93 protein-coding genes, 3 tRNA genes and 1 other RNA gene (1 of these 97 only partly in view) are annotated in these 96,188 nt (G+C 64.9%); 73 read left to right on the top strand and 24 right to left on the bottom strand.

All coding sequences use genetic code 11. The features are described from left to right. Positions 1–221: 221 nt before the first annotated feature. The 5 genes from AC1C2N_RS13070 (at position 222) to AC1C2N_RS13050 (ending at position 3,872) form a co-directional block, all read left to right on the top strand. Positions 222–626, top strand: a complete 405-nt coding sequence (locus AC1C2N_RS13070; RefSeq protein ID WP_495434215.1) for a TadE/TadG family type IV pilus assembly protein — start codon at positions 222–224, stop codon at positions 624–626. After that, positions 610–1,074 (top strand): hypothetical protein, encoded by a 465-nt coding sequence (locus AC1C2N_RS13065; protein WP_495434214.1) that lies wholly within the window; start codon positions 610–612, stop codon positions 1,072–1,074. The genes AC1C2N_RS13070 and AC1C2N_RS13065 overlap by 17 nt, the downstream gene beginning before the upstream one ends. Next, positions 1,071–1,520 carry a Tad domain-containing protein gene (locus AC1C2N_RS13060; RefSeq protein WP_495434213.1) on the top strand — a complete coding sequence of 150 codons (450 nt, stop codon included), beginning with the start codon at positions 1,071–1,073 and terminating at the stop codon, positions 1,518–1,520. The genes AC1C2N_RS13065 and AC1C2N_RS13060 overlap by 4 nt, the downstream gene beginning before the upstream one ends. Before the next feature lie 1,207 nt (positions 1,521–2,727). Then, the gene (locus AC1C2N_RS13055) at positions 2,728–3,534 is read left to right on the top strand and encodes an SDR family oxidoreductase (protein ID WP_495434212.1); all 807 of its coding nucleotides are present in this window, start codon (positions 2,728–2,730) and stop codon (positions 3,532–3,534) included. Beyond that, positions 3,531–3,872, top strand: a complete 342-nt coding sequence (locus AC1C2N_RS13050; protein ID WP_495434211.1) for a hypothetical protein — start codon at positions 3,531–3,533, stop codon at positions 3,870–3,872. Before AC1C2N_RS13055 ends, AC1C2N_RS13050 begins: the two co-directional genes overlap by 4 nt. Positions 3,873–3,874: 2 nt before the next feature. On the opposite strand, the gene AC1C2N_RS13045 is transcribed toward AC1C2N_RS13050, so the two are convergent. Next, the gene (locus tag AC1C2N_RS13045; protein ID WP_495434210.1) at positions 3,875–5,149 is read right to left on the bottom strand and encodes an MFS transporter; all 1,275 of its coding nucleotides are present in this window, start codon (positions 5,147–5,149) and stop codon (positions 3,875–3,877) included. A 57-nt stretch (positions 5,150–5,206) separates the two neighbouring features. On the opposite strand from AC1C2N_RS13045, the gene prfB reads away from it, so the two are divergent. The 5 genes from prfB to AC1C2N_RS13020 all read left to right on the top strand — a co-directional run bounded on the left by prfB (position 5,207) and on the right by AC1C2N_RS13020 (position 9,666). Next, a complete protein-coding gene (prfB, locus tag AC1C2N_RS13040) occupies positions 5,207–6,316 on the top strand; it encodes a peptide chain release factor 2 (protein ID WP_483404522.1) in 1,110 nt (369 codons plus the stop codon). Between the two features lie 83 nt (positions 6,317–6,399). Beyond that, a complete protein-coding gene (gene ftsE / locus AC1C2N_RS13035; RefSeq protein WP_483404521.1) occupies positions 6,400–7,434 on the top strand; it encodes a cell division ATP-binding protein FtsE in 1,035 nt (344 codons plus the stop codon). Then, complete coding sequence (gene ftsX, locus AC1C2N_RS13030) at positions 7,431–8,345, top strand: permease-like cell division protein FtsX (RefSeq protein ID WP_483404520.1); 915 nt, start codon at positions 7,431–7,433, stop codon at positions 8,343–8,345. Before ftsE ends, ftsX begins: the two co-directional genes overlap by 4 nt. A 107-nt stretch (positions 8,346–8,452) precedes the next feature. Then, positions 8,453–8,929: an SsrA-binding protein SmpB gene (gene smpB / locus AC1C2N_RS13025; protein WP_483404519.1), complete on the top strand. Its 477-nt coding sequence runs from the start codon at positions 8,453–8,455 to the stop codon at positions 8,927–8,929. Beyond that, positions 8,929–9,666: a tyrosine-protein phosphatase gene (locus AC1C2N_RS13020; RefSeq protein WP_495434209.1), complete on the top strand. Its 738-nt coding sequence runs from the start codon at positions 8,929–8,931 to the stop codon at positions 9,664–9,666. Before smpB ends, AC1C2N_RS13020 begins: the two co-directional genes overlap by 1 nt. On the opposite strand, the gene AC1C2N_RS13015 is transcribed toward AC1C2N_RS13020, so the two are convergent. Then, positions 9,663–10,352, bottom strand: a complete 690-nt coding sequence (locus AC1C2N_RS13015; protein ID WP_495434208.1) for an SIMPL domain-containing protein — start codon at positions 10,350–10,352, stop codon at positions 9,663–9,665. The genes AC1C2N_RS13020 and AC1C2N_RS13015 overlap by 4 nt on opposite strands. 175 nt (positions 10,353–10,527) lie before the next feature. On the opposite strand from AC1C2N_RS13015, the gene ssrA reads away from it, so the two are divergent. After that, positions 10,528–10,903: a transfer-messenger RNA gene (gene ssrA, locus AC1C2N_RS13010) on the top strand. Positions 10,904–11,006: 103 nt separating this feature from the next. After that, a complete protein-coding gene (locus AC1C2N_RS13005) occupies positions 11,007–11,294 on the top strand; it encodes a hypothetical protein (RefSeq protein ID WP_495434207.1) in 288 nt (95 codons plus the stop codon). Between the two features lie 50 nt (positions 11,295–11,344). Here AC1C2N_RS13005 and AC1C2N_RS13000 read toward each other — a convergent pair whose 3' ends face one another. From AC1C2N_RS13000 to AC1C2N_RS12990, 3 genes are read right to left on the bottom strand one after another with little or no spacing between them, the layout of a single operon-like run. Continuing rightward, the gene (locus AC1C2N_RS13000) at positions 11,345–12,082 is read right to left on the bottom strand and encodes an alpha/beta hydrolase (RefSeq protein WP_495434206.1); all 738 of its coding nucleotides are present in this window, start codon (positions 12,080–12,082) and stop codon (positions 11,345–11,347) included. Continuing rightward, entirely contained in the window at positions 12,082–12,855 is a 774-nt protein-coding gene (locus tag AC1C2N_RS12995; RefSeq protein ID WP_495434205.1) for a lysophospholipid acyltransferase family protein, read from the bottom strand. The genes AC1C2N_RS13000 and AC1C2N_RS12995 overlap by 1 nt, the downstream gene beginning before the upstream one ends. 38 nt (positions 12,856–12,893) lie before the next feature. After that, a complete protein-coding gene (locus AC1C2N_RS12990; protein WP_495434204.1) occupies positions 12,894–13,691 on the bottom strand; it encodes an inositol monophosphatase family protein in 798 nt (265 codons plus the stop codon). A gap of 111 nt (positions 13,692–13,802) precedes the next feature. Here AC1C2N_RS12990 and AC1C2N_RS12985 point away from each other — a divergent pair. Continuing rightward, positions 13,803–13,878: transfer RNA gene (locus tag AC1C2N_RS12985), tRNA-Lys, on the top strand. A gap of 117 nt (positions 13,879–13,995) precedes the next feature. After that, entirely contained in the window at positions 13,996–14,220 is a 225-nt protein-coding gene (locus tag AC1C2N_RS12980; protein WP_495434203.1) for a PLDc N-terminal domain-containing protein, read from the top strand. A gap of 172 nt (positions 14,221–14,392) precedes the next feature. Here the strand turns inward: AC1C2N_RS12980 and AC1C2N_RS12975 are convergent, their stop codons facing one another. Beyond that, entirely contained in the window at positions 14,393–14,920 is a 528-nt protein-coding gene (locus tag AC1C2N_RS12975) for a hypothetical protein (protein WP_495434202.1), read from the bottom strand. 115 nt (positions 14,921–15,035) lie between these two features. Then, positions 15,036–15,224: a hypothetical protein gene (locus AC1C2N_RS12970; RefSeq protein WP_483404510.1), complete on the bottom strand. Its 189-nt coding sequence runs from the start codon at positions 15,222–15,224 to the stop codon at positions 15,036–15,038. A gap of 196 nt (positions 15,225–15,420) precedes the next feature. On the opposite strand from AC1C2N_RS12970, the gene otsA reads away from it, so the two are divergent. From otsA to serA, 9 genes are all read left to right on the top strand, one after another. Next, positions 15,421–16,932: an alpha,alpha-trehalose-phosphate synthase (UDP-forming) gene (otsA, locus tag AC1C2N_RS12965; RefSeq protein WP_495434201.1), complete on the top strand. Its 1,512-nt coding sequence runs from the start codon at positions 15,421–15,423 to the stop codon at positions 16,930–16,932. Beyond that, on the top strand, positions 16,929–17,714 hold the full coding sequence (otsB, locus tag AC1C2N_RS12960; RefSeq protein WP_483404508.1) for a trehalose-phosphatase: 786 nt from the start codon (positions 16,929–16,931) through the stop codon (positions 17,712–17,714). Before otsA ends, otsB begins: the two co-directional genes overlap by 4 nt. Before the next feature lie 35 nt (positions 17,715–17,749). Continuing rightward, positions 17,750–19,444: a dihydroxy-acid dehydratase gene (ilvD, locus tag AC1C2N_RS12955; RefSeq protein ID WP_108391398.1), complete on the top strand. Its 1,695-nt coding sequence runs from the start codon at positions 17,750–17,752 to the stop codon at positions 19,442–19,444. Positions 19,445–19,490: 46 nt separating this feature from the next. Continuing rightward, positions 19,491–21,311: an acetolactate synthase large subunit gene (locus AC1C2N_RS12950; protein WP_483404507.1), complete on the top strand. Its 1,821-nt coding sequence runs from the start codon at positions 19,491–19,493 to the stop codon at positions 21,309–21,311. Positions 21,312–21,313: 2 nt separating this feature from the next. Beyond that, positions 21,314–21,823, top strand: a complete 510-nt coding sequence (gene ilvN / locus AC1C2N_RS12945; RefSeq protein ID WP_483404506.1) for an acetolactate synthase small subunit — start codon at positions 21,314–21,316, stop codon at positions 21,821–21,823. Between the two features lie 66 nt (positions 21,824–21,889). Then, complete coding sequence (gene ilvC / locus AC1C2N_RS12940; RefSeq protein ID WP_483404505.1) at positions 21,890–22,918, top strand: ketol-acid reductoisomerase; 1,029 nt, start codon at positions 21,890–21,892, stop codon at positions 22,916–22,918. Between the two features lie 92 nt (positions 22,919–23,010). Then, positions 23,011–23,499: a hypothetical protein gene (locus AC1C2N_RS12935; protein WP_495434200.1), complete on the top strand. Its 489-nt coding sequence runs from the start codon at positions 23,011–23,013 to the stop codon at positions 23,497–23,499. Continuing rightward, complete coding sequence (locus tag AC1C2N_RS12930; protein WP_483404503.1) at positions 23,496–23,855, top strand: hypothetical protein; 360 nt, start codon at positions 23,496–23,498, stop codon at positions 23,853–23,855. Before AC1C2N_RS12935 ends, AC1C2N_RS12930 begins: the two co-directional genes overlap by 4 nt. Positions 23,856–23,987: 132 nt before the next feature. After that, positions 23,988–25,577, top strand: coding sequence for a phosphoglycerate dehydrogenase (gene serA / locus AC1C2N_RS12925; RefSeq protein WP_495434199.1), 1,590 nt, complete (start codon positions 23,988–23,990; stop codon positions 25,575–25,577). 72 nt (positions 25,578–25,649) lie between these two features. Here the strand turns inward: serA and AC1C2N_RS12920 are convergent, their stop codons facing one another. Together AC1C2N_RS12920 and AC1C2N_RS12915 are read right to left on the bottom strand one after the other, a co-directional pair. Beyond that, a complete protein-coding gene (locus AC1C2N_RS12920) occupies positions 25,650–25,898 on the bottom strand; it encodes a DUF6458 family protein (protein ID WP_483404501.1) in 249 nt (82 codons plus the stop codon). Between the two features lie 74 nt (positions 25,899–25,972). Beyond that, positions 25,973–26,560, bottom strand: a complete 588-nt coding sequence (locus AC1C2N_RS12915) for a TetR family transcriptional regulator (protein ID WP_495434198.1) — start codon at positions 26,558–26,560, stop codon at positions 25,973–25,975. Positions 26,561–26,630: 70 nt separating this feature from the next. Between AC1C2N_RS12915 and AC1C2N_RS12910 the strand changes: the two genes are divergently transcribed. The 8 genes from AC1C2N_RS12910 (at position 26,631) to AC1C2N_RS12875 (ending at position 34,744) form a co-directional block, all read left to right on the top strand. Beyond that, positions 26,631–28,178, top strand: coding sequence for an MFS transporter (locus AC1C2N_RS12910; protein WP_495434197.1), 1,548 nt, complete (start codon positions 26,631–26,633; stop codon positions 28,176–28,178). 45 nt (positions 28,179–28,223) lie between these two features. After that, positions 28,224–29,279: a 3-isopropylmalate dehydrogenase gene (locus AC1C2N_RS12905; protein ID WP_483404498.1), complete on the top strand. Its 1,056-nt coding sequence runs from the start codon at positions 28,224–28,226 to the stop codon at positions 29,277–29,279. A 44-nt stretch (positions 29,280–29,323) separates the two neighbouring features. Then, positions 29,324–30,445: a branched-chain amino acid aminotransferase gene (locus AC1C2N_RS12900; protein WP_495434196.1), complete on the top strand. Its 1,122-nt coding sequence runs from the start codon at positions 29,324–29,326 to the stop codon at positions 30,443–30,445. An 18-nt stretch (positions 30,446–30,463) separates the two neighbouring features. After that, positions 30,464–31,222 carry a fumarylacetoacetate hydrolase family protein gene (locus AC1C2N_RS12895; protein ID WP_495434195.1) on the top strand — a complete coding sequence of 253 codons (759 nt, stop codon included), beginning with the start codon at positions 30,464–30,466 and terminating at the stop codon, positions 31,220–31,222. Positions 31,223–31,266: 44 nt separating this feature from the next. Beyond that, positions 31,267–32,787, top strand: a complete 1,521-nt coding sequence (gene gltX / locus AC1C2N_RS12890; RefSeq protein WP_495434194.1) for a glutamate--tRNA ligase — start codon at positions 31,267–31,269, stop codon at positions 32,785–32,787. After that, complete coding sequence (locus AC1C2N_RS12885; protein WP_483404494.1) at positions 32,784–33,692, top strand: NAD(P)/FAD-dependent oxidoreductase; 909 nt, start codon at positions 32,784–32,786, stop codon at positions 33,690–33,692. Before gltX ends, AC1C2N_RS12885 begins: the two co-directional genes overlap by 4 nt. A 58-nt stretch (positions 33,693–33,750) precedes the next feature. After that, positions 33,751–33,822 (top strand) — tRNA-Gln (locus AC1C2N_RS12880). 301 nt (positions 33,823–34,123) lie between these two features. Then, positions 34,124–34,744 (top strand): DUF1345 domain-containing protein, encoded by a 621-nt coding sequence (locus tag AC1C2N_RS12875; protein ID WP_495434193.1) that lies wholly within the window; start codon positions 34,124–34,126, stop codon positions 34,742–34,744. Between the two features lie 381 nt (positions 34,745–35,125). Here AC1C2N_RS12875 and AC1C2N_RS12870 read toward each other — a convergent pair whose 3' ends face one another. Together AC1C2N_RS12870 and AC1C2N_RS12865 are read right to left on the bottom strand one after the other, a co-directional pair. Continuing rightward, positions 35,126–35,752, bottom strand: a complete 627-nt coding sequence (locus tag AC1C2N_RS12870) for a sugar O-acetyltransferase (RefSeq protein ID WP_495434192.1) — start codon at positions 35,750–35,752, stop codon at positions 35,126–35,128. A 14-nt stretch (positions 35,753–35,766) separates the two neighbouring features. Then, positions 35,767–36,648 (bottom strand): helix-turn-helix transcriptional regulator, encoded by an 882-nt coding sequence (locus AC1C2N_RS12865; RefSeq protein ID WP_495434191.1) that lies wholly within the window; start codon positions 36,646–36,648, stop codon positions 35,767–35,769. A gap of 217 nt (positions 36,649–36,865) precedes the next feature. Between AC1C2N_RS12865 and AC1C2N_RS12860 the strand changes: the two genes are divergently transcribed. Then, positions 36,866–37,282 (top strand): (R)-mandelonitrile lyase, encoded by a 417-nt coding sequence (locus tag AC1C2N_RS12860; protein ID WP_495434190.1) that lies wholly within the window; start codon positions 36,866–36,868, stop codon positions 37,280–37,282. A gap of 79 nt (positions 37,283–37,361) precedes the next feature. On the opposite strand, the gene AC1C2N_RS12855 is transcribed toward AC1C2N_RS12860, so the two are convergent. Together AC1C2N_RS12855 and AC1C2N_RS12850 are read right to left on the bottom strand one after the other, a co-directional pair. After that, positions 37,362–38,273 (bottom strand): SDR family NAD(P)-dependent oxidoreductase, encoded by a 912-nt coding sequence (locus tag AC1C2N_RS12855; RefSeq protein WP_495434189.1) that lies wholly within the window; start codon positions 38,271–38,273, stop codon positions 37,362–37,364. Beyond that, the gene (locus tag AC1C2N_RS12850) at positions 38,270–38,911 is read right to left on the bottom strand and encodes an NAD(P)-dependent oxidoreductase (protein WP_495434188.1); all 642 of its coding nucleotides are present in this window, start codon (positions 38,909–38,911) and stop codon (positions 38,270–38,272) included. The genes AC1C2N_RS12855 and AC1C2N_RS12850 overlap by 4 nt, the downstream gene beginning before the upstream one ends. Positions 38,912–38,968: 57 nt before the next feature. Here AC1C2N_RS12850 and AC1C2N_RS12845 point away from each other — a divergent pair, with 57 nt between their 5' ends. From AC1C2N_RS12845 to AC1C2N_RS12835, 3 genes are all read left to right on the top strand, one after another. Beyond that, positions 38,969–39,532, top strand: coding sequence for a TetR/AcrR family transcriptional regulator (locus tag AC1C2N_RS12845; protein ID WP_495434187.1), 564 nt, complete (start codon positions 38,969–38,971; stop codon positions 39,530–39,532). Between the two features lie 108 nt (positions 39,533–39,640). Continuing rightward, positions 39,641–40,126, top strand: a complete 486-nt coding sequence (locus AC1C2N_RS12840; RefSeq protein WP_495434186.1) for an NUDIX hydrolase — start codon at positions 39,641–39,643, stop codon at positions 40,124–40,126. A gap of 183 nt (positions 40,127–40,309) precedes the next feature. Beyond that, entirely contained in the window at positions 40,310–41,083 is a 774-nt protein-coding gene (locus AC1C2N_RS12835) for a carboxymuconolactone decarboxylase family protein (protein WP_495434185.1), read from the top strand. 108 nt (positions 41,084–41,191) lie between these two features. Here the strand turns inward: AC1C2N_RS12835 and AC1C2N_RS12830 are convergent, their stop codons facing one another. Both AC1C2N_RS12830 and AC1C2N_RS12825 read right to left on the bottom strand, forming a co-directional pair. Further along, the gene (locus AC1C2N_RS12830; RefSeq protein WP_495434184.1) at positions 41,192–42,433 is read right to left on the bottom strand and encodes a multidrug effflux MFS transporter; all 1,242 of its coding nucleotides are present in this window, start codon (positions 42,431–42,433) and stop codon (positions 41,192–41,194) included. Continuing rightward, the gene (locus AC1C2N_RS12825; protein ID WP_495434183.1) at positions 42,426–42,911 is read right to left on the bottom strand and encodes a cyclophilin-like fold protein; all 486 of its coding nucleotides are present in this window, start codon (positions 42,909–42,911) and stop codon (positions 42,426–42,428) included. Before AC1C2N_RS12825 ends, AC1C2N_RS12830 begins: the two co-directional genes overlap by 8 nt. Before the next feature lie 101 nt (positions 42,912–43,012). On the opposite strand from AC1C2N_RS12825, the gene AC1C2N_RS12820 reads away from it, so the two are divergent. Continuing rightward, the gene (locus AC1C2N_RS12820; protein ID WP_495434182.1) at positions 43,013–43,891 is read left to right on the top strand and encodes a helix-turn-helix transcriptional regulator; all 879 of its coding nucleotides are present in this window, start codon (positions 43,013–43,015) and stop codon (positions 43,889–43,891) included. A gap of 7 nt (positions 43,892–43,898) precedes the next feature. Beyond that, positions 43,899–44,378, top strand: coding sequence for a PPOX class F420-dependent oxidoreductase (locus tag AC1C2N_RS12815; RefSeq protein ID WP_495434181.1), 480 nt, complete (start codon positions 43,899–43,901; stop codon positions 44,376–44,378). Positions 44,379–44,423: 45 nt separating this feature from the next. Here the strand turns inward: AC1C2N_RS12815 and AC1C2N_RS12810 are convergent, their stop codons facing one another. Continuing rightward, the gene (locus AC1C2N_RS12810) at positions 44,424–45,131 is read right to left on the bottom strand and encodes an NADPH-dependent F420 reductase (RefSeq protein WP_495434180.1); all 708 of its coding nucleotides are present in this window, start codon (positions 45,129–45,131) and stop codon (positions 44,424–44,426) included. A 298-nt stretch (positions 45,132–45,429) separates the two neighbouring features. Here AC1C2N_RS12810 and AC1C2N_RS12805 point away from each other — a divergent pair, with 298 nt between their 5' ends. The 6 genes from AC1C2N_RS12805 (at position 45,430) to AC1C2N_RS12780 (ending at position 52,293) form a co-directional block, all read left to right on the top strand. Continuing rightward, a complete protein-coding gene (locus AC1C2N_RS12805) occupies positions 45,430–45,906 on the top strand; it encodes a DUF2975 domain-containing protein (RefSeq protein WP_483404472.1) in 477 nt (158 codons plus the stop codon). After that, complete coding sequence (locus AC1C2N_RS12800; protein WP_108391368.1) at positions 45,906–46,166, top strand: helix-turn-helix domain-containing protein; 261 nt, start codon at positions 45,906–45,908, stop codon at positions 46,164–46,166. The genes AC1C2N_RS12805 and AC1C2N_RS12800 overlap by 1 nt, the downstream gene beginning before the upstream one ends. Continuing rightward, positions 46,163–49,915 carry an SCO7613 C-terminal domain-containing membrane protein gene (locus tag AC1C2N_RS12795; RefSeq protein ID WP_495434179.1) on the top strand — a complete coding sequence of 1,251 codons (3,753 nt, stop codon included), beginning with the start codon at positions 46,163–46,165 and terminating at the stop codon, positions 49,913–49,915. The genes AC1C2N_RS12800 and AC1C2N_RS12795 overlap by 4 nt, the downstream gene beginning before the upstream one ends. 138 nt (positions 49,916–50,053) lie before the next feature. Continuing rightward, the gene (locus AC1C2N_RS12790) at positions 50,054–50,230 is read left to right on the top strand and encodes a hypothetical protein (protein WP_483404470.1); all 177 of its coding nucleotides are present in this window, start codon (positions 50,054–50,056) and stop codon (positions 50,228–50,230) included. A 146-nt stretch (positions 50,231–50,376) separates the two neighbouring features. Continuing rightward, positions 50,377–51,789 (top strand): APC family permease, encoded by a 1,413-nt coding sequence (locus AC1C2N_RS12785; RefSeq protein ID WP_495434178.1) that lies wholly within the window; start codon positions 50,377–50,379, stop codon positions 51,787–51,789. A gap of 39 nt (positions 51,790–51,828) precedes the next feature. Continuing rightward, entirely contained in the window at positions 51,829–52,293 is a 465-nt protein-coding gene (locus tag AC1C2N_RS12780; protein WP_495434177.1) for an SRPBCC family protein, read from the top strand. Positions 52,294–52,375: 82 nt separating this feature from the next. Here AC1C2N_RS12780 and treS read toward each other — a convergent pair whose 3' ends face one another. Both treS and AC1C2N_RS12770 read right to left on the bottom strand, forming a co-directional pair. Further along, positions 52,376–54,625 carry a maltose alpha-D-glucosyltransferase gene (treS, locus tag AC1C2N_RS12775; RefSeq protein ID WP_495434176.1) on the bottom strand — a complete coding sequence of 750 codons (2,250 nt, stop codon included), beginning with the start codon at positions 54,623–54,625 and terminating at the stop codon, positions 52,376–52,378. Between the two features lie 168 nt (positions 54,626–54,793). Then, positions 54,794–55,432, bottom strand: a complete 639-nt coding sequence (locus AC1C2N_RS12770) for an MBL fold metallo-hydrolase (protein WP_495434175.1) — start codon at positions 55,430–55,432, stop codon at positions 54,794–54,796. A 211-nt stretch (positions 55,433–55,643) separates the two neighbouring features. Here AC1C2N_RS12770 and AC1C2N_RS12765 point away from each other — a divergent pair. The 6 genes from AC1C2N_RS12765 to AC1C2N_RS12740 all read left to right on the top strand — a co-directional run bounded on the left by AC1C2N_RS12765 (position 55,644) and on the right by AC1C2N_RS12740 (position 62,584). Beyond that, positions 55,644–55,716, top strand: a tRNA-Glu gene (locus tag AC1C2N_RS12765). A gap of 282 nt (positions 55,717–55,998) precedes the next feature. Beyond that, positions 55,999–57,627 carry an ABC transporter substrate-binding protein gene (locus AC1C2N_RS12760; RefSeq protein WP_483404465.1) on the top strand — a complete coding sequence of 543 codons (1,629 nt, stop codon included), beginning with the start codon at positions 55,999–56,001 and terminating at the stop codon, positions 57,625–57,627. A gap of 73 nt (positions 57,628–57,700) precedes the next feature. After that, entirely contained in the window at positions 57,701–58,822 is a 1,122-nt protein-coding gene (locus AC1C2N_RS12755; RefSeq protein WP_495434174.1) for an ABC transporter permease, read from the top strand. Between the two features lies 1 nt (position 58,823). After that, on the top strand, positions 58,824–59,864 hold the full coding sequence (locus AC1C2N_RS12750; RefSeq protein ID WP_495434173.1) for an ABC transporter permease: 1,041 nt from the start codon (positions 58,824–58,826) through the stop codon (positions 59,862–59,864). After that, entirely contained in the window at positions 59,861–61,549 is a 1,689-nt protein-coding gene (locus AC1C2N_RS12745) for a dipeptide ABC transporter ATP-binding protein (RefSeq protein WP_495434172.1), read from the top strand. The genes AC1C2N_RS12750 and AC1C2N_RS12745 overlap by 4 nt, the downstream gene beginning before the upstream one ends. A 9-nt stretch (positions 61,550–61,558) precedes the next feature. Further along, positions 61,559–62,584, top strand: a complete 1,026-nt coding sequence (locus AC1C2N_RS12740; RefSeq protein WP_483404461.1) for a DUF418 domain-containing protein — start codon at positions 61,559–61,561, stop codon at positions 62,582–62,584. A 9-nt stretch (positions 62,585–62,593) separates the two neighbouring features. Here the strand turns inward: AC1C2N_RS12740 and AC1C2N_RS12735 are convergent, their stop codons facing one another. Both AC1C2N_RS12735 and AC1C2N_RS12730 read right to left on the bottom strand, forming a co-directional pair. Beyond that, on the bottom strand, positions 62,594–64,381 hold the full coding sequence (locus AC1C2N_RS12735) for a glycoside hydrolase family 15 protein (RefSeq protein ID WP_495434171.1): 1,788 nt from the start codon (positions 64,379–64,381) through the stop codon (positions 62,594–62,596). Between the two features lie 78 nt (positions 64,382–64,459). Beyond that, complete coding sequence (locus AC1C2N_RS12730; RefSeq protein WP_483404459.1) at positions 64,460–65,185, bottom strand: TIGR00645 family protein; 726 nt, start codon at positions 65,183–65,185, stop codon at positions 64,460–64,462. A 281-nt stretch (positions 65,186–65,466) separates the two neighbouring features. Here AC1C2N_RS12730 and AC1C2N_RS12725 point away from each other — a divergent pair, with 281 nt between their 5' ends. The 7 genes from AC1C2N_RS12725 to AC1C2N_RS12695 all read left to right on the top strand — a co-directional run bounded on the left by AC1C2N_RS12725 (position 65,467) and on the right by AC1C2N_RS12695 (position 72,976). Continuing rightward, positions 65,467–66,477 (top strand): TerC family protein, encoded by a 1,011-nt coding sequence (locus AC1C2N_RS12725; RefSeq protein WP_108962094.1) that lies wholly within the window; start codon positions 65,467–65,469, stop codon positions 66,475–66,477. 120 nt (positions 66,478–66,597) lie between these two features. After that, positions 66,598–68,088, top strand: coding sequence for a 3-isopropylmalate dehydratase large subunit (gene leuC / locus AC1C2N_RS12720; protein ID WP_495434170.1), 1,491 nt, complete (start codon positions 66,598–66,600; stop codon positions 68,086–68,088). 2 nt (positions 68,089–68,090) lie between these two features. Next, complete coding sequence (gene leuD, locus AC1C2N_RS12715; protein WP_483404457.1) at positions 68,091–68,687, top strand: 3-isopropylmalate dehydratase small subunit; 597 nt, start codon at positions 68,091–68,093, stop codon at positions 68,685–68,687. A gap of 64 nt (positions 68,688–68,751) precedes the next feature. Further along, positions 68,752–70,077: a UDP-N-acetylglucosamine 1-carboxyvinyltransferase gene (gene murA / locus AC1C2N_RS12710; protein WP_483404456.1), complete on the top strand. Its 1,326-nt coding sequence runs from the start codon at positions 68,752–68,754 to the stop codon at positions 70,075–70,077. 7 nt (positions 70,078–70,084) lie between these two features. Next, positions 70,085–70,849 carry a lysophospholipid acyltransferase family protein gene (locus tag AC1C2N_RS12705; protein ID WP_483404455.1) on the top strand — a complete coding sequence of 255 codons (765 nt, stop codon included), beginning with the start codon at positions 70,085–70,087 and terminating at the stop codon, positions 70,847–70,849. Then, positions 70,846–71,967: an NAD(P)H-dependent glycerol-3-phosphate dehydrogenase gene (locus AC1C2N_RS12700; RefSeq protein ID WP_495434169.1), complete on the top strand. Its 1,122-nt coding sequence runs from the start codon at positions 70,846–70,848 to the stop codon at positions 71,965–71,967. The genes AC1C2N_RS12705 and AC1C2N_RS12700 overlap by 4 nt, the downstream gene beginning before the upstream one ends. Next, positions 71,870–72,976 (top strand): D-alanine--D-alanine ligase family protein, encoded by a 1,107-nt coding sequence (locus tag AC1C2N_RS12695; RefSeq protein WP_495434168.1) that lies wholly within the window; start codon positions 71,870–71,872, stop codon positions 72,974–72,976. The genes AC1C2N_RS12700 and AC1C2N_RS12695 overlap by 98 nt, the downstream gene beginning before the upstream one ends. Here the strand turns inward: AC1C2N_RS12695 and AC1C2N_RS12690 are convergent. Then, positions 72,973–73,473, bottom strand: coding sequence for a DUF3515 domain-containing protein (locus AC1C2N_RS12690; protein ID WP_483404452.1), 501 nt, complete (start codon positions 73,471–73,473; stop codon positions 72,973–72,975). The genes AC1C2N_RS12695 and AC1C2N_RS12690 overlap by 4 nt on opposite strands. Before the next feature lie 24 nt (positions 73,474–73,497). On the opposite strand from AC1C2N_RS12690, the gene thiL reads away from it, so the two are divergent. Beyond that, complete coding sequence (gene thiL / locus AC1C2N_RS12685; protein WP_495434167.1) at positions 73,498–74,508, top strand: thiamine-phosphate kinase; 1,011 nt, start codon at positions 73,498–73,500, stop codon at positions 74,506–74,508. Positions 74,509–74,511: 3 nt separating this feature from the next. Here thiL and rsmD read toward each other — a convergent pair whose 3' ends face one another. Then, positions 74,512–75,072, bottom strand: coding sequence for a 16S rRNA (guanine(966)-N(2))-methyltransferase RsmD (rsmD, locus tag AC1C2N_RS12680; RefSeq protein WP_495434166.1), 561 nt, complete (start codon positions 75,070–75,072; stop codon positions 74,512–74,514). A gap of 53 nt (positions 75,073–75,125) precedes the next feature. On the opposite strand from rsmD, the gene AC1C2N_RS12675 reads away from it, so the two are divergent. The 10 genes from AC1C2N_RS12675 to AC1C2N_RS12630 all read left to right on the top strand — a co-directional run bounded on the left by AC1C2N_RS12675 (position 75,126) and on the right by AC1C2N_RS12630 (position 85,929). Beyond that, complete coding sequence (locus tag AC1C2N_RS12675; RefSeq protein ID WP_495434165.1) at positions 75,126–77,321, top strand: ATP-dependent DNA helicase RecG; 2,196 nt, start codon at positions 75,126–75,128, stop codon at positions 77,319–77,321. Between the two features lie 92 nt (positions 77,322–77,413). Then, positions 77,414–77,896 (top strand): pantetheine-phosphate adenylyltransferase, encoded by a 483-nt coding sequence (coaD, locus tag AC1C2N_RS12670; protein WP_483404448.1) that lies wholly within the window; start codon positions 77,414–77,416, stop codon positions 77,894–77,896. After that, entirely contained in the window at positions 77,893–78,921 is a 1,029-nt protein-coding gene (locus AC1C2N_RS12665) for an AAA family ATPase (protein WP_483404447.1), read from the top strand. Before coaD ends, AC1C2N_RS12665 begins: the two co-directional genes overlap by 4 nt. A 61-nt stretch (positions 78,922–78,982) precedes the next feature. Then, positions 78,983–80,263 carry a DUF58 domain-containing protein gene (locus AC1C2N_RS12660; protein WP_495434164.1) on the top strand — a complete coding sequence of 427 codons (1,281 nt, stop codon included), beginning with the start codon at positions 78,983–78,985 and terminating at the stop codon, positions 80,261–80,263. A 91-nt stretch (positions 80,264–80,354) separates the two neighbouring features. Then, positions 80,355–82,574 (top strand): transglutaminase TgpA family protein, encoded by a 2,220-nt coding sequence (locus AC1C2N_RS12655; RefSeq protein ID WP_495434163.1) that lies wholly within the window; start codon positions 80,355–80,357, stop codon positions 82,572–82,574. A gap of 9 nt (positions 82,575–82,583) precedes the next feature. After that, on the top strand, positions 82,584–83,144 hold the full coding sequence (locus AC1C2N_RS12650; protein ID WP_483404444.1) for a YceD family protein: 561 nt from the start codon (positions 82,584–82,586) through the stop codon (positions 83,142–83,144). Between the two features lie 3 nt (positions 83,145–83,147). Continuing rightward, the gene (gene rpmF / locus AC1C2N_RS12645) at positions 83,148–83,351 is read left to right on the top strand and encodes a 50S ribosomal protein L32 (RefSeq protein ID WP_108391343.1); all 204 of its coding nucleotides are present in this window, start codon (positions 83,148–83,150) and stop codon (positions 83,349–83,351) included. A 74-nt stretch (positions 83,352–83,425) separates the two neighbouring features. Then, on the top strand, positions 83,426–84,091 hold the full coding sequence (gene rnc, locus AC1C2N_RS12640) for a ribonuclease III (protein ID WP_483404971.1): 666 nt from the start codon (positions 83,426–83,428) through the stop codon (positions 84,089–84,091). Beyond that, a complete protein-coding gene (gene mutM / locus AC1C2N_RS12635; protein WP_483404443.1) occupies positions 84,075–84,971 on the top strand; it encodes a bifunctional DNA-formamidopyrimidine glycosylase/DNA-(apurinic or apyrimidinic site) lyase in 897 nt (298 codons plus the stop codon). The genes rnc and mutM overlap by 17 nt, the downstream gene beginning before the upstream one ends. A gap of 388 nt (positions 84,972–85,359) precedes the next feature. Beyond that, complete coding sequence (locus AC1C2N_RS12630) at positions 85,360–85,929, top strand: histidine phosphatase family protein (RefSeq protein ID WP_495434162.1); 570 nt, start codon at positions 85,360–85,362, stop codon at positions 85,927–85,929. Positions 85,930–85,986: 57 nt separating this feature from the next. Here the strand turns inward: AC1C2N_RS12630 and AC1C2N_RS12625 are convergent, their stop codons facing one another. Then, a complete protein-coding gene (locus AC1C2N_RS12625) occupies positions 85,987–87,075 on the bottom strand; it encodes a GNAT family N-acetyltransferase (protein WP_495434161.1) in 1,089 nt (362 codons plus the stop codon). A gap of 186 nt (positions 87,076–87,261) precedes the next feature. Between AC1C2N_RS12625 and smc the strand changes: the two genes are divergently transcribed. From smc to ffh, 4 genes are read left to right on the top strand one after another with little or no spacing between them, the layout of a single operon-like run. Beyond that, a complete protein-coding gene (gene smc, locus AC1C2N_RS12620) occupies positions 87,262–90,804 on the top strand; it encodes a chromosome segregation protein SMC (RefSeq protein WP_495434160.1) in 3,543 nt (1,180 codons plus the stop codon). A 20-nt stretch (positions 90,805–90,824) separates the two neighbouring features. Continuing rightward, the gene (gene ftsY / locus AC1C2N_RS12615) at positions 90,825–91,700 is read left to right on the top strand and encodes a signal recognition particle-docking protein FtsY (RefSeq protein WP_483404439.1); all 876 of its coding nucleotides are present in this window, start codon (positions 90,825–90,827) and stop codon (positions 91,698–91,700) included. Position 91,701: 1 nt separating this feature from the next. After that, positions 91,702–92,202: a DUF2004 domain-containing protein gene (locus AC1C2N_RS12610; RefSeq protein ID WP_483404438.1), complete on the top strand. Its 501-nt coding sequence runs from the start codon at positions 91,702–91,704 to the stop codon at positions 92,200–92,202. Between the two features lie 57 nt (positions 92,203–92,259). Further along, positions 92,260–93,831: a signal recognition particle protein gene (gene ffh, locus AC1C2N_RS12605; protein WP_483404437.1), complete on the top strand. Its 1,572-nt coding sequence runs from the start codon at positions 92,260–92,262 to the stop codon at positions 93,829–93,831. A gap of 138 nt (positions 93,832–93,969) precedes the next feature. On the opposite strand, the gene AC1C2N_RS12600 is transcribed toward ffh, so the two are convergent. Beyond that, positions 93,970–95,109, bottom strand: coding sequence for a glutamate--cysteine ligase (locus AC1C2N_RS12600; protein WP_483404970.1), 1,140 nt, complete (start codon positions 95,107–95,109; stop codon positions 93,970–93,972). An 84-nt stretch (positions 95,110–95,193) separates the two neighbouring features. Between AC1C2N_RS12600 and AC1C2N_RS12595 the strand changes: the two genes are divergently transcribed. Together AC1C2N_RS12595 and rpsP are read left to right on the top strand one after the other, a co-directional pair. Continuing rightward, positions 95,194–95,985, top strand: coding sequence for an LLM class F420-dependent oxidoreductase (locus AC1C2N_RS12595; RefSeq protein WP_483404436.1), 792 nt, complete (start codon positions 95,194–95,196; stop codon positions 95,983–95,985). Between the two features lie 177 nt (positions 95,986–96,162). Further along, positions 96,163–96,188, top strand: the start of a protein-coding gene (gene rpsP, locus AC1C2N_RS12590; protein WP_108391333.1) for a 30S ribosomal protein S16. Its footprint extends 391 nt past the window's final position; 26 of the gene's 417 nt are visible here — the first part of the coding sequence; it begins with the start codon at positions 96,163–96,165; the stop codon falls past the right edge of the window.

Below are 96,188 nucleotides of genomic sequence, written 5' to 3'. Positions count from 1 at the left end.
GTTACAGAGCGGCGCGAGATTTTGCGCGCCCTGATTACTGGCATCGAGGTGTGGCCCGGTCGCCCGAAATCGCGGGTCGTTGTCCACCCTCGCGAGTAGGTGAGATCAGGGCCTATTCACCCTGATGACGGCCGGCCTGGTGATCGTCATCTGGGGACTCGCCGGGCCTGCCCTGAGCCAGATCTTCGAGCAGGCGATCAGCAAGGTCTCCGGGCTGTGACGTGACCAGGGGGCCTGACTGGCGAAGCGACGAGGGTTCCGCCGTCGTTGAGTTCACACTGGTCACGGTTCTGTTGACGCTGCTGACCGTTTCGGTGATGCAACTCGGCCTCGCGCTGCACGTCCGCAACACGGTTACCGATGCCGCGGCCGAGGGGGCGCGATTCGCGGCGCTCGCCGACAATGGCCTCGCCGAGGGGGTCCAAAGAACTCGGCAACTGATCGCGGCGGCGGTCGGTCCGGATTATGCGGGTGACGTGACCGCGAGCTATGGCACCTACCGTGGTCACCCGAGCGCCGAGGTGCGCGTGGTGACGACACTGCCGGTGATTGGTCTGCTCGGTCTGGGCAGCGGGTTGGAGGTGACCGCGCATGCTGCCGTGGAAACCCTTGACGAATCCCCGTAGGCGCTGGTGCCGGATGCTCGGGGCCGAGACAGGGACAGCATCTCTCGAATTCATCACCGCCGGTCTTATTCTTCTGGTCCCGCTCGTGTACCTCGTCCTTGCGCTCGCCGCGCTCCAGGCGGGGACCCTCGCGGTGGAGGGCGCCGCTCGACAGGCAGCCCGGGTGTACGTGCAGGCACCGAACTCGGAAGAGGCCGCGATTCGGGCAGGGCGCGCCGTTGAATTCGGCCTGTCTGACTACGGAGTCGACGCGTCCACCGCCACCGTCGCGGTGCAATGCACCGGCGCTCCTGCCTGTCCTGCCCGCAACGCGACCGTGACGGTCACCGTCCGCGCGACGATCCCGCTCCCGCTCGTGCCCGACGTGCTCGATCTGTCAACGGCGGCAAGCGTTCCCGTCGAGTCGTCCGCGACCCAGCGGGTGTCACGGTTCTGGACCGGGCAATGATCCCGCTCCATCGACGCATCGGCGAGGAGGAGCGGGGCTCAACACTGATCCTGGTGATCTTCTACGGGATGCTCGCGCTCATCCTGATCCTTGTGGTGACGGCGGCCACGTCGCTCTATCTGGAGCGTAAACGGCTGTTCAGCCTGGCGGACTCCGCCGCCCTCGTCGGTGCCGAGGCATTCGATCTTGCGACGGTGTCAGTCTCGGATGGGGTGCCACGCGTCGAGCTGTCGTCCCGTGATGTCGAGGCCGCGGTGGAAGAGTTCCTCCACGAGCACCCGAACGGGCGGTTCGAGGACCTGCGGCTGGAGCGGGCCGCGAGCGTTGACGGCAAGAGCGCAACTGTGACGCTCTCGTCGTACTGGCGACCGCCGGTTCTGACCGCGTTCGTGCCCGACGGCATCCGTCTCGACGTCACCAGTGTGGCGCGGAGCGTGTTCCGCTGATCCCTGCGCGGGTGTTTCGGGAGGAGGATCCGGGGGTCGGGCTGCCTATGGCGCCCGGACCCCACGTCTTTCCTCCCGAAGCACTGCACCCGGACCGCAGACGTTGTCAGCCAGATGCTGTGGGTGGTGCCGGGGTAGTGCGTGGCAGCATTCGGTTTGGTGTCACCCGTGTGGCACGGGGCGTGTTCCGGGAAGCTTCTCACGTGGTTTCGGGAGGAGGATCCGGGGGCCGGGGTGCCTATAGGGCCCGGACCCCACGTCCTTCCTCCCGAAACCGCGACTAGTGCGGGGGCGCGCTGGCCCACGATTTTCCTCCCGGAGCGCTGAGCCTTGCTTGACCCGGACCGCAGGCGTTGTCAGCCAGATGCTGCGGGTGGTGCCGGGGTGGTGCGTGGTGGCGGCATCCGCGTTGGTGTCACCCGTGTGGCGCGGAGCGTGTTCCGCTGAGCCCCGCGGGGTGGTTTCGGGAGGAGGATCCGGGGGTCGAGGTGCCTATGACGCCCGGACCCCACGTCTTTCCTCCCGGCGGCAACCTGCCCGCTGCGGATAGTCACCCCGCAGGCGTTGTCAGCCAGATGCTGTGGGTGGTGCCGGGGTAGTGCGCGGCGGCATCCGCGTTGGTGTCACCCGTGTGGCGCGGAGCGCGTTCCACTGAACCCTGCGCGGTGTTTCGGGAGGAGGATCCGGGGGTCGGGCTGTCTATAGGGCCCGGACCCCACGTCCTTCCTCCCGAAACCGCGACTAGTGCGGGGGCGCGCCGGCCCACGATTTTCGTCCCGGAGCGCTGAGCCTTGCCTGACCCGGACCGCAGGCGTTGTCAGCCAGATGCTGTGGGTGGTGCCGGGGTAGTGCGTGGCGGCATTCGGTTTGGTGTCACCAGTCTGGCGCGGAGCGTGTTCCGCTGAGCCCCGCGGGGTGGTTTCGGGAGGAGGATCCGGGGGTCGGGGTGCCTATGGCGCCCGGACCCCACGTCTTTCCTCCCGAAACCGCGACTAGTGCGGGGGCGCGCTGCGCGGTGTTTCGGGAGGAGGATCCGGGGGTCGGGCTGTCTATAGGGCCTTGACCCTACGTCTTTCCTCCCGGCGGCAACCTGCCCGCTGCGGCGAGTCGGGTCAAAGGCGTGTCAAGGGGTTGAGCGGGGAGCGCGGCCGGTGTTGCGTAGAAGTCGACCACGCACACCTCGCGTGCCTGACCGAAGGAGCAGTTCATGGGCTTTGAGCCACGATTCGCGATTGTTACAGGAGCAGACTCAGGGATTGGCCGGGCGACCGCCGTCGCGCTCGCCGAAGCAGGGATGGACGTGGGAGTCACCTGGCACAGCGACGAAGAAGGCGCGGAGGAGACCGCCCGCGAGGTTCGGAGCCTCGGACGCGAGGCCGTCACGGCCCGGTTGGACACCACCGACCTTGATGGAGTCGGCGACGCCGTCGACGCGCTCGCCGACAAACTCGGCGGACTCGACGTGTTCGTGAACAACGCCGGCACAGGCGACAACGGACCGTTCCTGGAGATGCCGCTCGAAGACTGGAGGCACACCATGGCCGCCGACCTCGACGGAGCGTTCGTCTGCATCCAGCGTGCAGCGCGGCGGATGGTCGCCGCTGGCAACGGTGGCCGGATCATCGGTGTGACGAGCGTGCACGAACACCAGCCGCGTGTCGGTTCCGCCGCGTACGACGCAGCGAAGCATGGGCTCGGCGGGTTGATCAAGACTGTTGCGCTCGAGCTGGGGCAGTACGGCATTACGGCCAACGCTGTCGCTCCGGGTGAGATCGCGACACCGATGACCGGACAAACCGACGAGGACCCACGGGGTACCTCCCGTCCGGGCATTCCACTCGGCCGGCCAGGCGACGCGCGTGAGGTCGCTTCGGTCATCGCTTTCCTCGCGTCTCCGGCATCCGCCTATGTCACCGGCGCGTCCTGGGTTGTCGACGGCGGCATGCTGCAGATGGGGCCGCAGGCCGGTTCGCATCTCGAAAACGACACGTGGCGGGACGCGGACTCACAGTGACAGATCCACGTAACCGACCGGAGGACGACCCGACGCGGGTCCGCAACCAGCCCGCTCTTCGAACCTCAACCGGTGCCATCTGGATTGTGACCGGCGCGATCATGAGCGCTGTCGTCATCGCCGTGCTCGTACCGATGCTCGCGCTCAACGCGATGATCGCCGGAGTGGGCATCGCACTCGTCGTCCTGTTGTTTCTCGGCCTCGTGCTCGCGCGATTCCGCATCGGAGCCGGGCGCGCACGGCTCGCCATGATGGCGTCACTCTTCGTGGGGATCGCCGTGGTCGGCCTGCTCGCGGTCTTCCTCGTGAGCAGCATCCAGGCCGACTCGCTCCGCTGAGGTCAGGGGAGTCGGCGTCCAGGGCGTGGCTTGAGGTACCGAGGCATGATCCTCGCCAGCCGGACCGCGCCCAGGATGCCGACCACCCCGATCAGGCCGGACGCGAATGACAGAGAGACCGCGGCGGTGAGTCCGCCGACCACGAGCGGCGCGGCGGCCGCGCCGACGTCGCCCGTGAAGCGCCAGGCACCGAGGAACGGCGCGGGTCGGCCGACGGGGGCCAGGTCAGCGCCGAGCGTCATGAGGATGCCGCTGCCGATGCCGTTCGCAACGGACAGGATGCCGGCCGCAGCGATGAACCACGCCACGGCGTGCGGTGCGTCGTGGGTGACCGCCAGTACGAGCATCCCCAGGCCGAGTCCGGTCATCGAGGGAATGGCGCTGAACATGCGGCCGAACCGGTCCATGATCTGCCCGCTCGCATAGAACAACGCGAAATCCACGGCGCCGGCGATGCCGATGATGAGCGCGGTGTTCACTTCGCTCACCCCGAGGCTCACCGCCCACAGCGGAAGAATGACCGTGCGGGCGGCACGCATCGCTGAGATCATGGCGGCACCGGATCCCATGCGGAGCAGAACCCCGCGGAAGGTCCAGATGGTGTGGAACAAGCCAGGATTCTGCGGTTCGGCCGTCTCATCAGCCACGGTCTCGTCGACCCCGTCGACCTCGGGGGAGCGGCGGGCGTGACCGAACATCGACTCGGGGTCGGGAAGCAGGATGAGGATCACGACGGCGGCGAGGCACGAGATCACCATGATCCAGAATGCGCCCTGTGTGCCGCCGGTGAAGTGAATCACGGGTGCAGCGAGAAGGGGGCCGATGAAGAGACCGGCCCTGAAGACACCGCCGAGGGTAGACAGGGCCCGAGCCCGGTACTGGATCGGGACATAGCTGGTCATGAAAGCATGTCGGGCAAGGGCGAACACCGCGGTGGAAAGCCCGAGGACGAAGATGGATGCCGCAAGGATCCAAGCGTTCGGCGCGAGGACAGCTCCGAGGACAGCGAGCACCGAGATGGCGGCCGCGCCGATCATGGCAACGCGTTCGCCGATCTTGTGAACGAGCCAGCCACTCGGAATGTCACCGACGAGTTCACCGATCATCACCATGCCCGAGATCACACCGGCTATCGCGAGGCTCGCGCCCAGATTGGTTGCCGCCGCGGGAATCAGCGGGATCAGCGCGCCCTCACCGATCGAAAACAGCAGGGTGGGGAGGAAGACGACGACAGCGACACCGCGGAACGAGAACTCGGCGGTCTTCTTCTCTGTCATCACTTTTCAGTGTATGCCCGCGAACGGATGCCGTGCCGAAGGTAGGCTGGGCTTGACATGTTAGATCTAGACCTGAGTGCCCAAATCGCCTCCATCCGCGCGACCTTCAACGACATCCGTGAGGTCGTCGACCTCGACGGATTGCGCGCCGAAATCGCTGACCTCAGCGCGCAGGCCGGAGTTCCCGACCTGTGGGACGACACCGAGAAGGCGCAGGAGATCACCAGCGCGCTCAGCCACCGCCAGTCCGAGCTCGCCAGGATCGTCGCCATCGAGCAGCAGCTCGACGACCTCGAGGTGCTCATCGAACTGGCCAACGCAGAGGGTGACGAGGACTCCGCTGCCGAGGCACGCACCGAACTCGCCGACCTGCAGAAGCAGATTGGCAGCCTGGAGGTGCAGACGCTGCTCAACGGTGAGTACGACCCGCTGCCCGCCGTTGTGACCATCCGCGCCGGAGCCGGTGGGGTCGACGCCGCCGACTTCGCCGACATGCTGTTCCGGATGTACCTGCGCTGGGCTGAGCAGCACAAGTACAAGGCGACGGTGCTCGACACGAGCTACGCCGAAGAAGCGGGAATCAAGAGCGCGACGTTCGAGATCGACGCACCGTACGCGTTCGGAACGCTGAGCGTCGAAGCGGGAACACACCGGCTCGTGCGGATGAGCCCGTTCAACTCTGCGGGCAAGCGCCAGACCAGCTTCGCTGCCGTCGAAGTCGTTCCGCTGATGGCCGAGACCGAAGAGGTCGACATCCCCGACAACGACATCCGCGTCGACGTGTTCCGATCGTCCGGACCCGGCGGCCAGTCCGTCAACACCACGGACTCCGCTGTGCGCATCACCCACCTGCCGACCGGCATCGTCGTCAGCTGCCAGAACGAGAAGAGCCAGATCCAGAACCGCGCCGCGGCCATGCGGGTGCTCAAGTCGCGCCTTCTCCTCGTGCAGCGCGAACAGGAGAACGCGAAGAAGAAGGAACTCGCCGGCAACATCACGGCGAGCTGGGGCGACCAGATGCGTTCGTACGTCCTCGCGCCGTACCAGATGGTCAAGGACCTGCGCACGGACTTCGAGGTCAACAATCCGCAGAACGTCTTCGACGGTGACCTCGACGGTTTCATCGCCGCCGGCATCCGCTGGCGTAAGCAGCCCGTCGACAGCTAGCCGGACCGGCCACAGGGCCGAGTCATGCCCGGCAGGCGTGTCATGCCGGCAATGCCCGGATCGCTGCCTAGGCTCAAGAGGTCATGATTCGGTTTGAGAACGTTACGAAGAAATACTCCGGTACCAAGCGTCCGGCAATCGACAGCATGGACCTCGAGATCGCGAGGGGGGAATTCGTCTTCCTCGTCGGCGCATCGGGTTCAGGAAAGTCGAGCTGTCTGAGGCTGATCCTCAAGGAGGAGAAGCCGACGGCCGGGTCGATCTTTGTCCTCGGCAACGACCTGGGGTCGATTTCAAGCCGGAAAATCCCGTACTTCCGGCGCAACCTCGGCGTTGTCTTCCAGGACTTCCGCCTGCTGCCGAACAAGACCGTGTTCCAGAACGTCGCGTTCACGCTTCAGGTGATCGGCAAGTCTCGTGGTTACGTGCAGGAAGCTGTCCCCGACGTGCTCAAGATGGTCGGGCTCGAGACCAAGGCTGACCGGCTGCCGCACGAACTCTCCGGTGGTGAGCAGCAGCGCGTGGCGATCGCGCGTGCTGTCGTCAACAAGCCGCAGATCCTGCTCGCCGATGAGCCGACCGGAAACCTCGACCCGGCAACGAGTGCCGGCATCATGCAGATTCTCGAGCGCATCAACGCCGGTGGAACGACGGTGCTCATGGCAACGCACGAGGCGGGAATCGTCGACAAGATGCAGCGCCGCGTGATCGAACTCGTCGACGGCGTCATCGTCCGCGACGAACGTGAGGGCGGGTACGGCACGACAGGGGTCGTGCCGGAGCTCAGGCCGGCCGTAGCCAAGGGACAGTCGGCCAAGAACGCCCGCCAGGAAGTGCGCGAAGCCGCTGCCGAGGCCGACGCAGAAACGAAAGCCCACCAGATTTTGATTTCAACACCGGATGCCGGCGCGACCGGCCCAGCTCCAACCCGTACCGCGCCGGCCAGTGACAGCGCCGACGCCGGGTCGGCGTCGAACGCGACAGGCGCCATCGCATTGCCACGCCAGGACACGACGAGCGACCTCACCGAGCACCTCTCCCTCGCGGAACGGCTGGGACTCCGGGGTACCGTCGACCCGGAGACGGGCGACGAGCAGAACGTGGGTCCGGTCAAATGAGGCTCTCGCTGATCTGGCAGGAGGCGACAACCGGCCTCCGCCGCAACGTCTCGATGGTGATCTCCGTCATCCTCGTCACTTTCATCTCGCTCACCTTCGTGGGCACCGCCGTGCTGCTGCAGATGCAGATCGGCCAGATGAAGAACTACTGGTACGACAGGGCGCAGGTCGCCATCTATCTCTGCACCGCCGATTCGCAGGCCGAGACCTGCACGGCAGGCGCGGCGAACGACGACCAGAAGGCGGGGGTGCTCGGCCAGCTCGAGTCGGAAACCCTCTCTCCGTTCATCGACAAGAACTACTTCGAAGACCACCAGCAGGCCTACGACAACTTCCAGAAGCAGTTCGAGGGCAACCAGCTGGCACAGCTCGTCTCGCCCGAGCAACTCAACGAGACCTACTGGGTCAACCTCAAGGACCCGTCGCAGTCCGAGGTGCTCGTCGAAGCGTTCTCCGGGACCCCCGGCGTTGAGGAAGTGACCGACCAGCGGCAGTACCTCGACGCCATCTTCCGGGTGCTCAACGTCGCCAGTTACACGGCGATCGGTATCGCGGCGCTCATGCTCGTCGCGGCTGTGTTGCTCATCGCCACCACGATCAGGCTCTCCGCATACTCCCGCCGCAAGGAGATCGGGATTATGCGCCTCGTTGGCGCATCGAACCGGTTCATCCAGACCCCGTTCATTCTCGAGGGTGTTTTCTCCGCGGTGATCGGTTCGGTGCTGGCCGGGGGAGCGGTCATCGCCATCGTGTACTTCTTCATCGATGGCTACCTCGCGCCCATGATGCCGTTCGTCAACTTCGTCGGTATCGCTGATGCCATCGTTGTTGTGCCCCTGTTGCTTATCGTCGGAATGGTGCTCGCGGCCCTCTCGGCCAACTTCGCGATCAAGCGGTATCTGAAGATCTAGCGCGCACGGCCAGACCGTGTTGTTAGACTGATGGGCTGCCGGGCAACGCGCCCGGCGCTTTCACGCAGGCGGACAGCATCCGCCCACACCAAACAACGGAGTAGCTCGTGCCCAGGGAACGTGGTCAAAACGTTGTGGCCACCAATCGCAAGGCGCGCCACGACTACATCATCGAAGACACCTTTGAAGCCGGAATGGTTCTCACCGGTACCGAGGTGAAGTCGCTCCGTGCGGGGCGCGCGTCGCTCGTCGACGGCTACGCCTTCATCGAGGGCGGAGAAGCCTGGCTCGACGCCGTGCATATCCCCGAGTACACCGGTGGCACCTGGAACAACCACCCGCCGCGGCGCAAGCGAAAGCTGCTGCTGCACAAGGCGCAGATCCTGAAGATCAGCCACAAGGTGGCGCCGGGCGGATACACGATCATCCCGCTCAAGCTGTACTTCAGCGACGGCAAGGCCAAGGTCGAAATCGCCATCGCCAAGGGTAAGAAGGAATACGACAAGCGCCAGACGCTGCGCGAGCGCGAAGCGACGCGCGAAGCTGCTCGCGCGATCGCGGCAAAGAACCACCTGGGGGAGTAGTGAGAATTGCGCCGAAGTTGACGGTGAACGGCACCTACAACTTTCGCGACGTCGGCGGGTATCCGACCCTCGACGGCCGGGTGAAATACGGTCGACTGCTTCGCTCCGACGGCCTCTACCGGCTCGGTGACGACGGCAAACAGGACATTCGCGATCTCGGTGTCGGCGTGGTCATCGATCTACGCGACGACTTCGAGGTCAGGGTCATGCCGGACGACCTCGACGGGCTCGATGTCCGCAGGGTGCATCTGCCGCTGTTCGAGGGCTCCGGTGCCTCGCAGGGCGAAGCTGCCGTGAGCCTGGCCACGCTCTACCGTCGGATTCTCACCCAGCACTCGGGTGTTGTAGCCCAGGCCCTCCGCGAGCTACTGGCGATGGAGGAGCATCCGGTTCTCATCCACTGCACTGCGGGCAAGGACCGCACGGGCGTCGTCGTCGCACTCGCTCTCGTCGCTGTCGGTGTCGACCGGCGTCTCGTGGTCGAGGACTACGCCCGATCGGAAGAAAACCTGAGCGGCGAGTGGCTCGAGAACATGATCTCGATCATCGTTGAGCACGGCGGCACGGAGACGCCGGAGCTCCGTGTTCTCATGGGCGGAAGCCCGGGAGAGGTGCTTGACGAGGTACTGGATGAGCTCGAGGCCGAGCACGGCTCGGTTCGCCAGTATCTGCTCGGTGCGGGGTTCACGCTCAGTGAACTCGGCCGGCTGCACGACGCTCTCGTCGAGCAGGGTTAATCCGCCGGTCGCGCTTCAAACCTGGCGTTGACCTCTGCTCCGATACGGATCGGTTCGGGTGTGAACCCGGTCGGAGTCGCCGGGGCAGACGTAAACGCCATCCTGCTCACGGCGCCGTACTCTGCGCCCGGGGTGCCCAGCACCACGGGTTCCGCGATCTCGGTCGGACGAACATGCCCGAGTCCGAGGGTCGAGGCATAAACGGATGCCTTTGACACGGCGTTCTGGACGGCGTCCCGCTGGCATCCCTCCGTGAGTTCCCGCCGGGTGCTGTCGGTGATGCTCCAGTCGATTCCCGCGAGAGCGACCGCGTCGTCGTGGGTTGCAGCATCGACCCAGGGGCCGACGGACTCGAGGTCGGAGAACGTGGCGGACACGGTGGATCGCGAATGGAACACCAGCGGGAGCTGGACGCCATCGGCGTTCCACGGCCGTGAACTCCAGACCTGCAGCTGGTCGGCAGTCCAGTCTGCGATCGGCCCACGTGCCGGGTCATGGCCAGACCGCGCAGCATCGATGCACCCGATTCGTGCGGCGGCCGCCCGCCGCTCGACATCCGTTTTGTCCGCTCCGTCCACCTCGATCACGATGTTCACCCTGGCGCGTTCCGGTGGTACCTCAACAAAGGCCTCCCCTCGAACGGCGATCACTGTCGGGCCTGCGGTGTCGTGCGCTTCTGAGCTCATGCTGCGAGAATACAAGGCAGCATCATTTCCGGCCTGCTCGTTCGCGAGGTATACTGGAGAGCTGCATCGGAAGATGCAGCAAGCGCCGGGTCACCCGGTTTCAAAATTCAACAGCGCGTGATAGTGATTCACTTCGAGGCTCGTCCTGCACGCAGGGCTTGCACACGATTCGCATGGGGATGATCGGTTTCGACACTGCCTGCGCAACTGTGAGAAGCGGGTCGAGGATCCAGGGTTATCTCGTGAACGATCTCTGGAAAACAATAAGTGCCAATTCAAAGCGCACTGACTTCGCCCTCGCTGCCTAAGCGAGCGCACTAAAGAAGTCCGTCAGACCGGGAATGCTCTCTACCCGGATCCTGGCGCCATTTAGAGAGATTGCTTCTACGTTTCGTCTCAGGGCGTAGAGGGACTCAAACTGAGGCTGGGCTTGTCGGAGTAGGTGCCAGTGGCAAATTCCGGAGCCGAGTAGAACGTCTTCACTGGATACACCCGTAGAAGGCACACGACCACAGCAGTGGACCGGGGTTCAATTCCCCGCATCTCCACTTCCGGGTTGCTATCACGCGTTGTTGAACACAAAAGGGCCGCCGTCCGGTGGCCCTTTTTTGTGCACCCGAATCGCCGGCGAGGCATTCGTGGTTAGCTGGGAGGATGGCCGAGACCCGACGACTTGAACTCACGCTCCACAAGCCCAGGATGGGCTTGTTTCCGAAGCCGACCGTGGTGTTCAACGGGCGGGGGCAGCCGGCGCAGTGGGGAACGGGGACCTGGCAGCTGTCAGAGGACGGCCCGACGGAGGTGACGGTCTTCCTGTTCAACCGGCTCTGGAAGTTCGGGTACGCCACTGCGGTTATCGATGCCGCTGCGCCCGAGCCGGTGCACTATTGGGCGCCGCCGGTGTTCTTCGGACCGGGCCGGCTGGCATCCGTTCGGCGCTGACGGTTCTCGCGCTGGCTGTCAGAGGCACTGGGCGTCCGAGGTACTGGGCGTCAGAGGCCCTGCGCGTCCCGCCAGGCCTGGAACTCTTCGGTGATGACCTGCCTGACGTCGGCGTCGTCGACAGCTGACTCTCCGTCGCCCGGCTGAACACCGTAGTCGCCGAAGTCCGCGTGGTTCGCACCGGGGAGTACCACGGTGACGGTGTCCGCGGGGAGCAAGCCAGCGGCATCCTCGATTTTCTGCGGTGTGCTGAGTCCGTCGTTTTGTGCCACGAAGCTGAGAACCGGGATGCCCGTGCCTGACAGGTCGGTCGCACAGTAACTGCCGAACAGTACGAGACCCGCGACGAAAGGGTCGGATGCGTACTGGCACGCCTTGACCCCGCCGAGGGAGTGTCCTCCGACGAACCACTCATCGATTCCGGGGGCAGTGGCGGTGAATGCGTCGAGGGGCCTGAGGTCGGCAAAGGCAAGGTTGAGGGTCGGTTTCGTGATCACGACGGTGGTGCCGTTCTCGACGATTCCCGACAGCTTGTAGAGGTACGCGTACGGATCGACCTTCGCGCCAGGCACGAAGACCAGTCCTGTGGACGTCGCCCCCGCCGTCGGCTCCATGACGATGCCCGTTTCAGTGTCGGTGATCTCGATCGAGTCGTTCTGCCACGCGTTGAGCGCCGCATCGCGGTCCCCGGCCATCACCTGGTGGAGCCACACCGCTCCGATCACGACGGCAAGCGCGAGGGCGCCCAGCGCCCAGAGTGCCGCCTGCCCCAGTCGCCTCGCCGACATCACTTCCGCGCGGCTTCGGCTGCCTTGCGTTTCTGGCGTTCGGCTTCGGCGATCGCGGCCTCTTCGGGGGTGGGTGCGGTTCCGCCCAGGTGGGCGGGCTGCCACCACGCCCCCTTGCCGTCGACCGGGTATGAGGCCTGAGCCTCGTCGAGCAGAGCCTGCATGGTTACCCGAAGCGCCAGCGTGCTTTCGCGGACGTCGGACGTGGCATCCATCTGGATGGGTTTACCGACGGTATATCTGATCGGGGTGCGGAACGCTTCGCGAAGCGTCGGCTTCCTGCCCTTGGTGAGAAGGCGGTGGCCACCCCAGACGGCGATGGGAATGACGGGCACCCCGGCCTCGGCGGCCATGCGGACCGTGCCCGTCTTCAACTCGCGCACGGTGAACGAAGTGTTGACACCGGCCTCGGGAAACACGCCGATCATCTCGCCGGCCTCCAGCGCGACGATTGCCTTGGAGTACGCCTCGGCGCCCGCGGACATGTCGACCGAGATGTGTTTCATGCCCCGCAGCAGCCAGCCGACCACGGGCTTATCGAAAGCGCCCTTCTTCGCCATGAAGCGGACGCGTCTCCGGGTGCGATCCCACACCATCCACTCGGTGAGTGCGAAATCCATGTACCCGAAGTGGGTGATCGCGAGAATCGCGCCCCCGGTCGCCGGAATGTTCTCGGCGCCGGTGACGATGCGCTTCAGCCCCAGCCCGCCGAAAATGGTTTTGCCCACTGCGACGGCTGTGCTGTAAACGGGTTCACTCGGGAGCGGTCTCATACAGGAATAGTAGGGGCAGCCGGTGCAAATCGGCCTGCTCAGTGTCCGAGGTTGCGGAGGACCTCGTTGTGCAGTATGCCGTTGGTCGCGAGCGCACTGCGTGCGGCGATCGAGTCCTCCCCGTCGATGGCGCTGAACCGACCGCCCGCCTCGCGGATCAGGATCACGAACGGGGCGATGTCGTACTCCTTGACGCCGAACTCGCCCACGATGTCGATGAGTCCTTCAGCGAGCAGCCCGTATGACCACATGTCGCCGTATGCCCGGTCCCGCCAGACCTGGCGGGTCAGCGAGACGAGCTGGTCAAGATAGCCCGCCTCATCCCACTGGGTGATGCTCTGGAAGCTCAGTGACGCGTCTTCGAGGCGTTCGACGCCGGAGACGGAGAGCCGCCGGGGTTCTGCGCCGTCCTCGGCGAGCCACGCCCCTCCGCCGGCATGTGCCCACCAGCGCTTCCGGAACGCCGGGGCACTCGCGACGCCGACCACCGGCACTGAATCGACGGCGAGGCTGATGAGCGTCGCCCAGTTGGGCACGCCGCGAAGAAAGTTCGCTGTGCCGTCGATGGGGTCGAGGATCCACTGCCGCGCGGTGGAGCCCGCTGTACCGTACTCCTCACCGAGGATGCCATCGCCCGGGCGTTCGGCCGCCAGGATGTCACGGAGGGCTCGCTCGACCGCCAGGTCGGCATCCGTCACGTGCGTGGCATCCGGTTTCGTCGAAATCTCGAGGTTGGCGGAACGGAAACGTGCGAGGGAGATGGCGTCGGCGGCATCCGCCAGTCGAAGAGCCAGGGAGAGGTCGTCCGCGAGGGACGGAGCCGGGGGAGTGGTCATGGCACCTACGATACCGGCGGCCGAAATGCTGAGGCGCCCTCGATTCGCTCGGGGGGCTCAACGCATGCTATTGTTTTCCACGGTTCGAAGCGCGAGTTTCGAACGAGAAACGCACCTCTAGCTCAATTGGCAGAGCAACTGACTCTTAATCAGTGGGTTCCGGGTTCAAGTCCCGGGGGGTGCACCAGATAGCCCCGATCATGACACATGGTCGGGGTTTTTTGTGCGCTCGATTGTGTCGGCGAACGGATGCCGTCAAGCTGGAGCGACGAAGTTTCCGTCACAGTCGAAGAGGAGAGCCGCGATGAAAAAAGATCTGACGTTCAAGAACCTCAGCGTGGGGCGGAAGATCGCTGTCGTTGTCGCCGGCTCGGTGCAGGTCGCACTGGCCGCAGCGGCGTGGGCAGACCTTGCCAAGCGTCCCGCGGCACAAATCAACGGACCGAGACCCCTCTGGGCGGCCGTGATCGCGGTGAACTGGATCGGACCCATCGCGTACTTTGTGCGGGGTCGTCGCGAGGACGGTTGAACGGCCGCCTTGACGCGTCACGCGCTCACAGGGCGCGTCGTGGTGCCTGGATCTGCGGTGTCGCGGAACTGCGGTGTCGCAGAACTACCGTGGCGCAGAACTACCGTGGCGCAGAACTACCGTGGCGCAGAACTACCGTGGCGCAGAACTACCGTGGCGCAGAACTACGTGGTCAGGAAACGTTCGCCTTTGAGCCCGAAGCGATGGGCGGCGTGACGAGATCCGGGTTGACGTGGCTCGGGTCGTGGCGCTGCGGGTCGGCCCACACGGCGATGGCATTGAGCTCGAACGTCACCTGTTCGGTGATCGGCGTGGTCACGAAGGCGTCGAGGTCAGCGGCGTCAGCGGGCGCGGAGTCGAGAACGGGTGCACCAAAGCCGACGAAGCCGGAGACTGTCACTTCGGGGGCGGGCTCGGGCTGTGTCTCGGCGCCCTGCCCGGCGCGAGCCGTGGCCAGGATCGATGTCGTGACATCGCGGGCAACAGAGAACGCGGTCATGCTCTGGAAGAACTCGTCGGTGTCGCTCTCGGAGCGCCGTACGAGCGTCCACTCACCCCGCGCGCCCAGGAATTCGTCGAGGCGTTCGCGCACGACATCGAACAGCTGCTCCTCGGAGAGCTGCGGGGCGGGAGTCGGCGCCTCAACGGGCGTCGGAAGGGCAACCTGTGCGCGAGCGCGGTGTCGGCGTCGACCAAACATGTGCGGTCTCCCTGGTACTGGTGCGAGTGGTAGCTCCAGTGTGGACCTGACGCCCCGAACGGGGCCGTCTGACACGCCGACACGCCTCGAATATCGCGGAAAGAGGGCCTTGGGTTCAGGCCTTGAGCTTCTTCTGCTCAGACTTCTCGTTCACGGTTGCCACAGCGTTGGCGACGGTCACGAGCCAGCCAACCCACAGCAAGACCAGACGCCAGTCGCGCGGGGCGGTCTTCGAGGTCTGGATGAGTGAAAACGCGCCGGCGATGGCGCTCAGGACACTGAAGTTCAAGACGTACTTACGCATATGGGATTCCCTCCGTTGCGATAACGGTAGCGACTATTCCTGTCCCGGGTGCACGGTTGACAACGTGCGGTCCTGTGCAATATCCACTCGGTCGGCTCTCTATCACAATTGGTCGATCCCTTCCTCCCCGAAGCCGTGATTTGGCCCGGCTGGTAGCGTTGGCCTCCACGAAACAGTGGCAATAAAGGGGAACAGCGTGGCATCGCAGACCGAAGACGGCCCGGATACTTACGATTTCATCGTGGTGGCGAACCGGCTGCCGGTCGACAGTGTCACCGACAGCGAGGGCAACCAGCAGTGGCGGATGTCGCCCGGTGGCCTGGTCGCGGCGCTTGAGCCGTTGATGAAGACCACGGATGGCGCGTGGGTCGGCTGGCCAGGTGCAGCCGACGTCGTCCTCGAGCCGTTTGAGCACGAGAACATCCGCATGGTGCCTGTCGCCCTGAACGCGGAAGAGATCGAGCGTTACTACGAGGGTTTCTCGAACGACACGCTCTGGCCGCTCTATCACGACGTCATTGCGCAGCCCAGTTATCACCGCGAGTGGTGGGAAGCCTACGTTGCGGTGAACCGTCGTTTTGCCGAGGCCACCGCACGCATTGCGGATGCCGGCGCGACGGTCTGGGTTCACGACTACCAGCTCCAGCTCGTTCCTGGCATGCTCCGTGAGTTGCGTCCTGACCTCACAATCGGTTTCTTCAACCACATACCGTTCCCCGCGTATGGGATTTTCTCCCAGCTCCCGTGGCGGCAGCAGATCATCTCGGGACTCCTCGGCGCCGACGTCATCGGATTCCAGCGTGTGGCCGATGCCGGCAACTTCACGCGAGCGGTTCGCCGTCTCTTCGGGTACGAGACCAAGGGCACGCGCGTGTGGGTTCCCGTCGGCGACTCATCAGACGCGACGACGGGCGACAGGTCGCACGTCAGTGGTGCACCGATGCGCCGGGTCATCGCCAGGGCGTACCCGATTTCCATTGACGCTACGAGCTACGTCGAGCTGGCACAGCACCCCGACGTGCAGGCGAGGGCACGGCAGATCCGCGAAGAGCTCGGTAACCCCAAGACGATCATGCTCGGCGTCGACAGGCTCGACTACACCAAGGGAATCGGCCACCGGCTGAAGGCATACGGCGAGCTGCTCGCCGAGGGGCGCCTCGACGCTCACGACGTGACGCTGGTACAGGTCGCCAGCCCCAGCCGCGAGCGCGTCGCAAGCTACATGCAGCTGCGCGATGAGATCGAACTCACCGTGGGGCGCATCAACGGTGACTACGGTTCCATCGGGCACACGGCGATCAACTACCTCCACCAGGGCTACCCCCGCGAAGAGATGGTTGCCCTCTATCTCGCTGCTGACGTCATGCTCGTCACCGCGCTCAGGGACGGCATGAACCTCGTCGCCAAGGAGTACGTCGCGACCCGCGCCGACCTCGGTGGTGTCCTCGTCCTGAGCGAATTCGCCGGGGCATCCGACGACCTCCGACAGGCCCTCCTGATCAACCCCCATGACATCGAGGGGGTCAAGGAAGCGATTTTGAAGGCGGTCGACATGCCGGTCGCTGAGCGGAGGAGGCGAATGCGCGCGCTCCGCAAGCGTGTTCTCGAGAACGACGTCGTGAAGTGGTCGCGGGTGTTCCTCGAGGAACTCACGCAGTCCGCCACTGAACACCCCGTATCGCACGAGCACCCGGACGACAGGCGATGACCGGGAACCTGCCCGCAGAGCTCGAGGGGGCGCTGACACGGCTGGCCGACACCGAGCACCTGCTCGTTGCCCTTGATTTCGACGGAACACTCGCCCCGTTCGTCGACAATCCCGACGATTCTCGCGCCATCCCCGAAGCCGCTGAGGCAGTGGCGAGACTCCTCGACGTGTCACACACCACGGTGGCGTTCGTGTCCGGTCGCGCGGTCGACAGCCTGCAGCGTGCCTCCCGCGCCTCAGACGGCATCCTGCTGGTCGGGTCCCACGGTGCTGAATACCGTTTCGACGGCGTCGACACCCACCCGCCGCTCAGCGACGCCGACCTGGCCCACGTCGCGACCCTCTCCGTCGCACTCGAACAGGTCAGCGAAGCCCACCCCGGAACCTGGATCGAAACGAAGCCGGCCGGGTTCGCGCTGCACACCAGGCACCTCGATGGTCACGCCGAAAACGCGGCCAATGACGCAGCGCGAGCAGCCGCTGATGCGGCCGGGGTTCCAGCCAAGGTCCGCGACGGCAAGAACGTCATCGAGTTCTCCGTACTGAGCGTCACCAAGGGGGATGCGGTGCGTCACCTGCGCGACTACACGGGGGCGACCGCCGTGCTCTACGCCGGCGACGACGTGACGGACGAAGATGCGTTCGCCGTGCTCGGCGAGGGCGACCTCTCGCTCAAGTGCGGCGAGGGGGATACGCTCGCGCGATACCGGGTTGGCAGTCCGGTCGAGGTCGCGGATGCACTGGCCCGTCTCGCCGAGCTCCGCGCAGCCACCGGCCGATGACTCTCCGGGCATGTTCGAGGTTCTAGACTCGAGGCATGTCAGAGATCGACCTGAAACCTCGCAGTAGAGCAGTCACAGACGGAATCGAAGCAACAACATCGCGCGGAATGCTCCGCGCCGTCGGCATGGGCGACGCAGACTGGGATAAGCCCCAGATCGGCATCGCGTCGAGCTGGAACGAAATCACACCGTGCAACCTGTCACTTGACCGGCTTGCGCAGGGCGCCAAGGAAGGCGTGCACTCCGGCGGGGGATATCCGCTGCAGTTCGGAACGATCTCCGTTTCCGACGGTATCTCGATGGGCCACGAGGGAATGCACTTCTCGCTCGTCTCCCGTGAGGTCATCGCTGATTCCGTCGAGACAGTCGTCATGGCCGAGCGCCTCGACGGCACAGTGCTGCTCGCCGGCTGCGACAAGTCGCTGCCGGGAATGCTCATGGCTGCGGCCAGGCTCGACCTCGCGAGCGTCTTCCTCTACGCAGGATCCATCGCTCCAGGCTGGGTGAAGCTCAGCGACGGAACCGAGAAGGACGTCACGATCATCGACGCCTTCGAAGCGGTCGGTGCCTGCAAAGCAGGCACCATGAGCGAGGAAGACCTCAAGCGCATCGAGTGCGCCATCGCTCCGGGTGAGGGTGCCTGCGGCGGAATGTACACGGCGAACACGATGGCATCCGTCGCTGAGGCACTCGGCATGAGCCTTCCGGGTTCTGCCGCGCCGCCATCGGCGGACCGCCGCCGCGACTACTTCGCGCACCGTTCGGGCGAGGCCGTCGTCAACATGCTCCGGCTCGGAATCACCGCCCGCGACATCCTGACCAAGAAGGCATTCGAGAACGCGATCGCCGTTGCCATGGCTTTCGGCGGATCGACCAACGTCGTCCTGCACCTGCTCGCCATTGCGCGTGAGGCCGAAGTGGACCTCACACTCGACGACTTCAACCGCATCGGCGACAAGGTGCCGCACATCGGTGACCTCAAGCCATTCGGCAAGTACGTCATGAACGATGTCGACCGTCACGGCGGAGTTCCCGTTGTGATGAAGGCACTGCTCGATGCCGGGCTGCTCCACGGCGACGCGCTCACGGTGACGGGCAAGACCCTCGCCGAGAACCTCGCTGAGCTCAACCCCATGCCGCTCGACGGTGAAGTCATCCGCACACTCGACAACCCGATCCACGCGACGGGTGGTATCACCGTGCTGCACGGTTCGTTCGCGCCGGAGGGAGCCGTTGTGAAGACCGCTGGCTTCGACGCCGACGTCTTCGAGGGTCCCGCTCGCGTCTTCGAACGTGAGCGCGGCGCGATGGACGCACTGACCAACGGGGAGATCTCCGCCGGGGACGTCATCGTCATCAGGTACGAGGGGCCGAAGGGTGGACCAGGCATGCGCGAGATGCTCGCCATCACCGCCGCCATCAAGGGCGCTGGGCTCGGAAAAGATGTACTACTATTGACGGACGGTCGATTCTCAGGCGGCACAACCGGCCTCTGCATCGGCCACATAGCACCCGAAGCAGTGGACGCTGGTCCCATTGCCTTCGTGCGCGATGGTGATCTGATACGGGTCGATATCGCAGCTCGGTCGCTCGACCTACTTGTCGACGAACAAGAGCTGGCAGCCCGCCGCAACGGCTGGGCACCGCTTCCCCCGCGCTATACCCGTGGCGTCCTCGCAAAGTACTCCAAGCTCGTGCACTCCGCCGCTGAAGGCGCGATCACCGGGTAACAGGACGTCCTCTTCAGATCTCCACTCTCACAAGGGAACCCATACGATGCCTGCGGATTCTTCTCCCGCCATATCGCCATCCAGCCTCAAGGCTGCCAAAACCACCGACGCCGCGGCGCCAGAGCTCCTGACCGGGGCCCAGGCCGTCGTCCGGACGCTCGAGCTGATCGGGATCACCGACGTCTTCGGGCTGCCCGGCGGCGCCATTCTTCCGGTCTATGACCCGCTCATGGACACGGAGAAGATCCGTCACATCCTCGTGCGTCACGAGCAGGGCGCCGGACACGCAGCCGAGGGTTACGCCGCGGCGAGCGGGAAAGTCGGCGTAGCCATCGCCACCTCCGGGCCAGGCGCGACCAACCTCGTCACCGCCATCATGGATGCCCACATGGACTCGGTGCCGCTTCTCGCGATCACCGGCCAGGTGTTCTCCACCCTGATGGGAACCGACGCGTTCCAGGAGGCCGACATCGTCGGCATCACCATGCCGATCACGAAGCACTCCTTCCTGGTCACGGATGCCGCCGACATCCCCGCGACAATCGCGGCGGCGTACCACATCGCGTCGACCGGACGCCCGGGACCGGTGCTCGTCGACATCACCAAGGACGCGCAACAGGACACCGTCCCGTTTATCTGGCCGCCGAAGATCGATCTCCCCGGTTACCGCCCGGTGACCAAGGCGCACGGCAAGCAGATCCTGGCCGCCGCCCAGCTGATGGTGGAGGCGAAGAAACCAGTTCTCTATGTCGGTGGCGGTGTCATCAGGGCACACGCTTCGGCCGAACTGCTCGAGCTGGCCGAGCTCAGCGGTGCTCCCGTTGTGACGACACTGATGGCGCGGGGCGCCTTCCCGGATTCCCACCCACAGCACCTCGGCATGCCGGGGATGCACGGCACGGTCCCTGCGGTGCTTGCGCTGCAGGAGTCAGACCTGATCGTCGCACTCGGCGCGAGGTTCGACGACCGGGTGACCGGCAAGACGGCGCTCTTCGCACCGAACGCCAAAGTTGTCCACGTCGACGTCGACCCCGCGGAGATCTCCAAGATCCGCACGGCAGACGTCCCGATCGTCGGCGATGCCAAGGATGTCATCGCCGATCTCACCGCGGCCATCACCTCGGCGCGTCGGGACACCGTCCCGGACATCGAGGTCTGGTGGACCTACCTCAATGGGCTCCGCGAGGAGTTCCCGCTCGGATTCACCACCCCGAGCGACGGCCTGCTCGCACCGCAGCACGTCATCTCGCGGATCGGCGAACTCACCGGACCCGAGGGAATCTTCGCCTCAGGCGTCGGCCAGCACCAGATGTGGGCAGCCCAGTTCATTAAGTACGAGCGGCCGAACTCCTGGCTCAACTCGGGTGGCGCGGGAACCATGGGCTACTCGGTCCCGGCGGCCATGGGCGCCAAGGTTGCCGAGCCTGACCGAACGGTCTGGGCGATCGACGGTGACGGATGCTTCCAGATGACCAATCAGGAACTTGCCACCTGTGCGATCAACAAGATCCCGATCAAGGTCGCGATCATCAACAACTCGTCGCTCGGCATGGTTCGCCAGTGGCAGACGCTGTTCTACGACGGCCGATACTCGAACACCGACCTCAACACGGGCCACGACACCATCCGGGTTCCGGATTTTGTGAAGCTCGCCGAGGCATACGGATGTCTCGGCATCCGCGTGACATCGATGGACGAGGTGGACGCCGCCATTCAGCTGGCGCTCGAGACCAACGACCGGCCCGTCGTCATCGACTTCGTCGTGAGCGCAGACGCTATGGTGTGGCCGATGGTTCCCCAGGGTGTCAGCAACAGCTATGTGCAGTACGCCAGGGACCACAGCCCGTCGTTCGATGAGGAGGTCTAGAGATGACTACCCACGTTCTGAGTCTGCTCGTCGAAGACAAGCCAGGTCTGCTCACCCGTGTCGCCGGCCTCTTTGCTCGCCGCGGATTCAACATCGAGTCACTCGCCGTCGGAAAGAGTGAAGTTCCCGGCCTGAGCCGCATCACCGTCGTCGTCACTGTCGAAGGCCTGCCGCTCGAGCAGATCACCAAACAGCTCAACAAGCTCGTCAACGTGATCAAGATCGTCGAACTCGATCCGGCGCAGTCTGTACAGCGCGAGCACCTCCTCATCAAGGTGCGCGTCGACAACACGACCCGCTCGCAGGTGCTCGAGGCCGTCAACCTGTTCCGCGCCCGCGTCGTCGACGTTGCAACGGACGCCCTCGTCATCGAGGTCACGGGAGACTCGGGCAAGACCAACGCGCTGCTGAGGGTCCTCGAACCTTTCGGCATCAAGGAACTCGCGCAGTCCGGGCAGCTCGCGATCGGCCGCGGGTCCAAGTCGATCACCGAACGCGTATTCAAGAACTAACGAGCGTGACGTCGCACTCTGCGACACAACGCACCGCACCAACCTCAACAACAAGGAGATAAACAAGTGGCTGAGATTTTCTACGACGCTGACGCCGACCTCTCGATCATCCAGGGCAAGAAGGTTGCCGTCGTCGGATACGGCTCACAGGGGCACGCACACGCGCTGAACCTCCGTGACTCGGGTGTCGACGTCGTCATCGGGCTCAAGGAAGGGTCGAAGTCGATCGCAAAGGCCGAGGAGCAGGGCTTCGTCGTCAAGAGCGTTTCGGATGCTGCCGCCTGGGCAGACGTCATCGTCATCCTCGCTCCCGACCAGTTCCAGCGCACGATCTACGCTGAGTCCATCAAGGACCAGCTCGCCGAGGGCAAGGCTCTCGTCTTCGGTCACGGCTTCAACATCCGTTTCGGATACATCGAAGCACCCGAGGGTGTTGACGTGATCATGGTCGCCCCGAAGGGACCAGGACACACCGTCCGCCGCGAGTACGAGGCAGGCCGTGGCGTTCCCGTCATCGTCGCCGTTGAAAAGGACGCGACGGGCAATGCCTGGCCGCTCACCCTGAGCTACGCCAAGGCGATCGGCGGCCTCCGCGCCGGCGGCATCAAGACCACGTTCACCGAAGAGACCGAGACCGACCTGTTCGGTGAGCAGGCTGTCCTCTGCGGTGGCGCGTCGCAGCTCGTCCAGTACGGCTTCGAGGTCCTTACCGAGGCTGGCTACCAGCCGCAGGTTGCGTACTTCGAGGTTCTGCACGAGCTCAAGCTCATCGTCGACCTCATGTGGGAGGGCGGCATCGCCAAGCAGCGCTGGAGCGTCTCAGACACCGCTGAGTACGGCGACTACGTTTCAGGCCCCCGCGTCATCGACCCGAGCGTCAAGGAGAACATGAAGGCCGTTCTCGCCGACATCCAGTCCGGAGCGTTCGCGAAGCGCTTCATCGACGACCAGGACGCAGGAGCCCCCGAGTTCCTCGAACTGCGTGCCAAGGGTGAGGCGCACCCGATCGAGGAGACCGGCCGCGAGCTGCGCAAGCTCTTCGCGTGGAACGCCTCGAACGACGACGACTACACCGACGGTTCGGTCGCCCGCTAGTCACCCTCACAGATCACCCGGTCCGTGCCCTGTCCGCTTCGGCGGCAGGGCGGGGACCGGGTGTTTGTTTGTGCAGCGGTATTCTGGATGCCATGCCCCGAGACAGTGATGATGAGGCCCTGAGCTGGGCCGGTGACGATGAGCCGGCCCTGAGTGAGCGGGCCGTGAGCGTACCCACCGACGCTCCCGCGGCAACAACGCCGGCGGACCGGGCCGTAGCGCCGGGCTGGAAGGTTGTCGGCAACCCGGGCACAACAGCCGCGTCCAGGAACGACCAGCCGCGGGGCCAGATGGGTTCTGTCGCTCTCGTCGCGCACGGGGTCATCGCCGGAATCTACCTGCTCTACAGCATCGGCTGGCTCATCGTCGTGCAGCGCGACACTGCGTCACCCTCCGACATCATCGGGGGTGCGATGTACAGCCTCGGCCTGTGGCTCGCCGTACTGGCTCCAGCTCTCTGGTTCGGCGCCACGCTCTGGCTCACGCGGATGTCGGTCACGTCACGGGCGCGCCTGATCGTGCTCGCCGTCGGCGTCGTCGTGCTCGCCCCGGTGCCGTTCCTCCTGGGAGGCGCATCATGAGCGCCGAACCGACCCAGGCTGCGCCAGCGCGCAGGGCGCTTCCTCGCTGGCTGGCCACGACGCTCGCCGTTCTCTTCGGGCTCTTCTACGCCTACGACGTGTGGGAGGCCGTCGGCAACGTTGTCGGCATCAGCACACTGGCATCCGGTCTCGACACGTCGATCTCCGTGCTCGGCTGGGCAGTGCTCAGCATCGGCATCGCTGTGCCGATTGTCGTCTTCCTCATCGCGCTTCGGCTCGGTCGGGGGCGGGACATTCTGGCTCAGGTCCTCGTCTATCTCGCCGGGCTCGGCGTGGTCGCCGTGGTGTCGCTCGGGATCATCGCTCTCTTCGGCGCAGGTGAATTGCTGACGTAACGCCGCTGGCTCGTGACGTAATACCGCTGACTCGTCCAGTACAACCGCTGGCTCGTCCAGTAAAGTCGAGAGAACGAGCGCTCCGACGGCTGCAGCGCCCGACATCCCCGTTGCAAACAAAGGATTTCACCTGTGTCAAAACCGGTCGTGTTGATCGCCGAAGAACTCTCCCCAGCAACTGTTGATGCCCTCGGGCCCGACTTTGACGTTCGCACCGTCGACGGCACCGACCGCCAGGCGCTTCTCGCGGCACTTGCCGACGCCAACGCTGTGCTCGTGCGCTCGGCGACGAAAGTCGACGAGGAGGCCATCGCTGCGGCTCCGAACCTCAAGGTGATCGCCCGCGCAGGCGTCGGGCTCGACAATGTCGACATCAAGGCGGCGACCACCGTCGGCGTCATGGTCGTGAACGCGCCCACCTCGAACATCATCTCGGCGGCCGAACTCACCGTCGGTCACATCCTCAGCCTCGCCCGTCACATCCCGCAGGCTCACAATGCCCTCGCCGGTTCACAGTGGAAGCGCTCGAAGTACACCGGCACCGAACTGTACGAGAAGACCATCGGCATCATCGGCCTCGGCCGAATCGGCGCCCTGATCACCGCTCGCATGCAGGCGTTCGGTACCAACGTCATCGCATACGACCCCTACGTGACGAGCGCACGGGCGCAGCAGCTCGGCGTCCAGCTCGTCACCCTCGACGAGCTGCTCGCACAGTCGGACTTCATCACGATCCACATGCCCAAGACCCCCGAAACCACCGGCATGATCGGCGCCGAGCAGTTCGCCCTGATGAAGCCGACGGCGTACATCGTCAACGTCGCCCGCGGCGGGCTCATCGACGAAGACGCGCTGTACGACGCGCTGCTCGACGGAAAGATCGCCGGCGCCGGCCTCGACGTGTTCGTCTCCGAGCCGCCGACGAACGACAAGCTCCTCTCCCTCCCGAACATCATCGTCACACCGCACCTCGGTGCGTCGACGGGCGAAGCACAGGAGAAGGCCGGTGTTTCCGTCGCCAAGTCGGTGCGCCTCGCCCTCGGCGGCGAGCTGGTGCCGGACGCCGTGAACGTCGCCGGCGGTGTCATCGACCCCTACGTCCGCCCCGGCATCCCGCTGGTTGAGAAGCTCGGGCAGATCTTTGCCGCCCTCACCACGTCGCCGCTCACGAGCATTGACGTCGAGGTGCACGGTGAGCTCAGCGAATACGACGTGAGCGTTCTCAAGCTCGCGGCTCTCAAGGGCATCTTCACCAACATCGTCAGCGAGACCGTGTCGTACGTCAACGCTCCGTTGCTGGCCGAGCAGCGTGGCATCGTTGTTCGGTTGATCACGGATGACGAGAGCAACGAATATCGCAACGTCATCACCCTGCGCGGTGCGCTGAGCGACGGTTCCCAGGTATCGGTGTCCGGTACGCTCACGGGCACGAAGCAGATCGAGAAGCTCGTCGAGATCAACGGCTACGACGTCGAGGTCCCCATCTCGAGCCACCACATCGTCATGCTCTACACCGACCGGCCCGGGATCGTCGCCGTCTACGGCCAGCGTTTCGGCGAGGCAGCCATCAATATTGCGGGCATGCAGGTCGCACGCCGCGAGGCCGGGGGACAGGCGCTCAGCGTGCTCACCGTTGACTCGCCGGTGCCGGACGAAATCCTCGAGGCCGTTCGCGCGGATATTGACGCAACAGTGCTTCGCGAGATCGACATCACGGAGTAGCGGCGCACGCACGTGGCATAAAGAAGAGGGAGGGCAACGAGTGTTGCCCTCCCTCTTCTGTGCGCCTGTCGCTTAGAGCGAGTCGTTGCGCTCCGCGGTCTCGACGCGGGTTCCGGTGGTCGGGTCAACCGCTGTGCGGTTGGTCACGACGGAACGACGCTTGCGTGTCATGAGCGCGAGGCCGACGATGAAGACCACGAGGCCGGCACCCATGAGGATGTACCCGATCAGGTCGAGGTCCACCCATGCCACCGAAACGTTCACGGCGAATGTCAGGATCGCTCCGACCGCAAACAGGAAAATTCCCAGGCCAATACTCATCGTGTGTTTCTCCTCATAATTCGGTGGATCGTGCGGTGAGATCGAGTTCGATCCGAGGTCACACTACTGGCATGTCAATCGCGGGCGCTAGGGGGAGCGAGCCGCGCCAGAACTGTGAGAAGGCCGTCGATCGCCCCGGGCGAGACGTCGGCGGGGTCCGGCGTGCCCATGCCGAGCATGGCCGAATTGAAATACAGGCCGTCGCTGACGAGCATGATGGCTCGAGCCACGGCCGGGTCGCCAATGGACTCAGTGATCACCGCGAGCCACTCGCCACGAATGGCGGTGAGCGCCTCGCTCGCGCGGGGATCGTCGGCCTGGGCAAGCCGTGACGTCGCAACGAGCGACCGGTCGAGGGCGCTTCCCGAATCGATCGATGTGCGAATGAGGTAATCGACGGGTCCGGCCGGCGCTGCCCTCATCTTTCTCACGTCGAGGCCTGTGAGCTGCTGCAGTCGCTCGACGAGGCCAGCTGAGAGAGCGTCCTTTGAACCGAAGTGGTAGAGCAAGCCGCCCTTGGACACCGCGGCCCGCGCGGCGACGGCGTCGAGCGTCGCGCCCCGTTCGCCTGCCTCGATGAGCAGGTCTTCATAGGCGACGAGAATTCGGTCGCGCGTGGAAGCAGGCTCCGGCATCCGTTTCTGCTGTCCGTTGCTGGTCATGCGATTACTGTACCGTCCAGCCGGTACACTAGTCGAGCTCCGTTTTGAGCACCCGAAGGGAAGTGACCCCATGAGCACCACAGTTCCGGCAGTTACCGAACCGACTGACGTACGCGTCGGCATCCGTGGCTGGGTCGCCCTCGCCGTGCTGATGCTTCCCGTGCTCCTGGTCTCCGTGGACAACACGGTGCTGAACTTTGCGCTGCCCGCGGTGTCGGAGGACCTCACGCCAACGGGGGCCCAGCTGCTGTGGATGATCGACATCTACCCGCTCGTCCTCGCGAGCCTGCTCGTCTCGATGGGCAGCCTGGGCGACAGGATCGGCCGACGGAAGCTCCTCCTCATCGGCTCGGCCGGGTTCGGCGTCGTCTCGGTCATCGCCGCGTTCGCGCCGTCCATCGAGTTGCTCATCACCGCCCGCGCCATCCTCGGGTTCTTCGGTGCAATGCTCATGCCGTCGACGCTCTCGCTGCTCCGCAACATCTTTCAGGACCGTAACCAGCGTCGGCTCGCGGTGGCCGTCTGGGCGAGTGGTTTTGCCGCCGGCAGCGCCCTCGGTCCGATCATCGGCGGTTTTCTGTTGGAACACCTCTGGTGGGGGTCCGTCTTCCTCATCGCGGTTCCTGTCCTCGCGCCGCTGCTGATTCTCTCTCCCTTCCTCGTCCCCGAGTCGCGCGACCCCAACCCTGGCCGGCTTGACGTCGTGAGTATCGGGCTCTCGCTCGCCACGATGTTTCCCCTCGTCTACGGGATCAAGCACGCTGCGACCGAGGGAATCGACCTCCTTGCTGTTCTCTGCATTCTGATCGCCGTGGCATCCGGACTCGCCTTCGTCCGCCGTCAGTTCCGGGTCCAGACCCCGATGATCGACATGGCCCTGTTCCGCATCCCGCAGTTCAGCGGTGCCATCGTGGTGAACCTGTTCAGCGTCATCGCGCTTGTCGGCGGACTGTTCTTCGTCACCCAGCACCTGCAGCTCGTGCTTGCGCTGTCGCCGCTTGCGGCAGGCTTCACTCTCGTGCCGGGACTCGTGACGATGATCGTCGCCGGACTCGTCGTCGTGCCCATCGCTGCGCGGGTGCGGCCGTCGATCGTCGTCCCCGTTGCGCTTCTCTTCTCCGCTGCCGGTTACGGCGCGATCGCGGTGACAGGGGGAGATGTCTCGGCGTTCGGGATCGGAGCGTGCTTCGTCGCCCTTGGCCTCGGCATCGGTGCAGCGGAAACGGTGTCGAACGAGCTGGTTCTCGCTCACGCGCCCGCTGCCAAGGCCGGTGCAGCGTCAGCGGTGTCCGAGACCGCGTACGAACTCGGTGCCGTTCTCGGCACCGCGATCCTCGGGACAATCCTCACCGCCAGCTACCGGAACGCTGTTGTCGTACCTGACGGGCTCACCGCCGAACAGTCGCACGCCGCGTCGGAGACCCTCGGGGGAGCCGTGTCTGTGGCGGGCGAACTGCCCGCTTCGGTCGGTGACGCGTTGCTCGAATCGGCGCGGGTCGCCTTCGACAGCGGTGTCGGCCTCACAGCCTGGGTCGGCTTCGGGCTCATCGTCGCTGCGGGAATCGTCGCACTGGTGTCGCTTCGACACGTGCCGGAGGGCGTCAAGACGGCGCAGTAGGCTGGATGGCAGTCACACCCGCCTTCTCGCACACATGGAGCGTTCATGCCAGGTCCCGTCAAGCTTGCTGTCATTCCTGGCGACGGGATCGGCCCTGAGGTCGTCGCTGAGGCGATCAAGGTACTGGATGCCGTGACGGCGGCGAGCGGGACGACGTTCGAGAAGACGTGGTTCTCGCTTGGTGCGGCCCGCTTCCTTGAGACGGGTGATGTGCTCACCGACGCAGACCTCGCGAGCATCTCAGCGCACGACGCCATCCTTCTCGGCGCCGTCGGTGGAGTGCCGGGAGACCCGCGGCTGAAGGACGCGAATATTGAACGAGGACTTCTCCTCGGGCTGCGCTTCGCCCTCGATCACTACGTCAACCTGCGGCCGACGCGCGTCTATCCCGGCGTGCCCAGCCCGCTCTCGAACCCCGGCGACGTCGACTTCATCGTCGTGAGGGAGGGAACAGAGGGGCCATACGTCGGAAACGGCGGGGCGATTCGCCGCGGTACCCCGCACGAGGTGGCCAATGAGGTATCCGTCAACACAGCGTTCGGGGTCGAGCGCGTCGTGCGCTTCGCCTTCGCGCAGGCCGCCCAGCGCCGCAACAAGCTCACCCTCGTGCACAAGACCAACGTGCTCACGTTTGCCGGCGGAATGTGGCAGCGCATCGTCAACGAGGTGGCCGCGGAGTTCCCCGGTGTGAGCGTCGATTACCTCCACGTGGATGCCGCAACGATCTTCCTCGTCACCGACCCTGCTAGATTTGACGTCATCGTCACGGACAACCTCTTCGGCGACATTCTCACCGACCTGGCCGGCGCAATCAGCGGCGGTATCGGGCTGGCGGCCTCGGGAAACATCAACCCGGATGGCGCCTTCCCGAGCATGTTCGAGCCGGTCCACGGTTCTGCCCCCGACATCGCCGGGCAGCAGAAAGCGGACCCGACCGCGGCAATCCTCAGCGTCGCGCTCCTGCTCGAGCACCTCGGCCTCACCGAAGAAGCAGCGGCGGTCACATCGGCCGTCACCGCGGATATCGCCGGCCGTGGCTCAGGGGCGAGAACAACCTCCGAGATCGGGGATGCCATCGCGCACGCTCTCGGCGCACACTAGACACATCGCGAAACGAGCATTCGCTCACTGAAGGATTGAAGATCATGGCACTGGCATCAGAGATCGAAACCGAGTACTTCCCGCTGTCGTACGAGCAGCGGCCGAATGACAGCGTCGTTGCCGAGGTCGAGCGCGAGGTCATCCTCGCCAACCCTGGGTTCGGAAAACACTTCACCGACCACATGGTCGCCATCGACTGGACGCTCGATGAGGGCTGGCATGACGCCCGCGTCCAGCCGTACGGTCCGCTCCTGCTCGACCCAGCGGCATCCGTCCTGCACTACGCGCAGGAGATCTTCGAGGGACTCAAGGCCTACCGTCACGCCGATGGTTCGGTCTGGACCTTCCGGCCGGAGAAGAACGCCGAGCGGTTCCAGCGCTCAGCGCACCGGCTCGCGCTTCCCGAGCTTTCGACCGAGGACTTCCTCGAGTCGCTCAAGCAGTTGGTCCGTGCCGACATCAGCTGGGTGCCCGACGGTGAAGACACGAGCCTCTACCTCCGTCCGTTCATGATCGCCAACGAGTCATTCCTCGGCGTTCGGGCCGCGCAGAAGGTCAGCTACTACGTCATTGCCAGTCCGGCGGGAGCGTACTTCCCCGGCGGGGTGAAGCCGGTGTCGATCTGGCTGTCCACCACGTACAGCCGCGCCAGCCGTGGTGGAACGGGTGCCGCCAAGTGCGGCGGCAACTACGCAGCGTCGCTGCTCCCGCAGCAGGAAGCCGCGGAGAACGGCTGCGCCCAGGTGCTCTTCCTCGATTCCGAGTCGGGAAACCGCATCGAGGAACTCGGCGGCATGAACATCTTCTTCGTCCACAAGGACAAGAAAGTGGTCACGCCGGAGCTGACCGGAAGCATCCTCGAGGGTGTCACCCGCGACAGCATCATCCAGCTGGCACGTGACAGGGGCTTCGAGGTCGAGGAGCGGGCGGTGACGATCGACGAGTGGCGTGACGGCGTCGAGTCCGGTGACATCACCGAGGTGTTCGCCTGCGGCACGGCAGCCGTCATCACCCCGATCGGTGAGCTCAAGGGTCCCGACTTCTCCATCGGCAGCCCCGACGCCGAACCGGGCGAACTGACCATGAGCATCCGTGACGAACTGACCGACATCCAGCACGGGCGCCGCGAAGACGTTCACGGCTGGCTGTACCGGCTCGACGCTTAACCCAACCTAAGGACCTCTGTGAAAATCGCACGCTTCAGCCACGACGGCGCCATCAGCTTCGGAATCCTCGACGAGAGTGACTTCGTCGTTCTCGCCGGTGACCCGATGTTCCAGGGCTTCGAGACCACGGGGGAGCGGGTGCCGCTCGCCGACGCCGTGCTGCTGGCACCGGTCATCCCTCGGTCAAAGGTGGTGTGCGTCGGGAAGAACTATGCCGACCACGCGAAGGAGATGGGTGGGGATGCTCCTGCTGAGCCGCTGCTCTTCCTCAAGCCGAACACCTCGGTGATCGGGCCAGGCGACCGCATTATTCTTCCGTCGCTGTCGCAGCAGGTGGAGCACGAGGGCGAGCTCGCCGTGATCATCGGTTCTGTGGCGAAGAACGTTCGTGCCGAAGACGCCGACAGTGTGATCTTCGGGTACACCATCGGCAACGACGTCACGGCCCGTGACCTCCAGCGCACCGACGGCCAGTGGACGCGGGCCAAGGGCTTTGACACCTTCTGCCCGCTCGGTCCGATCGTCGAGACCGAGTTTGATCTCAAAAGCGCGACGCTCGAGACCCGGGTGAACGGCGACGTTCGCCAGCACGCGCCGCTGTCAGACATGATCCACTCGGTCGCCGAGATCATCGCGTACGCTTCTGCGGTGTTCACGCTGCTGCCGGGTGACGTCATCCTCACCGGAACACCGGCCGGGGTCGGACCCATCGTCTCGGGCGACGTCGTCGAGGTCGAGGTCAGCGGACTTGGCATCCTGAGGAACTCCGCCGTCTAAGCCGCCTCGGGGTGTGAGAGCGCGAGCGGCTAGGATTGTGCTCGATGTCAAGCGCAACTACACCCCAGTTTTCCACCGCCACCGGCACCGACGTTCGCGTCCGGTTCTGCCCCTCTCCGACGGGGACGCCCCACGTGGGCCTCATCCGTACTGCCCTCTTCAACTGGGCATACGCGAGGCACACCGGCGGCAAGCTCATCTTCCGGATCGAAGACACGGATGCCGCGAGGGACAGCGAAGAGAGCTACCAGCAGATTATCGACGCCCTCACCTGGCTGAAGCTCGACTGGGACGAGGGTGAGGGTGTCGGCGGAGACCAGGGACCATACCGCCAGTCGCAGCGCGCCGACATCTACAGCGGCGTCATCGAGCGGCTCAAGGAAGCCGGTCACGTCTACGAGAGCTTCTCGAACGCTGAGGAGATCGACGAGCGCAACGCTGCCGCCGGCCGGCCGAAGCAGTTCGGCTACGACAACTTCGACCGCGACCTGACCGAGGAGCAGAAGGCGGCCTTCCGGGCCGAGGGCCGTTCACCGGCGCTGCGCCTGAAGGTGCCGGACACCGACCTCAGCTTCGACGACCTCGTCCGCGGTGAGATCACCTTCCCTGCCGGATCGTTCACCGACTTCGTCGTGGTGCGGCCCAACGGGCAGCCGCTGTACCCGTTCGTGAACCCCGTCGATGACGCGCTCATGGGCATCACCCACGTACTCCGCGGCGAAGACCTGCTGCCGTCGACACCGCGGCAGATCGCGCTGTACCACGCACTCATCGACATTGGGCTGACCACGTTCGTTCCCCGTTTCGGCCACCTGCCCTACGTCATGGGCGATGGCAACAAGAAGCTCTCGAAGCGTGACCCAGAGTCGAACCTGTTCCACCACCGGGACCGCGGCTTCATCCCCGAGGGACTCGTCAACTACCTCGCCCTCCTCGGCTGGGGCCTGTCGGCCGACCGCGACGTCTTCTCGCTCGACGAGATGGTTGCGGCCTTCGACGTGGTCAACGTCAACCCGAGCCCGGCCCGGTTCGACCTCAAGAAGGCCGAGTCGATCAACGGCGACCACATCCGCCTCCTTGCCGCCGATGACTTTGCGGAGCGCACGATCCCGTACCTCGTTCGTGACGGCATCCTGAGCGAACCGCTCACTGAGAGGCAGCGTGCGATCCTCGCTGAGGCCGCGCCGCTCGTCCAGGAGCGCATCGCGCTGCTCGGCGAGGCACCAGGCATGCTCGGATTCCTCTTCACGGATGCCACGGGCATCGAGTATCAGGATGACGCGCTGAAGAGCCTTCCGAAGAATGCCGTCGAGGTGCTCGACGCTGCTCTCGCAGCCCTGGGCGACGTCGATGATGCCGTCTGGAAGGCGGAAAGCATTCAGGGTGCGCTTGCCGCGTCGCTCATCGACGGACTCGGGCTCAAGCCACGGATCGCGTACGGGCCGCTTCGCGTCGCGGTGTCCGGCCGCCGGGTCTCCCCGCCGCTGTTTGAATCCATGGAGATCCTCGGAAAGGCCGACTCTCTGGCGCGCCTGGAGCGGCTGAAAGCGTTCCTCGAGTCGTGAGCGACACGTTCGACGTCGTCGTGATCGGGGGAGGGCCCGCCGGGCTCTCCGCCGCGCTGAACCTCGTGCGGGCCAGGCAGCGAGTGCTGCTGCTCGATGGCAACCGGCCGAGAAACGCCGCGACGTTGAACTCGCACGGCTTCCTGACCCGCGACGGTGTCTCGCCGCTTGAGCTGCGGAAGCTCGGTCGTGAGGAAGTGGCCGGGTACGACAACGCCGAGGTGCAATTCGGCACCGTCACCGAGGTCAGCGCCGACGACGCGGGATTCCGGGTGAAGGCAGACGGCATCCGCGGGTCGGCGGATCGCGATGTGCGGGCCCGGCGGGTCCTCGTCGCGACCGGGCTCACCGAAACGCTGCCGTCGATCGGCAACATCCGTGCGTACTACGGGACTGCGCTGCACAGCTGCTACGAGTGCGACGGTTTCGAGAAGGCGGGGGAGCCGCTGGCCATTGTCGGCGAGAGTGATGACCTGGCCCAGCAGGCGCTGCTCGCTACAGTGTGGTCACGCGACGTCATGGTCTTCACGAACGGGGTCGGAGCTGTAACGGATGCCGATGAGCGCATGCTGGCGGAACGGAACATTCCCGTCGAGCGTCGTGAGGTTGCCGAGTTCGTGGGCGAGCGCGGTGTCCTCACCGGACTGAGGCTGACCGACGGAACCGTCGTCGAACGAACCGCAGGATTTATTCGTCCGCTCTGGCACGCGACCCACTCATACCTGAGCGGCCTCCAGCCGCTCACTGACGAGCTCGGGCTGCTGCTCGTGGACGCGGGTGGGCGAACGAGTGTTACTGGCTTATATGCCGCTGGAGACATCACCCCGCCGGGGCCGGAGCAACTTATCGTTGCCGCTGGTGCCGGTGCGCAGGTCTCGGCGGCCATTGTTCGCGACTCAATTTGAGAGTGGGTCGCGGTTAGGCTACAGTTGACTCTCGGCCGGGGGTAACACTTTTGGCCATTGGGGTATGGTGTAATTGGCAACACGGATGATTCTGGTTCATTTGTTCTTGGTTCGAGTCCAGGTACCCCAGCAGTAAAAACCCTCGCTTCGGCGGGGGTTTTTTGTTGCCGCGATGGCGTCATTTCAGTCCGATTCGCGCTGGCTAGCGGTTGCGCGGTACTCAGCGCCCCGCGATAAGGCGGAGTGCGACCCCAGGTTCTGGGCTCATGGTCAAGGTCAGCGCAAAAATCGCCCCGGTTCGTACACGCGAGGATGACGCACCTGTGTGCGAGCATGGATGCGTGGTCGTACGGTATGTGAGTGATCTTGCGAGAGCCAACTGGAGCACGCTGATTTCCAGCGCCGCGGGACTCGCATCGGCGGCATTTTTCGTGAGCACTCGTGGTGGCAGCGATGAGCTCGAGACGTCGACGGTGCTGATGGCGGCTTACCTTGCGGCATGGCCGGTTTTCGTCGCGATTTATCTCGTGTGGACGCATGTTGTCTATGCCCAACGCGGCCCCCGCGCTCTTGCCGTGGTGGCACGACAGGAGTCACGGTCCCTGCGACGCGTATGGGTGCGGATCTTCGGCTACGGCGGTGCGTCAAACTGGGCACTCCTGGGCGCTCTGGTCGCCGTTGCGCTGACGATCGTCGTCGCACAGAACCCGGCGTTCCAGGGCGATTGGGTTTTCATTCTGCTCGGACTGCTCACGGTGGCGAGTTCGTGGGCTCTCATGGTGTACTCCTTTGCGCTGGAGTACCTGCGTCTGGCATCGGTGAAAGACGAGGACGGGGCCCTCATCGAGGTGAACGTCGACGGCGATCCGCAGTTCACCGATTACCTGACACTAGCCATTCTTCTTTCCACCATGGCAGCGACGGTATCAGCGAACATCCGCTCGCGACGCGCATGGACGCTCGTCCGAGTGAACGTCCTCTTCGCTTTCACCTTCAACACGGTGATTGTCGCGATGATGGTGTCATTGCTGTTCGGCGGCGCTCTCGGCTAATTCTCCGCACTCGCGAGACAAAAGGTCCACCGGCTCACCGCGATGGGTGGAGAATCGTCGCTCGTGGGTCATCGTATCCAGAGCCGGCTTGTGTGATCGGATCGACGACGTCGCGCTGAACAGGCGTGCCAAATCGCAGCTCGGCAACGAACGAGAGCCCCGGGGCGGTCAGCTCGAATATTGCGCCCGCTGACCACCTCAGGGCACCGCCCGGGGTGTCCCACAACGCAACCGACCTGGGACCCGACACCGGTCGGATGCTCTCTACCTAAATCGTGGAAAAGGGTCAGCCCATCGCCACGCTCGAAACCTGATCAAGTTCAACGGGCTGGCCATTGCGCCCTCTGTTGCCGCTGTGCCGTCCGTAGGGTCCGGCTTCAGCTAGCCGACAGGATCCATTGGTTCCGTGTCGTTTCCGCTCGCCAGCTCCTCCACGGAGTCCGGGGTCAGCGTACGGACTACGCGGGCCGGCGACCCGACCACGACGGCGTTGGCCGGGACGTCTTTGGTCACAACTGAAGCCGCCGCGACGACGGAGTTGTCACCTATCGTCACGCCGGGAAGGATGGTTGCGTTCGATCCAATCCACACGTTGCGGCCGATGGTTATGGGCGCGGGATGGACGTCAGCGCGCCGGGAGGGGCTCATATCGTGGTTCAGCGTTGCGAGAACCACGTTGTGCCCGATTAAGCTGTCGTCGCCGATCGTCACGCCACCCTGGTCCTGGAACTTGCACCCCGAGTTGATGAAGATCCGTTTTCCGAGAACGATGTTCTTTCCGAAGTCCGCGTACAGCGGCGGAAACACCGTCACCGAGTCGTCGACGTCGTGTCCGGTCAATTGCGCGAGGAGTTGTCGCACCCGCCCGGGGTCGTGATACCCGTTGTTCATCTCTGCGGTGATCTTCAGGGCCTCCTGGCTGACCTCGAGCATGACGCTGTGCAGCGGCGACCCTCCTTCGATCGTGCGTGCCGCGTTGAGCGCTGCGAGCAGATCGTTCAGTTGCATATTTGTTCTCTCCTTCAAAAAATGTTCCGGCTCGGCGTCGACGCTTCCGGGATTCCCCAGCTGGCCAGTACCTGCAGCCTTTCGGCGCTGGGGGAGCCAGGCTCAGCGGTGTAGACCATGAGGACAAGCCCAGGGTCTGCGGTAATCATGAGCTCTTCGTAGGCGAGTGTAAGTTCGCCGACCACGGGGTGGTGAAAACGTTTGGTTCCAGAGCCGTGAGTCCGCACATTATGTGCTCCCCAGAGCTGACGGAAGGTGTCGCTGCGAGTGGAGAGCTCGCCGACGAGATCCTGCAGGGCCGTATCGTTCGGGTCACGGCCCGCGTCGGTGCGCATGATCGAGACGCACATCTCAGCGAACAGGTCCCAGTCCGGGTAGAAGTCGCGTGATGAAGGGTCCAGGAACTGGAATCGAGCGAGGTTCGGAGTGCGGCCGCCGTCGCCGATGAGGGGCGAGTAGAACGCGCGGCCGAGGTCGTTCGTGGCCAAGAGGTCCTGGTGCTGGTTCCGGACGAAGGCAACCCCGCTGGTAATGGTGCTGAGCACCCAGTGCAGACTGGGCCGATTCACCGTGTTCTTGTGAGACCGGCCGCGTGGGCGCCCGGACAGTGGGATGCCGTCAGCCGCGCGGGCGAGGTCGAACAGGTGTGTTCGTTCCGTGTCATCGAGGCTGAGGGCTCGGGCGATGGCCTCGAGTACCGACGATGAGGCTCCGCTGATGGCACCGCGTTCGAGCTTGGCGTAGTACTCGACGCTGACGCCGGCGAGCGTTGCAACCTCGGTGCGGCGAAGCCCGGTAACACGCCTATTGGGCCCGGCGGGCAGCCCCGCCTGCTCCGGAGTGATTCTGGCGCGGCGCGACATAAGGAACTCTCGAACCTCAGCGTGATTGTCCATGCCCCGAGACTACGTCGCCGCGCCAACGCAAGGGGTTCTCTGTTGATACACCCTTCCACAGGGACTCCCTCACGGACAGGTTGTCGCGTTCACTGGATGTCGGGCATCGACGCTGTGCCCGACGCGTACCGGGCAATGGATGACCGCGAAGCTCTCAAGGTTATGATCGCCCTCTAACCGCCGAAGCGACGGCACGGATCAGGAAAGAAGCAGCCCGATGAACATTGAGCCGACTCAGCCGACGATCAAAAACCCGCCGGAGCAGTTCGCCGGCGACGTTTGGTTCGACCCCATCACGGTCCCGCACGACGACGACCAGCGCATGGTTGTCGGCATCGTTCGGTTCGCTCCTGGTGCTCGCACCGCCTGGCATTCCCATGCCCGCGGGCAGTACCTCCGGGTCACCAGCGGCATTGGCCGGTTCGGTACCCGCGACGGCGAAATCGTCGAAGTGCACCCCGGGCAGACAATCTACACCCCGCCGGGCCAGGAACACTGGCACGCTTCCGCCGCAGGTACCTTCATGGAGCACCTGGCCATGTTCGAAAATGCGGACGATCCCGCGGAAACGACAACGTGGTTCGAGCACATCACGGACGACGACTTCCGGGGTTCGACCTCGACCTCGGCGTGACTTGGCTCGGGAGCCGTGCAGGTACTTCGGTTCGAAATGCCAAGGGCATAACGCGAAGTTCGCCCATTGCGGCTTCGTCTCAATCTCCGGCGAGAAACCGATCGCTGGCGTCGCGTAGTCCAGCCTGTGCGATCAGGTCATACGAAATGGGCGGTGTGCGGGTCTCGGCACCATGAACGAAGTAACGCCCGGTCACTCCCTTCAACCCGGCGGTGGTAGCCAGGTGCAGCGTCGCAGCCGCCCCCTGTGCCGGGGTGAGCATGGACCGTCGGATCAGGCCCCCCACCGGACGGAGCACGGCAGGAATGAGGTCATTGATGATCTCGGTTGCCACGATTCCGGGGTGCAGCGCGTTCAGAGTTACACCGTCTGACGCAACCGTGCGGGCGAGGTCGTAACCGGCCATCACCGTGAGCAGCTTCGCCCGTGCGTACGCCTCGAACGGCACGAACCCTGGCGCGGGGTTGAGCCTCGTGAGGTCGCCCAGGTGACTGGGGTCGAGCGTCGCTGGTCGAGGTTTGCCGAGCAGCTTCACCTGTCGGGTGTCCCGGAGGCTGTCGGATGCCACGTTGACCACTCGCGCCCGTCCCCGCCGAAGGGCGGGTAGAAGGAGTGTGGTCAAACCGTAAGCGGCCAGATAATCCACGGCGACATGCATTTCCAGCCCATCGGGGGAGATGCGGCGCTCGCGGAAATGGGCACCGGCGTTGTTCACCAGGAGATGGATGGATGTGTGATGCGCGAGGATGGCGCGACTGGCACCGATTATTCCGTCGCGCCTGGACAGATCGCCGATGACGACCTCGAAGCCGCCGGGGCCCTCTTCACTCTGGATCAGCGAAGCGAGAGTATCGGCAGTCCGCGGGTTTCTGGCGATGGCGATCACGAGAGCGCCGGCCCGGGCCAGCTCGAGGGCGATGACCTGCCCTATGCCTCCGGTTGCCCCCGTAACCACCGCGACCTTCCCCTCGAGCTCGTATGGGGCCGTCATCGGTGGATCCTCGGGTATTGACGGACAAACCGGGCCACCTCTGCCTCGTGAATCAGGAATGCTGCGAGGTCTGCCCGGCCGATGGCGTGCCACAAGCGAATGGGAAGATCCTCGCCGACCTTATAGTTACCGGCCGGGGGAGAGTTCTTCAGCGTCGGCGGGCGAACGATTGTCCACTCCAGTCCGGAAGACGTGATCAGCGGTTCCATCGTCTCCTTGTCCTTGAGCTTTTCGCCCACTCCCGTCCACGCCAGAATCGAATAAAGCGACCGATCGTGGCTCTCGAGAACGCCATGAGCGCTGACCACGATCAGGCGCGACACTCCCGCTTCGACCATTGCCGGCACGGCCGCATCAATCGCGTCGGTGCACACCGTGGTCGGCCCCCTGGCTGGTCCGCCGATGGTGCTGATAACGGCGTCCACACCCATAAACGCATCCGCCAGCGGACCGGGATCCGTGACGTCGGGCCACGCGAACTCCGTGAGCCCCCGTGAAGGCTCGAAAGAGCGTGGCCTGCGCGTGAGGGCGACCACGTCGTGGCCGGAACGAAGACCAGCGGCAACGACGTGGCGACCAGTGGCGCCGGTCGCCCCGAGAACCGCCACTCGCAGCGCTCGTGAGACCTTGTGCGTCATAAGACAAATCCTCATGGGATATCGTGTATAAGTCAAGATGTCTCATAGACTTTGAGCATGAAGAAGGAAACGGACCCGAGGTTCCAGCGGAGCAGCGAAGCGATACTGGACGCGGCGCGACACTTGCTTGTGACTGCGGGGCCGAGCGCGGTGACTCATGCGCGAATCGCTGAACACGCGGGGATCGGACGCGCGACGGTCTATCGTCACTGGCCAACCAGCGCTGAGCTGCTCGCGGAGGCGATGGCCACCGTTCCCATGCCCTTCTTCGATAGCCCCGCGATTCCCACACGGGAGTGGCTCCGTGCGCAACTCGTCTCGCTGGCCCGTCAACTCGATCACCATGATGTGCGCGTCGTCGCGGCGACGCTTGCCAGCACCGCACTCTGGGACGATGGCATGGACGCTCGCCGAAGCCGATTCGCCCAAACGCTGTCCGAGCGCCTGGCCGCGTGCCTCGTCGATGCGCAGAACCGCGGCGAGATTATCCTTCTCCGTGATCCCTTGCTTGCAGCCGCCCAGGCAATCGGCCCCATTTACTACCGCAGCACCATCGAGCACAAAGCCACGGACTACGACATGATTGACGCCTCGATCGCCAGCCTCGGTGCGTGGCAGTAGAACCGGCGGGCGCCGCCGCAGCGGAAGCTCATCGGACCCCGTGAGGCGCATAAGCTCGGGGTGACCGGTGGGTCAGTAGGTGAGAAATCGGAACGGAGGGGCGAGCTGATGGTCGTGCACAGCGCCGGCATCCTGCTGTATCGGCTGACGGCTGCAGGTGAGCCGGAAGTGTGGATCGCCCACATGGGCGGACCGTTCTGGGCGGGCAGGCAGGCTGCGGCCTGGTCCATTCCGAAGGGAGAGTACGAGCCGGACGAGGATCCCTTTGCGGCCGCACGGCGCGAGTTCGCGGAGGAGATCGGCGCGCCCGCGCCTGATGTGCGGTATACCAGCCTGGGGGAATTCCGCCAGCCATCGGGAAAGGTGGTGACCGTCTTCGCCGCAGAAACAGACTTCGCCGTCGATCGGGTGGTGAGTAATACGTTCGAGCTGGAGTGGCCCAGGGGGTCAGGGGTCGTGAAAGAGTTCCCCGAAATCGACGATGCGCAGTGGGTGGGGCTGGCAGAAGCACGAGCGAAGCTGGTCAAGGGACAGTTGCCTGTCCTGGATGTTCTCACGGAGAGGCTCCGCGCAGAGAGTCGTTTCGGTACCTAGCGCGGGCATCCGGCGTGCATTTTCCGTCCACGAGAGAAAACACGTCGGCGTTCCATTGTTCGCGGCGTCGCGGATAGAGTCGGGGCATGGCTCGAACAATCGCTACCTCAACCACCGTCGACCGCGACGAAGTCCTCGACTTCATCTGACTTCGCTGTCAACGCAACAGCGTAAAGGAACACGATGACCATCCGCGACGAAGCCCGGCGAGAACGTGAGATTGTCCATCCCACTGCACGAGTATCCTCGGGACCGCCGCTCTCGGAGACCGATCCCGAGTTCTTTGCGCTCTACCAGGATTTTGCTTTCGGCGAGACCCTCCGACACGTCGATCTGGCCCGCACGGACCGACTCATCTATCAACTCGCGGCAGCGATCGCCGTTGGCGCCGTGCGCGAGTTCCGGCTTCTTCTCGGCGCAGCGCTCGACGTTGGCGTCACAGCGATCCAGGTGAAGGAGCTGACTTATCAGTCCGTCGCGTACGTCGGGATTGCGCGCGCCCTCAACGCCATTGTGGCCACCAACGAGATTTTCGCCGAGCGGGGCATCCCGCTTCCCGTTGACGGCCAGGCGACGACGACTCCCGATACACGGATGGCCGCCGGGCTGGCACTGCAGAAGGAGATCTTTGGGTCGGAGACCATCGATGGACTCTACGCCCGTTCATCAGCCGACACTCTCCATTTCCAGCACTTCCTCTCGGGGAACTGCTTCGGTGATTACTGCACCCGCACCGGCTTCGACCTGAAACAGCGGGAACTCATCACCTTCGCTCTGCTCGCTGCGCTCGGCGGGGCCGACAGCCAGGTGAAGAGCCACGTGACGGCCAACCTCAACGTTGGTAACAGTCGCACCGACTTGATTGGCGTACTCACCGCCCTGGTCGCGTACATCGGCTACCCCCGCACGCTCAACGCGCTGGCACAAATCGAGGCGGTCGCCCCGGCGCCTCGCTAACGCTGCACCGCGAACGACGGCAAGCGAGGCGCCGGGGTGGAGGTGGCCGACGCGGCACACCGCGCCCGGGTTGCCCGCCAGAAAACAGGTTTGGTGCGCAAGCCCTGATCATGGTTCCGTTCTCACGGGCGCCGGGTGGACGAGCCTCATGTACACGACCGTGGCGGTTGTGGCGGTTCCCAGGACGACCAGTGCCATGGGCACCATGCTCTGAGGGCCAGCGAGGCCAACGAACGGTGCTGCAATTCCTCCCGCTGCGAATCGCGCGAGCCCGAGGATGGCCGCAGCGGTGCCTGCGTATTGGGGATAGTCGACGAGTGCGAGGGTCGTCGCAGGGGGTGACACCGTTGCCGCCCCGGCGGCGACCAGGAAGAGCGCAACGAGCGTCAGCGGAAGCGGTAGTCCAGTCAGAACGGTGGTTGTGAGGATCGCGCCACCGAGAATCATCAGCACAAGTCCGATCACGAAGACTCGGCGTTCGCTCCATCGCTCGGCCGCGCGTCCGGCAAGGAAGCCGAAAGTGGCAAATCCTGCCGCGTTTGCCCCAAAGACGAGGGCGAACTGCGCGGGTGCCAGCCCGTAGATGTTTTCGAGCACGAACGGGGAGCCAGCGAGATAGGCGAAGTAGGCGGCCGACGTGAGTGAGCTGGAGATGGTCGCACCAACGAACAGTCTGTCCCGCAGCAGCACACCGACGTGGCCCGACATCTGACGCATCCCGCCAGCGAGCCGCGCATTCATGGGAAGCGTCTCGCCGAACCCTGCTGCGACGGCTGCGGTGACAAGTACGCCCAGCACCGTGAGGATGACGAAGAAACCGCGCCAGTCGATGATCAAGGCGATCAGCCCACCGATCACGGGAGCGACGATTGCTGCAAGGCCGGAAAGGACGATGATGCGACTGTAGTAACGCGTCAGCTTGTGCCCGTGATAAATGTCCCTGCCGACAGCTTGCGCGATCACCAGTCCGACGCCTCCGGCGAGTCCCTGCACGAGTCGAAAAGCGACGAGCGCAGCAATGGACGGGCTGAGTGCGCACAACAGAGACGCGATCGTGTAAATGACCAGGCCGGCGACGAGGGGCCGTCGACGGCCATAGCGGTCGGAAAGCGGACCAGCGATGATTTGCCCAAAAGCGAGGCCAAACAAGCAGGTCGTCATGGTCAGTTGCGCCGCGGAAACCGTGGTGCTGAGGTCGTCCGCAAGGCTCGGGAGAACCGGGAGGTAGAGATCCATCGACAACGGACCAAACACCGTCAAGGTTGCGAGAATCGTCGCGATCCAGACAGGTGCGGATCGGAGGCGAAGCAGGTAGTTACCTCGACTTGTCGAGGGGGCGGTGTTATCCATCGGTGTCCTCCACCCCGGCGCGTCCGTCCGGTGAATGGTCAACGAACACGAGACAGTTCCGATTGCATCCGGCCAACCCGCTCAGGCCATCCGAGACGTGCCCCACGAGTACAACGCTGTCGTGCGGGATGCCCGCGCCATCGGCGACGAAGATGACGATAGTGTGCTCAGCCGCCCAATACCCGACGTCACCGGCCTGGTAATCGCTGATGGGATCGACAGCCGAAGTTGCCGGCGGATCGGCCAGATAGGCGACCTGGGCGGTGCCCATACGGTCGCCGAACAGCAGCGACCGTGGGAGCCGCTCCGCGAGTTGCATGGCGGCTCTGGAATCGTTCAGTTGAATCCGAGGACTTGTGGCGGTGCTCGCGTCGCTGGCGGTGTGCGCGTCGCTGGCAGTGGTCGCGTTGCTCGCAAACGCTGCAACGCTCGTGAGCAGCAGAACCGCCACTGTTGCGGCAAGGAATCGAACGGGCATGACCTCAGGAAACCGTGTGATTCGTGCGCGGGGGAGTCCCCGTCTTAACGTGCCCCGACAGGGCATCCCACTCGCGATCCGTGTCGACCTAAACTTCAGTGATGGAGCACCAAGCGGAGGTTCGCGACTTCCTCATGACGCGGAGGGCCCGGGTCGAGCCCGAGCAGGTCGGACTGCCTCGTGGCAGCGACCGTCGGGTACCGGGTTTGCGTCGGGGCGAGGCGGCTGCGCTGGCAGGCGTCAGTGTGGAGTATTACGCGCGCCTGGAACGCGGCGCTATTGGTGGCGCGTCTGACGCGGTACTTGACGGTTTAGCGAAGGCGCTGCTCATGGACATCGCTGAACGCGAGCATCTGTACCGACTCGCGCGCCCAACGGAAAGCGCCGCCGCGGCCCCTCGGGCAAGGGCGAAGGTCGCGGGATACTGGCGGCCATCGCAGAGCATTCAGTGGTTCCTCGACTCGATGCACTCTGCGGCCGCCCTGATCGGGAACGGTCGGACAGATCTGCTGGCGTGGAACCCGCTCGGAGGTGCGCTGATGAACGAAATGATCGCGAGTTCGACCACATCGCCGCCGAACTTTGCCAGGTTTATCTTCCTTGAGCCGGTTGCCCGACGCTTTTACCCCGACTGGGAAACCGTGGCCGGGACGAACGTCGCGCAGCTGCGCACCGAAGCCGGCCGCGACCCGCACAGCAAGGAACTCCACGACCTCGTCGGTGAGCTTTCGACCCGTAGCGATCACTTCCGGCAGCTCTGGAGTCGTCACGACGTGTGGCAACACGCTACGGGACTGAAACGGATCAATCACCCCGTGGTCGGCGAACTGACGTTGCACTACAACGGCCTCGATCTTGTGGGAGATTTACCCGCGCAACTCACGGTGCTCACGGCGGAACCCGGGTCGCGCGACTACGAGGGCCTTCAGCTCCTCGGCACCACAGTGACGCCTGTCCCGACCATGCCGGCGGAGATATAGTCGGGGCATGGCTCGAACGATCGCAACCTCAACCACCGTCGACCGCGACGAAGTCCTCGATTTCATCCGCCCCCGTCACCGGATGCTTCTCGCAACGACGCGTGCGGACGGCCGGCCCCAGATGTCTCCCGTGACCGGGGGAGTCGACGCCGAAGGTCGCATTGTGATCTCTACCTATCCGGCTCGCAGCAAGACCCGCAACGCTGCCAGGGAGCCGCACACCTCAGTCGTGGTCTTCTCAGACGAGTGGGACGGCCCCTGGGTGCAGATCGATGGCGATGCGGAGGTCCTGAACATGCCGGAGGCCGCCGACGGACTGGTTGACTACTTCCGGTGCATCGCGGGAGAGCATCCGGACTGGGACGAGTACCGTGCGGCAATGGCCGTTCAGGACAAGTCGTTGATCCGCATCACGCCCACCCGGTGGGGTCCGATTGCCACCGGTGGTTTCCCGCCCGAGGTTGCTGAGCGGCTCGACGCCCAGTAACTCGCGGGCCACACCGATTTTTTTCAAAGTCCCAGCGCCCGTGGGTCAGAACTGCCGGGCCGCGACGTCGGGTCGGTGTGATGCGGCGATCAGCTCACGCAGACGCTCCGCAGGGACCGGAGCTCCTCGGTCGGCGAGGAAGTCCTTCCTGAACCAGTCCTCGTCCGCGGCGTAGACCGCCGTATACGCGCCCGACTCGGGCTCGAATCGCCATGACTCGGCCAGGGTCCCGGCGTCGACGGTGTCGAAGCCCAGCGCATGCACGACGCTCGAGACCTCCGTCTTCGCGGCAACGTCGTCACCGGCGACCGGGAGGGCTGTACGCGGCTCCGAGTGGGCGAGGAGTGGGATGTGGTGGGCGACGATGTTGTTGAAAGCCTTGACGATGTGCGTGTGGGGGAGGAGTGACTGCTCGTACTCCGCCGTCGTGGTCTCAAGGGCGTCCAGCTGAGCGATACGCCCGTCGCGGTACGGATAATAGTTCCCGGTCGAGAGAATCGTTCTGCCTGCGAGGCTGGCCACCGGCAGGTTGGAGTATGAGCTCAGCGGGATGGCCAGGACGACGAGTTCGCCAAAGGTCGCCGCATCCTGGACCAAGCCGGCCCGAGCATTGGGTCCGAGTTCGTCGACGAGGTCTGTGAGTGATTCTGGCCCACGCGAGTTCGCGATCATGACGGTGAAGTCGGCCTTGACGGCGAGGCGAGCGATAGCGGATCCGATCGCTCCGCTGCCGATGATTCCGATGTCTGTCATGTCGTTCTCCCTGGTATTGATCGGTCAGTGTTGTGTTGTGTTGTGTTGTGTTGTGTTCAGTCTGGGGCACGGCGAACTCGAGGCGGCCGGGCAACGGCAATCGAGCTCTTTGCGTCCTAACCAGTTGCGGCGACCATGCATTCCAATTTCTGTCCGACGAGTCCTGACGCGAAGAACAAACGCAGGCTGCGTCAACGTGAGGCGACCGGAGCGGAGAGTAAGAATGTCTAGCCCTGCCCGCCCCAGTGTGACTATATTGTTTTTCGATAGATAGAAATCGATAATCGATAGGAGCCACATGGACCGGACAGCGATCGTCGCCCTGAAAGCGCTCATCGTCGTGATGATCGCGCTGTTGCTGGTGTGCCAGGTGTTCGTGGTTCCCGCCGTCGCTGATCAGATGGCGGAGAGGTCGCCCGAACTGAGCTATCTAGAAGGGCCGGGCATCTTCATCACAGTGGCGTTCCTGCTCTGCGTGCAGGTCGCGCTCGTCTGCGTGTGGCGACTCGTGTCTCTGGTCCGCGGCTCGAGCATCTTCAGCCTCGACGCGTTCAAGTGGGTCGATATCATCCTGGGCGCCGTCGCCGTTGCGACCCTCCTCATCGCAGGATCCTTCATCACCCTTGCTTTGGCCGGTGTTGCCTCGCCGTCCGTCACCATCCTGTGTGCGCTCGGGATCGTCCTCGGTTCCGGATTTGGCTTGCTAATCGTCGTCATGCGCGGGCTTCTGCGCAAAGCATCGCAGCTCGAACAAGACCTGGCGGAAGTGGTCTGATGCCCATCGTGATCAACCTCGACGTCGAACTGGCGAAAAAGAAAATGTCGGTCGCTGACTTCGCCGCCGCCATCGACATCACCCCCGCCAATGTTTCGGTTTTGAAGAACGGGCGCGCGAAGGCCGTGCGTTTCTCGACTCTCGACGCAATTTGTCGCGTGCTCGAGTGCCAGCCGGGCGACATCTTCGTGTGGGTTCCTGACGAAGAGGGCGGTGCGGATGCCGGTACCGGCGCCAGCACGGAAGGCGCGGACGCGTGACCACGCTGCGCACCCTGCGCCCGTGGAGCACTGTCGCTGTCAACCATCTCCTCGACGGCACGTCGTGCCCGGTCTGCGAGGTCGACGCGCTGGTGGATCGACGGTGCCGCAACTGTGGAGCTGAACTGTCAGACGACATGGCAGCCGAGCTGTGGACCGCCTCGAAAGAGGCCGCTGAGGCGCTCATGGCGCGCCAGGAGGTTCTCGAACGCGTGCTGCGCCCAGCCCCTGCAGGCAGGACGGCGACAGTGCCGGGGATGCAGGCACACCCGCGCGTGCCCGTACCACCTCAGCCGAAAACCGAAGCAGTCGTTAGCCCCGAAGCGCGCTCCAGTGCCACAGTGCAGTCGGTGCTCGCGGTGGCAGGTGCCGGACTTTTCGCCGTCTCCGCATTTGTCTTCACTTTCGTCAACCCCGACCTCACAGATCGCGCCCTGCGGAGCGTGATTGTCGGCCTGATCACGATTCTCTTCCTCGGCGGAGCATGGCTGCTTGCGCGCCGCAAGCTCCAGTTCTCGGCCGAAGCCGTCGGAGGGCTGGGGATGCTCTTCCTCGCCCTCGATATCTCCGCTTTCTCGGAACTTGCGCCGACCGGAACAAGTCCGTGGGTGTTCGCCGCCACCGGGACCCTGATCGGCGGCACCGTGATGGTCATCGCGTCGGTTCGCGCGCGCATCCGCAGCTGGCTCTGGATCTCTCTCTCGGGTCTCGCACTGGTTCCCGCGATGCTGGGATACGCGGGTGGAACCTCGCTGTCGTCGACGCTCGGACACCTTGGAGTTGCGTTTGCCGCCCTCGCCCTGATGAGGCTGATACCAGGCGTCGAGCAATCGTTTGGCGAGCGGATCGCGTCGGAGCGCACAGCGCTTGAGATACTCCAGATCCTCGCGACAGTGATCGTGCTCGCGCAGGTGTGGTTCGTCGGGTCTCGCTCGACCACGGCGTATTGGCTGACGATATCTGCTGTCCTGGCCGTCGTCGCCGTGCTGGCTGTCCTCACGACACGGCAGTTCGCCAGGACCTTCTGGAGTGCGACGGCCGGAGCCGCCGGTGTGGGTGCCGCCATCAGTCTCCCGCTCGCCCTTGCGCTCGGCAGCCACGGGGTCGGCGAGTGGGATCAGGCGCTGTTGCCCGCAGCGGGAGTCGCCGCGGTGCTCGTGCTGAACGCGCTCACGCGAACAGTGCCTTCGCTGGGGCGGCGGTCGTTTCTGGGCGGTGCACTCGTTGTTGCCTTCGTGAGCGTGCTCTCACCGGTTCTGCTCGCGATGCAGATCGGGACGTCTACGGTCCTCAAGGCTCTCGTGGATCCCGCCGAGGGGCGGATCCTGACCGTGCCGCCGGGCAGCATTGTCGCCGTTGTGGTCGGCCTCGCGGCCGCGGCGGCGGGGCTTGGAGCGTTCTCGGCGATTACGGGGCGTGGTGCTGGCACCTGGGCTGATGACACGCTGTCCAAAGCCGCCTCCGTTCGACTGGCGTCGGTCATCGGCACCCTCGCCCTCTGGCTCATCGCGCTCGCCGGGCTCACCTTCGCCTGTCTGAGTGTCTTTCCGGTGTGGGTGCGCATCGCGCTCGCCCTGGGCCTGGCGGCGACGGTGAGTATGGCGATCGTGGCTGTGCCACGGATCAGGGATGCCGCGATGAGAACGCGGCTGCCGCTCATCGTCGGCAGCCATTTTGCTGTGCTGCTTGCGATCGTATATTCGCGGACCGACGACAGCGGCACAGTCGCGGCGGGCATCGCGGTCGTTGTGACCATCGGTGTTCTCAGCCGGACAGTGCCGACCCGGGCGCGGTTTCTCCATGTCGGCGCAGGCTACGCATATGCGCTGGTCATCGTCGCCACGGCGCTCGCCGAACAGGGCGTCGAAACCATCCCGTTGCTCTGTCTGACCACATCCGTTGCCTCGATCGGCGCCATCGCCGCAACCTTCATCCGCAGGGTAACGCCGCCGTCGTGGCACGCGATCCTCGTTGTGACGAGTGTGCCGTTCCTGATCGGGATCCTGCAGGTGGTCTTTGAGCGCAGCGGTTGGACAGCGCTCTCCACCTCCCTGATCTTCCTGCTCGCGCTCACCCTCCTGGTTTCGCGTCGTCCCGGTCTCAGCGTGGTGCTGCGTGCGATTGCTGCCGGCCTGCTCGTTCCGTCACTCGCGGTAGTGGTGGTGTGCCTCGGCGCCCAGGTGCTCCTCGGCAGCGCGTCCCCCGTGACGCTGCCGGTCATCGCCGCGATCGCGGCTATCGTGTTACCCAGCACGAGTCTCATCGGCTCGGTTCTCCGTAGGCGTGGCATTGGGGCAGCGGATGCCACGGCGGCGCGCATCGCGATCGAAGCGTCCACCGCTCTCACCGCCGTCATCGCGGTTGTACTGGCTCTCGTGCGTGATGCGGCGGGATTGCCGACGACGTTTATCGTTCTGGTGATCCTGGGATTCGGCGCAGCGGCCACATCGGTCTGGGCGAACCGTCGCTACGGCTGGTGGGTCGCCGGGGCGTCGTTCACTGGTGCGCTCTGGTGCCTGTGGGCCATCGCCGGTATCGATGTGCTGGAGCCGTACCTGCTTCCGCCGAGCCTCGCAGCCGCAACGATCGGCATGATCCTCACTGCGCGCGGTCACCGGGCCAGCCCTCTCTACGCGACGGGCCTGGTCATGGGCGTCGCACCCGTTTTGGTTGTACTGGCGGGTTTGGGCACAGGCCAGTTCGCCCTGGCGCCGTGGCGGGGCTACGGCCTTGTCGCTGCGTCCTGGGTGCTGCTCGCGCTCGGCGCGGTGCTCGGGCGCGGCTCTTCACCCCGTGGGCGGTTGTTACGCACCCTCCGCACTCCGACCCTGTGTGTTGCGATAGCGGCCGGTGCGGCCGGTGCGATCCAGGGCGTGAGGTTCGGACTCGGCGCTGACCCGATCATCACCGGAGGGATACCGCTCGTCCTGCTGTGTTTCGGAATCGGACTGGCGGGTGCTTTGCCGGCGGCCGCTGCCGCGAGGTCACTTCGGTCGGCGGCGGTTGAGAAATCGCTGCTGGCTCGCACCCGCTGGCTGTATGCGCCCGCGGCGCTTTACGTCGCCGTCGCAACCTGGACCGCGATCGAGCGCGACTGGTTCACGATCTGGGCGATGTGGTTGCTCATGCTCGCGTACCTGATGACCGTTGTCATCATCGCGTGGCGGTTGCGCACGCGGCCGTCGAGCCTGCCTCCGGTCTGGTTCATCTTCGGGATCGCCTTTATCACCGCTATCGTCGGCTGGAGCCCACGTGATCTGCGGGTCGAGTGGTTCTCGGTACCTCTCGGGGTCTTTCTGCTCGCAGCCGGAGCGATCATCCTGGCTGCTCGCCAGCATCCCGATGCCGATCGAAGGGCCGACGCCACGGTTAGCAGCTGGCCCTCAGGCTGGGGCGGCTCGTGGGCGCTGCTTGCTCCGGGCCTCGTGACGCTGCTGTCGGCATCCGTCACCGCTACCTTCACCGACCCACAAACGTGGCGCGCGATTTTTGTGATCGTCGTCGCGCTCGTTGCCATCCTCGTCGGTTCGAGTCTGAAGCTCGCGGCTCCCTTCCTGCTCGGAATCGTCGTGCTTCCGATCGAGAATGTGGTCGTCTTCCTGGTGCAGATCGGCCGGGGGATCGAGTCAATGCCGTGGTGGATAACACTTGCCGTCGTCGGCACAGTGCTCCTGATCATTGCGGTCACCTATGAGCGTCGAGCCGGCGACGGGAACACGGTCACCGACCGGCTCCGTGACCTGGCTTAAGCCACGGGCAACGGCGCCAGGGCGGAAGGGACCTAGGGCCTTACGTTCCAGTGACCGAAGCTGAAAGAGTGATCACAAACGTCATCGCCGATGACGTTTTCGTGCACCTCTTCAACGACATCTGGCGAAAGGACTGCCATGACCGACTTCGAATCAGAGTCATTCATCGCTGACGCTCGGAAATACGCGAACGCGGCCACCTTCGCGGTTCAACAACTGCGTGAGGACTCCATAGAACGCCAGGCGCTCCACGAGTTGCTGAACGCGGTCGACGCCCTCATCTCGGCGGTCGATCATTCGACTGAGACCTCGTGAGTGCGCGGACGTAGTCGCCAGCAGTCCCACCCGCAACCGGCTCGAACATCGACCAGTTGCGGGTGTGCCCGGCGACATCTCGTCAAAAAGGCTTGATGTAGATCGCCCAATGTGATCGGCTAGGTGTCCGACGAAGGGGCACAAAAATGAGTGATCCGTCCTGGACGCAAGTCGTCAAGACTGTCGAGCCCGAGAAGCACGAACTCAAAAGGGTGCTTGGGCCTGGCCTGTTGCTCCTGTTCATCGTCGGGGACATCCTCGGTACCGGCATTTACGCTCTCACGGGGCAGGTCGCAGCCGAAGTCGGAGGGGCCGCCTGGCTGCCGTTCCTCCTCGCCTTCGCAGTGGCAACAGTGACGGCGTTCTCCTACCTGGAACTCGTGACGAAGTTCCCGCAGGCTGCCGGCGCCGCGTTGTACACGCACAAGGCCTTCGGCATCCACTTCCTCACCTTCATCGTGTGCTTCATCGTGATGAGCTCTGGCATCACCTCCGCTTCGACCGCCTCGCGTGCGTTTGCGGCGAACCTGGCTGTGGCCTTCAACCTCCCCGACGAGACCGTGATGACCATGGTCATCGCGCTCGCGTTCATCCTGCTGATCATGCTGGTCAATCTCCGCGGCGTTACCGAGAGCGTGTGGCTCAACGTCGTCCTGACCCTCGTTGAGCTGTCGGGTCTGCTTCTCGTCATCCTCATCGGTATGTGGGCGATCGCCGGCGGGAACGCCGACTGGTCACGGGTCGTTGCTTTTGAAACCCCCGAGGACAAGAACGTGCTGCTCGCCGTGAGTACCGCCACATCCCTGGCGTTCTTTGCGATGGTTGGTTTTGAGGATTCCGTCAACATGGCCGAGGAGACCAAAGACCCGAGTCGGATCTTCCCGAAGATGATGCTGGGCGGACTCGGTATCGCCGCGGTCATCTACGTTCTCGTATCGATCACCGTCGTCGCGCTTGTGCCCATCGGGCAGCTGGTCGGGAGTGAGACACCGCTTGTGACGGCCGTCGAAGCTGCAGCGCCCGGCTTCCCGATCAACAACCTGCTGCCGTTCATCTCTATGTTCGCTGTCGCCAACACCGCCCTCATCAACATGATGATGGCTAGCCGGTTGCTCTACGGCATGAGCAGGCAGAACGTCCTGCCGCCCTTCCTGGCGAAAGTGGCACCGAAACGACGCACGCCGTGGGCGGCGATCCTCTTCACGAGCGTGCTCGCGGCTGGCCTCATCGTCTATGTTTCGCTCGATGCCGAGGGCTCCATCGTCGCCCTCCTTGGCGGCACGACTTCACTCCTGCTGCTCACCGTGTTCGCTGTCGTCAATGTGACGGTTCTGGTGCTGCGGCGACAGCCCGTCGAGCACAAGACCTTCCGTACACCCGTCGTTCTGCCGGTCATCGGTGCGATCACGTGCCTCTACCTGGTGCTTCCGTGGACCTCGGGCCGACCCGGCGGGCAGTACGGGATCGCGCTCGCGCTCCTCGCCATCGGTGTTGTGCTGTGGGTAGTCGAGCGGATTTACACGGCACGGCAGCGCAGCCGCACCCGAGCTGAGTCGTAGCGCAAACCTTGGAACGCTCCTGCTGGTAGGTTGTGCGCCATGCCGGTCTCCTTTGAATGCACCACGGAGTCGGTGCTGCCCGTTGACCGGCTCTTCGACCTCTCCCGCGACATCACAGCCCACACTGCCTCAATGTCGAGGTCACGGGAGACGGCGGTCGGAGGCGTGACGGAGGGACTCATCGGCCTCGATGAGGAGGTGACGTGGCGGGCATGGCACTTCGGGCTGCCGCTCCGCATGACGAGTCGCATCACCGCGATGAACGCACCGCACTCGTTCACCGACGAGCAGGTTCGCGGTCCGTTCCGGTGCTTCCGGCACGAGCACCTGTTCCGCCGGCACGGAACGGGATCTGTCATGGTCGACCGGGTCTCGTTCGCCGCGCCTCTCGGGGTTATCGGCCGCCTGGCCGAGCGGCTCGTGCTCGCCCGATACATGCGAAAGCTGATCGAGCAGCGCAATGCGTTTCTCACGGACGCCGACCATGAGCATCGATCGGCCTGAACGGCGCAACAGTGCGCCCCGGTTAACGGCTCAGGGCGCCCCGGCGGTGTCTGCCGGGGCGCCCTGAGGCTGGAGTAGAGAGCTACTCGTCGAGCTCGCTGAGGTCGACCTGCTCCTCGTCGGGGGCCCGGCCGAGGAGGCAGAGGCCCGCATACGGCTCGAGGCGCACGGTGAAGCTCTGGAGATCGTCGACGTGACCGATGTCCTCCCTCGACTGTGCGTCGTACACAACGTGACGCGGCGTGAAGGCCTCGGAGCGCACGGTGCCCTCGATCGTCTCGCCGGTGAAGTTGAGCACTGTCACCTGGAGAGGCGCATCCTCGAGTGTCGCGTCACCACCGTCGAGACGGTGGACCATCACGAGCATTCCCGGGTGGGCAACGTCGGGAATGTCGAGCTGGGTGCCGACGTCGATTCCGAGCGATGACCTGACGGAGAGGATTCGTGACACCTGGCTGGCGAAGGAGTTCTCGTCCTCGAGCTGTGTCGGCAGTGAGCCGTACAGCGAACGACCGCGGGGCATCCCCGAACTCGACGCCGTGGCATCCGGCTCGACGTCCATGAGGTCGTGTGCACCGCGGTGCACCCAGCGGGTGTCCCCCTCGGCGATGAGGTCCTTGACCTCGCTCGACGGCAGGGGGAGCATTCCGAGCAGGTCCCACGCGGAGAGCGCGAAGACGCCGGGCTGCCAGGCGTTGAACATGACGAGGACGAGGTGCGCGCGCCGGATGTCGTCGATGTGGTCATCGGTGATCGCGTCGAGCGTGGTCAGGCCCTGTGCCGCAGCGATGACGGATGCCGTGGTGCAGGCGATTCCGTTGGTCGTGAACACGAGGTTGTAGTCGGCAGCCTCACCGGTGAGCTTCTCCAGGAGGTCGGCCCTGATGGTTTCGGCGAGCTGCGCGCCCGTCATCTCCTCGTCACGGAACGGGTACAGGTCTGCGCGGTGCAGGGTTGCCCAGTGGACGAGTTCATAGGTCAGCTCGTCGTGGTTCTGCATGGCGTGGACGAGGCTCACCGGCTCGACCCCGGTGGACAGTGACGTCCGGAGGGTCAGGCGGAGGAACTCGGTGTCGCCCATCGCGAGAGCGTGCTGGTAGGCAGGCCTGTTGATGAAGTCGTACGACAGGTCAGCGCCAACCCGGCCGGTGTCGCGGATGTCTTCCATGGTGAGGTTGAGCTCCTGGAAGGAGAACCCGCCGACCTTGCGGACCATGCTCGCGATGACGTGGTTGGCCGCTTCGGAGAGCGGGTGTCCCTCTGACCACGCGGGGGAGCCCTCGGCGCTCTTCTCCACGCCGAGGAATCCGTTCGCGTCGAGGCGGAGCGCACTCGAACCCAGGTCGCCGAGCGAGTGAAGGGCGTCGCCGATCACGAGTCGCATTCCGGCGAACGTTGGGTCGAGCCAGTTGATCGACGGCTGACCCTGCTTGAAGTAGTGCAGGTACACCCAGCGACGGGTCCGGCCGTCCGGCCCGAGCACGGGAGCGGTGACGCTCCAGTTCGTCTCCTTGGTTCCCGGCGAGTAGAAGATGACCCGCTGCAGCTGGCCGATGATGTAGCCGAGCTCCGCGAGCCGGGCTTCTGTAGCCGGGTCGAGGTTCACTGAATCGCGGTGGTCGGGTACCTCGGGAAGTTCGTGCCAGTCTTCCTCCGGGATCTCGATCATGTGGTAGATCCCGGGGTAGTCCTTGTAGCCCATCTCGGCGAGACGGAAGTCCGCACCCTTGCCGGTGTGCCCGGGAACGATGTCGTCGATGACACTTCCACCGTGGTGCTCGGCGACGTCGGAAAGCTGCCTGAACTCGTCGTCCGAGCCGAAGGCGGGGTCGATCTGCGTGCTGATCCGGTCGAAGTGGCCGTCGACGCTGGCCGTTGACGTCCAGCCGGTGATTCCACCGGCCTGCTTCACGGGACCGGTGTGGACCGCTGTGATGCCGATCTTCTCGAAGGCATCCCACAGGGCGTCATCTCCGAGGGCAGCGAGGTAGGACTGGTGTCCGGTGATGAGCGAAATGGGGTATGCAGTGAACCAGACGGATGCCGTCTGGATCGCCCGCCGCGCGTCGGGACGCGCATACGGGTTACGCCACATGCTGGGCTGGCCGGACAGTCCTCGCCCGAGCACCTCTGCGTCACGCAGCATGGACTGCCGGATGAGCCACTCCACGTACGACGGGTTCGATGCGTCGGCGGAACGGGGGTCGGAGAACGAGCGGCGGATGCTGCTGGTCCTCATGTTGGACCGTGGACGGAGCCGTTGAGGGCGAGCCGGGTAGCGATCCTCGTCGTAGGTGATCTCGATCGGCTCGATCTCTGGTTCGTCTGTCATCGTTGCGTGCTCCTCTAGCCCTGTGCGTGCGGAGCGGCGCTCGACCGTTCCGCGTATGCACGAGTATGCCCGCATTCAGAGCCGAGTGGTAACGCACGCGTCACCGTGGCGTTGCGAACGGCTGTGGTGTATGGAGAGCGAGTACCCGTCCCGATGCCGCCCCGACCGTCAGATATCCAGGGTGTCGCCCGGGCCCAGGGGGAAGAACACCCCTCCGTTTTGGGTGGTGGCCCATTCGATCCGGGCGTTGGCCATGTCCTTGCCCGCTTTCGCGAGAACCATCTCGTGGGTCGGGAACGTCCTCCGGGGTTTCACCGCGAGAACGAAGTCCATGACTTCGCCGATCTTGAGCCACGGGGCGCCAGCGGGAACGGCCATCACGTCGACATCGACGCCCGCGGGGATCGTGTACGAATCGCCGGCGTAATAGACCCTGTCGTTGACGAGTACGCCGACGTTGTCGACGATCGGGATCGACCGGTGAATCTCGTTGTGCCTGGCGCCAAAGAACTCGAGTGAAAACGGCCCGACCTCGACCCTGTCACCCTCTTTCACCACCCGAACACCGAACCCGGATGCCGCGAGGGCGAACCCGGCGGGGCCGAAGATCTGTACGTCTGGACTCTTCGATCTGATGCGCTCCAGCTGCTCCGGCGTCCAGTGGTCGGCGTGCTCGTGCGTGACGACAATGGCATCCGCCTGGGCGCCGTCCGTGATCGGAGTCGTGAATGATCCGGGATCGATAAAAAGTTTCCTCCCTGACTCTTCGAGAACGAGGGCGGCGTGTTCGAGCTTGGTCAGTTTCATACTCAGAGCTAATACCGTTGGCGTCCCGCGGGGCAAGAGGCTGGCTGAGCTTGAAATATTCTCCGTAGTGCATAGAATCCGGCCCGGCAATTCGGCCCCTGCGCACGTGGGGGAGCGGGAAAAGACTCTGAGCGTGCCCGCGCTGGGCGCCGGCGCCCCGCTCAATTTGAAAGTGTGTGATTCGTGTGCCATACTCGAACACGTTGTTTCCGGCCCCATCGTTTAGCGGCCTAGGACACCGCCCTCTCACGGCGGCAGCACGGGTTCAAATCCCGTTGGGGTCACAACTCACCAAACCCTCGTAACAGGTAACTGTTGCGGGGGTTTTGTGTTTAACCGCTCGAACTGATGAACGGATGAATTACGAACGGATCGCCCTCGGCCGGGTATCCGTCGCAGGATCTTCATCCCAATGTTGCGACTGTGTAAATCCATCGTGCTGAAGAGGACATAGCCTCACCTCCTGCATCGTCCTGTGCTAGTAAAGGATCACACCAAAACACTGCGGCGCTGCAGACACCCGTCTGCGCTGTCGTGTCCGCACATTCACAGAAGGGGAGACGGATATGGCATCCGCATCCACCAACGGCAAGCGAATCGCGACAGCCACAGCAGCGTTCGCTGTCACTGCCCTCGCGATCTCCGGCTGCGCAGGAACCTCGGGCAACAACTCGTCGGGCTCCGGGGGAGACTCGATCACCGTCGGCACGACCGACAAGGTAACCACCCTCGACCCGGCAGGCTCGTACGACAACGGATCATTCGCCGTCATGAACCAGGTGTTCCCGTTCCTCATGAACACCCCGTACGGCAGCCCGGATGTCGAACCGGACATCGCGGAGTCGGCCGAGTTCACGTCGCCGGCGCAGTACACGGTGACGCTCAAGGAGGGACTCACCTGGGCGAACGGCAACGAGCTCACGTCGTCCGACGTCAAATTCTCGTTCGACCGTCAGCTCGCGATCGCCGATGACAACGGTCCGTCGTCGCTTCTCTACAACCTCGACAGTGTCGAGACCCCCGACGAGCTCACCGTGGTGTTCAACCTCAAGCAGGAGAACGACCAGGTCTTCGCACAGATCCTCTCAAGCCCCGCCGGGCCGATCGTCGACGAGGAGGTGTTCGCCGCTGATGCCCTGACGCCCGACGACGAGATTGTGGACGGTGAGGCGTTCGCCGGGCAGTACACGATCGCGAGTTACGACTTCAACAACCTGATCTCCTACAAGGCGAACCCCGACTACCAGGGTCTCCTGGGCGAGGCAGAGACGGAGACCGTCAACGTCAAGTACTACGCGGAGTCCTCGAACCTCAAACTCGCCGTCCAGGAGGGCGACATCGACGTGGCGTTCCGCAGCCTGAGCGCAACGGACACGGCAGACCTCGAGGGCAACGACGACGTTACGGTGCACCAGGGACCGGGTGGTGAGATCCGCTACATCGTCTTCAATTTCAACACCCAGCCGTTCGGCGCAACGACCGCTGAGGCCGACCCGGCCAAGGCGCTCGCCGTCCGCCAGGCTGTCGCCGACCTCATCGACAGGGAAGAGATCGCGGAAGAGGTTTACAAGGGCACCTACACGCCGCTGTACTCGTTCATGCCCGAGGGCCTGACCGGAGCAACGACGATCCTCAAGGATCTCTATGGCGACGGCAACGGCGCTCCCTCTGAGGAGAAGGCGACCGAGCGGCTCGAAGCGGCGGGCATCACAACGCCGGTCGAACTGAACCTGCAGTACTCGAACGACCACTACGGACCGTCGTCCGGTGACGAGTACGCGCTGATCAAGTCGCAGCTCGAAGCGTCAGGCCTGTTCACGGTCAACCTGCAGACCACCGAGTGGGTGCAGTACTCGGAGGACCGCACGACCGACGTGTACCCGGCATACCAGCTCGGCTGGTTCCCGGACTACTCCGACGGTGACAACTACCTGACACCGTTCTTCCTGCAGGAGAACTTCCTCGCAAACCACTACGACAACCAGGAAGTCAACGACCTGATCCTCGCTCAGGCCTCAACGGTCGACCCGGACGAGCGGGCGGCGATCTTCGAGGAGATCCAGGCCAAGGTAGGCGCCGAGCTGTCGACAGTGCCCTACCTCCAGGGTGCCCAGGTGGCTGTAGCCGGATCTGACGTCGACGGGGTCACCCTCGACGCGTCGTTCAAGTTCCGTTACGCACCACTGAGCAAGTAAGCACACCGCCGAAGCGTCTTCGGCACACGCTGCAGGGCGACCGGTTCCGTCCGGTCGCCCTGCACCATTTCGATTGGCAGGTCGACCCCTGAGTTCCCTCACCCTCCCGGCGACGAACGGACAACCCACCCCCGTTCCGAAGCCGGAACCCAAGTCCTCCAGGACATCCTCGAGCGGCGGTTTCTGGCGTTACCTCGTCGTGCGCTTCCTCCTCATCATCCCGACGGTGTTCATCCTCGTCACGCTGGTCTTCATCCTGATGAGGACGACGGGTGACCCCATCACGGCGGCCCTCGGTGACCGCCTCACGGCCGACCAGCTCGCCGAACGCGTCGCTGCCGCCGGATACGACCGGCCCATCTTTGTGCAGTACCTCGAATACCTCGGCCAGATCTTCACCGGCAACTTCGGCACGACGCTGAGCGATAACCGGCCGGTTCTCGAAGTCCTCCTCACCTACGGTGCCGCCACGCTCGAGCTCGCGTTCTACGCACTCATCGTCGCGTTCATCGTCGGCATCCCGCTCGGCATGGTCGCCGCGTACTTCCGTGACAAGACTCCGGATGCCATCCTGCGAGTGCTCGCGATCCTCGCGTACGCCACCCCCGTGTTCTTCGCGGGAATGCTCCTCAAACTGATCTTCTCGGTCTGGCTGAAGGTGCTCCCGGTCTCGGGCAGGGGGACAACGAACACCGAACTCGAGATGCAGCTCCTCGAGGGCAAGACGGGAATCTACCTGTGGGACGCGCTCCGCATCGGGGACCCCGGGATCATCGGAGATGTGCTAGCCCACGCCGTTCTCCCCGGGCTGACCCTCGGACTCCTTACAGCGGGAATCTTCCTTCGGCTCGTCCGAACCAACGTCATCGGAACGCTGTCGACCGACTACGTCGACGCCGGCCGCTCCCGCGGAGTCAGCGAGTTCAGGCTCGTGACGAAGCACGCCTACCGTCCAGCCCTCATCCCGATCATCACCGTCATCGGCCTGCAGATCGCCCTTCTGCTCGGCGGTGCGGTCCTCACCGAGACCACGTTCGAGTGGAAAGGCCTCGGCTTCCAGCTCAGCGAATACCTGCAGGCCCGTGACTTCGTGGCCGTGCAGGGCATCGTCGTGTTGCTCGCCGTCATCGTGGCCCTCACCAACTTCATCGTCGACGTGATCGCGGCACTCATCGACCCGCGAGTGAGGTACTGATATGGCTACCGAAACACCCACGTCCAGGAACGGCCGCTGGCGCCGCCTGCCCGTCGTGCACCAACTCTTTCAGAGCGTTGGAATTCAGCGAGGGATGCTCGTTGCCGGCCTCGTCCTGACGGCGATCTTCGTGCTGACAGCGATTTTCGCGCCCATCCTGGCGCCGTACGGCTACAACCAGCTGCGCGACGACGCGGGCGCATTCGGGGCTCAGCGCCCGCCGAGCCCTGAGCACCTGCTCGGCACGACGGTCGGCGGGTACGACGTGCTGTCCCGGGTCATCTGGGGTGCACAGACCGGGCTCAGCGTTGTGGTCGTTGCCGTGCTGCTGTCGATCTTCGCCGGGGTGGCCCTCGGGCTGGTCTCGGGTTACTTCGGGGGATGGCTCGACCGCGTCCTCGTCGTCGTCTGCGACGCAATTTACGCCTTCCCGACGCTGCTGCTCGCGATCGTCATGTCGATCGCCATCTCCGGCGGACAGTCGAGCCTGTGGGGCGGCATCTTCGCCGCCGCCATCTCGATCACCGTTGTCTTCATTCCCCAGTACTTCCGCGTCATCCGTGCCGAGACGGTTCGGATCAAGAGCGAGGCATACGTGGAGAGCGCCAAGGTCGTCGGTACCGGCAACGTGCGCATCATGTTCAGGCACGTCCTCAGGAATGCCACCCGCACGCTCCCGCTGATCTTCACGCTCAACGCCTCCGAGGCCATCCTCACCCTCGCCGGGCTCGGGTTCCTCGGCTTCGGCATCGAGCCGACCTCGGCGAGCGAGTGGGGCTTCGACCTCAACAAGGCGCTCTCGGACGTGTCGAGTGGTATCTGGTGGACGTCGGTTCCGCCCGGACTCGCCATTGTGCTGACCGTGCTCGGCGTGACCCTCGTCGGCGAGAGCCTCAACGACCTCGCAGACCCGAGGCTTCGCGGCCGCAGGGCGGTCAGTGCCGCGTCCGGCACGGTCGCTGAGACGTCGGTGGTACCCGGCGGAACGCTCACAGCCGGGCCGGGCGGACTCGCCGGACTCGAGAACAAAGGACGATCATGACCGACGTACTGCAGATCAGGAACCTGGACGTCTCATTTGCGACGGATGCCGGTGCGGTCAAGGCCGTCGACAATGTCAGCCTCAGCGTCGGTCCACGTGAGGTCGTCGCGATAGTGGGGGAGTCCGGCAGCGGCAAGACCGTGACCGCGAAGACGATTCTCGGGCTCCTGCCCGAGACGGCGACACGGGCGGGCGCCGTCATCCTGAGGCACAAGGACGGAACAGGGGAGAACGACGTTGTTTCCGTGTCGAAGGACCAGCTGCGTCGCATCCGCGGCAGTGACGTCTCCATGGTCTTCCAGGAGCCGTCGACCGCTCTCAACCCCGTGTACACGGTCGGCTGGCAGATCGCGGAGGGGCTCCGCGCCCACGACGCCAAACTCAGCCGAAAGGTGGCGCGGTCCCGCGCGGTCGAGATCCTGACAAAGGTCGGGATCCCCGATCCCGAGACCCGGGTGGACTATTACCCGCACCAGTTCTCGGGTGGGCAGAAGCAGCGCGTCGTTATCGCCATGGCGCTCGTCCTCAATCCGGGACTCATCGTGGCCGACGAGCCGACGACGGCGCTCGACGTGACGGTCCAGGCCGAGATCCTCGATCTGCTCAGGCGTTGCCGAGACGAGTTCGGCTCGAGCATCGTTCTCATCACCCACAACATGGGCGTCGTGGCTGATCTCGCCGACCGGGTCGTCGTCATGTACCAGGGCGCGGTGGTCGAAGAGGCCGACGTGCACAGCCTTTTCACTAACCCGCAGAAGGAGTACACGAAAAAGCTCCTTGGGGCTGTGCCGCGAATCGGCCAGAAAATCGAGGCTGCCGAACGCAAAGCGCCGATCGACCGCGAAACTGCTCCGGTGGTCGCCGCAGACAACCTGCGGATCGAATACCCCGGTCGGCTCGGGCAACCGGGTTTCCTCGCCGTCGACGGCGTCAGTTTCACCATCGCGCCGGGCGAGGTGCTCGGACTGGTGGGGGAGTCGGGGTCGGGGAAGACGACGATCGGGCGAGCCATCGCCGGGCTCACGAAAGTGACGGGCGGGTCGCTCAGCGTGCTCGGCTCCGAAATGAACGGAATGAAGGAGCGGTCGTTCCGCAAGAAGCGAAGCTCGATCGGCTTCGTCTTCCAGGATCCCGCATCGAGCTTCAACCCGCTGCTGACCATTAGCGAGTGCGTTGCAGAGCCGCTGAGGGTGCACCGCAGGGATCTCGACTCCCGCGCCGTGGCGCAGAGGGTCGGTGAACTGCTCGAGGCTGTCCAGCTTCCGAAGTCGTACGGTGGGCGATACCCGCATGAGCTGAGCGGAGGACAACGACAGCGTGCAAGTCTCGCGAGGGCCCTCGCGTTGAACCCGAAACTGCTGATTGCCGATGAACCGACGAGCGCGCTCGACGTTTCGGTACAGGCACGGGTGCTCGAGCTCTTCGCGGAGCTCCAGGCCGAACTCGGCTTCGCCGCGCTCTTCATCAGCCATGACCTCGCCGTCGTCGACATCCTGGCCGACCGGATTGCCGTGCTGTACCACGGCAGGCTCGTCGAAGAGGGGACGGGAGCCGAGGTCCTCGGCGCGCCTCGGGAGGCATACACGCAACGGTTGCTCGCTTCGCTCCCGGTGCCGGATCCCGTTGCCCAGGCGGAGCGCCGCCGCGTCCTGGCGGGGCTGACGCACACCACTCCGCCGGTGTAGGTCACACCCATGAGTGGCGATGTCCGCCTCGGCCGGTCCGGTTCTCCCCGGATCGTCGGGGTCGACATCGCCCGAGGGCTGGCGATCATCGGAATGTTCGTCGCCCACACCATGCCGAATCCCGGCGACAGGGAATTGCTCGTCGACGGCCGGTCCTCAATCCTGTTCGCCACCCTGGCCGGGGTGTCTCTCGGTATTCTGTCCGGGCAGGATTCGCCCACGCCGCGAGGATCACGCTCCGGCGTTTACCGGCGCATCCTGATCAGGGCACTCGCGATTTTTCTGCTCGGCGTGGTACTGACCTCGCTCGGCAGCGAAATCGCGATCATCCTCGACTACTACGCGATCATGTTCCTCGTCGCCCTGCCCGGGTTGTTCCTGCCGCGGATCTGGCTGGGCGTGCTCCTCCTGACCTTCGCATTCGTCGCCCCCGTTCTTGCCTCGATCGTCACCGATGACTCGAGCAGATCGCCGTCGATCTCTGAGATTCTCCGTGAGTACTTCCTCACCGGGTTCTATCCCGTGCTGATCTGGCTTCCCTTCGTCTTTGCCGGGTTGATCGCCGCCCGGTCGGGGCTCGCCCGGCCCCGCACCCAGGTGATCATGATCGGCTGCGGGACCGGGGCAGCGCTGGCCGGCTACGGTGCTGCCGCTGTCCTGCCGGGGGTGACGGCGGCGGCCCACTCGGGTACGACCGCGGAAGTGTTCGGCTCCGGGGGCGTCGCTCTCGCGGCAATTGGGATTCTGGTTGCCGCGACCACGACCGCCCCCGCGGCTGTTCGTCGAGTCGTCGGAACGGTGCTCGCTCCCGTCGGGGCCGCTGGAGCGATGGCGCTGAGCGTGTACACGGCTCAAATCGTGATCCTCGCGATCGCCGTGCAGATTCGTGACAGCTCGGGACTCGTCGACTACCCGGGCTGGCCTCTCCTCGGCGGTCTCGTGATCGGTTCCCTCATTGGCTCGTGGCTGTGGCAGCGTTACCTTGGCAAGGGCCCGCTCGAGCGGGCGATCGCGCTCGCTTCCGGCCCGGGCTGAGAGCGGAGATCACCCATGTTCGCGAGCCTCAGCGGCGCGGATGGCCCTCACCGCAAGCGCCAGGGCGAGGTGTGAGAACGCCTGTGGCGTGTTCCCGGCCTGTCTGCCGTGTCCGACGTCGTATTGCTCTGACATCAGGCCGACGTCGTTGGCCAGGCCGACGAGGCGATCCATCAGCGCCCTGGCCTCAGCAAGCCGTCCGCTCGCCGCATACTGCGAGACGAGCCAGAATGAGCAGGCGAGAAACGGATGCTCGTCGCCGGGCAGCCCGTCAACGCCTGCCTCTGTTCGGTAGCGGAGCAGTAACCCGTCACGCAGAAGATCGGCCTCGATGGCGGCGACGGTTCCAAGCATCCGCGGATCGCGGGCATGGCAGTACCCGACCTCGACGAGCTGAAGCAACGATGCGTCCACTTCGGTTGTTCCATAGAACTGGGTGTAGCTGTTGCGTTCGGTGTCGAAACCCTCTGTCTCGATCTCTTCGCGGATCAGCGCGCGCAGCTCGACCCACCTGTCCACCGGCCCGTCGAGGCCGAACTCGGTGACCGCGCGAATCGCCCGATCGAAGGCAGCCCACATCATCACGCGCGAGTGGGTGAATCGCTGGGGTGAGCCACGGGTCTCCCAGATGCCCTGGTCCGGCGCCTGCCAGTGGGTTTCGATGTAGCTCACCAGGGCGCGCTGCAACGCCCAGGAGTACGCGGTCTCTGCGACCCCGGCGATACGGGCGTCGTGGAGGGCGACCATCACCTCGCCGATGACATCCGACTGCACCTGCAGCGCTGCGGCGTTGCCGATACGCACCGGCCGGGACTCCAGATATCCGGGCAGGGCAGTGAGCTCACGTTCGGGCAGGTCACGTTCGCCGCTCAGTCCATACATGATCTGCACGTCTTTAGGATCACCGGCGATCGCCCGCAACAGCCAGAGCCGCCAGCGGTCGACGCCCTCGGTGACTCCGCAGGAGACGAGAGCTGTTACCGCGAGGGAGGCGTCACGGAGCCAGACGTACCGATAGTCCCAGTTGCGGCTGCCGCCAAAGTCCTCGGGAAGTGACGTGGTCGCCGCGGCGACGATTCCGCCCGTCTCCTCATGGGTCAACGCGCGCATGACGAGTAAGGACCTGGCCATCTCGGCGGCGTATGGGCCGTGCTGTTCGAGGATCGATGACCACTCGCGCCACCAGTCGCGCGTTCGCGCCAGGTGCTCGTCGACATCGAGCGGCGCCGGCGGTTCACGGTGCGAGGGATACCACGTCATTGTGAGGTCGACCGTCTCGCCGGCGCCAACGGTGAACCTGTTCGAGTGCTCCCTGTTGGACGCGAACAGCTCGGGGCCACGCACGACGACGGCGTCGGGGCCGGCGACAGCGATCAGCGCGGCTCCGTTGTCGTCCCTGACCTTGCGGACCCAGGGCATCGCCGTTGCGTAGCCGAAGCGGAAGCGCATCTCCTGGGCGAACTCGACGCGTCCGGAAACCCCCCGTACCCGGCGAATCACATCGGCGCGATGGTCGGATCTCGGCATGACGTCCGTGACTTCGGCTACACCGTCAGTGGAGGTCCAGGTGGTCACGAGGGTGAACGACTCTCCGTCGTATCGCCGACGACCCGTCGCCTCTTCGGCTGATGGTGCCAGTTTCCATCGACCGTGATCCTCGGTGCCGAGGAGCGCAGCAAACATCGACGCAGAGTCGTACCTCGGCATACACAACCAGTCGATGCTACCGTCGCGACCGACGAGCGCAGCCGTGTAGCAGTCGCTGATCAGTGCATAGTCTTCGATGCGGGATGCCATCGGTTCAGTCTGGCATCCTGACTTTGCCTTGGCACCACCTGATTTCGCGCCCCGGAAACCCCGACTGGCTGACCGCGACTAGATTCGCGAGATTTCGCGCTCTCCGGCGGCGCGCGACAGAGCGTCAGGGGCAACACGGGTATCGGTCAGGTGGTGCTCCGCCTGTGCGTCCCCCGCGGGGTCGGCTCCGGGCGCAGCACCAGGGGCACCGTGCCCGAGCGGGGGCGTGTACTTCGACATCCTGTCGATCGCAGCGAGGGCGAGGGCGGAAACGATGAACACCATGTGGATGACGACCTGCCAGAACACGCCGAGGGAGGTGTATGCCTCGTCGGTGACCTCCTGGCCGCTTCCGGCATCCGTCATGTTTCCCACCTCGATGAACGTCTTGAGCAGGTGGATCGACGAGATACCGATAATGGCCATCGCGAGCTTGACCTTGAGCACGTTGGCGTTGACGTGCGAAAGCCACTCGGGCTGGTCGGGATGCCCGTTGAGGTTGATCTTCGACACGAAGGTCTCGTAGCCACCGATGATGACCATGATGAGGAGGTTCGCGATCATCACGACGTCGATCAGACCGAGAACGGCGAGCATGACGCTCGCTTCTGTCACATCCGCAGAGTGGTTGATTACCTCGTCGCCGAGGTGCCACAACTCCTGGACGAAGACCCACACGTAGATCATCTGGGCGGCGATGAGCCCCAGGTACAGCGGGGCCTGCAGCCACCGGCTGAAGAAGATCATGTAACCGATGCTCGAGACAGCGAGGCTGCGGCCGGCGGGGGGAGGGACGGAAGACATGGGGCTCCTGGGCAGAGGGCGGAAGGCGGCGCGCGAGGGATACGCGGGATAAATCCTAGAGCGGGAAAGCTGCGAGTTCCCGGCGGAGAGCAGCTGACGCGCGAAGTCGACTAAAGTGGACACCGCGAAGGGGAGTATCCCTCTGCACGGCATCCGTCATCACGGGTCACATCGTTGAGACCCCGGGCGCCGTGGCACGGCCTGTTGTGGCCGATGCGGGAGAGACTTTCGGGCGTTTCTCGTACCCACCCCCCGTCACACCCTCCACCGAAAGGTCCCGGATGCACCCGGTATTGCCCCTCTGGTTTGAAATCGGCTCATACGTCGTACTCGGCCTGATCCTGATCGCTGACCTCGCCCTGGTGGTGAAACGTCCGCACATTCCATCGATGAAGGAATCGACCCTGTGGGTCGTCTTCTACGTCACGCTCGCGCTCGTCTTCGCCGGCCTGATGTTCCTCATCTCCGGCGGCGAGTTCGCCGGACAGTTCCTCGCGGGCTGGCTCACCGAGTACAGCCTGTCGATCGACAATCTCTTCGTCTTCGTCATCATCATGGCGAGGTTCTCGGTGCCCAAACGGCTCCAGCAGGAAGTGCTCATGGTGGGCATCATCATCGCCCTCATCTTCCGCGGAATCTTCATCCTCCTCGGTGCGCAGCTCATCGAGAGCTTCAGCTGGGTGTTCTACCTCTTCGGCGCCTTCCTGCTCTACACCGCGTGGAAGCAGGCGTTCGGCCACAACGACGACGCTGAAGACGGCGAAACTGCCCTTATCACCTACATGAAGCGCCACATCAGCGTTTCGCCCGACTTCCACGACTCGAAGCTCCGCACGGTCATCGACGGCAAGAAGGTGTGGACGCCGATGCTCATCGTCTTCATCGCCATCGGAACCACCGACGTGATGTTCGCGCTCGACTCGATCCCCGCGATCTTCGGAATCACGCAGAGCCCGTTCATCGTGTTCACCGCGAATATCTTCGCTCTGATGGGACTCCGCCAGCTGTACTTCATGCTCGGTGGCCTCCTCGAGCGCCTTCACTACCTCAAGTACGGCATCGCGTTCATCCTCGCGTTCATCGGAGTGAAGCTCGTGCTCCACGCCATGCACGAGAACGAACTTCCGTTCATCAACGGTGGACAGCACATCGAGTGGGCACCGGAAATCAACACCTGGACATCGCTCGGCGTGATCGTCGTATCGATGGCCGTCGCCACGATCGCGAGCCTCATCAAGTCGGGTCGCGACGCGCGGCGCGCTGAACCGAAGGAATCAGTTCCCAGCGAGTGATATTCTGAGCGCGTGCTGTTCGGGATGCTTCTTAGCTGCCGCGACGGGGCCTAGTCACCAGGCTGCCCCGTCGCGGGGTTCGTCGTTGCCTGAACCATCACTCTTCGCAAGGAATGCAGCATGCAGCAGACAACAGAGTCCACAGCACCGGCGCCGTTCACAGGCATCGGGCACCCGAAGCACGCGGCGCCGGCCGGACAGCCGCGCACTCTCGCCGAAAAGGTCTGGGATGACCACCTGGTTGCCAAGGGTGAAGACGGCAATCCCGACCTGATCTACATCGACCTGCACCTCGTGCACGAGGTCACCAGCCCACAGGCCTTCGACGGTCTCCGGCTGGCCGGTCGACCGGTACGGCGCCCGGACCTCACCATCGCCACAGAGGACCACAACACGCCGACGATCGGCATCGACAAGCCGATCGCCGACCTGACCAGCCGTACCCAGATCGAAACGCTGCGCAAGAACGCCGTCGAATTCGGCATCCGCCTGCACTCGCTCGGTGACATCGAGCAGGGCATCGTGCACGTCGTCGGGCCACAGCTTGGCCTCACCATGCCGGGCATCACCGTGGTCTGCGGCGACTCGCACACCTCTACCCACGGCGCATTCGGGGCCATGGCATTCGGCATCGGCACGAGCGAGGTCGAGCACGTCATGGCGACGCAGACCCTCCCGCTCAAGCCGTTCAAGACCATGGCGATCAACGTCGACGGGACACTGCGGCCCGGCGTGACCGCGAAGGACATCATCCTCGCGGTCATCGCGAAGATCGGGACGGGTGGCGGGCAGGGCTACGTGCTCGAGTACCGCGGTTCGGCCATCCGGGCGCTCTCGATGGAGGGCCGGATGACGATCTGCAACATGTCGATCGAGGCTGGCGCCCGCGCGGGCATGGTCGCCCCGGACGAGACGACCTACGAGTACCTCAAGGGCAGGCCGCACGCACCGAGCGGTGCGGACTGGGATGAGGCCGTCAGCTACTGGAACACCCTCTCGACCGATGAGGGTGCCACCTTCGACGCCGAGGTCTACCTCGACGCCGACACCCTCGATCCCTTCGTCACCTGGGGCACCAACCCGGGGCAGGGCGTCTCTCTCAGCGACACTGTGCCTCACCCGGAAGCCATCGTCGACCCCAACGAGCGCGCAGCCGCCGAGCGAGCGCTCGAATACATGGACCTCGTCGCCGGAACACCGATGAAGGAGATTCCCGTGGATGCCGTGTTCATGGGATCGTGCACCAACAGCCGGATCGAAGACCTCCGTGCCTTCGCGTCGGTGATCGCGGGCAAGAAAAAGGCTGATGGAGTCCGTGTGATGGTGGTTCCCGGATCGGCGCGCGTCCGGATCGAAGCGGAAGCCGAGGGGCTTGACCAGGTGATCAAGGACTTCGGCGCCGAGTGGCGGTTCGCCGGCTGCTCGATGTGCCTCGGCATGAACCCTGATCAGCTTGCGCCGGGGGAGCGCTGTGCCTCGACGAGTAACCGCAACTTCGAGGGTCGCCAGGGCAAGGGTGGGCGCACCCACCTCGTGTCGCCGCTCGTGGCAGCGGCAACAGCCATCCGCGGCACTCTGTCGAGCCCCGCAGACCTCGAAGGAGCGAACTGACAATGGACAAGTTCACCACGGTGACCGGTATCGCAGCGCCGCTGATGCGCTCGAATGTCGACACCGACCAGATCATCCCAGCCGTCTACCTCAAGCGAGTCACCAAGACCGGCTTCGAGGACGCGCTCTTCGCCGGCTGGCGCCAGGATGAGAACTTCGTGCTCAACCGCCCGGAGTTCCAGGGAGCGACGGTTCTCGTGGCGGGTCCCGACTTCGGGACGGGCTCCTCACGCGAGCACGCTGTATGGGCGCTGCGCGACTTCGGCTTCAAGGTGATCCTCAGCCCGCGCTTCGGCGATATCTTCCGTGGAAACTCCGGCAAGCAGGGACTCCTCGCCGCCGAGATCTCCGAAGACGACACGAAAAAAATCTGGGCAGAAATCGATCGCCAGCCGGGAATAGAAATTACAGTCGATCTGGTTGCGAAAGAAGTCGCTATCGGTGACCTCACGGTTTCGTTTGAGATCGATGATTACACTAGGTGGCGATTGATTGAAGGCCTGGACGACATAGGCCTGACCCTGCGTGACGAGGCGCGGATCACTGAATTTGAGGCTGCCAGGGAAACCTGGCGCCCCAAGACCCTTCCCATTAAGTAATCAGGCTGCGCAGGTAAAACATTTGACTTCACTTCTTCAGGACGCATCACGGGCAGGAGCCAGCGTGGGGCTCGCAGGTGACAAGATCACAATCCACGGTGGACGCCCGCTCAACGGACGAATCGAGCTGAAGGGGGCGAAGAACCTGGTCACCAAGGCCATGGTTGCTGCCATCCTCGGTGAGACACCGAGTGTGCTCCGCGATGTGCCGGATATCAGCGATGTCCGCGTGGTTCGTGGCTTGCTCGACGTCCACGGCGTCAAGGTCACAAGCGACGAAGACGGCGTGCTCACCCTCGACCCCTCGAACGTTGAGAGCGCCCACATGGCGGACATCGACGCTCACGCGGGATCAAGCCGCATTCCGATCCTGTTCTGCGGACCGTTGCTGCACCGCCTCGGCGAAGCGTTCATTCCCGACCTCGGTGGGTGCCGCATCGGTGACCGCCCGATCGATTACCACCTGGAAGTTCTTCGTCAGTTCGGTGCCGTCGTGGAGAAGCAGCCGAGTGGCATCCGGATGAGTGCACCGAACGGGCTCAAGGGCACCAAGGTCCACCTGCCGTACCCGAGCGTCGGCGCGACCGAGCAGGTCCTGCTCACCGCTGTGCGCGCGGAGGGCATCACCGAGCTGCGTGGCGCGGCGATCGAGCCCGAGATCATGGACCTCATCAACATCCTGCAGAAGATGGGCGCGATCATCGCTGTGGACACCGACCGTGTGATCCGCATCGAGGGCGTTGAACGACTCGAGGGCTACAGCCACACCGCCCTGTTCGACCGCAACGAGGCTGCAAGCTGGGCAGCGGCTGCACTCGCGACCGAGGGAGACATCTTCGTCGGTGGAGCACGCCAGGCCGAGATGCTCACCTTCCTCAACGTGTACCGCAAGGTCGGCGGCAAGTTCGACATCCACGATGACGGCATCCGTTTCTACCACCCGGGCACCGAGCTCAACCCGGTGATCATCGAGACGGACGTCCACCCCGGCTTCATGACCGACTGGCAGCAGCCGCTCGTCGTCGCGCTGACCAAGGCGAAGGGCGTCTCCATCGTGCACGAGACCGTGTACGAGCAGCGCTTCGGTTTCGTTGACGCGCTCGTCGAGATGGGCGCGACCATCCAGGTGCACAAGGAATGCCTCGGCGGACAGGCGTGCCGGTTCGGGCAGCGCAACTTCAACCACTCAGCGGTGATCTCGGGCCCGACCAAGCTGCGTGGAGCAGACATTGTGGTCCCAGACCTCCGTGGTGGATTCTCGCACCTCATTGCCGCGCTGAGCGCCGAGGGAACCTCGACGGTGTCGAACGTCGGCATCATCAGCAGGGGCTACGAGAAGTTCATCACCAAGCTCGAGCAACTGGGAGCCGACTTCGTTCTCGAAGGATAATGGGGCGGTGACCTCACCGAAACCAGTGCGCCTCAGGGCGAGCCCGGAAAAGACCCGACCGTCCATCTACTGGCTTCTGGCGTCGATTGCTTTGCCGCCGGCGAGCCTGATGATGCGGCTCCATGTCACCGGCGGTGAGAAGCTGCCTCGGAGCGGACCGTTCATCCTCGCGCCGAACCACTTCAGCGAGATCGACCCGATCGTTGTGGGCATGGCCGTGTGGAAGCTCGGCCGTGCGCCCCGGTTCATGGCAAAGGCGGGCCTGTTCAAAGTGCCGGTGATCGGTTACCTGCTGACGAAGTCGGGCCAGGTCCCTGTGGAACGGACCGGCTCGGTTCGCGGCCAGGACCCGGTCGCGGCCGGCGGGGAGCTCGTCGACAAGGGACAGGGCGTTGTTGTCTACCCGGAAGGGTCGCTCACCCGCGACCCGGACCTGTGGCCGATGCGCGGCAAGACCGGCGCCGTTCGGATCGCGCTGACCTACGGCATCCCGATCACGCCGATGGCGCACTGGGGCACCGACAAGGTCATGGCGAGGTACTCGCGCAAGATAAGCTTTTTCCCGCCCAAGCGTATTGACGTCAAGGTGGGCGATCCGGTCGATCTGTCGCGGTTCGCTGACCGACCGCTCGATGCCGCGACGCTGACCGAGGCGACCGCCGTCGTGATGGCGGCGATCACCGGGTTGCTCGCCGAGATCCGCGGCGAGACGCCCCCGGATGAGCCGTGGGACCCGAGTAAGCACAACCAGAAAGACACGGGCCGATTTTGAGCCGAAAGACAACCGCGCGCGTTGCCGTACTCGGGACGGGCAGCTGGGGCACAACCTTCGGCAAGATCCTGGCGGATGGCGGTTCCCACGTCACCATGTGGGCGCGCCGGCCGGAACTCGCCGCGGAGATCTCCCGCAGCCACCGCAACAGCGACTACCTGCCCGGCGTCGTGCTGCCCTCGAACCTCACGGCAACAGCGAACCTCGCGGACGCGCTCAAGGGCGCCCAGCAGGTCTTCATTGCGGTTCCCAGCCAGTCGCTGCGCGAGAACCTGGCGGCGATCCGCCCCCACATCGAACCGACGACGATCGTCGTCTCGCTGATGAAGGGTGTCGAACGGGGGACAGGACTCCGGATGAGCGAGGTCATCGCCGAGGGCCTCGGTATCGACCCGTCGAGAATCGCTGTGGCCTCTGGCCCGAACCTCGCGCTCGAGATCGCCAGGGAACAGCCGACCGCCGCGGTGATCTCCTCGCAGAGCCTCGAGACCGCCCAGGCCGTCGCGCTCCTCGCCCGCAACAAGTACTTCCGTACGTTTGTGAACACGGATGTCATCGGTACGGAATTCGGCGGCGTGCTGAAGAACCTCATCGCGGTTGCCATCGGCATCGTCGACGGGGTCGGGTACGGCGAGAACACCAAGGCGTCGATCATCACCCGCGGGCTCGTTGAGATGACGGACTTCGCCGTCGCGCAGGGCGCGAAAGCCGAGACGCTGTCCGGTCTTGCCGGGCTCGGCGACCTCATCGCCACCTGCCAGTCCCCGTTGTCCCGCAACAATACGGCGGGACGGCTGCTCGGCCAGGGCTACAGCTTTCCCGCCGTGGTCAAGCAAATGCAGCAGACCGCCGAGGGCCTCGCGAGCGTTGCCCCCGTTCTCGAGCTCGCACGATCCATCGGCGTAGAAATGCCGATCGTCGAGCAGGTCAAGCAGGTACTCGACGGTACCCTCGACCCCAAAGACATTGCACCTCACCTCACGACAGACAGCGACGAGCCCCAGGGCGAAAGGACGAACGATGACGCAGAAGCGCCTGGTGGTGGTGTTGTTTGGAGGTCGGTCAAGCGAGCATTCGATCAGTTGCGCTACGGCGGGCGGAGTGCTGCGGGCAATTGATCGCTCGCTGTTCGATGTCGTCCCCGTCGGGATCACCCGCGACGGCGTCTTCGTTCTCGAACAGGACGACCCCGACAGGTTCGCGCTCGACAGGTCGCACCTGCCAGAGGTCGTCGACAACGGCACCCGTGTGCACTGGCCCGACAGTGCGACCAGCCGCGAGCTGACCGTCACCGCCGACGGCGTCACGACGTCGCTCGGCAACGTCGACATGGTCTTTCCCATCCTGCACGGTCCGTTCGGCGAAGATGGCACGCTCCAGGGCATGCTCGAACTCATCGACATGCCGTACGTCGGCAGCGGAGTGCTCGCGTCAGCCCTCGGGATGGACAAGCACTTCACCAAGACCGTGCTCGAGCACGCGGGGATCACTGTCGCGCCGTGGCGGACCATCTCGCAGCGCGACTACCACGTTGACGACTCGGCAGCATTCGAGGCGCTCAGCACACTCGGTGCGCCCGTGTTCGTGAAACCGGCGAGGGCCGGCTCGAGCGTCGGCGTGAGCAAGGTCACCTCACCCGAACAGCTCGACAGTGCCATGCGCACGGCGTTCGCCGAGGACGACAAGCTGCTCATCGAAAAGGGCATGCCAGGGCGCGAGGTTGAAATCGCCGTGCTCGGAGGCCGTCCGGGTGAACCGGCGCGGGCATCCGTCGCCGGTGAGATCATGATCACCGGGCGGGACTTCTACGACTTCGACGCGAAGTACCTCGACGCCCCGGGAGTGGACCTGATCTGCCCGGCTGACATCGACGCGGACACGCTCGCGGCGCTGCAGTCAATTGCACTCCGTGCGTTCGACGCCATCGGTGCTGAGGGGCTCGCGCGCGTCGACTTCTTTCTCACCGAGGACGGAATCGTCGTCAATGAGGTCAACACGATGCCGGGATTCACGCCCATCTCGATGTTCCCGAGCTGCTGGATCGCGAGCGGCCTCAGCTACGCCGATCTCATCACCGAGCTCATCGACGTTGCCCACGCGCGCCGCGCAGGGGCGCTCTACAGCTAGTCGAGGACGTCTTCGGGGCCGACACAGGCCGTCGTCGCCGGTAGCGACGACACGGCGCTGGAGAGATCGATGAGCGCCGTCGTCCCCGAGACGCCGCCGGTAGCGGCATCCGCGTTGATAATGACCTCGACGGCTGGCTCACGCCCGTAGGTCGTGTATCGGTAGGTGTCGTTCGCCGCTTCGCTCTCGTCGGCGATCCAGTCGATGCCGTTGAGGGCGATGCACGGATCGGTAGTCGGGCCGGGAACGGCGACTCCGCAGCGGAGGATGACAGCGGCTGGTGACCCCCAGGCGGCCGTCGACTGGGCGTTGGTCTCGCGCTTCGGTTTGTCGGCGACCGTGTCTGGCAGCCGGACGATCACGTCGGCGCACGCCGGGTTGTTGGCGTCTGCCGCCGGCTCGAGGGTCACGGCCGAAGAGCACCCGGTGAGGCCGATGAGCGCGGCGAGGAGTACGCCACCGGCGAGGGAACGGAGGGGGAGAGCGCGAGGAGACATCAGGTTCAGGCTACCGTTGAACGCATGACGCAGCCTGACAACTCCCACCCGGATGCCGGGTCAGACACGGTCGGCAGCGTGCACGAGCTGGCCGTGCTGTCGCGCATCTTCCCGCTTCTGCCTGCGGCGAGTGCGGCAACAGTCGGTCCAGGCGATGACGCAGCGGTGATGGCGGCTCCCGACGGCAGGTTCGTGATCACGACAGACATGATGGTGCACGGACCGGACTTCCGCTTCGCGTGGTCGACCGGGCACGACCTCGGCTGGAAGGCAGCCGCGTCAAACCTCGCCGATGTTGCCGCAATGGGTGCACGGCCGACAGGGCTCGTCGTGGCCATCGCTGCAACACGCGACACCCCGGTCACGCTGCTCGAGGACATCGCGACAGGTCTTCGGGATGCCTGCGACGAGCTCGCTCCCGGCTGCGGTGTGGTCGGCGGGGACCTGTCGGTCTCCGACACCTTCACCCTCGCCATCACCGCATTCGGCGACCTCGAGGGCCGCGCGCCGGTTCTCCGCTCCGGGGCACGCCCCGGCGACACTCTTGCGCTGTGTGGCGACGCCGGGGTCTCAGCGGCCGGCCTGAAACTGCTCTTCACGGATGCCGTGACCCACGACGGGAGGCCTGACCACGCGAAAGCTCAACGGCTGAGGCAGGAGCACCCCCGCGTTGTCGGCGCACAGCTGGCACCTCGTCCTCCCATCGCGTCAGGCGTCGCCGCCGCACTCGCCGGCGCAACAGCGATGCTCGACGTGTCGGACGGGCTCGGCCTCGACGCGCGAAGAATTGCCGCAGCATCCGGTGTCGCCATCACCCTGGACCGAGCCAGCCTGGGAGACGACCCCGACACGGCACTGCGCGGAGGCGAGGACCACGCACTGCTCGCGACGTTCCCACCCGGCAGTGAGCTGCCGGAGGGATTCCGTGTCATCGGCAGCGTGACCGCCGGCGACGGTGTGACCGTTGGCGGCGAACCTATCGCTGGTGTCGACGGCTGGGATCCCTATGAGGGGTGGAACGGCGGCACGGGCTAGGGCCTATTCCGGCACTGCCCACCACACGGTGGTCTCGCCATACTTTTTGCGTCGCGCCTGCACGAGACCCGCAGGCCAGACCGGCTCGGGGGAGCGTGAGCTCCGTTCGACCACAACGAGCGAGTCGGGGCCGAGGATCCTGAGGACTGCCGCGAGGTTCGACGCCAGCTCTGCCTCGGGCAGGTCGTACGGCGGGTCGAGGAAGACGAGGTCGAACGGCCCGACCGCTGAGTCGAGGTAGCTCTGCACCGGCCGCGATGCCACGTCGATCTTCACCTTGTCCGGCGCTGCGTTCGACACGGCCTTTGCGTTGAGGCGGCACACTGCTGCTGCCTGTGACGAGCGTTCGACGAGAATGACCTCGCTCGCACCCCGGCTTGCCGCTTCAAGGCCGAGGGCGCCGGATCCGGCGTAGAGGTCGAGCACCTGCGCGCCGTCCAGAATGTCGCGTGCATCGAGTGCCGAGAACATGGCCTCCCGAACCTGGTCGCTCGTCGGCCTGGTGCCGGATTTGGGGACCTTCAGGGGCAGGGAACCGGCAAATCCGGAAACGATTCTTGTCACCAGCCCACAGTACGCTGAGCCGCGACGTCGGTGCGCCCGAATAGACTCGGAGCATGAACGCCCAGCCACTGGCCGCCAAGCTCGACAGCGTCATCGGCGGTCGAACGGCGTCCGCGTTCAAGCGTGCCTTCGGCGTCGTCACCGTCGGCGACCTGCTCGAGCACTACCCGAGACGATACGCGCGCAGGGGTGAGCTGACCGCCCTGAGTGAGCTGCCGGTAGGCGAACCGGTGACCATCGTCGCCGAGGTGATCGAGGTGCGAGAGCGCACCATGAAGGCCCGCAGGGGGTCGATCCTCGAGGTTCGCATCACCGACGGAAAAGGCATCCTGAGCCTGACGTTCTTCAACCAGGCGTGGCGGACGCGCGAGCTTCGCCCCGGTGCCCGCGGAATCTTCGCCGGCAAGGTCGGCGACTACAAAGGTGCACTCCAGCTGGCCCACCCCGACTACGAACTCTTCGAGTCAACCGACGCGGACACCAGCCCGGATGCGGCCAGGAAGTGGGCGGAGACTCCCATCCCGATCTACCCGGCAACGAGCACAGTGGCGAGCTGGCAGGTGCACAAGGCGATGGCGCTTGTGCTCGATTCGCTGCCAGAACTGCCCGACCCGGTCCCGGTTGAGGTCAGGACTCGCGAGAGCCTCCTGACCTACGGCCAGGCGATCGAGAAGATCCACCGGCCGACGACGGATGCCGACTGGCACGTCGCGCAGGAAACCCTGCGGTACCGCGAGGCGTTCCTTCTCCAGGCGGCGCTGCTCCAGCAGCGGCAGATCGCCCGACTGGAGGAAACGACACCACGCGTCGCCACCCCGGGCGGTCTGCTCGAACAGTTCGACAGGCAGCTCGCCTTCACCCTCACCGGCGATCAGACCCGCGTGGGCGCTGAGATCGCCAGGGACATGGCGGAGCCGGTGCCGATGAACCGGCTCGTGCAGGGCGAAGTGGGTTCAGGCAAGACTCTCGTCGCCCTCAGGGCAATGCTCGCCGCCGCAGACTCGGGCGGGCAGTCCGCGTTGCTCGCACCCACCGAGGTCCTCGCCGGCCAGCACCTCAGGTCCCTGGTGAAGTCGCTCGGGCCCGACCTGTCCGCGCAACTGTTCCCGACGCTGCTCACCGGGACGATGCCGACCGCGGAGAGACGCAAGGCGCTGCTGCGAATCGTGAGCGGCCAGGCGCGCATCGTCGTCGGAACCCACGCCCTGCTCGGAGAGAGCGTGACCTTCTACGACCTCGGACTCGTCGTCGTCGACGAGCAGCACCGATTTGGGGTGGAGCAGCGCGAAGCGCTTCGGCAGAAGGGCCATCATCCGCCCCACGTGCTCGTACTGACCGCAACTCCCATTCCGCGAACCGTTGCCATGACCGTCTTTGGCGACCTCGAGGTGAGCACGATTCGTGAGCTGCCGGCTGGCCGGGCCGGGATCGAGTCGTTCGTCGCCGGTCTCGCGGAACATCCCGGGTGGATCCACCGGGTGTGGGAGCGGGTCAGTGAGGAGGTGGCTGCCGGTCGACAGGCGTTCGTGGTCTGCTCAGCGATCGACGTCAACGAGCCCGACGACGTGGACTTCGACCCCACCGACCCCGATGCGCAGCTGCCGGACCTGAAGGACGTGAAAGACCAGGGCCCGCCGCGTTCAACCGTGGTCGGGACGCTCGCCGAACTGCGCCAGTTGCCCGCGACAAAGAATCTTCGCATCGAGGCGCTCCACGGTCGGATGCCAGGCGAGGAGAAAGACCGCATCATGCGCGCGTTCGCCGCCCACGAGATCGACATTCTCGTGGCCACAACGGTGATCGAGGTGGGTGTCGACGTGCCGAACGCATCGACGATGGTCGTGCTCGACGCCGACAGGTTCGGAGTATCCCAGTTACACCAGCTCCGTGGTCGCGTCGGCAGGGGGGAATGGGCCGGACTGTGCCTGCTGGTGACGAACGCAGCACCCGGGACCATCGCCAGGACCCGCGTCGACGCGGTCGCCAGCACCCTCGACGGCTTTGAACTCGCCCAGGCCGACCTCGAGCTGCGCCAGGAGGGAGATGTCCTCGGCAGTGCCCAGTCCGGCGGACGCTCCTCACTCAAGCTGCTGCGCGTGGCTTCGGACGGCGATCTCATCGCCAGGGCGAGGGAAGACGCGCAGGATGTCCTCGAACACGACCCAGGGCTCGACGACCACGTTGCGTTGCGTCACGCGCTCGAGCAGCGCGTCGACGCGTCGGCCCGCGCGGCGCTGTCCAAAAACTGAGAACCGCCGCGCGGCGAATCGACGAGGGGGCATCACTGCGGATTCTCTGGGGGACTGCCCGTGACTCTTGTGTGTGCCGGTAGGCTGAGGCCATGCAGAGGATCGCCGTCGTTCCAGGCTCGTTTGACCCCGTCACCCTGGGGCATCTTGACGTGATCGAGAGGGCGGCCGGCCTCTTCGACGAGCTCCACGTGCTCGTCGTGCACAACCCGTCGAAGGTTGCCCTTCTGCCGATCTCTGAGCGCGTCTCGCTCCTCGAGGAGTCGATTCGTGACGCGGGGATAGCGGGCAAGATCGTGGTGGCGTCCTGGAGTGTCGGGCTCCTCGTCGACTACGCGACCGACGTCGGCGCCTCTGTCCTGGTGAAAGGCATCCGTTCACAGGTCGACGTGGCCTATGAAACACCGATGGCGATCGTCAACCGGCACCTCGCCGGCGTCGAGACGGTGTTCATGCTGCCTGATCCCGCCCATGCCCACGTGTCGAGTTCTCTCGTGCGACAGGTGTCCTCCCTCGGCGGGGATGTCAGCCCGTACGTGCCAGCTGCAGTGACCCGGTTCCTCCAGCGATCATGACTTCGATCCCGGCGACGGACGGCAAGGCCACGGCGGTCGAAGAGACCGCGGGCTTCGACATCCGCGACGCGCATCGCCTCGCCTCGGACATCATCCGCAATGTGGAGTCGGTGATCGACGGGAAACACCGGGTGGTGCGCACGGCGCTCACGGTGCTCCTCGCCGAGGGACACCTGCTCATCGAGGATGTGCCGGGCGTCGGGAAGACGATGCTGGCGAAGGCGCTCGCCCGGTCCATCACGGCGACGGTCAGCCGCATCCAGTTCACGCCGGATCTCCTGCCGAGTGACGTCACCGGAATCTCCGTGTACAACCAGGCCGAGCGGCGGTTTGAGTTCAAGCCTGGCGCGGTCTTCGCGAACATCGTGATCGGCGACGAGATCAACAGGGCGTCACCCAAAACGCAATCCGCCCTGCTCGAGTGCATGGAGGAGCGTCAGGTCACCGTGGACGGGACCACCTACCATCTGGCCACGCCGTTCACCGTGATCGCAACCCAGAACCCGATCGAGATGGAGGGGACATACGCGCTCCCTGAGGCCCAGCGAGACAGGTTCATGGCGCGCATTTCGATGGGTTACCCCGATGAGTCCGCCGAACTCAGCATGCTCGCTTCGCGGGACGTCACGAATCCGCTCGCCGATCTTGCCCCCGTTGTCTCGGCATCCGCTGTGCAGCGCCTGATGGCGAGCGTTCGGGACGTTTACGTCTCTGATGCCGTCAAGGAGTATGCGGTCCGGATCCTGCGCGCGACCCGCGAACATCCCGACCTCAGGCTCGGAGGGAGCCCGCGCGCGACGCTCCAGCTCGTGCGGGCTGCGAAGAGCTTCGCGCTCGTCGAGGGCAGGGATTTCGTTCTTCCCGATGACATCGATGCGCTCGCGAACGCTGTCCTCGGCCATCGCCTGATGCCGACGAGCAGGGCGCTCGGCAACCACCAGCACACGGACGAACTCATCCGCGACATCATCGACGGCATCATCGACGAGACGGCAGTGCCGCCGTCACGCACAACAGGGACCTGAGATGCCGACGCCCAGCCGTGGGAGTTCGCGGGCCGTTCGGCCCACGAGGCGCGGCTGGAGTGTGCTTCTCACCGCTGGCGCTGTTCTCGTCGGCGCGACCCTCATCGACAGGAGGGAAGGCCTCTACCTGTCCGCGTTCTTGGTGCTGCTGTTCGTGGGCTGCGTTGTGTACATCCAGGCCCACAGGCCCAGGCTCGCCGCGGTTCGCTCGTTCTCGCCACCGAGCGTGATGGTCGGCCAGCCCGCGGTCGTGCACACCAGGGTGACGTCGAAGAGTGACCTGGAAACCGCGACCGTCTGGATCGAGCAGGTTCCGGCTGTCTTCGGGCGAACGCCGACCGGCGAACTGGCGCGAGGCAGGTGGCAGCGCGGGCGTGGTTACTCCACTGACATCGAATACGAGCTCAGGTCCTCCCACAGGGGGCGGTACCCGATCGGTCCGCTGTGGGTCACCCACGGTGACCCGTTCGGGCTCGTCGTTGCCGAGCGCGCGATCGCCGGCACCAGGGAGATCTCGATTACGCCGCGCGTCAGTGTGCTCGCCAATGCGGGGCTCGCGAATGCCAGCGGCGACGGCGTCCGTCACGAACTGAACCACTTCGCGGCCCAGCGTGCCGACGAACTCATCGCCAGGGAGTACCGCACCGGCGACTCGCTGCGTCGCGTGCACTGGAGTCAAACGGCCCGCAGGGGCGAACTCATGGTGAGGCAGGAAGAGCGCCAGGGCGACCCGGAAGCAGCAATCGTGCTCGACACCGCCCTCGCCGGCAGGGGGGAGGCGAACGGTGCCACCTCCGACGCTCACTTCGAACGCATGGTCGAGCTCGTTGCGTCGCTCGGCGTGCACCTTCTTGATGCGGGCTACCAGGTCTCCCTCGTCGAATCAGCGACGGATGCCATCCCGAGCACTGAGGGGACGTCGCCGTACCGCATCTCACGGTTCGAGCCCGGCGCTGCACCCGCCCTGCTCGATACCCTCGCCGAAACGCAGCGCTACCCGGTGCCGGACGGCTATGACGTGACCGCCGGACTTGCGACGGTGATCAGGAGAACGGGAAAGGTGATGCCCGTCTTCGCGGTTCTCGGACAGGTGTCTCCGACGGGAGCCCGGCGGCTGGCGGGGATGAAGATCAACGCAGCCCCCGCCGTCGCTTTCTTCGTCCCCGCCGAGAACCAGGCGAGCCGCGGCCACTCGACCGAGGCCCAGGTTCTTGGCGACGCCGGATGGCGAACCGCCGTGTTCACCGAACGCACGCCGGTGGTCGAGGCGTGGTCTCTCGTCGCGTTCGGGGCAACCGGCGGACAGTCCGCCCGGAGGGGCCGTGACCGTGTCGGGAACTAAAACAGCCCCAGAGCGCCCGGCAGCGGCGAAGGCCCCGCCGACAGCCGGGCCGGGAGACCGGCCGGGAAGTGATCATGTCACCAGGCAGAGGATGGGCGCGCGGCTGTGGCCGCTGAGCCTCGCGACCCTTCTGGTCTACACGGTGGCAATCTCGACACTTTCCCCGCTCCTTAGCGGTGCCTCGTGGTGGCTGGGAACCGCGATGCTCGGCGCCGTTGTCCTCTGCTCCGCGGCAACGGCCCGGGGCCTCGGCGCGAGGCCGGCTCTCGGGTCGCTCATCGGTGGTGTCGTCTGGGTCGCGATGCTCGTGCTGTTTTTCGCTCCCGACACCGCGCTGGCCCTCGTCGTCCCCACCTGGGACACCGCCGAAACCTTCCGCGAACTGATGTCGGACGGGTTCCGCTCGATCAGCCGTCAGGGCACGCCGGCGAACGCCGACGTCGGAATTCTCTTCGTCCTCGCGGTGGGGGCTGGCGCATTCGCCCTTCTCTGTGACCTGCTCGCGGTCGTCGTCCGGATGCCGGCGCTCGCCGGCATCCCGGTTGTCGCCATCGCACTGGTTCCCGGCTTCGTCATCGGTGAGGTCAACCTGGTCGCGCTCGCCCTGTGCGCCGCCGCGTATCTCGTGCTCCTCGCCGCCGACACGAGGGTGCGCCAGTCGGCAGCGCGGCACCCGAGGGGAATGCTCGGCATCGGCGCTTTCGCCGTCATCGGTGCACTGCTGGCGGCGGCGCTCGCCCCCGGTTACAACGGCGAGAGCCTCTTCCAGGCAACGGGTGGTTCGACATTCGGACGCGGCGTGAGCCCCCTCGTCGACCTCGGAAAAGACCTGAGGCGACCGGGAGGGGCCCGCCAGTTCACCTACACCACGACGACCGATGAGTCGCTGTATTTCCGTCTTCTGACCCTCGATCAGTTCGACGGGACCACCTGGTCTGCGAGCCGTTCGAACGATCGTGTCTTCAACGAACCAGACCTCATGGTCGACGTCCCCGGGCTGTCCGCTGAGGTGGCCACGGAGCCAACGACGACGACCGTCGAGGTCGCGGCCATGGTGGCGCCCTGGGTTCCGGTCCCGTTCCCGAGCGTGCGCGTCTTCGGGCTCTCCGGGCGCTGGTCGTGGGACGTCGACGGGCTCACTCTCTCGAGTCGCCTGTCGAGCGCAAGCGGGCAGTCGTACATCGCCGAGAGCGTGCTGATCAAGCCGACACGGGAGCAACTGATCGCCTCTCCCGGCGCGTATCCGGACTCCGTCAGCCGGTTCCTTGAACTTCCTGATGAGATCCCCTCGATCATCACTGATACAGCCGCCCAGCTCGTTGGGGAGTCGACGAACGGGTTCGACCGGGCGTTCGCGCTCCAGCAGTACCTGCGGAGCACCGACTTCACCTACTCCGTCGAGGCCCCTGTCGAGGACGGCTATGACGGTGACGGCTTCGACGTCATCGCCAAGTTCCTCGAGAAGAAGAGCGGGTACTGCGTCCACTACGCCTCAGCGATGGCCATCATGGCGAGGGTGCTTGGCATCCCGGCCAGGGTGGCACTCGGCTACCTCCCCGGTGACAGGCTGGGGAGCGCGGGGGACCGGCGCAACTATGCGGTTGCGACCGACGATCTTCACTCCTGGCCGGAACTGTATTTCTCCGGCGTCGGCTGGGTCCCGTTCGAACCAACACCGGGGCGAGGGTACGTTCCCGACTACGCGACATCGGTGTCTCAAGGCAGCCCGACGGCGAACCCGAATGACCTGGACTCCGCCAATCGGAATGCACAGGAGCGCACTCCGGTCGAGCAGGCGCCGACAACACAGACCGGTTCGTCGCAGGTCGACTCCGCACCTCCCGTCGGGATCATCGCCGCCTTCGGGGTAATCGTCCTCGCCATCGTCGCGTTCCCCTGGGTGAGGAGAAGCCTGCGGCGCCGCCGCCGGTTCCGCGCCCTCAGAACCGGACGCGCCGGCCCCGTCGACGCCTGGCAGGAGCTGAGCGAGGCGGCACTCGATTTCGGCGTCGGGATGAATGGCGCCGAAACCCCCCGCGGGTTCGCCGCGCAGCTCACCCGGGCGGTGGCGCTGTCCGGTCCCGACGCCGAGGCCCTGGATCGCCTGCTCGAGAGTGTCGAACGGCTCAGATTCGCGGCGCGAGCCGGGCCGAGTTCGGGCGAAGCGCTCGTCGCGGACGTCGAACGCCTCACGCGAGCGATGGCGACGGCGTCGACGCTGCCCGTTCGGTTGCGCGCGACGCTCGCACCGGCATCCGTTTTGCAAGGAACACCCAGCGGACGCTCAGCGGGCGTGCCAAGGTCACTGTAGAATTTCTCGGTGACCAAATACACCAAACTGCCATTCGCGGTGAACGTCCGCGACCTCGTGCGGCGACCGGGTGAAATGCAGGAACGCGACATCACCGTCGACGCTCCGGAGACCTGGGGCGCTGGCCTCATTGCCGTCACCCAGGGAACGCCCGTCTACGAACGGGTCCGCCTTGAGTCGGTCCACGAGGGGATCCTCGTTACCGCCGAAGCCGAAACTGTTGCGACCGGAGAGTGCGGAAGATGCCTGATTGACATCTCCCAGAGCGTCCAAGTCGAGTTTCAGGAGCTTTTCGCGTACTCTGGTGAAGAAGCTTCTGACCTAGAGGTTCACAATGACCATGTGGATCTTGAACCTCTGATCAGAGACGCAGTGGTTTTATCACTGCCGTTTCAGCCGGTATGCCGGCCAGATTGCCCCGGACTCGACCCAGAGACCGGCGAGCGACTGGCAGATAACCCGGATAGAAAACCCCAAGAGCACCTGGATCCTCGCTGGTCCGCGCTCGCCGGGTTCTCCCAAGACCCAAGCTCCGACAACTCGGATGCTCCAAGCAAAGAAGAGAGATAAGTCATGGCTGTTCCGAAGCGGAAAATGTCACGAGCCTCCACCCGTGCACGCCGTGCGCAGTGGAAGGCTGAAGCCCCCACCCTGGTGAAGACCGTTGAGAACGGCAAGGTTACATACAGCCTTCCGCACCGCGCCAAGGTCGTCGAAGACTCCGCCGGCACCGCGCTCTTCATGGAATACAAGGGCCGCAAGGTCGCCGACGTTTAGTCAGCGCTTCGCTCGCTGAGACCGAAGGCTGAGAAGTGTCGGTAACAGACAGCACGACAGACCGAGGGTCGCTACTGGCGGCCCTCGGTGTGTCGCTTAACGAAGCGGTGTTGGAGCATGCGCTCACACACCGCTCTTTTGCGTACGAAAACGGCGGCATCCCGCACAACGAACGCCTCGAGTTCCTCGGCGATTCGGTGCTGGGTTTGAGCGTTACCCAAAAGCTGTACCGGGAGAACCCGGATCTGCCAGAGGGTTCCCTCGCCAAAATGCGTGCGAGTGTCGTGTCGACGGCCGCCCTCGCCGAAATCGCGAGGACGATCGGCCTCGGCGCCCACCTGAAGCTCGGGCGGGGCGAAGAGCTCACCGGCGGACGCGATAAGGCGTCCATCCTCGCCGACACCATGGAAGCTCTCATCGGTGCCGTGTACCTGGACCAGGGCCTCGAGACAGCCTCTGCACTCGTGCTGCGACTGGTCGAACCGCTCCTCGAAGATCCCGCACGATTCGGTGCGGCAATGGACCCGAAGACGAGCCTGCAGGAAGTCGCCGCTCGCTTCAACGCTCCGGCTCCCGTCTACGAGATCGAAGCGTCAGGGCCAGACCACAACCGTGTGTTCGTCGCCACGGTGACCGTGGGCTCCCTCGTGACCGCCGTCGGTGAGGGTTCGAGCAAGAAACACGCCGAGATGGCGGCAGCGCTCACCGCATGGACCGAGCTGAGTGCCCGAGCTTCCTGAGGTCGAGGTGGTGCGAGCCGGCCTCGAGCCCGCCGTCACCCGTGCGCTGATCACGAGCGTCGACGTTCTCGACGCGAGGAGCCTCAAACGCCATCCGGCGGCATCCGGGGTCTTCGTGGACCTGCTCGAGGGGCGACGGATCCTCGCTGCAACGCGTCGTGGCAAGTTCCTGTGGTTTCCGCTCGATAACGACACGGCCCTCGTCACCCACCTCGGCATGAGCGGACAGATGCTGCTGCGTTCGCCGGGGACCGACGACCGGCTGACGCGCATCCGCATCGGCATCGAGTCACCAGAGCATGGCGAACTGCTCGTCAATTTCGTCGACCAGCGCATCTTCGGCGGGATGGCTGTCGACACCCTGCTGCGAACGCCGGACGGCCAACCGGGAGGTTTCTCCGGTGCGGTCCCAGGACCCGCACGCGTGCCGAGCCAGGTGGCCCACATAGCGCGGGATCCGCTCGACGAGGCCTTCGACGACGGCGGGTTCCTGGAGCGCCTTGGCCGCAAGGGCACAGGGGTTAAACGCGCACTTCTCGATCAGACCCTGGTCTCCGGCATTGGCAACATCTACGCCGATGAAGCGCTGTGGGCTGCGAAGATCCACTACGAGCAGCCGGCGTCCTCTCTGTCGAAGCGGAGAGCCGGCGTGCTGCTCACCGAGGTGCGTGCCGTGCTCGAGAAGGCCCTGGCCGAGGGCGGGACGAGTTTTGACGCGCAATACGTCAACGTGAACGGGGCGAGCGGGTATTTCGCGCACAGCCTCAATGCCTACGGGCGCCAGGGCCAGCCGTGCCCCCGCTGTGGGACACCGCTTCGGCGGGAGAAGTTCATGAACCGGTCGTCGCACTTCTGCCCGCGCTGCCAGCGTCGACGCTGAGCACCCCGCCTGCAACCGCGACCACCCTCTGGTCGCCCCGCCTGCACCGCGCCGTCCCGGCATCCGTGCGCCGTGGGCTTCAACTGTCGCAAATGCAGGCAAGAGCGCTCCGTAACGTGCATTTGCGACCACCGAACCGCCCACGACTGCGCTACCCCGCCCCGGCATCCGGGTGCCGTTGGGTTCAACTGTCGCAAATGCATGCCATAGCGCTCCGTCGCGTGCGTTTGCGACCACCGAACCGCCGGGGCTCCTCACCGTTGGCTTCAACAAACGAGCCGCTTTGTGGCGCTTTTGCCCCTGCTTCCTGTGTCTGCGCCGCCGACATATGACCTGTGCCCCGACCTGCCGGTTAGGGCGAACGCCCGGCCGCGGGGAAGATGGATGTATGACACTCGCTTTCATTCGCCACGGCCAGACCGACTGGAACTTCGAGAACCGACTCCAGGGTTCCACCGATATTCCCCTCAATGAGACTGGTCGGCAGCAGGCGCGTGACGCGATCGCGACGCTGGATGGAGTGAACTGGGAAGTCATCGTCAGCTCGCCTCTCCGCCGCGCTCGGGAGACCGCGTCGATCATCGCGGAGGGCCTCGGCATCGAACTCGGCCCCGCATACGACGAACTCGTCGAACGGAATTACGGCGAGGCCGAGGGCGCAACCGCCGAGGTCATCGCCGAGCGCTGGCCAGACAGGGACTTCCCCGGCCTCGAATCGCTCGAGTCGGTGGTCGAGCGCGGCACGGCGGCCATCGAGCGCGTGCACGCCGACTACGGCGATCGCAACACACTCATCGTCTGTCACGGCACGATCATCCGGTACACGCTGTCGTCGCTCGCCGGACGCCGGTTCGACCAGATCCGTAACGCGTCTGTCGCGACGTTCGACCGGTTGGGCGAGGGCTGGCGCGTGCTGAGCGTCAACGACGAACCGGTCGCAGAGCTTCCCGTCGGCTGAGCGACGGCCTCGCTGGCCCCGGAGCGACAGTGGACTGGCCCAGACAGGGAGCTCCGGTCACACCACCTTTTTCCACGACGCTTCATACGCCACGGGGACAAAGCCGACGGCTTCGTTCACACTCAGCATCGGACGGTTCTCCTCGGCGTTGAACGTGATGATGGCGGGTGTCGCGGGCGAGACACGCATGAGCTGCTCGAGGTTCGCGAGCTTCAGCAGCATTCCCAGCCGGTGTCCGCGGTGTTCGCGGAGCACGAGCGTGTCCTCCTGGGTGGCCGTCTTGCCGTTCGCTTCGGGGATCGCGATGTCGGTATAGCCGACGAGCCGATTCGTGGCGATATCCAGCGCAGCCGAGGTCAGGTTCATACGCCCTCCGGCCTCGTTGCGATCGTCGAGGTTGGCCACGCGGCCCTCATCCCATTGCTCTTCAGCGAATTCGAGCCCGGCGGCAGGGGCATCCGTCGACATTCTCTGGTGCAGCCGTGCCATGTCGGCGAGCCACTGTTCCGGGCACCGTCCCACCCACTGCACGACCCGGTAGCCCGACGCGTGTGATTCAGCGACACGTCGGTTATCCGCGAGCACCTCCGGATCGATCGGGAGTTCGATTCGTGACACCCGCGCCACCTGCTCGAGGTTGTACCCGTGAGCCTCGGCGAACCGGACGGCGGGTGAGTCCCGGTCGACGGTGCCAAAGCCGGTCGGTGGCACGACGACGTCGTTAGTCTCCGACGGCCGGTGCATGCTGAAGGACTGGAGCACCCGCAGGCCGTTGCTATCGGCAAGAGCCTCGAGCACGCGGAGCAGAGCTGTTCCGATACCTCTCCGGCGAACGTCGCTCTCCACCTCGATTTCGAGAAACGCGGCGGGGGCACCCTCCTCGGGCTGCCACTCATACACTCCGCGTCCGACGAGACGGCCGTTCAGGCGGGCGAGGAAGAGCCGCTTGGGAGCGAAGCTGTCATGCCAGTCCGGAAGGTACTCCTTCGACGTCCGCGTCAGGTCGTCCGTGCCGAGCGCTTCCTCCTCGACCCTGTTGCGGAGGTTCACCATCTCGACGAACGACCGGCCGTCGGGTGAATCGAGGGTGGCGGGAATGGCGAGTTCCTCGATCGACACCTCATCGATCAGCGGGTGCAAAGCCATGTTCCGTCCCTACCTGTCTGGTGCCGGCGTGCCGCGGGCAGCGGATCAGCCTAGCCACGGCCGATCGGGCTGTAAAGGGTGGCTATTTCGCGGGAATGCCCGGGTCTGTCGGGGTTCACGACGGTTCGTTGGGTACGGTAGTGCTGAGAATTCGCGTGGCAGAAGCGCGGAGAGACCGGAGACAGCGTGTATTTGAAGAGCCTCACCCTGAAGGGCTTCAAATCGTTCGCGCAGCCGACGACTTTTGCATTCGAACCCGGCGTGACCTGTGTGGTCGGTCCGAACGGATCCGGGAAGTCCAACGTCGTCGACGCCCTGGCCTGGGTGATGGGCGAACAGGGCGCAAAAACGCTCCGCGGCGGCAAGATGGACGACGTCATTTTCGCTGGCACGTCGACGCGCGGCCCGCTCGGTCGCGCACAGGTCATCCTCACCATCGACAACTCGGACGGTGCCCTCCCGATCGAATACACCGAGGTGACAATCAGTCGCACCCTGTTCAGGAACGGGGGCAGCGAGTACGCGATCAACGGCGACACGTGCAGGCTGCTCGACGTGCAGGAACTCTTGAGCGACTCAGGACTCGGGCGCGAGATGCACGTCATCGTCGGTCAGGGCCAGCTCGATGCGGTACTTCGGGCGAGCCCGGAGGAACGTCGCGGCTTTATCGAGGAAGCCGCAGGCATCCTGAAGCACCGACGCCGCAAGGAGAAGACGCTCCGCAAGCTCGAGGCCATGCAGACCAACCTCACCAGGCTGAGCGACCTGGCGGGGGAGATCCGCAGGCAGCTGAAGCCGCTCGGCCGACAGGCTGAGGTCGCCCGCGAAGCGCAGACCATCGCCTCCATCGTCCGTGATGCCAAGGCGAGGCTGCTCGCCGATGAGGTCGTCACGCTCAGGACCTTGCTCGACGGTTATGGCCGTACCGAGAGCGAGAGGCACACCGAGCGCATCGTGCTGCAGGAGCAGCTCGAGCAGAAACAGCTGCGCATCGCGCGGATCGAGCAGGCCCAGGTCGGCGACGCCGTCGACGCGGCACGGCGCACGAGCTTCGCGCTCGAGTCCGTGCAGGAGCGGCTCCGCAACCTCTTCACCCTCGCCAACCAGCGGCTCGCTCTCCTCGGAGCGCAGTCAGAGACCTTCGACGCATCCTCGAGCGTCACGCGAAGCATGGTCGACGACGCACGGGCCGAGGTCGACGCACTGAAGCAGGCCATCCTCACGGCGGAAGACGCGTGGCGGTCCGCCCAGCAGGCGACCCTCGCCTCCCGCGAACGACTCGATGCCGTCGACATGGAGATCGCCGCCCAGAGTGCCCTCGTCTCCCGGCACGACCTGGAAATCACGAAGCTCAGCGGGCAGGCCGACGCCGCGTCGTCGCGGCTGGCCGCCGTGCGTGGCGAGCGTCTCCGCCAGGAGAACGCGCTCGCCGCCGCGACTGAGCGCAGGGAGGCGGCCGTGCGGCACTTCGCCGAGGTCGAGGAGAGCGCGGCTGACGTGGACGCGGGGGAGAGCGGGCTCGACGAAGCCTACGAACTCGCGCAGGCACGGGTGTTCGAGACCGAGGCCGAGATCGAACGCCTCCGCGAACTGCTCCATGGCCACGAGCGTGAGCGCGACGCGCTCGCCGCACAGACCAGCGCCCTCTCCCGGGCACTCAACATCAAGGACGGCTCAGCCGACCTCATCGCCGCCGGGCTCGACGGCATCCGCGGTGTCGTCGCCGATGCCGTCTCGGTGACGCCCGGATTCGAGGCGGCCATCGCATCGGCGCTCGGGACGCTCGCTGACGGTCTCCTCGCTGACGACAGGGCTGCCGCCGAGCGCGCCATCGCGCACGCGAAGGATCACGACCTCGGTCGGGTCGAAATCGTGATGGCGGATGCCACGGCGCGGCAGGTCGAATGGCCTGCGATCGAGGGCGTGGTTCCCGCGACGAGTGTGGTCACGGCGCCGACCGGTGTGCTCGGCATCCTGACTTTCATCGGAATCGCCGAAGACCTCGACGCAGCACGCCGCGCCGCACCACAACTCGGCAGGCTTGGCGGGCCCGTCACCCTGATCACCCGCACCGGTGACGTGCTCACGGACTTCGTTTTGCGAGGAGGATCGGGCGCCAAGCAGGGCCGCATCGAACTCATCGCCGAGCGCGACGCTGCGGCTGAGCGGCTGACCGAGGTGACCTCGGCACTCGAGGACGTCAGGTTCGAACTCGACGAGCGGCGGACGGCGCTCGCCGGAGCGAAGGAGCTCTCGCGCGCCGCTCTCGGTGCACTGCGCGAGTTCGACGCGCAGCTGGCGGCGCAGGCAGAGAAGCTCAACAGGGCACGGGTCCAGGTCGAGGCGTCGACCGCGGAGAGCGACAGGCTTCAGTCCGCGTTCGCGCAGTCTGCTGGCGCAGTGGCCGAGGCGGAGTCCGCAGCGAACAAGGCTAGGGCCGAACTGGATGCCGCGCGCTCGAGGCCCCGCCCGATCCTGGACGTTTCGGGGCGCGAAGCCCTCCTCGTCGAACTCGAGCAGGCCAGGGAGCGTGAGATCGAGTCCCGGCTGCAACTTGAGACGGCGAGGGAACGCGTCAGGTCAGAGGAACAGCGGGTCAAGAACCTGCTCGCGCAGATGGAATCCGACCGGGTCGCCGCCGAAGCAGCCGCGCGCCGCGCCGTGATCCGCGGGCGCCAGATCGATGCGGCAACCGCCGTCGCGAACATCCTTCCCTCCGTGCTCGATTCCGTTGACGGGTCCGTTGCCGAGGCGAAACTCGTGCTGGCCAGGGCGGAGGAGGAACGCGCGAGCCAGAATGCCGAGCTCACCGGGTTGCGCCGCGAGGAGCAGGGCCTGCGTGAACGGCTCCAGGTGATCACGGAGAACGTGCACGGGCTCGAACTGCAGATCTACGAGAAGAAGCTGCATCTCTCCAGCCTGCTCGAACGGGCCGCTTCGGAGCTGGGCCTGGTCGAGGACGTGCTCGTCGCCGAGTACGGGCCCGATGTGCTTATCCCGACCGACCAGGCCTCAAACGAACCCGACAACGACAACGAGAACGAGAGCGACGGCATCCGTTTCTCCCGCCCCGAACAGCTGAAGCGGCTCGAGAAAGCGGAGCGCAAGCTGGCGCAGCTGGGGCGGGTGAACCCGCTCGCCCTCGAGGAGTTCGCCGCGCTCGAACAGCGACACAAGTTCCTCACCGAGCAGCTCACCGACCTCACCAACACGCGCAAGGACCTGCTGACGATCATCGAGGAACTCGACGACAAGATGCAGGCGATCTTCGCCAGCGCCTTCGACGACACACTCGCCGCATTCGGTGAGGTGTTCCCGGTGCTGTTCCCCGGCGGTACCGGTAGCATTTCGCTGACCAACCCCGACGATCTGCTCACCACGGGCATCGAGGTCACCGTGAAGCCGGCCGGCAAAAAGATCGAACGGCTGTCGCTCCTCTCCGGTGGAGAACGCTCACTGGCCGCCGTCGCCCTGCTCATCGCGATCTTCAAGGCGAGGCCGAGCCCGTTTTACATCATGGACGAGGTCGAGGCGGCGCTCGACGACGCGAACCTCGGCCGCCTGCTCACGATCTTCGAAGACCTTCGGCGATCGAGCCAGCTCATCGTGATCACGCACCAGAAGCGCACGATGGAGATCGCGGATGCCCTCTACGGCGTCTCGATGCGGCAGGACGGAGTGTCGGCGGTCGTGGGTCAGCGGGTGGCGAACGAGGAGAAGGCGAGCTGACGACTCGTTAGTCTTAGTACATGGCACAAACTTCGTCCTGGTCCCTTTCGGGCGCTCTCAAGGGCATGTTCTCCAAGCCCACGATCGACGAGAACACGTGGGAAGACCTCGAGTACGCGCTGCTCACCGCTGACTTCGGCCCGGATGTCACCGAGGCGGTCATCGATGACCTGCACGCCAAGGTCGACAGGTACCGCACCACCGACCCTCGTGACCTGCAGCGGATGCTCCGCGAATCGATCGAAGAGCGTCTTTCGAAATACGACACAACGTTGAAGCTCACCGAGCGGCCCGCCGTCGTGCTCGTCGTCGGCGTCAACGGCGTCGGCAAGACCACGACGATCGGCAAGTTCTCGAAGTTCCTCGGCACGTACGGACGCACTGTCGTCGTCGGAGCGGCTGACACCTTCCGCGCCGCTGCCGTCGAGCAGCTCGCCACCTGGGCTGAGCGCGGGGGAGCGCAGATCGTGCGCCCGCAGCAGCACGGCCAGGACCCGGCATCCGTCGCCTTCCAGACCGTTGACTTCGCCAAGAGGAACGGCATCGAGATCGTCCTCATCGACACGGCCGGACGGCTGCAGACCAAGGGCGGTCTGATGGACGAGCTCTCCAAGATCCGCCGGGTCGTCGAGAAGCAGGCACCGATCTCCGAGGTGCTCCTCGTGCTCGACGCGACGACAGGTCAGAACGGGCTCTCCCAGGCCGAAGCATTCATTGAGCATGCCGGGGTGACCGGCCTCGTCCTCACCAAGCTGGACGGGTCAGCGAAGGGCGGCTTCGTGCTTGCGGTCCAGGAGAAGACCGGCATTCCGATCAAGCTCGTTGGCCAGGGCGAGGGCATCCACGACCTCACCGGCTTCACCCCGCACGTGTTCGCACAGAAACTGGTTGGCTGATATGACAACGGAACACGACTTCTTCGGCGCGCTCGAAAGCGACGCGAACGGTGGAATCTACTGGTCGGAGACCGTCGAGGTCGGCGATCAGCCCGTCGACGTCTCGGTGAGTTCTCCCGGTGACCGGACCGTCACCGTCGAAGGGCTCGACACCGCTGCCGGTTTCGTCAGTTCCCTCGACGGGCTCGACCTGCGTGCCCGTGAGGCCATGCTCAGTGACGTCGACAACCGCAGCTCTGACGTGACGAGCTTCATCGAAGCGACCGTCGAAGAGGTGGGAGAGGACCTGCCCGAGATGCTCGTCGACCGGTCAGGGGACAACGACGTCGACATCATCCGTTCGCTCCAGCTCATCCGCGTCGCGATCCACCCCCACCAGACCGGTGAGGGCGCGCCGTTTGCGTCGTTCGAGTTCGCGTTCGACCCGGACAACTCCGACCTCGCGCTCGTCGTCTCGCTGTCGAACCGGGGCGAGTCGGTCGGCATCGAACTGCTCGAGTAGACACTCACAGCCACAACGTCACCCGGTACCGCCGACGCTCGGTAAACTGGATCTCAAATGGCTACTTTTGGAAACCTCTCAGACCGGCTCTCCGAGACTTTTAAGAACCTCCGCAAGAAGGGTTCGCTGTCGGCATCGGATGTCGACGGTACAGTCCGCGAGATTCGTCGCGCCCTGCTCGACGCCGACGTCGCCCTCGACGTCGTCAAGGAATTCACCGGCAAGGTCCGTGAACGCGCCCTCAGCGATGAGGTCAACAAGGCGCTCAACCCGGCACAGCAGGTCGTTCAGATCGTCAACGACGAGCTCGTCGCCATCCTCGGTGGGCAGCAGCGTCGTCTCGAGTTCGCGAAGAACCCGCCGACGGTCATCATGCTCGCCGGTCTCCAGGGTGCGGGTAAGACCACCCTCGCGGGCAAGCTCGCCAAGTGGCTCGCGAAAGACGGTCACACGCCGCTCCTCGTCGCCGCCGACCTCCAGCGCCCCAACGCGGTAACGCAGCTGACCGTCGTCGCCGAGCAGGCCGGAGTCGCGATCTACGCTCCCGAGCCGGGCAACGGTGTCGGCGACCCGGTGCGGGTCGCGAAGGACTCGATCGCTTACGCCAAAACCAAGCAGTTCGACACGGTCATCGTCGACACCGCCGGACGCCTCGGCGTCGACGCCGAGCTGATGAAGCAGGCATCGAACATCCGCAAGGCCATCGATCCCGACGAAGTACTCTTCGTCATCGACGCCATGATCGGTCAGGATGCCGTCAAGACGGCCCAGGCGTTCCAGGAAGGCGTCGACTTCACCGGCGTGGTTCTGTCGAAGCTTGACGGCGACGCCCGCGGTGGTGCCGCACTGAGCGTGGCATCCGTCACCGGCAGGCCGATCATCTTCGCCTCGACGGGTGAGGGACTCGACGACTTCGAGCCGTTCCACCCCGACCGGATGGCGAGCCGGATCCTCGACCTCGGTGACATCCTCACCCTCATCGAGCAGGCGCAGTCGGCGTTCGATGAAGAAGAAGCCATGGCGATGGCGGAGAAGTTCTCGACCGAGACCTTCACGCTCGACGACTTCCTCAAGCAGATGCAGCAGCTGCGCAACATGGGCTCCATCAAGAAGATGATGGGCATGCTGCCGGGCATGGGCCAGATGAAGCAGCAGCTGGATTCGTTCGACGAGCGCGAGATCGTTCGCACCGAGGCCATCATCCAGTCGATGACCCTCGCCGAACGCCAGAACTCGAAGCTGCTCAACGGCTCGCGCCGCCTGCGCATCGCGCGCGGTTCGGGCTCGACGGTGACCGAGGTCAACGCCCTCGTGAACCGGTTCGAGCAGGCCGCGAAGATGATGAAGACCGTCGCCAAGGGTGGCGTGCCGCAGATCCCGGGCATGGGACCCATCCCCGGTGCGCGCAGCGGCGGCTCGAAGAAGCAGCAGCCCAAGAAAAAGGGTTCGAAGAGCGGTAACCCCGCCAAGCGCGCGACGGAAAATGCGGCTCTCGCGTCGGGCACCAAGCCCGGTGCTGCCCTGACGCCCGGTGGAACCGGGTTCGGACTCGGCGGCGCGACCGGTCAAGGCCAGGCCGCCCCCACTGAGGAAGAACTCGCGACCCTGCAGAAGTTCCTCGGGAACTGACCCCCGGTCACTCCGCGTCTCAGCGAACACACCCGTTCCGGTCGAGAACACACCCGTTACAGCGGATGTTCTCGACCGGAACGGGTGTTCTCGTATCGGGGGCTGCCGGGTCAGAGCTGCGTGTCAGGGGCTGCCGGATCAGTGGCTGACGAAGCCGGCTCTGAGCTCGCCGATCAGTGACTTGACCACGGCGGTGAGGTCGCCCTCGTTCTCTGCCGCGGTCGCCTGCTGGCGGGTGTAGCTGCCGCCGGTGTCGATGATCGACGGGATCGAGGCGAGTTCCTGGGCGCAACCGAGCCGCTCGGCGATCGGCGCGAGAGAACCGACGAGGTCACGGATGTCGTCTGTCACGGACCGTTCCGTGCCGTGCCTGTCGGTGATGATGGTCGCGTCGAGGCCGTAGCGTGCTGATCGCCACTTGTTCTCGCGCACGTACCACGGCGGCAGGGTGGGCAGCTCGTGTCCCTCGTCGAGGAGCGTCGAGAGGTGCTCGACGAGGCAGTGGATGAGGGAAGCGACCGCGGCAAGCTCGGCGTGTGTCGAGGCGCCGTCGCAGAACCTGACCTCGATGGTTCCCCAGTGCGGAGATGGTCGGATGTCCCAGCGCACCTCGGTGTAGTCGTCGATAGTGCCCGTCGCCGTCATGTCCTGGACGTACGCTTCGAATTCGGCCCAGTCCGCGACCTGGTACGGCAGCCCGGCCGTTGGAAGCTGCTGGAACATTAGCGAACGGTTGGACGCGTATCCGGTGTCGATGCCGCCCCAGTACGGGCTCGACGCGCTCAGGGCCTGCAGGTGCGGGAAGAACCTGAGCATGCTGTTGAGGATGGGGATGACCTTGTCGCGGTCTTCAATGCCAACGTGCACATGCATGCCCCAGATGAGCATGTTGCGTCCCCACCACTGGGTGCGCTCGATGAGCTTGTGGTACCTCGCCTTGTTTGCAACAGGCTGGTCGTACCACTGCCCGAACGGGTGTGAACCGCTTCCGATCAGTTCAATGCCGCGGGGATCTGTGACACGACGGACCTCGGTGAGCTGGGCATCGAGATCGGCGACGGCGTCGGAGACCCGGTGGTGAACCGCACTCACAAGCTCGATGGTGTTGAGGAGGAGTTCACCGGTGATCCGGGGGTGCGGCTGGCCTTCGGGGCTCTCGAGGTCCTGGAGCACCTCGTCAGCGGCGGAAACGAGTTCACCTGTGTCGCGGTCGACGAGGGCGAGTTCCCACTCGATCCCGACGGTCGACCGTTCAGATCGCGTGAACTCAATGCCCATACCGTTGTCCGCATCCGCCGCGCGGGAGCGCAGCACCCTTTCATCATTCCACGCGCGGCGGCGCTGTGGATCTAGGCTCTAGGCATGACGACAACTCACGCACAACGACCGGTTCGTATCGGCGTGCAACTGGCACCACAGCACGCCCAATACCGGACCATCCGCGACGCAGTATCCGAACTCGAAGACGCTGGCGTCGACATCCTGTTCAACTGGGACCACTTCTTCCCGCTGTCGGGCGAGCCTGACGGGCTCCACTTCGAGGCGTGGACGATGCTCGGCGCCTGGGCAGAGCAGACGAGCCGTGTCGAATTCGGCACGCTCGTGAACTGCAACAGTTACCGGAACGCTAACCTTCAGGCCGACATGGCCAGGACCCTCGACCACATCTCGGGTGGCCGCTTCATCTTCGGCACCGGCGCCGGCTGGTGCGAGCGCGACTACGACGAGTACGGCTACGAGTTCGGCACCCCTGGCTCACGGATCGCCGCTCTCGCGAACGACCTTCCGGTGATCAGAGAGCGGTGGTCGAAGCTCAACCCGCCACCGGTGCGGAAGATCCCCATCATGATCGGGGGAGGCGGCGTCAAGAAGACACTGCGCATCGTCGCTGAGCACGCCGACATCTGGCACAGCTTCAGCACGCCGGAGGTGCTTGCCGAGAAGCTCGAGGTTCTCCGCGCACACGGAGAAGACGTTGGCCGCGACGTCAGCGAGATCGAGATTTCCACGGAGATACGAGATTCGAGCGAGGAGAACGCCGAGAAGCTTCTCGAACTCGGAACGACGATGTTCACGATCGGACTCAGCGGGCCCGACTACGACATCGCGAAGGTCAAGCGCTGGCTGGACTGGCGCGACCGCATGAACGGCTAGGGACCGGCAACCGAACGTGGTCACACAACGCCGAAATATCTGACAGAATGGTTAGTCGAGTCTGTACTCGCCCGACCCTCTAATCAGGCGCTACAGCATTAGAAGGCTTTCGGACCGAGTGTGCCCCCACGCTCCCGGTGACGAGCACAATCACACAACAAATAATTCAGGAGAATTGTGTCTGTCAAGATTCGTTTGAAGCG

The organism is Mycetocola sp. Y791 (genome assembly GCF_059445325.1).
Note: the sequence above shows the minus strand (reverse complement) of the source record. Positions and strands in the feature narration are given on the sequence as shown.

Coding starts and splice junctions, on each gene's coding strand:
- rpmF (WP_108391343.1), top strand. CDS start 83,148: ATGGCTGTTCCGAAGCGGAAAATGTCACGAGCCTCCACCCGTGCACGC.
- ftsX (WP_483404520.1), top strand. CDS start 7,431: ATGAGGCTCTCGCTGATCTGGCAGGAGGCGACAACCGGCCTCCGCCGC.
- AC1C2N_RS13045 (WP_495434210.1), bottom strand. CDS start 5,149: ATGACAGAGAAGAAGACCGCCGAGTTCTCGTTCCGCGGTGTCGCTGTC.
- AC1C2N_RS12915 (WP_495434198.1), bottom strand. CDS start 26,560: ATGACCAGCAACGGACAGCAGAAACGGATGCCGGAGCCTGCTTCCACG.
- AC1C2N_RS12865 (WP_495434191.1), bottom strand. CDS start 36,648: ATGGACAATCACGCTGAGGTTCGAGAGTTCCTTATGTCGCGCCGCGCC.
- AC1C2N_RS12975 (WP_495434202.1), bottom strand. CDS start 14,920: ATGTTTGGTCGACGCCGACACCGCGCTCGCGCACAGGTTGCCCTTCCG.
- AC1C2N_RS12930 (WP_483404503.1), top strand. CDS start 23,496: ATGAGCGCCGAACCGACCCAGGCTGCGCCAGCGCGCAGGGCGCTTCCT.
- AC1C2N_RS13015 (WP_495434208.1), bottom strand. CDS start 10,352: ATGAGCTCAGAAGCGCACGACACCGCAGGCCCGACAGTGATCGCCGTT.
- thiL (WP_495434167.1), top strand. CDS start 73,498: ATGACGCAGCCTGACAACTCCCACCCGGATGCCGGGTCAGACACGGTC.
- AC1C2N_RS12600 (WP_483404970.1), bottom strand. CDS start 95,109: ATGGGCATTGAGTTCACGCGATCTGAACGGTCGACCGTCGGGATCGAG.
- prfB (WP_483404522.1), top strand. CDS start 5,207: ATGTTAGATCTAGACCTGAGTGCCCAAATCGCCTCCATCCGCGCGACC.
- AC1C2N_RS12860 (WP_495434190.1), top strand. CDS start 36,866: ATGAACATTGAGCCGACTCAGCCGACGATCAAAAACCCGCCGGAGCAG.
- AC1C2N_RS12595 (WP_483404436.1), top strand. CDS start 95,194: ATGACGACAACTCACGCACAACGACCGGTTCGTATCGGCGTGCAACTG.
- AC1C2N_RS12675 (WP_495434165.1), top strand. CDS start 75,126: ATGAACGCCCAGCCACTGGCCGCCAAGCTCGACAGCGTCATCGGCGGT.
- AC1C2N_RS12780 (WP_495434177.1), top strand. CDS start 51,829: ATGCCGGTCTCCTTTGAATGCACCACGGAGTCGGTGCTGCCCGTTGAC.
- AC1C2N_RS12735 (WP_495434171.1), bottom strand. CDS start 64,381: ATGGCATCCCGCATCGAAGACTATGCACTGATCAGCGACTGCTACACG.
- AC1C2N_RS12770 (WP_495434175.1), bottom strand. CDS start 55,432: ATGAAACTGACCAAGCTCGAACACGCCGCCCTCGTTCTCGAAGAGTCA.
- AC1C2N_RS12970 (WP_483404510.1), bottom strand. CDS start 15,224: ATGCGTAAGTACGTCTTGAACTTCAGTGTCCTGAGCGCCATCGCCGGC.
- AC1C2N_RS12630 (WP_495434162.1), top strand. CDS start 85,360: ATGACACTCGCTTTCATTCGCCACGGCCAGACCGACTGGAACTTCGAG.
- treS (WP_495434176.1), bottom strand. CDS start 54,625: ATGACAGACGAACCAGAGATCGAGCCGATCGAGATCACCTACGACGAG.
- AC1C2N_RS12850 (WP_495434188.1), bottom strand. CDS start 38,911: ATGACGCACAAGGTCTCACGAGCGCTGCGAGTGGCGGTTCTCGGGGCG.
- AC1C2N_RS12750 (WP_495434173.1), top strand. CDS start 58,824: ATGGCTACCGAAACACCCACGTCCAGGAACGGCCGCTGGCGCCGCCTG.
- AC1C2N_RS12740 (WP_483404461.1), top strand. CDS start 61,559: ATGAGTGGCGATGTCCGCCTCGGCCGGTCCGGTTCTCCCCGGATCGTC.
- coaD (WP_483404448.1), top strand. CDS start 77,414: ATGCAGAGGATCGCCGTCGTTCCAGGCTCGTTTGACCCCGTCACCCTG.
- ilvD (WP_108391398.1), top strand. CDS start 17,750: ATGTCAGAGATCGACCTGAAACCTCGCAGTAGAGCAGTCACAGACGGA.
- AC1C2N_RS12790 (WP_483404470.1), top strand. CDS start 50,054: ATGACCGACTTCGAATCAGAGTCATTCATCGCTGACGCTCGGAAATAC.
- AC1C2N_RS12980 (WP_495434203.1), top strand. CDS start 13,996: ATGAAAAAAGATCTGACGTTCAAGAACCTCAGCGTGGGGCGGAAGATC.
- AC1C2N_RS12920 (WP_483404501.1), bottom strand. CDS start 25,898: ATGAGTATTGGCCTGGGAATTTTCCTGTTTGCGGTCGGAGCGATCCTG.
- gltX (WP_495434194.1), top strand. CDS start 31,267: ATGTCAAGCGCAACTACACCCCAGTTTTCCACCGCCACCGGCACCGAC.
- AC1C2N_RS12665 (WP_483404447.1), top strand. CDS start 77,893: ATGACTTCGATCCCGGCGACGGACGGCAAGGCCACGGCGGTCGAAGAG.
- AC1C2N_RS12655 (WP_495434163.1), top strand. CDS start 80,355: ATGGGCGCGCGGCTGTGGCCGCTGAGCCTCGCGACCCTTCTGGTCTAC.
- ilvN (WP_483404506.1), top strand. CDS start 21,314: ATGACTACCCACGTTCTGAGTCTGCTCGTCGAAGACAAGCCAGGTCTG.
- AC1C2N_RS13055 (WP_495434212.1), top strand. CDS start 2,728: ATGGGCTTTGAGCCACGATTCGCGATTGTTACAGGAGCAGACTCAGGG.
- ftsE (WP_483404521.1), top strand. CDS start 6,400: ATGATTCGGTTTGAGAACGTTACGAAGAAATACTCCGGTACCAAGCGT.
- leuC (WP_495434170.1), top strand. CDS start 66,598: ATGCAGCAGACAACAGAGTCCACAGCACCGGCGCCGTTCACAGGCATC.
- AC1C2N_RS12845 (WP_495434187.1), top strand. CDS start 38,969: ATGAAGAAGGAAACGGACCCGAGGTTCCAGCGGAGCAGCGAAGCGATA.
- AC1C2N_RS12840 (WP_495434186.1), top strand. CDS start 39,641: ATGGTCGTGCACAGCGCCGGCATCCTGCTGTATCGGCTGACGGCTGCA.
- AC1C2N_RS12910 (WP_495434197.1), top strand. CDS start 26,631: ATGAGCACCACAGTTCCGGCAGTTACCGAACCGACTGACGTACGCGTC.
- otsB (WP_483404508.1), top strand. CDS start 16,929: ATGACCGGGAACCTGCCCGCAGAGCTCGAGGGGGCGCTGACACGGCTG.
- ffh (WP_483404437.1), top strand. CDS start 92,260: ATGGCTACTTTTGGAAACCTCTCAGACCGGCTCTCCGAGACTTTTAAG.
- AC1C2N_RS12950 (WP_483404507.1), top strand. CDS start 19,491: ATGCCTGCGGATTCTTCTCCCGCCATATCGCCATCCAGCCTCAAGGCT.
- AC1C2N_RS13005 (WP_495434207.1), top strand. CDS start 11,007: ATGGCCGAGACCCGACGACTTGAACTCACGCTCCACAAGCCCAGGATG.
- AC1C2N_RS13000 (WP_495434206.1), bottom strand. CDS start 12,082: ATGTCGGCGAGGCGACTGGGGCAGGCGGCACTCTGGGCGCTGGGCGCC.
- AC1C2N_RS12935 (WP_495434200.1), top strand. CDS start 23,011: ATGCCCCGAGACAGTGATGATGAGGCCCTGAGCTGGGCCGGTGACGAT.
- AC1C2N_RS12995 (WP_495434205.1), bottom strand. CDS start 12,855: ATGAGACCGCTCCCGAGTGAACCCGTTTACAGCACAGCCGTCGCAGTG.
- AC1C2N_RS12905 (WP_483404498.1), top strand. CDS start 28,224: ATGCCAGGTCCCGTCAAGCTTGCTGTCATTCCTGGCGACGGGATCGGC.
- AC1C2N_RS12810 (WP_495434180.1), bottom strand. CDS start 45,131: ATGACAGACATCGGAATCATCGGCAGCGGAGCGATCGGATCCGCTATC.
- AC1C2N_RS12820 (WP_495434182.1), top strand. CDS start 43,013: ATGGAGCACCAAGCGGAGGTTCGCGACTTCCTCATGACGCGGAGGGCC.
- AC1C2N_RS12855 (WP_495434189.1), bottom strand. CDS start 38,273: ATGACGGCCCCATACGAGCTCGAGGGGAAGGTCGCGGTGGTTACGGGG.
- AC1C2N_RS13060 (WP_495434213.1), top strand. CDS start 1,071: ATGATCCCGCTCCATCGACGCATCGGCGAGGAGGAGCGGGGCTCAACA.
- AC1C2N_RS12825 (WP_495434183.1), bottom strand. CDS start 42,911: ATGCCCGTTCGATTCCTTGCCGCAACAGTGGCGGTTCTGCTGCTCACG.
- AC1C2N_RS12835 (WP_495434185.1), top strand. CDS start 40,310: ATGACCATCCGCGACGAAGCCCGGCGAGAACGTGAGATTGTCCATCCC.
- AC1C2N_RS12730 (WP_483404459.1), bottom strand. CDS start 65,185: ATGTCTTCCGTCCCTCCCCCCGCCGGCCGCAGCCTCGCTGTCTCGAGC.
- AC1C2N_RS12610 (WP_483404438.1), top strand. CDS start 91,702: ATGACAACGGAACACGACTTCTTCGGCGCGCTCGAAAGCGACGCGAAC.
- AC1C2N_RS12800 (WP_108391368.1), top strand. CDS start 45,906: ATGCCCATCGTGATCAACCTCGACGTCGAACTGGCGAAAAAGAAAATG.
- AC1C2N_RS12695 (WP_495434168.1), top strand. CDS start 71,870: ATGACGCAGAAGCGCCTGGTGGTGGTGTTGTTTGGAGGTCGGTCAAGC.
- leuD (WP_483404457.1), top strand. CDS start 68,091: ATGGACAAGTTCACCACGGTGACCGGTATCGCAGCGCCGCTGATGCGC.
- AC1C2N_RS12690 (WP_483404452.1), bottom strand. CDS start 73,473: ATGTCTCCTCGCGCTCTCCCCCTCCGTTCCCTCGCCGGTGGCGTACTC.
- AC1C2N_RS12870 (WP_495434192.1), bottom strand. CDS start 35,752: ATGCAACTGAACGATCTGCTCGCAGCGCTCAACGCGGCACGCACGATC.
- AC1C2N_RS12760 (WP_483404465.1), top strand. CDS start 55,999: ATGGCATCCGCATCCACCAACGGCAAGCGAATCGCGACAGCCACAGCA.
- AC1C2N_RS12725 (WP_108962094.1), top strand. CDS start 65,467: ATGCACCCGGTATTGCCCCTCTGGTTTGAAATCGGCTCATACGTCGTA.
- AC1C2N_RS12815 (WP_495434181.1), top strand. CDS start 43,899: ATGGCTCGAACGATCGCAACCTCAACCACCGTCGACCGCGACGAAGTC.
- AC1C2N_RS12900 (WP_495434196.1), top strand. CDS start 29,324: ATGGCACTGGCATCAGAGATCGAAACCGAGTACTTCCCGCTGTCGTAC.
- AC1C2N_RS12785 (WP_495434178.1), top strand. CDS start 50,377: ATGAGTGATCCGTCCTGGACGCAAGTCGTCAAGACTGTCGAGCCCGAG.
- AC1C2N_RS12830 (WP_495434184.1), bottom strand. CDS start 42,433: ATGGATAACACCGCCCCCTCGACAAGTCGAGGTAACTACCTGCTTCGC.
- AC1C2N_RS12745 (WP_495434172.1), top strand. CDS start 59,861: ATGACCGACGTACTGCAGATCAGGAACCTGGACGTCTCATTTGCGACG.
- AC1C2N_RS12990 (WP_495434204.1), bottom strand. CDS start 13,691: ATGACCACTCCCCCGGCTCCGTCCCTCGCGGACGACCTCTCCCTGGCT.
- AC1C2N_RS12805 (WP_483404472.1), top strand. CDS start 45,430: ATGGACCGGACAGCGATCGTCGCCCTGAAAGCGCTCATCGTCGTGATG.
- ftsY (WP_483404439.1), top strand. CDS start 90,825: ATGGCACAAACTTCGTCCTGGTCCCTTTCGGGCGCTCTCAAGGGCATG.
- AC1C2N_RS12625 (WP_495434161.1), bottom strand. CDS start 87,075: ATGGCTTTGCACCCGCTGATCGATGAGGTGTCGATCGAGGAACTCGCC.